The organism is Shouchella shacheensis (assembly GCF_001484965.1).
Lineage (GTDB): Bacteria > Bacillota > Bacilli > Bacillales > Bacillaceae_D > Shouchella > Shouchella shacheensis.
Genome location: NZ_LLYY01000014.1, coordinates 1 through 97277 on the forward strand (window position 1 = coordinate 1; position 97277 = coordinate 97277).

Sequence of the window (97277 nt, forward strand, 5' to 3'; positions counted from 1 at the left end):
AGTCTTTTAATACTTTAGAACCCCACTCCTTTAGGTGTGGGAGGTTCAGGTGGGCATTGTTCAACGAAAAGAGGAACGTTGGGACGATGATGAAATCGATTTGGAGCACTTGCTCGAGTTCACTCATGTGTCAGGTTACGGCAATATCCCGCACCAGGATGGTGTGCCTGCTTATGACTATGTGGCGGCCTTCGATATTGAAGAGGATTTACCTGTTTTCTTCATTGTTAGTCAAAATGGTCTGGAGTACAAAACCGACGAATTAGGTGAAGTAGAGGACTATCTGAGAGATTCTGCATCTTAAAAACTCATAGTCAAATCATCTTTCGCTTGGTTAACAATAGCAGGTTAGGGTAGCTGGCAAGATTGTGCCGGACGCTGCTCAAATGACAGCTGTTTCAATGAAGGCGCCCGTTTGCTGTATTGCATTGAACAAAGTCAATCACTATCGCCTAACACCTACCCATCTTTTCTCTATGATGTTAGGCTTCTTACGACTAGTATGAAGAACATATAATTCCCGTCTAGGATCTTCTCGATGAACTTCTTGATATGCCTTCATAGCATCTGGAGAATTAGGAAACTTTTTCAAGGGAGCAACCTCATCTAAAATACGCTCACTTTTCTCATTTGTATGTGCCCGAACAGCTTCTATTAAAACCCATTGTTCTGGGAAAGCGTGGCACACATCTTCCCACTTCATCCCGAGTCACCTCCAGAAATTATTTACTTACATTGTATCATGATTAACTCAACTTTCGGAGTTGAAAATACAGTGGATTCCCTGTTGCTCGCTGGCTGGAGAGAACCCTGGAGATTGTTGCGTCTCCTGACGGGATGAGCGCTTCTCCTGTCGGATTGAGCGCTCCTCTTGTCCGATTGAAGCTCCCTCCTGTCCGATTGAGCGCTCCTCTTGTCCGATTGAGACTCCCTCCTGTCCGATTGAGCGCTCCTCTTGTCCGATTGAAGCTTCCTCCTGTCCGGTTGAGCGCTCCTCTTGTCCGATTGAAGCTCGATCCTGTCGAAATAGCTGCACCTAATTCCCTTATACCAGTGGGTGAGGTGGACTTTTCGTGTCCGAAAGTTGAGTGATTAAGTAAAGTGTAATAACACCGAATACAGCTAATGTTTATTAAAAATAAGATCGAAGTATTATTACTTATATCCTCCGAATAGCGCGTGACCAGCTTTTACCCACCATGCATCAACATCTGAAAATCCCGATTTCCGAAAGTGCAAGTGTACAATTCGTCTTTTTTTCACCAATTATTTAGGTCCGATGAGCAAGAACACTCTTTACTTTTACTTGGTTAAATTAAAGCTTTGCTCAATTAAGTTATAAATATCTCCTTCTGGATCGGTACGTTTTAAAACAAGTGAAATCCAATTTTCTTTATCCATATGATATCCAGGTAAAATATTTTCCCCATTTCTTAAACTATCACTTATTTCGGGAGGACATTTTAAATTCAGAACATCCATTTCCTCATTTCCATCTATTCCTACTTTTTCTGGCAGAACATTCATTATTAGACCATACCATTTTTCGTTAGGTTCATGTCTCAAGGCGGCATAGTTTGGAAACTTTTGAAATGGATAATCTGGCGATGTACCATAGTTTTCTTTGACGTACTTAAAGATATCTTCTCTTGTTAACATACTTAATAATTCCTCCAATTACTTAAATAGACTCTCTGCATTCGCCAAGCCGGATAGAACAATGGTGACTTTTTTATAGTCATCCCCCTAATCGACGAGAAGGGACACCTTTCCATTAAACATCAAGATTAAGAAAAATCTGTTGTTATTTCCATTAGGTTATTTTACTTCATTTATCTATACCACAATTTCTTTTATACTAAACAATCTGGCGCTTATGTTCAATACGGACGCTGATCCTTTATTCATTACTTGGTATAACAGCTTCCATAAAGAGCGTCAGATGTCACCAATCCAAAAAATGAAAACTAAGCGCTTCTCCTATTATAGAAAAGCGCTCGTTTTCACCTCTACTTCTTATTCCGATACAAATACATCGTCAGTGGTGCGAATAGGACCATGATGATGAAAGAGGCCAAAAGAACCCAGCCAATCTGTTCAAAGGTTCCTGTCCCATGCATCAACCCACGTACAGCTGTGACTAGAAGGGAGATTGGGTTGATCTCAACGAATCCTTGAAGCCACGCTGGCAGCGTTTCTGGGTCTACAAAAACATTGCTCACGAACGTGATCGGAAACAGAACCATCATGCTTGCCATCATCAGCGATTTCTCGGAGCGCATAATCAACCCAAGCGTCGTCCATATCCACGACAAACTAAAGGAGAAAAAGACGAGTAAGGCCACTCCCCCCAGAACACCAATGAACCCACCATCCGGTCGAAATCCAAGCAAAAGGCCGAGCGCGATCATAATGGCCGATGCCATCGTGTAGCGAACCGCATCCACGAGCAACGCACCGACCAGTGCAGACGGCAGCCAAATCGGTAACGTGCGAAAGCGATCAAAAATGCCTTTTCTGATATCGTTATTTAAGTCTACCCCCGTGTACATCGTGATTTGCGCGACCGTCATCACGAGGATTCCAGGAAGGAGGAACTGCAAATACGCACTCGTGGACCCAGCAATCGCTCCGCCAAATAAGTAGGTAAACATAAGCAAGAAAATAATTGGAAAAACGGTCACGTCGAACAGTTGCTCAGGAATGTGCTTAATTCGAAGCAAGGCTCGCGAGGCGAAAGTGAACGATGAAGAGAACGCACTTGGTCGTTGGGGGCGCTTGCCTGAAGCAATCGCCTCGCGCAGCTGTTCATCGACGCCGCTCTGTTTTTCCGTTTCTATTGTGGTTGTCATCGGCTAGCCTCCTCGCTTGCTTGCTGCTCTTCCACCGGTTGACCCGTCAACGTCAGGAAGACCTCATCCAGACTGGGCTGGCCAAGCGAAAAGGTGCTTACGCCAATCTGTTCTTTGCCTAATTCTCCGAGCGCTTCAGCGACACGAGACGGGTCCGCCACTTGCGCTGTCAGAGAAGCTGGATCGGATGAAGGGTAAATGGGGACCTCCAGCTTGTTCCCGAGAACGTCCATCGCCCGTGCACGATCTTCAGAATCAAGCAAGGAAACGTTCAACGTCCCCGTACCGACGGACGCCTTTAACTCACTGCTCGTTCCTTCTGCGATCATTTTTCCTTGATGGATCACGGCAATGCGGTCGGCCAATTGATCGGCTTCATCCAAATACTGTGTGGTCAGTAAAACGGTCGTTCCTGCGCTGACCAAGGCACGCACAATGTCCCACACTTGATTGCGACTGCGCGGGTCCAATCCGGTCGTCGGCTCATCGAGAAAAAGAAGATCCGGCGTCACCACGATACTGGCGGCGATATCAATACGACGGCGCATGCCGCCTGAATAGTTTTTCACTTGCCGTTTGGCTGCTTCTTGGAGGCTGAAGGCGCTCAGCAGTTCATTCGCGCGTGCTTGTGCCTGCTTTCGAGGGTAGCCCAATAACCTGGCAATCATGACGAGGTTTTCAACGCCGGTTAAATCTTCATCAATCGAAGCATATTGTCCGGTCAAGCTAATGCGGCTTCTTACGGCATCCGTTTCCGAGGCAAGATCATGACCAAAAATACGGGCGCTCCCCTCGTCGGGCCGGAGTAATGTGGCGAGCATCCGAATGGTCGTCGTCTTCCCCGCCCCGTTCGGTCCTAAGAAGCCATACACCGTTCCTTTTTGAATTGATAAATCGACACCATCGACGGCTCGATGCTTCCCAAATACTTTCACAAGCCCTTTGGCCTCCACCGCCAGTTCTGTTGATGGCTGTCCCTGTTTGTGTTCCTCCAAGACTCTCACCCTTTGCTAATACCGAATTAAGAATCATCATATCATTATATGGGCTGAGACCTTTCATGATGCGAATCATTCCGTTAGAATGGATAGAGAAAAAGCAGAAAATAAAAAGGGGAATCTTTACAATGAAGAAATGGGTAATCCTGTTCGTCGCGGGAATGGCTGCAGGTGCAGGAACGTACTTTTGGTTGAACCCTGAAACAGAAGAGAGCGAGGACCACCTTAAAGAGACAGAGAATTTAGAGGAACATGCGAATGAGACTGAAAGCGGTGAAGGGGCAGGCATTCGAAGCTCTGAAGAAATTGCGGAGGAGATCGTATCTAGACGAGAAGAGCAGAACAACAGGCACCAGGTGGACCGCGATTTTCAATACTATGATGCTGATTTAACGGAGGCGGAAAAACGAAAGTTAGAAAGAGAATTAAGAGAGCCAATTTCTAGTGAAAGCGACTTATTGCGCGTCATCACAGACACCGCGTTTCAGAAAATCGAATCGGAGAAGCTACGAGCATTGACCTATAATGAGGTTACCGGAACGACATCTAGTTATACTCCTTATTTTAATGTGGCTGGGTGGGGGGATAGTGCCATGCGCCCAGAATTCACAACGGGCAGTCTGGAATATTTTAAAACGATGGCGCAAAACGTAGATTTAGACCAAGAACAAGAGGAAGCATATATTGATATTCTTGATCGGTGGTCTAACGGAAACGTTGATACATTCATTCAAGATTATCAGGTGTTTTTGTCTGATTACACGGACTTGGACAATGTGAGACTGAATTATGACATTGATGATTTCCGTCTAGCGACCAAAGAAGAAGAGCTTAACTATTTGGGTTTGTCTAATGACCCTGAAGCCGCGGAGAAATCACGGATTAAGCATCAGTAGGGCTGAATATGTCTGAATAAGCTCCTAATTTCTAGGAGCTTTTTTATGGAATTTATTGTGAAAATGAAGGCGGGAATTTGTATCGGCGTTGATGCAAGTACCCAAAACCCTAACTTTCTATTTTTTACCAATCCCATCACTATCTCATGGAATCCACAATCTTTTTCGCATCGACCAAGGACAACCCTTACTTCTCTCTTAGTGATTTAACGGTTTTTACTTCCGTGGAAGCCTTTAATCGTTCCTTTGCTTCCTTTTTCATATCTTCATAGGCATCTGTCTTCTCTAAGAGCCTGGCAGGACTGCTATAGCGATCCCATAAATGTTTTCCAATAAAGCAACCAAACCAACCGCCTCCCATTCCTTAAACCACATCCACTCGTGCCCGGATCCTGTTCGCGATCCATAAGATGAGCCAGCAGACGCCCACGGCGAGAAGGAGGAAGACAATGCTGAGAATATAGCCTACGCCCCCTTGGTAAGTGAAGGACTCTGCAATAGCCCCGAACACTGTCCCGATCATAATAATCACCATATAAACAAAAAAGGTGAGCCCCCACTTTATAACCGGGTGCTGAAGCAACGTAATCATGGCAATAACAGTAGGGGCAAGAACAACCATGGTTGCAAGGGTGGTGGTAGCTTGCGTGAAGAGCTCCCCAAAGGTTCCATCGCCAAACCTGAGCATTCGTCCGAAAGACTCAAGAATGACCCAGGCTGCACCAATAGAAATCACTGCCAACGTCCTCGCCTGGAAAAAGGTCTTTAGGGGAAGGGGCAATGCCAGCATAAACCTTCTCGTTTTTTGTTTTTCATCCATTTGCGTCAACGTCAAGCCCATGACAAACACCAACACAAGCCCTGTCATTGAAAAATTTCTATAGAAGAAGGCCCCTGCGATCGGCGCAAAAAGCACCATAATAAGCAACCCCCACCGCAGCAACCAAAAATCCAGCTTCATCAGTGAAATCATTCAACGTCACCGCCCAAGTAATAATCATGCAACTCCTCCAACGTGGCACGTCTCCTTCCTTCTTTGGACGCCGCTTCTTTATGTATCGTGCCACCCTCAGCCACCGCATGGTTTGCCTGCAATTCCTCCACATCCCCATGCAGGAGAATTTCTCCTTTATCCATCAGCCAGACGGATGTGGCGAGCTTCTCCATATCCGATAGAATATGAGACGAAAAAATGATTGTTGTCCCGTTCTGTTCATTTTCCCTTTGCAGCAACGCAATCATTTGTTTTCTCGACTTCGTGTCCAGGCCGGATGTCGGTTCATCAAGCAACAGGAGCTTCGGATGGTGGGCGAGGGCCGCCGCTATCCCCGCTTTCATACGCATCCCCCTGGAAAATTTCTTCACTTTTTTCTTTACATCCACGTCAAATTGCTTCAACAAAGAAAAGTAATAAGATTCGTCCCAACCCGGATAGACCTCTTTCAAAAACGAAGAGAGTTTCGTTAAATGCAGGTCCTCATACACCGATAAATCATCAAACACAAACCCTACCTCACGCTTCCACTCCTCTAGCGAAGGAGCGACCTCTCCTTCGCTATAACGATGAATCGCGCCGCTCGTCGGTTGGACCAAGCCGAGCACAAGTTGAATCATCGTCGACTTGCCTGCGCCGTTGTTCCCGATGACACCGAGAACCTCGCCCTTTTCAACCGTTATTCCGGGAACCTTCAACATAAATTCGTCTCTCTGCTTGGTCAATTCTTCAAATTGTAAACTTGCGACCATACGCTCACCTCTTGTTCGCTTGAGCTCTGAACCCTTTCACCTACTAGCGATTATTTCAAACATCTATTGTTTTCACAAGGCACTACAAACCCTTTTACTTCGTATAGTCGTGCTAACACCACGCAAGAAATAAAGAATGTACCAATCAGTAGAGCACTCAGTATTAATCGCCACTTGTGCAGGAAAATAGACAACCTCAAATTGTATAAGTGTCGACAAAACGCAATAAATCAGAGGCCCCTCTCCCAGAAAGGATGAACCGTTGTTTTTGTTTTACGTCCATCATACATCCTTTAATAAGAAAGTGATGCTGCTTTTGGCCAAGACTTCATCTGTTATTCCGGTTTGCGCCTTTTCGATCATTTTTGTTGCCAAGCTAATTGAGCTCTTGCACCATAACTGAATTTTTTATGGTTCACCAATTCCCATTGCAAGTAATAAGAAATAGGCATAAGCCAAAACAAAGCCGTTCCCTAATAAGCCGATAATCAAAAGAATAAGGCGTTTAGACATCAGCCAAGAGATTATAGCGAACAAGATGCCAAGAATGGATAAAATGCTGAAAATAGTAATGCCAACATAAATATCAGCATTTGGGCCTCTTAGGGTATAGAAAACAAGGATACTTATTAACACTGTTGTTATAGAAGCAGCATCTAAAACCCTTCCTACAATTTTTCTCTTATCCAAAACAATGTGCTCCCCTCGTTTATTTACTCACTTACCTGGTTTAACAACCCTGCTCCATTATCTGAATAAAATGATTATCGACAGATTCATCGATCATCACTGGAAATCAACCTAACTTCACTAACTCTTATTAGGGGATTTTTGTTTTCAGTGATTAGTTTTTAACGTTCGTTATAGATTTGTGTGTCGTATTCAATCGCCCCCCTATATGAACCATTTATTCGAACCTCCCCCCCTGAACAATGAGTCCAGCAGAACAGGAAGAAAACACAATGGGCTACGTCACGCCTTTCAACCGTATGACCACTTTGGTGCCGACCCCCACAGTGCTTTTAACATCGATCTTTCCGTCGTGGAGATCGATAATCTTTTTCACGATTGCGAGCCCAAGTCCTGTGCTCCCTTTTCCAGGGGTGCGTGCTTGATCCCCCTTATAGAAACGGTCAAATATTTTCTCAACCTCCGAGGATGTCATGCCGACGCCACTATCTTCAACTTCAACGTTGACAAAATGGCCTCCTCTTTGGACATGGATCCGGATGTCACTCCCGCGATCACTGAATTTGATGGCATTCGTCAACAGATTCGTCCATACTTGATAAAGGAGATTCGCATCTCCAAGGACGTGCTCTGCTTTGCCTTCGATCTCAATATACAGCTCTTTTTCCTGCCATTGAAAACGGTGGGTTTGGATGATTTCTTTGACCTGTTGCTGAACATCCACGGGCTGCTCTTTTACAATTTTTTCTTCATTATCCAAAGAGGCAAGGGTGAGTAATTGTCTGCTCAACGAGGATAGCCGGCCGCTCTCTTTTTCGATCATTTGAATATACTTTTCCTTTTGATCCTCGTCCAATTCGGATTGCTGTAACGTCTGGGTGATGCCTCGAATCGTGGATAGTGGTGATTGGATTTCGTGAGACACATTAGATACGAATTCTTGGCGCATCGCTTCAAGTTGGCGTAGATCCTTGCTCATGGATGTAAAATGTTTCGCCAATTGTCCGATTTCATCTTTGCGCCTTACGTTGAGGTCAATATCAAAAGACCCATCAGAAATTTTTTTCGTCGCTTCCGTTAAGGAAGTCACCGGTTTGACGATTCGCCTAGCCGTCAGGGCGACGAAAAGAAAGCTGAAAACCACCGTAAGTACGAGCAAAAGGGCGAGAAAAAAACGAAACTCTCCAAGTTGATGTTCATGATCGGGCCGGATAAACATCGCCGCCGTCCCTTCGGTGGTCTCAACCGGGACTCCTATGGTATTTTCCAATACATTATTAAAAAACCCGGTGACAAACAAACCGGCGGGTTGCTCTGACACCCCGTGATAGTGTCCGCCAGCCAGTACATGTTCGATCTCTTCTTCGGGTAGATCGTCATCGCGAAAACGACTGCCATACTGGCTTGTATTCCCGCCTTCATGATACAAGACCAGTTGATAGCCTAAGTGACCCACGTGTGAAAAGTAGGCTCCGTCCGCACCTCCCTCTTCATTTTGCGCGTATTGCTTAACCTCTTCTGCCACTTCCATAATCTCGGCATCATTAGCGGGCTTTAAGTACAACTGGTAGTAACCATTGCTAATAAAGAAAGCGAGCAAACTGCTTACAACCATGACCGTGAACGTCGTTAGAACAATGCGGACATAAAAACTTTTCACTCGTGAACCTCCATTTTATACCCAACGCCGCGTATAGTTCTGATTGAAAAAGATCCCGTTTCCTTAGAGAACCGTTCCCTTAACCGTTTCACATGAACATCGACGGTGCGATCACCCCCGGTAAAATCGTTTCCCCAGATGGTTTCAATTAGCACTTCGCGCGTAAACGTCTGATTCGGAAAACTGGCCAGTTGGGTCAACAAATCAAACTCTTTCATGGGCAGCATCATTGTTTTCCCGTTACATTCGACCTCGTAACTTCTACGGTTAATGGTCACTTCACCGACCGCGATGGTTTCTTCGTGAACATACTGAAACCGCCGCAACAGTGCCTTGATTCGAAAAATCAACTCTTTCCGCTCGAACGGTTTGGTCACATAATCATCCGTCCCCGCCGCAAATCCTTTCGCTTTATCTTCAAGCTCGCCTTTCGCTGTCACCATTAAAACCGGAATATCATAATCCTCACGAATGTTTTTACATAACTGAAAACCATCCACATTCGGCATCATAATATCGACAATGGCCAAATGAATTCTTTTTTTCTCCAAAATCTTCAAGGCAACCTCACCGTCTTCCGCTTGATAAACACGATACCCTTCGTTTTGGAGATCATCGCTAACAAACTCACGAAGGTGTGCGTCATCATCCGCGAGCAATAGGGAAATCATAGGAACCGCCTCCTCATTATTCATTATCTCTGAAAAAGCAAGCTTTAACAAAACTAAATGCTATAGCGATTTATTGGTTCTCTTTTCTTTTCATCAACAACCTTCAAATTTCCGTTTCTTTTTGTTCATATTGCGTTCATGAGGCTCCGTTATAGTGGTGATAACAAAGGAAGGAGGTTACTCAGATGTTTTTAGCAATGAGAGAATTACTCTACTCCAAACTACGGTATATAATGGTCGCGCTCATCATTTTCCTGCTTTCGTTCTTAGTGCTCTTTGTGTCAGGACTTGCACAAGGCCTAGCTTATGACAATGCTTCAGCTATTCTCAACATGGACGATAACGCTGAGTATTTTGTCATGGACGAGGAAGCAGAGATGCAACTCACGCGTTCTTTGGTCGACGCTGAGGATCAACAAGTGATTCACAACCATGTCGATCAAGCGGAACGACTAGGGATTCATCAAGGAACGATTCAAGACGCTGAAGAAGCGCAAACCGATGTTGCTAAGTTTTATCTTGATCGTGAGTCAGCGTTGTTTCCGGACGTAACGGAAGGCGAAAACCCGTCTCAACAAAGAGAAGTTCTCGCCGATGAGTCCCTCAAAGAAGAAGGATTTCGGGTAGGCGATGAATTTTTGGAAGATACGACGGAAGAGATCTTTACCATCACAGGTTTTACAAGCAACCAGAAATATAGCCACACCCCCGTTATCTATGTGACTGAGGAAGATTGGCTGGAAATGAGCGGTGGGGATGAATGGCTCGCCAGTGCTCTTGTTCTTCCGGACATCGGGGAAGAGACGGCAAGCGCATTAAACAGCCAATTGACAGACGCGGAAGTTGTTACCATTCAGGACTCCCTTTCCGGTATCCCCGGTTATAGTGAGGAACAGGGGTCATTATGGATGATGATTGTCTTTCTATTCATTATTTCAGCGTTCGTGCTTGCTGCTTTCTTTTATGTTATCACGATTCAGAAGCTGACCCAGTTTGGTATTTTGAAGGCCATTGGCTCGAACGTAAGTGAATTGGCGACTACGATTCTTGTTCAGGTCGGTATGATCTCCGTCGTCAGTGTCACCATGGGGATAGGCGCCACTTTTCTTGTCGCAGCCCTACTGCCAGCGGACATGCCTTTTATGCTACCGTTTCATTTAGTGGCTTCTTTGGCAGCTATGTTTATCGTCGTCGCCATTCTCGGCTCACTGCTATCTCTGTATAAAGTGAAAAAAGTAGATGCCCTTGAAGCGATTGGAGGAATGGAAACATGACAACGAAACTCTTAATGGAGAATATAGGTGTGGAATTCGGAAAAGGCGATGGAAAAACCACTGTCCTTGATGACGTCAATGTATCTGTAGATGCAGGTGAATTCGTGGCAATCACCGGTCCGTCCGGTTCGGGAAAAAGCACGCTCCTGTCGGTGGCAGGTGCATTGCTGACACCGTCCAGAGGGAGATTGCTACTCGACGGTCAAGTCCTTTCACAATTAAACCCGAAAGAAAGCACGACTATGCGGTTGCATCAAATTGGGTTCATTTTTCAATCCGCCCATTTGATTCCTTATTTGCGCGTTAAGGACCAATTGCTTTATATCGGCAAGATCGCAAAAATCCCGAAACAAAAAGCGAAAAAACGTACCGATGACCTGTTAAATATGCTTGGACTCAACCATCGTAAACATCATTACCCTGTTCACTTATCAGGCGGAGAACGACAGCGTGTTGCCATCGCGCGGGCTTGGATGAATGATCCAGAATTGTTGCTGGCTGATGAACCAACGGCTAGCTTGGACGCTGCCAGAGGCCGGGAAGTGGTTGAAACATTGGCGTTTCAAGTGAGACAACAGCAAAAAGCAGCGATCATGATCACACATGATACGCGCTTATTCGATCTATGTGACCGCGTGATCACCCTCTCAGATGGCAAAGTCACTGATATGGAGCAAACCAGCTGAAGTATCTGGTACACGGAGGGACATTATTTTACGATGGAAAAGGAGGTGAACACAATGTCTGAGGGCTTATATAATATCTTTCTCGCCTCGCATCAAGGCGCTTGGGCTTTTCTTCTTATCTTTTTTCTTATCGCATTCTCCCTTTACAAAGCGCATAAGATGACAAGCGGGAAAGTCATATCCATGATCCTGCGATTGTTCTATCTCATTATGATCGTATCAGGATCAGGACTGCTATACACGTATGGATTTCCCCCTCACTACGTTGTTAAGGGCATTATTGCTTTCGTCATGATTGGATTCATGGAAATGACGTTAAGAAAAGTGAAAAGGGACCAAGGTGGCATGGTCGGTTTTATTCTTGCATCCATCTCAGCGTTACTTGTTGTCATTATGGGGTTTGCAGGGTAAAGGGGATGGGTAAGCTTTTGTTGCTATTGTTCGTATGTCATTGCTACCCTTCTTCAGTCCGGTCCGAATTGCACCCATGCAAATCAACGTAATCGCTGTATCAGCTGATGTGTTTAGAGGATAACTACTTCAAAAAAGCACGTATGTATTGAAACGCTGAAATAAGCAACTGGATCGTTGCTTATTTCAGTGTGTTTCTACTGCTTTTTAGCCGAAAATAAGAATGTCCATTTTACTTTATCCACCAAAAAGCCCGTTACCAACCATGACAACAGGCATTATAGCTAACGTTCAACAACGCATTAGCTCAAGTGACGGCTTTTAACCCCGTCACACCAATCACAATCACGACCAAGCTTATGATACGCCCCATGCTCTTCGACTCATTGAAGAAGAGCATATTTACAACGACAGCAGCGGCTGTTCCTGCGCCAATCCAAACCGCATACGCAACACTTACTTGAAGATAGTTAAAAGATGCGTAAAGAAAAACAAATGCACCGCCAAATCCCCCGAAGAACGTGAGCATATTGATCCCTGATTTCCTTTGGCTAAATTTTTTCAAGCCGATGACCCCAATAAGCTCTAGTACCGCAGCAATTCCTACAAATAGCCAACCCATATTAAGCCACTCCTTTTTCTGATTCAACATCAGGCTTATTATCCGCAAGTTTCAGCGCAATCACGCCAATAACGAGAAGCCCCATAAACAGTCCTTTTGCCACACTGAAGGCGCCACCGAAAATAAAGATGTCCATGAGCGCCGTCCCCACTGTACCAGCGGCTGCGAAAATCGCATAAACCGTCCCCGTTGGCAGTGACTCACATGCCTTTGATAGAAAAATAAAATCTACAATAATGATGGGAACAATAATGGCCCAGTGCCACCATGTGCTGGCTACGTTGAACCCAAACACCCAAAACAACTCGAACAAGCACGTCAAAAAGACATACATCCACGCTTTACTCATGAAAAAACACTCCTTCTTTACTCGTTATAATGAATGAACATCAGTCATTTTTTGTTGTAAAAGAGAGCGCTTATCGGGAGGCCCCTAAAGCGCGAAGTATAAAGTGATGCAGTTCATTTCTGTGTTCAGCAATGACACTCGCCTCTTGGTGATCGTAAAGATACACCTGTTCTGCCGCTGATTCAATGGATCCTATGATGATTTTTGCCGTATACCTCGCGTTCACATCCGAATGAATGACTTGGGCGTTCTTTCCTCGAAGCAATACGTCCTCCATCCACTGATACAGGGGGGCGTAGATGTCTTCCCAATTGCCTACATACTGCGATTGCGTTAAGCCAGTGTAGATTAACTTTGTGAGCTCTTTATACTGCTGTGTGATATCAAACACAACCCCAATGATCTCTTCGATTTGTTGGTGAATCGGACCATCCCCCACGTCACTCTTTAAGCCATCCAAGATTTTGCTGACCATCACCTCCGCAATGGCTGGCATCACCGCTAATTTGGAAGAAAAGTATAAATAAAACGTCCCCTGCGCAATGCCTGCTTTGTTGACAATTTCAGAGATTGTCGCTTTTTCAATCCCTTTCTCCGCGTATACCTCAATCGCTGCCTGAATAATTCTTTCTCTTTTATCTATCGTAATCACGTCCTCTAAACAATGTGACTGACTGTCATTCATTTTTATTGTAGCTTCGTTTTCTATGGTTGTCAAGGGGAGGTTTTTAAGATGTCTGCACGTTGGTTAGTTTGTCATGTTTCTTGATCTCGAACGTTCTTTTGCTGCATCGATAAAAATAAGACAAATGGAGGCAACAAACATACCCATACAAATAACGCCTACTCCCATACCGATCCAACTTCCGACTATTAAGCTGATTACGAAGGCAATCACAGGCGCTATCAATGTGAACAACCCTGGATTAGGGACTTTAAAAACTCTAAGTAGGAAATAAAGCAACAAACTGCCTAAAGCCCCGATCCCAATTGGAATTAAAATGTCCATAAACTAAAACCTCGCATTTTTCTATTTTCAGGGTACCCTTAAACCTTTCTAATTGTTGAAATATGCTTTAACCACCTTTGCAATAAGTCGAGGGATAGACAAAACAGCATATAGGGAAAGTTCGCCTATCGTAAATACCCAGTCCACAGGGTCATGTTTTGTCTTGCCATTGGTTTGTTCAGACATCGGCTCCTCCTTCATTTGCTTAAATGTTATTGTTTAGCATTATTATGAAATTTTCATCATATTCATTGCAACAAGCACATCAGTGGAAGAAACTATCCACCATAACATAGAGTAAAACGCCAAATGATGAAATGATCAATACTGTATAGATAACCATCCATCGTTTTCTAAGTCCCCCATACTTTTTCTCTGCGACTAGTTCAAAAACATTTGACAAAATCAAAAGAACTAAAAATATTGTCCACATTAGCCAAAGAGGCATTGAATAAGGAGACAGTAACACAATGGCGAGAAAACCTGCGTATGTCAGCAATGCGCGTCTTATCCATTTTAAAGGTGTTGCGTTGTGTCTGCGGCGATTAAAAACCCCTTTTTTTTCTTCCTGATTTTCGATAATACCACCACCCTAATCACTTGAACTTATTCCCCTTATCCGTGTTGAAGCCGTTAATTGCGGCTATTTTTCCATTTTTGTACATATATTGTTAAAAAGAAAACCACTAAACCAGAAGCTAAAATTATGCTATACGTATTACCTATAACATTCTCTACCCACGTATGATACAGAGACAACAAAAACAATGCTGAGCCCCAAAAAGCAAACACTACAAAATAGGCGTTATTTGTTACTTCTTTCGGTGTATCATCCTTTTCAAAAAACATGCTTTCACTCCCAACATTATGTATTCACGCTTCTTCATCTTTTTTTTGAACAACAAGGTGCCGAGCTCGCCCCATTATCCGGATAAAACAAGACCATGGAAAGCTTCATCGACCTTCGTTGGGAATCAACCTAACTTCACTAGCTCTCATCATGATTTTTCTTATTTGCTATAACAAAAGACAATACTGCAAAGCCAATTAAAAAGAAAGCTAGAAGTGCATATGCTCCCCCTTCAAATCCTCTGATTTCTACATAACCAATATAAAACAAGATCACGGCAGCAACTACGGTTAGAATACCAGGTAGCAACCTTAGAGATAATGGAAAATTTAGTTTCCTAAACGACCAGGTAAGCACTAATACGAATGCTCCCGGGACGATAGCCACGAGAAACGGCCCACCTATTAACATTGTACTCCCCCTTAATATGAGAACTTTAATGCCGCTACGTGCCTTCAGTATTAGATCAGAGTAAGAGTTCCCCAACCAACAAAATATTGGCCTTTCACGCTATCCCCCTTACTAGCTCACTTTTAACGATTCCCTCAAATCAACGTCGCACATTACTCCTGGTTATCAATGATCTATAAGGACGCACTCATTCACTTAGCACGCCCAACTGAATAATCTACCCATTATCCTTTCTTCCCAGCGTTAACGCTCCAATGATCAATGGCAGTTGCAAGGGCAAGCGTAACCATAGAAGCCAAGGATTCGCTTGTTCTCCCGGGCGAATCGAGATTCTTTTTACGGCCATGTATACATTTGCAGGGAAAATAGCAATCATGAAAAATGCTAGGAGTTTCCCTGTGACCTGTTGTCCTTTTTTCACCCAGAGCAAGAGGGAAAAGATTATCTCAAAAACTCCTGAGACGAGCACAATGGCCCGCCGCAAGGGAAGCGCTCTCGGGACAATCCTGCGGAAGCCTCGTTCATGGGTAAAATGCAAGACACCAGCTCCAAATAAGACGATCGAATACAGTGTTCGAAAAACCAATTTCATATGTAGACCACCTTCCCCATTTACCCTTATATCCCCCTTCCTGCTAGTGATCAAACAAGATGTTCTCATTGTATTAAGCAAAAAGCACCTTGAAGAGGGTTCTCGCAGAGTAAAGCATCAGAAGATTGTGCCCAGTGGTTCAAGGATGACATCTCAAACTCAAATTTTCGCCGATGTTGACGGCCCCACCTTTTTTTGATAGAAAAGACTGGCATACCGGGTTTCATAAAGGGGTTCGAATCTATTTTTCAACTCCGAAAGTTGAGTTCTGTTATACTTATTACATAATATAGTGTCGGAGGTGCCTACTAGTATGGATATGACTGCAAAAGATAATTGGGATGCTACCCTTTACGATGGAAAGCATTCATTCGTTTCAAAATATGGGAATGATCTAGTCGACTTATTGAATCCAAAAAAGGGAGAACGCATACTCGATCTTGGGAGCGATTCCCCTGGTTCTTTCCAAGTGTCGGCGAATATACAACCCTTATGGAGGAAGTAGGGTTTAGAGTAACTTTTGCAAATCACTTTAACAGACCGACACCATTGGACGGCGTTAACGGATTGCGCCATTGGATTGAGATGTTCGGAAAAACCATGTTCGAGGGATTCGATAATGAAGCGATACATAAAGTAATCGAAAATGTTGAAAGTAATTTAAAAGAAACCATGTTTCAAGAAAATAAGTGGATCGCGGATTATAAAAGGCTTAGAGTGATCGGAATAAAAGAGTAAAACAAGGAGAGCTGTGCAGATCCTTGTTTTACTCTAGCATCCGGTCGGTAATTTTGTTTTAGGAGATAGTTCCCGAGCTTCTTTCCATTTCGTTTTGCACCCCTCCTCGCCGTCATCATTATAAATCAGAACACCGTATTATCGTACATAAATGACTAACCGTCCGGATTCTCATAATCAGGCGGAACAAGAGCGTTTACCCTGTAGCCACTCACAAGCTGCCCCCGGTGATGCGACTCATGATCCAACAAATCCAGGAGCACCTCATAAAAAGGGGTCGAAGTATCGTCTATTAAAATCGATCTAGAAAAGATATCCGTCCCTAGCAGTCGCAAGTTCTTTTGCGTTACTTCCTTTACCTGATGCAGTACCTCAAGCAACTCCTCTTTCGTTTCTAAGCTTTCTTCTGATAAAACAAGACAATTCAATCTTGGATCGTTCAGCCTCTGATACATCTCTAATTCCCACTGTACGATATGAATGAGCTGTTCACGAAAAGAAAAACTGCGATTACTGATTTTGTACTCGTACAGTTCCTCAGGTGCTTTCTCGGCATAACGGATCGTTCTTAAGCGCGTCCTTTCCCATTGGTTGACGTACATACTGTATATGCTATTCATCACTCATCACTCCTTCACATATGACCCACTTGCATCGTTGATTTCCCCTAGCTCGATTCGATTGCCGTCAGGATCCGTCAACACGGCGATCGTTCACCAATCGAATGTTCGATTCGTTTCTGCAAACTGAACACCGCGCTCTTCTAATTGATGGACCGCCGTCGTTAAGAAGCACACATCGAAACGGAGAACGGTCGGATTTTGTTCTCTCGATTTCTCTTGACGGCTCCCCGCCCCGCCTTGTTCCACCATGAGACAGCCATGCGGAAGGTCAAAAGCGACTAAAGAATCCTTAACATTCCTTACTTTTAGCTGCAATACATCCTTATAAACGAAACACACTCTTCTTCAAAGAGACCTCTCCATTCCAAAAGGGTATGGTCTTCTATTGATTAGATCCCCTTAAGGTTGTATTGATAACAAGAATGTTGTGATCGTTTCTGTCCGAGCTAACCAAACACTTGTGCCGCAACCGCAACCAATTGACTGCGGTTCCCTGGCAATTCGTCCGCATTTTTCAACATAACCGGCGGGATTCTTATTTCCCCTAAGTGTCTATCTCTTAAATACTCGATCACGCGTTGATGCCTGGAAAACAAATCGATACGAATGGGTCCTTCTGCTTCTTTTGCTAGTTCATGGATCAGTAGGATGGCCAGTTCCTCACGGGAAGCTATAATGGGGCCAACCAACAGCATGTCGGGTAACTGAACGCTCAATCCATACCCTAACAACTCACCGTCTTTCCGACGGAGTTGAACCGCTTGTTTTGCCTGTTTCAGTCGATGGGTGATAAGAAGGGATCTATTTGCCCCACAGCCATCGAATCCAGCCTTAGAACGTCGTTCAGATGATCATCTTGAACTGGAGTCATTTCTACATCAACTGGGAGAGGAAGGTCATGCTGATCCGGCGCATGATAAGGACCGATGAGTTTATGAAGACGATCGACGGTTTTGAATCCGAGCTTCTCATATAAGGGCTTCCCCTCTGCCGTTGCAATCAGCGTGACAGGCATCTTAGGCGTACTGGCCAAACATTGTTTGGTGACGGCCCTCCCCAGTCCAAGCCCGCGGTAGTCGGGATCCACCATCACCATCCCCAACGAAGCTAGCTGGTTTCCATAAGGGAAAACCGCTGCACAAGAAATGACTCTTCCAAACGCCGTCACATGGCCATATAGATGACCCGTACGAAAGACTGTTTGAAGTTCTGGTTTCTCATAGTCCCACCCAAGCCGTTTCGATAAAGCGATGAGGTCAGGGATCTGACTTTCATGCAACTCCCGCAACGCACATTCACGCATTTTGTCCCCTCTCAATGAGCTCACGCTATTCTACTCCCGCTTCTAGAATAGCAAAAACGCCTTTGCTGCAGTCAATCTCCGCCAGCGCGCCATAAGGTAAAATAAACTTTGGTTCGGTATGGCCAAAATTCAGGTTGTAAAGAATGGGCAACGTTTCTAAACCATACTCCTGCATAACCGTTTGAATTTCGTGTTTGTACTCCTCGTAGTACTTCTCATCTTGTGGTTTCCCGAAGATAAGGCCCTTTGCTCGTTGCAGAATGCCTTGGGCCCCGTAATTCCGCAACCAATATTTGATCGTTTCTGGCGCTGCGTTTTCTTCAGAGGTTTCAAAGAAAAGAATGCCGTCGTCCCAGTATTTTCTATCCGGCCAAAGCTCAGTTCCTTTCGCGAACTCCAGTACATCCATACACCCACCTATCAAACGTCCTTGGACAATGCCTGACCCTTGAAGGACTTCATATCCGGAATTCTGCTGCATTTCACGTCGCTTGCCCTTATTCGCTTCCTCCCATTCCAAAAACTCACTCGTCCACTCTTTAGCCGGTTGAATGTCACCAATCACTTCGTTCGAAAAGAGGGTTCGCTTCACCGCATTAACGGTGTAAGGATCCATTTCAACGTTTTCCGCAAAGTCCGTTAAAACCGCCGGGCCATAAAAAGAAGAGATTCCTGCTTTATGGCAAAATAAATGGGAAACCGTGATATCGGAGTACCCTATGAAAATTTTTGGGTTCTCGCGTATCACATCAACATCAATATACGGCAGCAAACGGATACTGTCGTCTCCCCCAATGTTTGCGAAAATTCCTCGAATACTTTGATCCTTAAAGGCCGTCATCAAATCCTCGGCGCGAGCCTGCGGGTTTTCGTAAAGGTAATCGGACCCTCTCAAACTGTTCGGCATCGGAACCACCTCAAGCCCAAAAACGTTCTCCAATCGCTCGACTCCTTGCTCATAACGCCATCTAAGCCCCGGTTCACCTGCCCCTCCCCATGAAGGACTGACGGTCGCAACCTTGTCTCCCCGCTGCAATTTCTTAGGTTTTGTTAACATAGGAACACCCGCTTTCTTTTTTTCAAACAAAACGTATTGACACTCCCACGTCTAAAGACGCAAGCTTGAACCTCAAGGTTTCAAGTGGGATTCTTAAGTGCTCTAACGAACGCAATTCATTTCTGCTTTGTTCGAGCCTTAAGTTAAGGCTATGCCAATAGCCCATCCTAAGCCAGACCATGTAGGTGCTTAGGCTGTTAGACTTTTACCATCTAACACAGGTGCGTATCTGATATTCTTTGCACCTACTAAATCTCTGTGGCCACTATACCCACATTCACACTTATACTGTCTGTCTTTTGCTTTGTTTTTTATGGTACAGTTTGGGCAGCTTTGTGACGTATAGCTTGGGTCAACGTATTCAACTTTTATTCCTAATAAGTTTGCTTTGTATTCGATGTACATTGCTAAACGATAAAATGACCAGTTGCTTAACGATCTATTGTTTTTACGACTTTTACTTGTCTGTTTGCGAATGTTAATTAATTGTTCAAGTTTGATAACGCCAACATTTTTACTTACTGCAAAAGCTACAATACTACGACTGATCTTGTGATCTTGATCTTTCATGTAGCGTTGTTCTTTATTATTCATTTTATCGATAGCATTTTGTTTCTTGACTCTACCTAGTTTTTTTCTGCACGAGCCGTATCGTCTACGAATATACTTATTCTGCTTGCCATTACCTGCAAATAACACCTCATCTTCATCAGTAGAGCACACAGCAGGTATTTTAATACCTAAATCCACTCCCATCACCTTAGCAGATGATTGAGTTGGGATAGAACACTCAATGGCAATCTGAGCAATCCACTTCTTATTTTTTTGAGTGATTCTAAGAGTACCAATTTTACTTGAAGAATTTAACAGATCCAGTTCGTATTGATCTGCAATCATTTTAATAGAAACTCTTTTTGATTTGTCTTTAATAATAAGAGGAACACTAATATGTTCATCTAACACTTTAAAGTTTTGATTATTCCATAAGATCACAGGCTTCTTTAAAATGTGCCTTACAGTATAATTCTTCTTCTTGGTTTTATTAAAAACTGATTTTGCATCTCGAATAACTTGATTTTTAACACTACTGTTAAGAAGAACGTCTATATCTTTAGAAGTTTTCTTGGTTAGCTCTTTGGTTTGAATCATTTCAGAAACAAGAGAATTGACCGTGTTAATATAAATCAAAGAAGATATTTTAAGAAAAGCAGACTGTTCTTTAGTTGGTAGTAGTTTTAATTTTACTGTCATTACTTGGCTCATAGTTACCTCTTTCTTTGATTTTCTACATACTGTTTTATAGTTTCAGATGATACATTGCCAGCTGTTGAAACAAAGTAGCTTCTAGTCCAGAGACTAGGAAGGTGTTTAAGATCAAGAAACTCCTCTCGAATTATTTTTGACGTTTTGCCTTTTATCTTTGCCATAACATCAGCAGGACTGAAGGAAGGTAGTGTACTGATAAACAAATGAACGTGGTCTTTATCTGTTTCCATAGAGATAATATCAAAATTATTCTCTTTAGCGATTTCATGCGTTAGCTCTTTGAAACGAATATCTAGATTATTGTTAATAAATATTTTTCTTCTATATCTTGGACAGAAAACAAAGTGATAGTTGATTAAACTGACAGTGGTTTTAGTTCTTCTATAATTATTCATAGGTACATCATACTATAATTGTGTATGTTCGTAAAATAAAAATACACAATCAATTCAAAAGAAATTCGCTACCATCCCGCCTCTAAATAGGTGGGCTTTCACGCTCATAAATTCTGTAACTGGCTTGATATAGACTTTTGAGAAAGGACAGCCGAAATGAGGATATTTGAATCAACAAATACCCTTAAGCGTTCATTTTCTACGCTCATTCCACATTTCCTCCTTGACCTTTTCCAGTTCTGCTTGTAAATCTTCTTCTGTAATGCCTTGATTTTCAGCTTCTTGATCCATTTCTTTTTGTAATTCACGCAAAGCTACAATACTGGCCTTCGTAATAACGATCCTCCCATTATCCTCAATGAAAGCTACACGATCTCCTTCATCCAGCTTCAATTTTTGTCTAATCGTTTTCGGTATTGTTACTTGCCCTTTAGAACTAATTCTTGATACTTCCACAACCATCACCTCTTTATATTCTTTATTTCTTTACATTTATACTATCACAAAAAGAGGTTTCTTAACATATATGCAAGAATGTGTTTCTACAACAGTCGCCACTCCCATCCCCCGTTTGCACCCACTATTTCTGTACACGGGAATGGATAGGCTCGCGGCATCTGAACCACACTATCCATAACCCTCATTCCAAAGGAGAATCAAACATGGACCAACGAAAAAACCGCAGCGACGACAATCAGTTGAAGAACCACGACGTGCCTGACTCAAAGGAAGGAGAACCTCGCCCCGACCAACCAACCCATTCAGAGAAACTTCGCTACGAGCATGCGGATGAGATTTATCCTTAAAGACCGAGAACACCCCCATCCTCTTTAGGTGGGGGATGAATCGGTCGGTCCTGAACGTGGTTCTTGCCATCCCCTTTAAAAAAGCGTATACTACGATTAAGGAGGTGAGAACGTGTGTACGTAACCTGACAAATCTGGATCAAGCCCGGCCATCGGTTGTTTGCTTTACCTGAAACATCTAACCGAGGCCAGCAAAAATCTCTACAACACGACGAACTTCTACATTCGCCAGATCTATACCGCTTTAAAGACAGACTACCCTTTGCACCCTCTCCAACAAGAAGTGATGGACCAGCTCCATACGTATCTCCCTATCATTAATGAAACCCAGCGGAAAGCGTATCAAAACCGCTTGAAAAAACAACAAGAAAAAGCCATAGAGGAGCGCAAAGACGTCCAGCTTCGATTGTTTGAGATGCCGACCCAAGAGAAGCCTTTTGTTTCCTATACCTTTTTAGACGCCCTGTTCAAAGCGATGAACCAACCCGACTACCGCGCCCTGCCAGCCCATACGGCACAGGGGATGATGAAAAACGTCTTTCAAAACTGGAACAGCTTTTTCAAAAGCCATGCGGATTATCGAGAGAATCCTCAGAAGTATACGGCACCCCCGCGCATCCCGAATTATAAGAAAGGCACGGAAAAAGACGCCGTCCTTTCCAATCAAGAAGCGACGATTCACTCGAGGCGGTTTCTAAAGCTCCCGAAAACGAAAACAAGGCTCAACATTGGGAAACTCGGGTTGACGGATGCCAGCCTGCAACAAGTGCGGATTCTCCCCCGCTACAGGCAGTATGTCATCGAATTGGTGTTTAAAGAGGACGGGGCGGAAGAGACCAAACCAAACAACGGCCGCTATCTCAGCATCGACCTGGGGATCGACAACGTACTCGCCATCACAAGCAATACCGGCATGAGACCTGTCCTCATTAAAGGGACCAAGCTAAAAAGCACGAACCAGCTCTATAACAAAATGGTGGCTCGCTACAGAGGAATCCTCCGTCATGGTCAAGAGCCCAAGGAAGGTCAGCAGACCTCTAAACGGCTGGAGAAACTCCATGTTAAACGCTTTTTGCGTATCAAAGACTTCTTCCACAAAGCCAGTTTTCACGCCGTGAAAATAGCTGTGGAAGAAGAAGCGAATATGATCGTGATTGGCCAGAACAAAGGCTGGAAACAAAAAAGCAAGATGGGAAAACGAACCAACCAGTCGTTTTGTTCGATTCCGCACCGCCTGCTTATCAAGATGATTCATACAAAGCTGAAAAAGCAGGGCTCACGGTCATCCTCACCGAGGAAGCGTATACCTCCCAATCAAGTTTTTTGGATGACGATCCCATCCACAGCTATATCCCAGGAGAAAAACCAGTGTTTTCCGGGAAGCGGATTAAGCGTGGCCTCTACCGAACAAGCGGCGGAACGACGATCAATGCCGACGTCAACGGCAGCCTAAACATCTTGCGAAAAGTATGCCCCAATGCCTTTAAGGCGGAGGGTCTAGCGGGGTTGTGCCGAAAGGCAAACGTGTCAACTCCACGAGTGTTACGCATGGCCTAGACTTTGACACACTCGAAACTCCCTCCTCGAAGCGAAAGCGTAGGTGGGAGAGTATTCATGAATAATTTCCCCGCAACGTGAATTTGCAGGGGAGTGCTGCCTCGGACTGGGCTTTGCGCCGCCAGTCCTCCCCCTCACCCTGCCTTCTTTAACGCCCTCATCGACTTCTGCGCATCCACCTGCTTAAACGCCGCCATGAATAACAACGCAAACCCAATATACGCGATGCCAACAAGAAAGGCGCTTTCCTCTGGGGTGAGCCACTCAGTCAGAAAACCAGCGCCAATCATCGCGAGCCCCATCGCACTGTTTGAAATCATCGATAATGTGCCGAACAACAACCCTCGTTTGGAGGTCGGGAGCGTTTTCATGAGCACCGTGTCGAAGCAAATATTGCTGATGCCGCCGACAAAGGCAATGCCCATAGCAAGCAGCAACGTCTGGCCGAAGAAGAACGATTGGCTCAGCAAGAGATGGCCTGCCCCTTCCAGTGCGATCATCCAGACTCCGACGGCGATATACTTCCCACGAATCCACCTAGCCACCGTTGAACTTAAAACAAACCCGGCACCAAGCGCCGCATAAATCAGCCCAACCCCTAAATCCCCCATGTCAAAGACGTCCAGCGCAAACAAATTGAACAGCACGTTATCCACCCCATTGGCGAGCGGCATCAGCAGCATGACCATAAAGAAGACACGCAGCAGTGCCACTTGGAAAATGAGTCTTCCACTCTCTTTCATTGATGAGGCGAAAGCTTCGCGTGACGAAGAGCTGGCTTGTTTGATACCAACTAAGCGCCGGATGAATAGGGCCGCCAACAAGAGAAAGAGGGCATGGAAGACAAATAACACGTGGACATTTGACACGTAGGCGAGCACTCCCCCTAGAAGCGACCCGAATACGAGCACGGTACCAGTGACGTTTTGTTCCAACCCGTTGACAGCGATTAAATGTTTTCTTTGGACAAGGTCTGGGATCGCCGCATACCGTACGGGTTTGTAGACGGCCTCCCCGCTAGCAATGACAAACGTGCTGGCATACAGCAACCACAATTGTTCCGTAGCAGCGGCCCAGAGCGGCAGCAAGGCAAACGGGGCTCGCAACAAGTCGGTCCAGAATAGTAGTCTCGCTTTATGGAAACGATCAGCCAAATAGCCACTGATTGGAGCAAACACAATCGTCGGCAACACACGCAAAGCCAGCAGCGTAGCGAGAGCGACCCCCGATTCCGTTAGCAGATAAAGGAGTGCAAACGAACCGACCTGAGCAAAGCGGCTGCCAACCCCGTTTAAAAACGAGCTCCAAAACAAAATACGGTACCGCGGTTCCTCTCTCATCACGTTAAAGCCAAGCACGGTCTCGCCCTCCCTTTTAGAATTAGATATCCATCTAACTAGGTATTCAAAAAGAAGACCTGCTTACACAGGCCACATTTCCGTTGGATTGAGCTCATAGATGCCGTCTTGGCGAAATAGGAACTGTGCCATCACAAATTCCCGCCGAATCGTGGCAAAGTCTTCGTGAAACCGCTGGATGTGCGTATTGATTTCGCTCTCTTTATACGCCTTCCCGTGCTCCAGTCCCCGCAGCATGTACTCTAATAGGATCAGCTTCTTTTTCCGCTGGGCCGGGATCGTTTTGATTCGTCCATCGCTCATTGTAAAGTTTCGTATCGTTTTCGCTTTCTCTTCCTCGCTGACCTCAAATGTTTCAAACATCGCTTCTCCTCCTATGCGAATGATGGCGCCTGCCATTTGTTCCAACTTGCGTTCATTTAAATGAAAATAAATCGTGTTCTTCTCACGCCGCTGGTAGACGACATCAATTTCCTTTAACTTGGCTAAGTGGTGAGAAATGGTCGGCGGCGTTAAGCCCAACTTGCCAGCAATCGCCTGGCCGTGGAGCGGACCTCCTTTTAAAAGGGCAATGATGCGAATCCGCGTTTTGTCTCCTAGCGTCTTATGAAAATTCACGAGCCGGTTCAGTTGCATGAAAGACCCTCCGTTGTTGTTTATAATTAGATTATAATCTAATTAGATGAGTATGAAAAGGGATTAATTCATGGTTTTTTCCCTAACAAACTAGCCCCTGACTTTGTCAGGGGCCTGGGTTGCTAATCGTTTACTGTATGACCTGTTTGTCTTCAATCGCTTTTCGTAAATTGGAATAGACCTTTCCCTGCACGTTAATACCTAAATGAACCATGGTTTGGGCAACCTCAGGTCTGACGCCGCTAAGGGCCGTAGTGACTCCAATAAGATTTAGGGAATCCATCACTTTAAAGATTTGCCCCGCGACCATGGTATCCACAATGCTGACCCCTGAAAGATCCAGAATGATCCGGTTTAAGTTGAGTTCTGCACCTTTTTCCAACGCGTTCGACATTAAATGTTGCGCCCGATTGGTGTCAATTTCTCCAATGATCGGAATCACGCCTGTATCGCCCGTAAGCTGTACAAGCGGAACAGACAGTTCATCAATCGCATACTTTGCGGCCTCAATCGTGTGATGAAAATCCTTCATGTAGGAACGACTCACGATTAGAACGGCTTGGTCTACTACCATGTTAAATTCTGAAACAATGGTATAGAATTCGTTTACCGTCATGTCTTGCTTGACCGCCTCATCCCTAATAATGGTTCCAATAATGTCTCGGTAATACGCGATTTCATTTAGTCCCACATCCAAAGGAAGCTGTAATTGTACAAGGAGTTCTGAGATGCTTGTCCCAAACTCTTGGATGGTTTCTTCCGATTCTTTTGGACTGGTTGTCGTCGATCGTGCATAGGCTTCAATCAATTTTATTCTAAACGGCGTCAACTGCTCATTCAGCGTCTCATTGCTCACGTTGCTGTGCTGCGGAGGCATAGCCGCCAGCTCGTCTTTCCTTCTTAACACTTCATCCATTATAGGCTGTAATTCTTGTTTTGATGCAGGCATGTGCAGCCTCCCCTTTTAACATTTAATCTCCCTTTATTCTACCATTATTTGAGCAAGGAACAACGGTGAGTTTCGAGCCTTCTCTAACCGATACATACAAACAAAAAGTAGAACGAGCGGCCAAGGGGGGCTGCTCTCCTCCATTCATCGATGTTTCGCTCACTTGTCTTCCTTTCTCACATTGTTCACCCACGCACGGTCTTGGTTCATCATTTTGATGGCTGCGTACACTGTAAGAATCTGAATGACAATAATCGGAATCCCCATAATGCCAGAAAGCACTTCAAGCGGGGCCAGACCGCCGACGCTCATAAGCGTGAGGGCAAGCACTGTGATCACCGCAGCGACCAAGATTCGGAGATACCGCGAAGGCGTTCGTCTGCTCATGTCTTGCGTGGACATATACGTCGCAATCGTATAGGTGGTGGAGTCTAATGTGGTTACTAAGAAAATCATGGCGATAACGACGAACAAGACGATGGCGATTTCCGGCAGAGGCAAGGAAGACAGGATCGCAGGAACAGCTGCGACTGGCTCTTGGTCTTGGACAATATCCAAAACGGGTACCATGTCTGTGAGAGACCGATGGACCCCTAGCCCGCCAAGAAGCCCTGTAGCGACCCAAGATAACAGGGTCGGCGCAAGTAAATACGTCAGAATCATTTCTTTAATGGTTCTCCCTTTGGAGACGACCGCCGCGAATACCCCATGCAGCATCGCCCACGTCGCATTGTACGCAAACCAAAAGACAGTATGGCTTTCAATATGCGTGCCGCCCTCTAGGTCGAGCGAGTTCGTATAAAGGGAAAAATCGACGTAACTTGAAAACAAATAACGAACAGAATCGGTGAAATAATCAAGAATAAAGATACCAGGACCAACGAATAGAATTAGTAAAGCAAAACCACTTGCAAGGTACATGTTGAGCGTGCTCAATCGTTTGATGCCTTTATCAATGCCGACATAGGCACTGAACGAAAAGACTACCACCCAGACAAGCGTGACAATCACGGTTAAGATAAAGGTGACTTCGATATTGAATAATTCCGCTAGGTTGTGCGTGACAATCGGCGTTCCCAGGCCTAATGTCACCGCAGCCCCCGCTAGAATGCTGACCAAGAATAACGTGTCCAACACAATCCCACCGAGGCCGTCGGTAAACGTGTCTCCGAATAGCACGCGGCATGCTTCGGAAATGCGCATTTTCGGTTTTTTGCGAACATGTAAGATGTAACCCATCGCAGGGGCGGCCATGACAAAGACGGCAAAGGTTTGGAAGCTCCACAAAAACATGCTGTACGAATTCCCTGCAAGGATCGCTTCCATCGACCCTGCTTCCAGGCCAAACGGCGGGTCGGTAGCCACTTCACTCCACTGAGTCATTCCCGTGCGCATAATCGTTGCGCCAAGACCCATGGCAATTAAGATCGATGCATATTCAAATAAGGTAAACCGTGGCTTTTCTGCCGGATTTCCTAAAACCACCTTGCCATACTTTGAAAACGCTAGATACAACCCAGCACCAAGAATCACAATGGCATACCATATGTACCCCCACTTGAACATGTCGACGATTGAATTAAAGATGTTGTCCAATAATGTCATCGATTGATTCGTATACATGGCAAAAAAAGCACTAACTATAATGACAATCGATAGTGAAGGAATCACTATCTTTTTGTCAACGAGTGACTTTTTACTTGGTGAATCATCGCTTTTCATCAAACCCCTCCGTTCGTTAAAAAAGAAAGCCTCTATGTTTAGTGTTACGAAAAGACCTCCTTAAAGTACCCGGTTATAACAAGGCCTAAACTTGGAGAAAAACATAAGCATCCGTTTTTCAGTCCGGTTGTTTTGCAAAAGTGAATCACAAACAGTAACAGTGACATTGATCACATTTCCTATAGTTTTTTTCCTTGATCAATTGATTTACATAGTTTTCATCTTGAGTACTTTCTCGTTGTTTAGGCGGACTCGTGTTAAAATTACACGAATCTCCTGCTTGGCTCGCACGATGAATAAGTTGCGTTGAGTTGTCGATAAGATATTTCATTATGTAGTCTCCTCTCCGCATGTTTTTCAATTTAAGAAGGTTGATCTTAGGAGCCCTTTTTTAATCACAACAAAAAAGCCGAAAAGGATATAGGTTGATCCTTTTCGGCTTATGTCCGGCGCTATTTGTCCGGCTCATTTCCACCTACTTGTTCTTTGGTTGTAAAATAAATAGGATATAGCTTTTATCCAGTTTAAAGTCCCAGTCTACAAAGATATCTGCTACGCTTGCTTGAAGAATGTCTTCAGCGTTGCTGCCATGCAATAGACTTTTCTCCAAACGTCTCTTAGAAAGCTTCAGAGGTTCTTCAAACCCGTTTTGAATCAGCTCTTTTTCAATTCTCACCAATATGCCTGTTCGTACTACTATAAGCGTTCGCTGATTAAGGAAACAAGAATCTACAAACCCCGGTAACTTCTCAGCCTGTTTGCTCACGCGGCTGATCTCTTGATGAACCGCTTCTTTTTTGGGATAATCCTCTAGTTGTTTTTGTTCTTCTTCCTCTTCATCATCTAGGATACAGACCAATATACCTGAGCGGTTTTGAAGAGACCAATCATAATATACTTCTTTTACTGCTATCCCTAGGCTGATTTTTAAGGTAGCTTTGATTTCAGGGATCATCTCTTGCATAAGGAGATCTCTTGTTTCTTCCACTTTCATCGCTTTGTCTTGAGAAATTAACACCCGTTCCATTGGAGCCAGAAAGTCTCTCAGGTGCATCGTGACAAAAGGCTTTCTTAAAGAAACGTAAACAGAAGATGGCCCCTTCCCAAAGTTATCTCTTAACAGCTTCCCGATATAACTTGAAACTTCAGCTTGCATAGACTTATTATCCATATATGCCCTTTCCTTCTAAAGACAGAAACGTTATTTTTTCTATCCATTACTTAGTATACCAATAATCTCCCTTTTTTAAAAGGATTATACCTCTATGCACAGCTCTGAGGAGTAAATGTTAAGAAAAAATATACGAAAGGTTACCCACGTGAAAAGACCGGTACCATTGATGACCATCTCCCAATATTCCCCACCGATACGGTAGGAATCGAAGCTTCTTTTTTAATAATTCCTTGATCATCTATGTGCGGATGTTTTCTAGTCCTTCCGGCTTCTGGCAGAAAAAAATTGTTTGTGATGTCATAGTGAGGAAATTATCTATAAATAGGTGCTCAGATTTTCGATACATTCGTCCTTATTGAATTCATTGGTCATCATGCGCATGTTTTTTTAGTTGCATGCACTTTATTTCATCCAACTCTTTTTCATTCAAGCCTGTCACTTTCATAACAGTTTCCAGTGGGAGCTCTTCTTTCAACATCGCCTTGGCTATTTCTATTGTCCTTTGTTTTTTTCCTTCCTCCCTTTTCTCATCAAGAAAAGGTTTTAATGTCGGGGGGTCAGGAAACATGGTTTCATCCATATAGCTCACCTCCTTTTATACTTGGTGCCTTTTTTCACCGGGAAAATGCGCTGAAACTCTTGTTCCAGAGAGTCAGGTTTTTTGCTCCACTCCAGTTTTTCATATAAATCCGGAGCAACAAATAACATAAACGGTTCAAACAATTCCGTAATGACCTTTTTAAGAGAGGTTCCTATGTTCAAGATAGCATACCTCATCAACAGAAACAAGTGTTCCCTTTTAAAAAATGACCCTAAACTAAAAGAAAATAAACAAATGCAGCCGCTCCTACTCAAGAGGGCTGCATCTTTGTTGGCAATCGGGAAGCGTTTACCCCTTTCCCTTTTTCGCTTTTGAAGGCTATTCCCCATGGAGATTCAGTCCCGTCCTTCATTTATGGTAAGATAACATGGAGTTTCAAAGAAAGGGTACGATCAAGATGACAATACATAGCGCTCAGAAGAAAGTGTTCATGGAGTACGTATCGATTCTCATTGGTTCTGCTTTGGTGGGTTTGGCCTTTAATATTTTTTTACTGCCCGCTAGGCTTGCCGCAGGCGGGGTTTCTGGGATAAGTACGATCCTTTACGAACTCTATCAGTTTCACCCCGCCTACGTACAATGGTTGATTAACATTCCGCTATTTGTAGCCGGGTTTCTCATTCTCGGGAAGGATTTTGGCTTAAAGACGTTGGTGGGGACCTTTTTTGTTCCATTTACCATATGGCTTAGTACGGATCTTCCCCTTTACATCGAGAATCCATTGCTGGCCGCTATCTATGGGGGCATCTTTTTAGGCGTAGGACTTGGCATTGTCTACCGTGGAAAGGGATCAACGGGAGGACTGGCGACCGTCGCTCAGATTGTTAAGAAGTACACAGGATTATCGAGTGGCTATTCGCAGCTATTCGTGGATGGGTTTGTTGTTGTCACTTCAGCTCTTGTTTTCAACTTGGAACTGGCGTTATTTGCGATGATGTCCATTTTTGTGACGAGCAAAGTGATTGATTTTGTTCAACTGCAAACCTCCCCGTCCAAACTCGTCCTTATTATTACGGAACAAGAAGAGCGGATTCAGGCCATGATTAAGGATGAAATTGATCGCGGCCTAACCAAAATCAGCTCGACGGGCGGCTTTTCGGAAAAAGAAAAAACGATGATTCTCTGTGTGGTTGAGCAGCAAGAAGCCATTTATTTAAAAAAAGTGTTACGGGAGCAAGAACCTTCTGCCTTTGTCGTCTTCCTTAACGCATCGGAAATCCTTGGACGAGGCTTTTCCTTATCCAAATTCTATGACCCCGGAAGGTAGAGCGCGAGGCTCCCCTCGCTCTTTTCTCCCCCTACGTCTCCTTCATCAATGCTTTTCCCTTTTTATAAAACCCGTTCATCTCTTCCTCGGGAACGAGCGCTCCTCCCGTGGCCCAGGCAATATGGGTCGCCTGGTCTATCTTTTTGTCGCCATGTATCCCTAAACGAATCGGCCCCTGCAAGCCGGCCGCCGCCGAGGGCTCGACTTTCATGCCTTCTGCATCCATCAACAACGCAAGAAGAATGAACAGGTCGTCATCCTCCATCGTATAATGCCCACTGCTCAGCCTCTTGCTAATGCCGGTGGCAAAACTTGAGGGCCTTCCCACGGCCAGCCCGTCCGCCTCTGTAACATTATCGATCCCGAAGTCTTGGACGCTGATTTTTTCTTGTTCTCCTGTTAAAAGTCCCATGAGAACAGAGGGAGAGTGCGTCGGTTCAACGAAAAAACAGTGGACGTCGTCTCCAAACACGGTTTTTAGCCCGAAGGTAATGCCTCCCGGTGACCCTCCGACCCCGCAAGGCAAATACACACATAGCGGATGCTCCTCATCGACAGCAATGCCCTGCGCCTCCAGTTGTTTCTTCAGCCGTAACGCCGCTACACTGTAGCCAAGAAATAAATCGCGTGAGTGTTCATCATCCACGAAATAACAGCTCGGTTCCCGCTTGCACAACGCTCTTCCTTGCGTAATCGCCTTGCTGAAATCGGCTTTGTATTCGTAGACATGGGCCCCCTTTTCCCGAAGCAAATCCTTTTTCCACTGCTTGGCATCCGCCGACATATGAACCTCCACCTTAAACCCAAGCGCGGCGCTCATGATGCCAATGCTAAGCCCGAGATTGCCGGTGGAGCCCACACCGATGGAATACTGGCTGAAAAACGTTTGAAACGCAGGGGAGGCAAATTGCTCATAGTTTTGCCCTTTCGTGATCAATTGATGTCGAGTCGCTAAGGTTTCCGCGTGCTTCAGCACTTCATACACGCCACCGCGCGCTTTGATGGAACCCGCAATCGGCAGTTCGTTATCGCATTTTAAATAAAGATCGCCGGCTATACGCTCGTGATAATAGTTCTCCATTGCCTTCTTCATGTGGGGGATCGGCCGAAGCGGGGATTCGACGATTCCATGAGCGGCTTTCGTTTCCGGAAATACGTTTTCGATAAAAGGGGCGAACCGCTGCCATAATGCCTCCGCTTCCCATATATCGCTTTCGCGTACAGGAAGATCCGTCCAATCAGCAGTATCCTTCGCAAAAGGATTCTCCCAAAACACCGGTTTTAAGGCGATGATATCGGTAAGGAGTGGAAACGCTTGCCTCCACGCTGCCAATGATTTTCCCAGAACGCTGTTTTGCATCATAAGGTTCCCTCCCGTAATGTCTGATGTCTTTATGATTGGCTTCCGCTGAGAAGTTCATTCATCGAGGATCCAAGTGAATCGTGCGTTTCGGCACCGCTTCTATATAGGTCTGGTGTGCCGTATCCCGGGGCTCGTGCATCGTATTCCAGATCCTTACGCCAAGCTTCGCTCCGTTCTTGTGACTTGTCATTGCCGAATAGAGGAGAGGAAACGAATGTCTGAGACAGACCATTACCATTTATGTATAAATCCCTCCTTCTGGGGAAACTTGAGGGCAGATGGATGATTCAAGCAAACGACGAGAAAGGAAACGAGGGATACGATGACAGAAAAGCAAAACGGCGCAAAAATGTCCCGTAGAAAATTTATCCGGAACTCTGGACTAGTGGCTGGTGGGTTAGTTGGTGGCGGCCTGGTTGGTGGATTGATCGGGGTGAATGCTCGAGAAGGGCAGATTGCCGGCGATGGAGGGAACGGTGAGGAGCAAGGCCATAACGAGATCAACCACCAGGAAGCCCCGCTTTATTTCACGAACTATGAAATGTTTTCGGTCCTGTCGGATGCGGTGGAGAGGATTTTTCCTGAGACAGAGAGTGGCCCAGGCGCAATCGCACTCGGCGTTCCTTTTTTTATTGATCACCAGCTTGCTGGAGCGTGGGGCTACAACACGAGGGAATACATGCAAGGGCCTTTTTCACCGGGTTCCGATTACCAGGGCTACCAATCCCCGCTCAAACGGCATGAAGTGTTCGACGTTGGCCTTCAGGCACTGCAAACGTACACGAGAGATACCTATGATGCCGGTTCGTTTGTCGAGCTAGAAGAGGAACAAAAGGATGAAGTGCTTCAAGCGTTTGAAACCAACGAGGTGGAACTCCATGGCGTGACGTCAAACACCTTCTTCTCTCTTTTACGCGCCGCGACATTGGAAGGCGTCTATGCAGACCCTGCCTACGGCGGCAACAAAAATATGGATGGATGGAGAATGAAGAGCTTCCCTGGGCATCAGATGGCTTATATCGATCAAATTGAATCGGAAGAATTTGTCGAGATTGAGCCAACGGGCTTACATGCGTATACAGACTAAGACTATTGGAGGATAAATCATGGCAAAGACATTACCAAAAACAGAAGCCGTTGTTGTGGGGATGGGATGGACTGGCAGTATTCTCGCGGCTGAGCTCGGAAAAGAAGGCGTCGAGGTCGTTGCTCTTGAACGGGGGCGAGGCAGAGACTTGCAAGACTATTATGTGGTTCACGATGAGCTTCGCTATGGCATTCGCTATGAATTGATGCAAGATCTTTCAAAGGAAACCATTTCGTTTCGCAACCATGCCAGGGAAACCGCCCTGCCCATGCGGCAGCTAGGCTCCTTTTTACTAGGTGAAGGCATGGGAGGCTCCGGTGTGCATTGGAACGGGCAAACCTATCGTTTCCTCCCATATGACTTTGAAATTCGCTCTAAGACGATCGAGAAATATGGAGAAGGAAAAATCAAAGGCCTGCAACTTCAAGATTGGGGCATCACCTATGATGAATTAGAACCTTATTTCTATGAGTTTGAAAAAGCGGCAGGCATTAGCGGCGAAGAAAACCCACTAGGGGGAAATCGCGCCAACGCGTACCCAACCCCTCCGATGAAGGAGACCCCCGTAACAGCCAGGTTTAAGGAAGCCGCTCAATCTCTCAATTATCATCCCTACCATATGCCTTCAGGGAACTTGAGTCAGGGGTATGAAAACCAATACGGGGCCAACCTTGCTGCCTGCCAGTACTGTGGCTTCTGTGAGCGGTTTGGCTGTGAATACGGGGCAAAATCAGACCCCACCGTTGCAGTCATTCCTTTTATCAAGGAACAAGACAACGTCGACCTTCGGAATTTCTGCAATGTCACGGAAGTGCTCCACGATGGAACCAAAGCCACGGGGGTCAAATATGTCGATGTCAGAACCAAGGAAGAATTCATCCAGCCTGCAGATATGGTCGTGTTAACAAGCTATGTGATGAACAATGCACGCCTCCTTCTCACGTCCAACCTTGGACGTCCTTATGATCCGGAAACAGGGCGGGGTGTGATCGGGAAAAATTATTGCTACCAGATTCTCCCTGGCTCTGTCGGGTTCTTTGAAGAGGAACAATTCAACACGTTCATGGGCGCTGGGGCTCTTGGCGCAACGCTGGATGATTTTAACGGGGACAACTTTGACCATTCCGACCTGGATTTCATTCACGGCGGAACCATTGCCATTAACCAGTCTGGAAACAGGCCAATCCAAGTGAACAATGTGCCGAACGATACCCCGAGTTGGGGAGCACAGTTTAAGGACGATTCCGTGAAATACTTTACCCGTTCCTTAAGCATCACTTCCCAAGGAGCTTCGATGCCGACGTCATACAACTACTTAGATCTTGATCCGACATACAAAGATGCTTATGGTCTTCCGCTCCTGCGAATGACCTATGATTACTCGGACCAAGACAGAAACCTGTTTAACTATATTGGAAAAGTGACAGATGAGATTATGCAAGAAATGGGTGCCTCGCACATCAATGAACGAGACAATTTGGAGCACTATGATATCGTCCCTTACCAAACGACTCATAACACAGGCGGGGTGATTATGGGAAGCGACCCGGAAACATCGGCCGTCAATAATTACTTCCAAATGTGGGAGGCAGAAAATGTATTCGTGGTCGGAGCTTCTGCTTTCGCCCACAACGGCGGATACAATCCTACAGGCACTGTCGGAGCGTTTGCCTACCGGGCGGCAGAAGGCATGTTGAAGTATAGAGAGGAAGGTGGAAGCCTCGTCTGATTGGAGGGCGAGGAATCTGCAGCAACCATCGGAGAGAGGGCCCTCTGGAAGAGTAGAGGGTCCTTTTTTGATAGTTAGTAAACCCTGCAAGGAATGGGTGAATAAGAAGGGCAACTTCTCCCAAATAAGAATAGGCGCTTTTTTGCCCCTACTCGTTAGCAACGTCATCAACGTCCATTATGCGAATTTCGCGATTTTCCTCGTATCGAAATTGGACAATATAGTTCGTTCCGTTCCCCTTTAACTCCAGGTAGTTCGTTGAGCTCTTGAAGTCTTCCGATTGTATATAATCCTGGATTGCCGAAAGCGAATCGATGGAAGCCTCACTATTAACATTCTGCAGATGATCTTCAACAAGTAATTCCTCAATTAATTCTGGAGTTGTGATCGTCTTATTCGTCTCGTTTGTGTAAAGAATCGCTAAGACAATAACCCCTGCATGAGAAATCAGTATCGCTAAGGTGTAAAGTGATTTTCGGTTCCCCATGTTTTTATACACCTGCCCCTTGCAAAAGATGGATTGAATCACTTATCTGATTTATACGACCGCTTGAGACAGAGCTAGCCATAACTTCTCATTACGGTTAAGCTGATTGCACATTGATTGCCAGTGAATGTTAACCCATGTAAGGCAAACTGACTACAGCATAGACCAGGGTTATAACTGCGATAAAAGAAGCGAAGAATAGGATTTTTGCTCCCTTTGATCGGTTCCTAAGCCACCCCCATCTTTTTTGGTCATGATCCAACCAAATCACATCAGCAACAACCACGGCTACAATTAAAAGGATTGCTAAAAAAGGATGAACCACTTGTTCTCATCGCCTTCCTGTATTTTACGTTTGCTCGGCAATAGCAACGGGCCAGATCATATAATGATGCTGAAGTCGTTTCAGTACATTTTTGTTTCCTCATGGATTCCAAGTCCCTTTCGATCGAATCGATTCGTTTTTGAACAAACGCCCTCTTCCCAAACACCCGTCCCGCATTTCGAGCACCGGCATTTGTACTTCCAAGCTCTCGCACGTCCTGCTTCCCCACTTGCCTTCCCACATAATACGCTCCGTTTACGCATCCAAACCAATACGAGATAAATAGCAACCCAACGTCGAACAGCGGCCTCACCCTTTTTCTATTCCCTTGCAATCGTTGTACATTGTTACTATACCAAACAACCCAAAATAAACCAATTGAAGAGAAAGAGATGAGACGACGTTTTTCATCCGCTGAATGTTGGATTTGTTTCACGTGAAACACAGGTCCAGAACCGAGAAGCGCCCATACAAAAAGGAAGCTCCCACCTTAAGCCGGGAGCTTCCTTTGTTCCAATTCATTCAATTCCTACACCATCAAACCCATCTTTCGTCGCTTCCGTTTGCTCGCTGTCCTCCCCGTAGAGATCGATCGCCGACTGAACGAAAGCAAAACGAGTATCGTCAAAATCGGAGAGAGCCGTTAAATAAGTCGTTAACGCACGGTAAGCAATTTGCCCAAGATCTTCTCGTCCGATGTCTTGTCCGATGAGATAGGCGGCATGATTAATAATCGAAGAATTGATATGAACCCCACCATTGTCGAGTTGAATTGGCAAGTCATAATACTCATCCATGTGGGATGGGTACACCCCTGAGCCATCTCCATATTCCCAATACGCTTCATTGACTTCAAACTTACCGGGATCTTCGAGACTCCGTAAAGCCGTACGACCGTCTGCAATCGCAGCAGGTGCCATGATATCATCGCCGATATCCCAGCTAGATTCATCGACCAAGACACCAAAGATGTCAGCTAGGGCTTCATTCACGGCCCCGGGTTGAAAGCGATAGACAAGTCCTGCCGTATTGGTAATCACGCCATGCGTCATTTCATGAGCCGCCACATCAAGACCCGCTGAGAGAGGAACCATGAATTCGCCGTCTCCATCCCCGTAGGTCATTTGCCTTCCATTCCAAAACGCATTATTAAACTCTTCGCCGTAACGAACGGTCGATACCACAGAGATCCCTTCATCATCAAGCGAGTTACGGCCATGTTCCTCCAAGAAATACTCATACACTTCGGTTGAATTATAATGAGCATCAACGGCAGCAGCATGGGTTTCGTCATTAAAGGAGGCATTGGAATTCGTATAAGGCACCCCTGGCAACGAAAAGTCTGCACTTGGGTATTCGTTTTCAAAATCATAGGTCAAGATCCCATCCATGTCAGAAAAGGAAAAATCAAATAGTGTAAAGGCTCGCCCCGGCCCATTTTCTGCTGCTTTGTGAGAAATATCAAGCACCCGGTGTTCGCCGTGCACGCCAGATCCAGGCCCGGCGGCAGAGCGATACTGGCTAGGGTCCGGTGTAAAAGGCGAACCACTATTAAAGGAGAACCCTTCTTCTTGTTCACTCCCCCCGTTTTCTACCCCATCGTCTTCCAACCCAGCGGCTTCTGCCATATGAGAGATCGTATTATACTTGTCCAACACGTCTCCTTCGACAGCATCCACAAAGACAAACCAATTCCCTGGATCGTTCGACATGAAATTCACATTGACTTTATAGACAAAATGTCCTTCATCGCCTAACGGGTAAAGCGCAAGCTCTGCCGTAGGGTCTTCTTCTAAACGCTCAGGAGCGCCGACTGCGTCCCGAGCGATAGTAACGGCCTGTTCCTCTGAAACAGTGACATCTTCGGAGCTCATTTCCAATTGATCGATTTCTGAATGGAAGTGGCCATTCACTGTTTGAATCGTATTCTCTTCATCAAAATGAACCAACACTTCATGGCCTTCTACAGGTATTCCATCTTTCGTTTGTTGTAAGCGAATATGGGACATTCCCTGTTTATCCGTATGTTCTTCAAGCACGTCCAGATCCTGCATCGGATTCTGCATATCAAACATCTGTTTATTGGACTCTAAGAACCGTTTGGCTGCATCCGCGTCACTCCTTTCAGCAGAACGCTGCGTTTGCACCGAAACGTCCGCTTCCTCTGGGGAGTAGAGAATTTTCGAGTCTTGACTGTTTTCTTCAGGCACCTTCCCATCGGGAGTCGCCGACTCTGCATACGCTCCATTGACAGCGACTGGCGACGTACCGATTAAGGCAGCGACACAAACAAGGCCTGTTACTGTCGTACCTACACCTTTTTTCATCCCATTTCCTCCTCGCTTTCTCCAGCTACACTGGTAGTTTCAGAGTACCATAAAAAGAAGAATACTATTATTGGGAAAATTGATGGGAACGAACGATAGGAGGGGGGCGAGAAGGGAAAAGGGGAAACCATATATACCAGGGTACCTCTGTCGCTTGCCTGGAATTCTCACACAGAAAAAAGCAGGAACATTGACGTTTCAATGTTCCTGCTCTCTCTATGCATCACTTGATACCATGTTCCCTCTCGCTTTCGGCAACCGCACGGGTGTGGAAGGCGATTTTCCCAACACCCATGGGATCTTCTTCAACAGTTTGATACATGGCCACATCAAGAGAAGGGTACACGCGGTGTAAAACAGGGTCCACGGCAAGCTTGTCGTGGCTGAGATTTCGTAGCCGAACCCATAATGCACCAACGCCCTCACAAGGTTAAGGCCGGTAAAATGAAGCAGAAGAATCACGATCGAATTCTGCCCTAAAAAGATAAGAAAGCTCGAACGCTCTAGCTTCATACAGAGAAGAATCGTGGCGACCATCCCAGCAAAGGCTGCAAGATAAAAGTAGCCAAACTCCCCATACACAGCGCCCCTCATATCAATCCGTTCACTGTTTAACGACTGAATGTAATTTGTGAACAAGAGGAGCCCTGTGATCAGTGGAAGCACCTTCACCCACGAAACGTGGCGCCACAGATGCTTCGTTAAAAACCCTAAGCCATAGAACACCACAGCCGTCACCGCCACAACCCCATTCCACGGCACATACAGGTCCATAACGGACGCACCATAGCCACCAATGGCGCAAAGAAGAAGGAAAAGGACAAGAAAACGCCCCCCGCTCAAACGGTAATAAAGAAAGAACAAAAGCTCAACCACGAACAAGCACGTCAAAAACCAAATCGCCGGGTTGTACGTCAGCTGGTAGTTCTCCGGGGTGGAAAGGAAAATTCCAGACAGCGGGACCAAAGGGTTGACGCCCTCTCCAGATGTAAACGGAAAATGCCTCGTTGCGAAAAACCAAATCATATAGGTTACAATCGAAAATAGCAAATACGGCAACAGCAAACTCCGTGCCTTTTTCTTCATGAACGCCCCGATTGAAACATCACGAGGCCGGAAAACGACGCCTGATAAATAGAAAAACAACGGCATATGAAACGCAAACAGAAAGGCTCTTAGTGAATCCTCAATCGGCGCGTGGCTCATCACCACAAGAATAATCCCGAGTCCCTTCGCTGCATCAATCCATTTCACTCGTTCACTCATGGTCGTCACCTCCTTTGCTCGCTCGTATCCAGCGTTTTCTAACAGTATATCGCACAGCCCCTTCACCCAAAACCAAACGCACCGAAGTTACACAAACCCTCACAGCGGCTGGAGATTTATACGCTGGTTGCCATCGTTTTTCACGTTTCGTAACATCCTTGAAACAAAGACGCTTCCTTAAGTGTGGACAAGGGTGGCTGTAGGCAAACGTCACGAGTTGTAACTCCCATGCGGACAAAAGCTTAGGGCTTTGCTGAGTAAGAATGGGCCCCTTATCACTAGAAAAAGGACCCGGACATCCCGGCTCCTTTTCCCACTCTTACCTATTACCGTGTCGCAGCATCAGCATTGACTAACCCATTTCCATAAAATTGAGCGTTGCCTACGTTTGTCGCAGTCGAATTCAAGTGATTGCGGATTTGGCTATTGCTCCAAGAAGGGTTTTTCTGCTTAACGAGCGCCGCCACACCAGCCACATGTGGAGTTGCCATAGATGTTCCGCTCAAGCTCGCGTAGCGGTTGGCAAGGTAGGTGCTCTGAACACCGACGCCCGGAGCGACAATGTCGAGTCCAGCACCGTATTGAGAGAAGCTGGCACGGTTGTTGTTCCGATCAGTGGCGCCAACGGCCATCGCGTTTTGATAGCGCGCCGGGTAGGAGAGACTGCTAGCCCCTGAATTCCCAGACGCCGCCACGACGAGGACGCCTTGATTTGTCGCTTGGTTGACCGCTCGCTCAAGCGTAATACTTGGTGAAGCACTTCCAAGGCTCATGTTGGCAATATCCATGTTATTATTGGCGGCCCACTCCAGCCCTCTTGCAATGCTGCTTATGCTTCCTGAGCCATCTGCACCGAGAACTTTCACGGCGTAAAGCTCCGCACGAGGAGCGACGCCGACAACGCCCGTCGAGTTATTAAGCGCCGCAATGGTACCGGCAACATGAGTCCCGTGGCCGTTGTTATCACTCGTAGACGGCTCTCCTGAAATGAAGCTCGCTCCGCCCCGGATATTCAAGTCTGAATGAGAAGCGATTCCGGTATCCAGAACAGCGACTTGTACTCCTGCTCCAGTGAAGCCCCGGTTATTCGCTGCAGGAGCTTGTACACGCTGGATCCCCCATGGGACACTTTGCTGCATCGTTGTGACTTCATGATCCTCTTCAATATAAGAGATTCCGCTTTCTTCACTCAGCGACTCTACATCTTCTGGATCTAGTTCTACCGATAGGGCGGGAATGAGATCATAATCGTGAATGATGTCGACGTCTACACCTTCATCCTCTTGAGCCTCTCCATCGAGCGAGAACGTTCCTACACTCTCCACTTCCTGGCTGAATAACTCAACCGCTTCTTCTTCTTCAAACCCTATTAAATAGTTTTCCTTTTGTTCTTCCGCCAAAGCAACTTGCGACGTACTGAGTAGCGCCGTGACACAAACAAGACCTGCTACTACTTTGCCTAAACCCTTTTTCATAGCAATTCCTCCTTTGTATTTTACCAGTTTTCGCTGGTAGTTTAAGAGTAACAAAGAAGGAAGAATGGTCATATTGGGAAAATTCATTTCGTGTTGGGAAATGTCGAGGGGTGAGCGTTTATCTGTCGTCCTGCCTAAGGTCATCGTTGCTTGCGGTAGAGAAGAGGCGAGCGCCAGATGTTTGTTTCGTGTGTTCCTGCGATGCTGTGCCAGTACTGGTACTGAAACCTTTCGAACATGACAATCAGAAAAAAACTGCTAACCTGAGTTCAGTATGAATTTTAACATCACTCCCCTCCATGAAAGAGCCATTTTGTTGAATAAAAGAATTCCATAAAAGAATGACATTTAGGACATTTGTCCGCCCAAAATGACGTTCAGAAGAGAACCTCACTGGTTGTACTATTCGCTTGTATCCTTACAGGCGCGAAGTCTGGGTTATATTATGAGTTAAGAATCAATAACGCAGCAAAAAAACAGCAGGATCCTGCCCATTTTGGCGGGCCATAACGCTGCAGTGACACTAGATTAAATAAACGATCTCTGATAAAATATCTGTATAGGGTGTATGCAGGCGGCTAAACCTGCATACAGTTGGTAGTAAGGCGGTTTTAATGCTTTGGTTTTTTTACCAATAGCATCCCGGCTAGAATGAGTGCGGCTAACACTCTTCTAGCTTTTTTGCTGTTCCAAAGCTTTTTAAAAGTCTTGTTACAACAAAGAGGGCTACACCTTCTAACATACTACCACCCCCTCCCTATACAGCCACGAGAGGGAACGTGAAAGGTAAGGTCGTTATGACCTTACCCGGCGATTATAACATGGATCGTGCGCTGATAGGGATTGCCTTTCCCCTAATCGACTAGTGCTGCTAACATTTCATTTGACTATATTCCTAAAGCATTATCATTTGTCCATTCTGTCGAAATAACAGCCTGCACCCAAGACGATCAGCATTAAATGTTTTACGAGACAAACCCACACTCACCAGCCATAACGCTGGCGAGCCATCCTTTTCATTCCTTGCTTGCCACCAGCTCAAACTGAAGATACACATCCTTCAAAGCGGCCTCAATCGCCTGGCCTGCTTTTCCGCGGTAATGGGTCTGCACGTTTTCTATCAGTTTCTCCACGCCATCGTTTAGACAGTAGCCCCGTAACAGTTGCCGAATATACGCACGCCCATGCTCTGTGGCAAGCGTGCACGAAGAATCGACAATCACTCCGTACGTAAAATCTAGCTCCAATGTGATGGTAATGGAATCGTATAGATTTCTAGCTGCCATCCCTTGTGGAAGCTTGGCGTGTCCTGCAATGAAATAGGTGTTCATCATGGGTCTCCTTTTTTTCACTGATGTACGAGAGATCGTGCCGATTCTTCACTGCCTTCCCTTAGTTCGGGACAGACGCTTGTTCAAACGGCCATGCCGGCAATGATTTGCGAAGCGGCTTATCTTCCTTGTAGCCAAGCGCGTATTCTCCCTGCATAATCGTATGAATTTCTCTTGTGCCTTCGTAAATGACTGGGGCTTTGGAATTCCGCAGAAAGCGTTCTACCGGGTATTCATCCGAGTAGCCATACGCCCCGTGGATTTGGACGGCATCATTCGCGGCTTCAAACGCGGCATTGCAGGAAACCCACTTCGCGAGGGAGGTTTCCTTCGTGTTTCGTTTGCCTTGGTTTTTCAACCATCCTGCTTTAAAAACGAGCAGTTTGGAGATTTCAAGATTCGAACTCATCTTGGCAATCATTTGCTGGACAAGCTGATGTTTGCCAATTTCTTTTCCAAACGTTTTTCGTTCGTGGCAGTATTTCAGGCTCGCTTCAAGGCTGGCTTCTATTAAACCGACCGCTCCCGCAGCGACGGTAAATCGACCACTATCGAGCGCCGACATGGAAATCTTAAACCCTTCCCCTTCTTCCCCTAAGCGATTGGCCACAGGGACTCTGACATCGGTTAGGAAGACTTCGCCCGTATTGCCAGCGCGAATGCCTAGTTTCCCTTTGATCGCCTTCGTTTCCACGCCTTCGAAATCACGTTCGACAATAAAGGCCGTAATGCCTTTATGAGCGACATCGCCATCGGTTTTTGCAAAAACAAGGAAGTGGTCGGCCACATCACAAAGGGAAATCCATGTTTTCGATCCATTCAGAATGTAATGATCTCCATCCCGAACAGCGGTTGACTTCATCGCCGCTACATCGGACCCTGCGTCGGGTTCTGTCAGTCCAAAAGCGCCCACTTTCCGACCCTCGGCTTGCGGGGTCAAATACGTCTGCTTTTGCTCCTCGGTTCCCCACTGCAATAACGTCATGCTGTTCAACCCTGTGTGAACAGAAACGGCTGTACGATACGCGGTGTCGCCCCGCTCCAACTCCTCACAGACAATCGCCAGCGTATTATAATCCATGCCAGCGCCCCCGTATTCTTCAGGGATGCAGACCCCCATGAGCTGCAGCTCGGCCAATCGATTTAAAATCGACGGTTGAAACTCTCCTTTCCGATCCCACTCCTGAATATTGGGGATGATTTCCTTATCGACAAACTTCCTTACCATCTTCTTTACACTTTGCTGCTCTTCTGTTAATTCGAAATTCATCATGACAATTCCTCCTAGATCGTTTTATTTTGTTTAAATTTCGTTATTTCTTCCGGCTGATAGCCAATTTCCTCAAGCAGTGTTTCGGTGTGTTCCCCGTATAATGGAGGATGATGCCTCATGGTCACGGGCGTTTTCGATAATTTTAACGGCGAGCCGGTGACTGTAAGATCGTCGATGAGAGGATGCTCCATCTCCACGACCATGTCTCTCGCCTTGATTTGAGAATCGTCAAACATCTCGGCTACGGTGTTGATAGGCCCGTTCGGAACACCAGCTGCATCGAATTGCTCCTTCCACTCGGCTTTTTCCTTTTTCAAAAGCTCTTCTTCACAAATGGCCGTCAGTTGATCTCTATTCGCCAACCGATTTTCATTATGAAGAAATTCAGGCACCTCCGCTAATTCAGGCCTCCCCAAAACAGCGGCGAACCGTTTAAATTGCTCGTCATTCCCTACGGCCACGACCAAATCGCCATCCTTTGCCGCAAACACTTGATACGGGGAAATATTGGGATGGTGATTCCCCATTCGCTTCGGCACGACGCCACTGCATAAGTAATTGCTTGCCACATTAATTAACGCAGATACTTGGCAATCCAGTAGTGAAATATCGAGTTCCTGCCCTTCCCCCGTCTGCGCTCGATGATGCAATGCAGATAAAATCCCGATGCATGTGTATAACCCTGTCAGCACATCGGCAATCGCCACCCCCACTTTCACCGGGCTCCCTTCTGCTTCGCCCGTAATGCTCATCAAACCGCTCATCGCTTGAATGATGTAATCATAGCCAGGCAAATCCTTATAGGGACCAGACGACCCAAACCCGGTGATTGAAGCCATAATCAGCCCGGGATGTTCCGCTTTTAACGACGCATAGCCCAGACCCATTTTTTCCAGCGTGCCCGCTTTAAAATTTTCAACGATGGCATCGCTAGAAGCGGCCAGTTTGCGAAAAATTTCTTTTCCTTCTTCGGTTTTTAAGTTCAGCGTCATTCCACGTTTATTTCGGTTGGCACTCAAATAGTAAGCGCTTTCTCAACCAACAAAAGGCGGTCCCCATCCTCTCGTTTCATCCCCTGATTCATGGTGTTCGACCTTGATCACTTCTGCTCCTAAGTCACCGAGGATCATCGAGCAAAACGGACCCGCCAGCACGCGAGACACATCCATGATGCGGATTCCTTTTAACGCTCCCATCACGACCTCACCCCCATCAAGCATTTCTCACTAAAAAAGAGCCAGCAAAACAAACAATGCTCGCGCACTGATCGTCTCACTGACCCCTATTCACGGCTCGTCTTCCGGCAACGAAAGATCGAGTGAACAACGTCAATGGTATTCGTTTGATTGAACCTACATTCAAGCCGGTCATGCAGCAAGGGCATTGCTGTCATCGGTTGTTACTGTCAGTATATACTGTGTGATCGAATGTTACAACAACTATTTTTGGGCTTATCAACTGGAGTACATGAGCAAAGATGTTGCAAAGCGGCTACCAAACTCATGTAGGGGGCTTATTCATGTTTAATCAGTAGAAGCACCAATGTCAACAAGGCAATTATAAACATTCCAGACCCCATTGCTAAACTAAGTGCTTCATATACTAACATGGTATCACCTCCTTTCACGGAGGTGATACTATACACCCGTACATGAGTTATTCAGCTTCGTCTATTATAACTTAGAATATCTAAATTTTGTATTACATTTCTACTTATACCCAAAGTATACATGTACTACTTTAATACAGTACATTTAAGTACTACCTTTTCAACTTCACATTAATAGTTGGCGCTTAACGGTTTCTAGTTTATTATTGGTACTAGCAGCTTCAAGAAACGCGCCTCTGTCCTTTCGTTACTGCAAACGGAAGGGAGGTGTAAGTCTATCCCTTTATCACGTAAACAACGCGTAGAACGGAAAAAACGCAATAAAAAAAGCGGCCGGAAATTAGTCCTTTCCGTTGCCGCTGCGCTTTTTTACCTGGCTCTCGAAGAATCGGTAAAAAAGCTTGTTGCGTTACTATTCAAAGCCTTAACGGGCTTTTAGGCGGAATTAAGCGTACGCACGGCACGGGACACAACCATATGCTGCCGGTGTCTTAGCGGACCTTGCCGGCGTGGAGGTGCGTTCGCTGCTTATGCTTCGGCCGTGCGGCCTTTCCGTCTATCTATTAATATTATATCCATTTCACTAAGTTATATGCATAATATGGTCGGACATAATAAAAACGTCTTGGCTTAGCGGTCCAAGACGTTCTTTTGCGTAATAGTGTAGTCCGCACCTTACGCGGTGTGTAGTCTATCCCTATGTCTTTATGATAGCAAGACAACTTGACTAATGCAAGCATTACTACAGTCGGAGGGGCTCTTCCGCCTGAAGCTGCAATGAATGGTGCTGCACATACTGCGGCGACTCCATGAGAAAATTTGAAGCTTTTTCTCTTTATCAAATGGAAGCAAAAAGACTAACAGAGCTTGAGCCTATGACAAAGCCATTAAACTCAATTAGACCCGATCTCTAGGGAAAAGAGATCAGGCCCACGGCTTCGTTTAATCAGCGACCATTTCCAAGTCGTCGATTCGTTTCTCCAAGTAATCCACGTCTTTCTTGGCATGAAAGCGCTCGGCTTTTTCCACTTTGACAGCGACACTGTATTGAGGAATCCCTGAAGGTCCGTCATAAATCCCTTTTGGAATTAAGAAGTTGCCTTCGGGGAAATGAAGCCCCACATTGCCACTCGCAATCTCCGCAACATGAGCCTTTCCTTGAAAGGTGCCGTGCTGATTATAGACGACGACGGCTTCTCCGTTGGCAATGTTCAGCTTCCTTGCATCGTCTTCGCTCATGAGAACATCGTAGCGACCAGCCGCGTTAAATGGATCGGTCTCTTTGTAGACCATCGAGTTGAACTGTTTGCCACGCCGCGTCGTAATATAGAACGTGCCCTCTGGTTTATTCAAGTTTGGAATATCGACCGAAATCAAATTTCCTTTTCCATCAGGCGTTGGGCAAACGCCCCCTTCGCATAACCACGCGCCTCCCCATTGGAACACGTCGCCTTGTTTTTTCAGATGTTGAACGCCATCATAGTCTTTATTGGCGAGGGCGATTTCGTCGCGGATCGCTTGCCCGTCTTTAAAATCAACGAGGTGCGCGGTTTGGGGTTTGACCCGTTTGGCCAGGTCAATGTAAATTTTCCATTCGGCTCGTGCTTCTTCGACTAGCTGTTTATTGCCTTCAATTTCAGGAGAGAAATACACCATTCGTTCCGTCGACGTCGACGTTCCGCCTCCGTCTTGTTCATACCGCGTCTTGGCTGGAAGCACAATCACCGCTTCCTTCGCCTCCACCAGTGTCGACGTATTAAAGATAATGTCCTGATGCACGCGGATGTCTAATTCAGACAATGCCTTCTCAATGAAGTGAGGATTTGGCATCGTTTCTAAGAAATTCCCGCCGCTCATATAATACAGTTTTAGCTTTCGTTCGTGATCCTTTGGCAGCATCGCATTCTCAAGAGACACTCCAACAATGTCGCCTTGCCATCTCGGAAGCGTAAAGTTCCAGAGGTTTTCGATTCGCTTGACGTTCTCGGCGTCCCAGCCTCCGCCAGGAAGAACAAACGGATCGGCGCCCATTTCGCCAGACCCTTGGACACTGGAATGCCCACGGAACGGCATCAGGCCGGCATGCTTGCGCCCTAAGTGACCGCGCAGGAGGGCGAGGTTGGCGACTTGGGAAATATTGTCCGTGGCAAAGGAATGCATCGTTAACCCGAGCGCCCACGCATAGACCGCGCTTTTGCTGTTTGCCAAAAGTTCAGCCAGCTCGATGATTCTTTCTTTGGCAATCCCTGAAGACTTCACAATCTCTTCCCAAGACTGAGCTTGCACTTTCGCTTGAAGCTCCTCATAATGATTCACATGTTCGTGAACAAAGGCATGGTTAATCGCCGAACCCTGTTCGGATTCTTCCATCTCGAACCAGTGCTTCATGATGCCATGCATGAACGCAATATCCCCACCAATATTGATTTGATAGAAATCATCCGCGACCTTTGTACCAAAGAGGGCTGATTCCGCATTCGAAGGAACCCAATATTCATCCATCGCCGGCTCTCGGTATGGATTGATCACAATAATTTTTGTCCCTTTTTTCTTCGCTGCCAGCATATACTTTGTAGAAACCGGAGAACTGTTCGAAGCCACCGACCCCCAGAATAGGAGCACATCCGTGCCAATCCAATCTTGATAGTTGGCACTGCTTGCGCCCACCCCGATCGACCGTTTAAGCGCTGTCTTCGAAGGGGAATGGCAAATACGAGAAGCGTTGTCAATATGGTTGGTTCCAAGAAAACGAGAGACCTTTGCCGCTACATAATAAGACTCATTGGTGATCCCTCTTGAAGTTAAATAAAAGCCATATTGCTTAGGGTCCAATCGTTTCATCTTCTCAGCGATCATATCCATCGCTTCGTCCCAACCGAGACGGGAAAATGTTCGTTCCCCCTTGCGACGAATCAACGGGTATGGAATTCGCCCTAACTCACGCAACTCTTCGCTCTTGTATTTCTTTAGCTCATCAATGTCTGCGTGCACCACTTCTTCCTTCATCGCAGGCATTGTGTTTAGACGCAGCACATTCAGCCGAGTCGTACAGATATGCGGCCCCTTGAGGGTTTGGTCTTGCAAGCCTGAAACCCCTAAGGCACAGCCATCACACACCCCTTTGGTAAGGATGTTTTTCGCGTAATTGAGATTGTCTTTGTTGTCCCACATCACTTTCATCGTATCTCGAATATGTTTCGGTTTCACCTTGCCTAGACCAAAGGGAATCGGACTCACCCAATGCTCTGGGGCGGGCTTTTTCGACAGTTTCATCGGTCCTTGGTGTTTCGTATCTCCCATGTTTGCTCCTCCTCGTTTCAAATAAAAACCACCGTCCATCCTTTTGTTAGAAACAAAAACGACGGTGGTTACGTCTTTTGCAGGGTCGCTACTAAGTGTCAAAGCTCATTTATGTGGAAAATTTCTCTTCTATATTCTCATTAAAAATAAAGATGGACATGCCAAAATCACGAGGAATATCAATGTCCACAAACAAGTCGACATACTTGCATCCTAACAACTCTTCCATCTCGAGCGGTGGATTCTTTCGATACATATCTTTCACCATTTCCGTGCGTGCCGCGCGGAGCAGCTGTTTCCCCTCATCGGCTGTAGCCATGAATTTTTCCACTGGTGATAGATTGCCTTCCATTTCGCAGATCGCCCAGTTCTTGCAAAACGTTGTTGTAATTTTACTTGGTCCTTTTCCCATATGCTTCTTTCTGAAAGAGCGAACTAGGTTACTGAATTCTGCCTCATACTTATTCATAGTGCCCTCCTGCGTAACGTGCGTGTTCAAAAAGGAAGACAAAAAAGAGCGGAGTGGTTCCCCTCTTCAAAGAGTCACCCTTTGTGTATTTTAGATGGTACCATATCACTAAACGAAGATGAATCGTTTAGCTTGCTGTGGAGGGGCTTTTGCTCTTTTTCTCTTACATAGGCCATCCAGTAAAACCCGCCCACAAAAAGGGCGCCGCCGACGGCATTGCCGAGAAAGACGGGAACAAAGTTCATCACGTAGTCCCACCAGCCGAAGTAGCCAGCAAAAATAGCCGCTGGGATCACAAACATATTGGCGACCACATGCTGAAAACCAATCGCCACAAACGCCATAATCGGAAACCAAATTCCTAACAATTTTCCAGCGACATTATCGGCACTATAGCAAATCCAGACCGCTAAACACACCAACCAATTGGCCCCAATCCCGGAAATAAACGCCTGAAGAAAGGAATCGTCAATTTTGGCTCCAGCCGTAGCGACCGTTTTCTCTAAGAAAAGCCCCGTTTCCGTCAAGCCAAGAATATGCCCAAAAACGTAGGCGACGAAAACCGCGCCAACAAAATTGCTGACGGTTAGAAGCGACCAGTTTTTCACGACATCAATCGTCTTAATCTTTCCAGAAAACCTCGTCATGGGGAGCGCCATCATGTTGCCTGTCAGTAACTCCCCGCCAGCAAGTAAGACGAGGACGAGACCGACCGGGAAGACCGCCCCGCCAATCAGTAACGACAGGGAGCCCCAAATTTCCTCCGGTAGATTGGCGGTGACTCGGATCGTCAATAAAAACCCAAAAGCGATGAACGCTCCCCCTAGAAATCCAAGAAGGAGGGACGTCGATACCGGTAAATGAGCCTTCGTTTCGCCATTCCCCATCGCTCGTTTCGCTGTTTCTTTAGGTGGATGAAATGCCATTCTAACAACCAACTTTCTTTATGGAATTGTTAGAGGCAGAAGCAATGTAACGCAGATTTCCTTTTCAACATAAAAACCGTTGACCTCACGTAAACGAATAGAGGTCGCCCATTCGTTCACGAAGATCAACGGTTAGAGAAATAGCAGGATTCGCTACTATTGGCCAACAGTAAATCAATTGAATATTCTTGTTCCCAATTTAACCGACAATAGGGTCGCTATCTCGTGTCAAAATGGTGACAACCGTGTTCATGCGTCTTTTAAATTATACCATGAAAGCGCTGAAATGAGCAATGGGAATTGGGGGAGGGAGGGGGTGTTGGAATTTCCAAGAAAACGTACACAACGTGTCGAACGAAGGAGAAGAGTCTCGCATTTTGTAAAATGGAATCACGATAAGGCCGGGTTATCTTAATCGATAACTTCTCATTGGTAAGATCCCTATATAATACTTTTTTCATTTGACGTCTTTCTATGCATATGGTAATTTAAAATTACATAAAATATTGAACAACGTATTTGTTTATCGCGAGAGATTTTGTTCTTGCTGTAAATCATTGCGTTCAAGTAAGAAGCCCCGGAATCTGTCGTAAGTCTCAATCCTTACCACAAATTCTCGGGCTTTTAATTTTTATACCGCAAAAAGTCATAAATTTTAACTACTCTTCTAAAATTAGTTGCTATTTGTCTAGTTTGTATTTCTAAAATATTTGGGGTCTCATTAAATGTTGTCTGTAAAAAATTGCAAAGTTCATCTAAATTAATCTCTTCCTCGCTAAGAAAACAGATATATTCTAAACTTCTAGCTAACTCAAATTCCTCAGCTATCGCATTAACAGATCTATGCTCAATATTAACAGTCCTACTCCTATTAATTAATCCTTTGTTTAAAAATTGTTTTAGTTCAGTCTTTATTTCCTTTTCTATTTGTTCGGGCAAAGGTTCTTCATAGTCTTTGATATATTTATAAATAGGTATACTATTACTATGCCGCCTTAATAAAGTTGGAAGAGCCTTTTCGACAATCAATACTGGGTCAAAGTTTTTATTGTCAAATATTATATCCTCATAAATTTCCTTAACAGATACTCCTTCATAGCCCTTTTCAGCAAAATACCTAATAACTCCAACACCTACGACAATTTCTAAATCCTCTAATTTATCATCTTCTAGATTCATTACCTGTAGACTTTGTTTAGGCTCATTTGACAAGACTAAATCATAGATTTCACTTTTAAGCTTTCTTAAAATTGGCGCCTTATACTTGGATTGTATTAGTGTTAATGATTCATAAAACCAAGAATAATCTTTTATATATAAGTAAGTCATATCAATTCTTTTACCGTTTTTAAAACTTTTTTGGAAAGTACTAATCCTATCTGGATCATCAGAATTATTCCACTCTACAAATATAAAACGATCCCTAAGAATTTCCAATTGGTCTTCATTTAAACATTCAACAATTGAAGATAATATTTCTTCGATATTCGGATCATTTATTGAATAACCAATAAAAATGATTGGATGCTCTAAAAATAAAGTGAGAATTTTGGAAGCTAGGTAGGCATTCTTATTTATAAACTCTTTATAATCCTCTTCGTTTATAACAATAGATTCTGGTTGTGTTACACACCCATGAATTTTATAAATCTCTGCTATTCCTTGAATTACAGAGAAAATTAGTTCTTCCTGACCAATAAATACGTCGTAATCATTAAAACAGGATTCCAGATATATGCTTACTGCTGAGATTCTTAAAGAGATCTATCTCCTCTTGGTATTCAGAGTTGAAATTCTCTTGTTTGCTCTTTAAGTCTTCTGCAATATCTATTTTAAAAGGCGAGATCCCTGCCAACGCCGCTTCCTTATGGCGCTTTCTAGCTCTCTTATACTGTGGGTCATGTAACCATCTCTTATTAAAATCATGTTCAATAAGAGAGGCAATTTTAGGATTTTCACCAACAGGAGTTACGAGGTTTTTAAATCCTCTTTGTACATACGGTAACCAAAGTCTGATTTCTTTGCAATTCTTGCATAGTTCTCTAATAAGCCATCCCAACTCTCTGTCTGCAAATACCTCCGCGATAACCCCGCTCCAACGAATAAAAAAGGTAACGTATCAAAAGTCTTCAACTTATTTTCAAGAATCTGTTTGATATTCGAAGTCATTTTATGCACCTCCATTTAGAAATTTATTCTTTTAAATTCTTATAAGTGCCTACAATACCTCATTAATACATGAGGACCTAACCATATTTTATCTAAATTATCACGCTATAATAATGCATTCTGTTAAAACTACATTAAGCTTTTTTAATTCACATTTTCCATCAATTCTTTTTCTAAATAGTGGATAACAAATGATGTTCCTACTGGTGAAAAGGTATTTATTTCATTTGCCATATAATGAAACAATTGTTTTATCTTTAGCTTATTATCTCGGTTATCAAAATGTTTAAGTAGATATGCCTTTAAAATAGTTGTATATGCAATCACAGTTTGCTTTTTGAATAGCCCATTATTAAGTAAAATTGGGATTTTAGTGTATTTAACTTCGTCCCTTATCAACTCATTCGTTGACAAAACATCCCCCCTGAAATCTAAATCAAATACTTTGCCGATCCATTCTACCATTAATTTGTATTTTTGCGGATCGATATTCCCAGTAGTTTTTGATCTGGATGCTTCCTCACATGCTAGCGCATATATGATTCTAGATGCATATTTCTTAACTATATTAATTACCTTCTCAAAATCAGTTTTTTGGCTACCATAGTATTTTTCAAAATAGGAGTCATCTTCAACGTAATATCTAGCCATTATGGCAAAATTCGTATCCAATACAAACATAAACTTACTATTATTGTTTTCTCGAATTAATTTATCAATATCTTCTATTCTACCATCAACCCATGCTGTAGAAAATACACTCAATACTTTTAACTCCTTCCATAATTATAACTATACAATGCATCCGAAAGAGAACTCAATGAATTCTTTTGTATTTTCATTCCACAACGGAATAAAGACCTAACTAATCAATAATGGCATGAATTCCCCCTATCTGAGTTGCCATGTTCTTGTTGTAATAGTTTATGAAAATGATTTATCTTAGGTTTCAGGCGAAATTATAACGATAGCCTTCACTCCAGCTCCTTACTAACAATTTCCGCCCGTTTTTGAAAGAAAGTCCCTTTCAGTTTTACCACTACTTATGATAAGGCTCCCCCCTCACAATCCGAAAACTCCGGTACACCTGCTCCACAAGCACAAGGCGCATCAGCTGGTGCGGAAACGTCATTTTCGAAAAGCTCAATTTCTCGTCCGCCCGGGCCAGCACTTCCTCCGACAGCCCCAGCGACCCGCCGATCACAAATACCACCTTGCTTCTCCCGTGAGTCGCTAGCTTCTCCAAGTCCGCGGCCAGCTGCTCGGAGGTTTTCATCTTCCCCTCAATCGCGAGCACAATCACATAGGCATCACCGGAAATCTTCGCTAAGAGCCGCTCTCCCTCTTTTTGCTTAACGATCCGCATGTCCTGCTCACTAAGGGTTTCCGGTGCTTTTTCATCGGCAACTTCAATCACCTGAACCTTGGCATAGGCTCCGAGCCTCTTTATGTACTCGTCGATTCCATGTTTTAAGTACTTTTCTTTCAGTTTTCCTACCGTAACTATCGAGATATTCACGTTGTGCATAACTCCTTTCGCTGCGAATTACATAGTTTATCCACAAAATTTATCCACATATCAACAGTGTGTATATCTAATTATTTCGTGACAGTGTAGACGGCTTGTTGGGTGCAGTAGCTGCATGTGGGAGCTGCACGCTGCGCACCGCTTATTTTTTCAATCACCGGCGCTACTTCAAACTCGTCCACGGCCACGTCTAGCGCTAATTCTATATGTTCGTCGCATGCGTAAATCATCGTATCCTTCCTTTCTCATCCGCTGTCATTATACCATACCCCTCCCGCCTTATCCCCAGATCGACATGCGCAGGCGGGTCGACCAGAAGCGAGAATTTTGGAAGGCCTGCTACTTGAAATCCCGATTTTGGATTTCAGGGCAGGACTGAAAAATCTCAAGCTTCTTCCCGCCGGAGCTGGACAAAAACACAAAAAAAGCGCACCCCGAAGGCGCGCTTTTTTCCACATGCGGTTAAATGTCTTGCTGTTCCTCAAGCGTGACGTCTACGGTTTGCTCTTCGCCGTCACGGTACAGCGTAAGCGAGAGGGTGTCGCCCACTTCTACGTCTGTGTAAAGAATTTTACGAAGCCCTTGCCCGTCTTCAATGTCTTCGCCGTTGACGCCTGTGATCACGTCACGTTCTTGGATGCCGGCATCTGCGGCTGAAGAGTTCGGTGCGACACCTGTGACAATAATTCCGTCGGTCACATCTTCCGGTAGGTTCAGCGTTTCTTGCCAGTGGGCGCTTGGAATTTCCGCGAGTGAGCGGAGGGTGATGCCAAGCTGCGGCCTGCGAACTTCTCCGTGGGTTTCAATGTCTTCGATGATTGGCTGCACGATGGAGGATGGAATTGCAAAGCCGATGCCCTCTGTTTGACCGGCAATTTTCATGGAGTTAATGCCGATGACTTCCCCGTTAATATTCACGAGCGCCCCACCGCTGTTCCCAGGGTTGATCGCTGCATCGGTTTGCAGCACTTCGGCATTCCAGTCGACTTGGCCGTCTCCAGTAAGGTCGACAGGGATGCTGCGCTCCGTGGCACTAATAATGCCTTGGGTCACGGTACTTGCAAACTCAAGCCCGAGTGGATTGCCGATGGCGACCGCTGGTTCTCCGGACCTAAGGGAATCTGAATCCCCAAACTCTGCCACGGTGTCCACATTCTCACCGTCGATGAGCAGGACGGCCAGATCCGTCAACTCATCGTTCCCAAGCACTTCCGCTTCGACGCGTGTGCCGTCGGTTAAGGCGACTTCCACTTCTGAGGCGCCTTCAATCACATGGTTGTTTGTCACCACATAGGCACTGTCGCCTTCTTTTTTATAAATCACGCCTGAGCCCGTGCCCTGCTCGCTGTTTTCTCCCGTTCCAAATAAATCGTTCTGCTGCATATTGAGGACCCCAACAACCGAATCAGACACGCCTTCAACGGCATCCGTCACGGCGGAATTCACATCTAAATTGATGGTATTCTCCGCTACGGGCGTCTCGTTTTGCACATCCTCGTTATTTGTACCCGATTCACTTGGCTCATCGTCCAGTCCCGCTCCCAGACTCGACATCACAGGTGAAGCGATCAGCACAAGTACCCCGCCAATCACCGCCCCTCCGAAGGCTGACCACATCGATGAGCGTTTGCGTGGTTCATTGTATCTAGACTCTCTATCTTGATCATAATAACCCATTGATTCTTTGCCCCCCTACGCTATTTGCAATCCTAAGCTTAATACCTTTAGTATACCCTACTGTGTGGAAAGGTCTAGGCTGCGCTTGACTTTTCGAAGATTTTTGATTCCCTTTTAACAATCATTGATAACTTATGCGTCAATTTTGTAAAAAGCCTAGTATAGGTATACACGTTTTTCTCAACTATTAAACGACCGCTAGTGGTGTTGGGGTAAGGGGGTCCGTGTCATACAGCGCTAGCGATTCGCCAATCCGATGTCCTTCCTGCTTCAGCGTCTGTTCAACGGTAAGGCGAGCAAGGTCCTTCATGTTGTTATCCAGGCTTAAGTGGGCCAGATAAATGCGGGAGGTGTTGTCGCTAATAACATCGTTTAAGGCAAGAGCGGAGTCTTCATTCGATACATGCCCGAGATCGCTTAATATCCGGCGTTTGACATTCCACGGATAGCGACCCACGCGAAGCATGTTCAAGTCATGGTTGGACTCAAACACATACATGTCTGCGCCTTCAATCGTTGCTTTGATTCGTTCGCTCACATAGCCCATATCGGTAGCGAGTACAAGTTTGCGGCCTTCGTGGCGAAAAACAAAGAACATCGGGCTCGCCGCATCATGAGAGACGCCAAAGGATTCGATTTCAAGATCAGCGAACGATTTTACCTCGCCGCGTTCAAAGGCGAATTTTTGTTCGAGTGGAATTTGCCCAATGGACGTGTCCATCGCTTTCCATGTTTTCTCATTCGCATAGATGGGGAGCCGGTGTTTGCGTGCAAAAATCCCGACTCCTTTTATATGATCGCTGTGCTCATGGGTGACAAGCACAGCGTCGAGTTTTTTCGGGTCACGATCAATGCGATGAAAGAGCTCATCCATTTTCTTTCCACTGAGCCCAGCATCGATGAGCACACGCTTAGACCCCGTTTCTACATACATTGCGTTGCCGGTACTGCCACTGGCCAGCACACTAAATCGCAAAGCCACACTCCTCATCTCCCTGCCTAGAATTGCCTACGTCCTCGCCTGCGTCTCCTCGATTTCCCCGTTTTCCTGCTCGTCTTCTTCGTCCTCCTCATTTGGCGCCAATTCCTCGACATTGCCGATGGCCTCTTCGCGAGTGGCATCCACAAGCAGCTCCTCGGTGCCTTCTTCATTTTCCACCGTGATTTTCCACATGGGCGCGAAGACTTCTACACTAAGATCCTCCAAAAAGAAACTGTGATAGCCAAGTTCGACATCTTCCACTCGATCGTTTCGTTGGATGTTCTGGGTGTTCAACAGCACTTCAATCGCCCGCAAGCTGGAGGCCATCTCTCTAGGCCCCTGATTTTCTTCAAATTGGTAGCGGCGCTGCTCATACCCCGTAATCTCTCCGTCCTCATTCAGGGAAAGAACAAGCGGCTCGTCCGTTCCATAGAGATACGTCGTCTTCCCCTCATAGACCTGATTAAAATAAACAAGCCCATTTCCCTCATCAAACCGGCTATAGGTGTACTGATCTCCTCCCCGAACATAGGTCGTGAGAAAAGAAGCCAGTTCGCTAGAGAGGCTTGTCGAATCATCTTGTTCACTCGGCTCGATGTCAAATGGTTCATCTAGCTCCGAGGAGATGGTGGTCAACGACGGGTCTAGGCGTATGTCTTGACTCGGTAAACCCTCAAGTTCGCTTTCCTCGAATACTTCTAAATCGCCCACAACTACACTGGGTGTTCGCTCTCCCTCTGGTAGCTCGTCGGGGAGAGCAATATTATTTTCCTCTTCTAGCGTTTCCTCGATCGTGCTTGACGGTCTCGTATCAATCTGGCTGCTTTGGTACTTGTCGAGCAACTGCCAACCGAGAAAGACGTTCAAGAACAGGAAGGTCACAATGAAAATTGACTTTGTCCTATTCCAATTCATAGTCGTTCTCCTGCGCAAATGAAACCCGTTTCCACTCACCCTCGTACTCATAGAACCAAGCCGGCTCTACAGAAACAAAGCTCGTATTCGGGGCGCTCATGTGATAGCCGATCTGCAAGTTGGTGAGCTTGTCTAGCTCGAACGACGGCTGATCCTGTAACCGTTCCATTACCTCAACCCCTGCGGGCAGCTCTACTTTTCCATCTTCCTCTAGAGGTTCGTTGTTCAAGTAGAAGATCGGCCGGTTGTAATCTGTCATCTGCAGGCCGACACGCCTTACTTCCATTATCATTTGACCTTCTCCCCGGTACGTATAGACGGGGACATGGTTTAAGGAAAAGCGGAATTCCGCGTGTTCAGAATTGCCATCGTCCGTCCAACGGCTCAGCGCGTACTCATCGGTCCATCCGCCATTGCTATTGACATAATCAATCGCTCTTTCCGCTATATGGGTGCTGCTTCTCTCTGGATCACTTGAATACAGCGGATTGCGGTACTCTAAGAACGTCCCATTCGAATTGGTTCTAACCATGCGGCTTCCGGCCGTATAGACTCTGTCCGACGTAACGTTTTGCCTAGTCGCTTCTTCGTTGAAAAGGAGATCGTTAAACTGGCCGACCGGCATGGTTTCCACCCTGTAGGTCTCAGGTCGCATCGTCTCTTCGGTTACCGTCGTATACAGGGTCTCTCTTAGTAGCATCTCTTCGCTTTCCGACTCTTTGACAACCTCAGCTGGCCTCTCCTCCTCATTCAAAAGGAGAAGCTCGCTTAATTCGGTGGGACCCATTGTTGTTTCGATGTTGATCACCTGTTCTTCTCGATTCGAAGCGAGTTGGAGATTCACTTGCTGGCTTTCGACGTTCTCATACACAAGGAGGCGATCGACATCACGGATTGGCAGAGAGACCTCATCCGGGTTTAAATCAAAGAGCTGAATGAACATTTCTCTAGGGATCGCGTCCGGAAAAATGATTTCAATTCCTTGCCCTGCCACCGCTGGTTCCATGATCGTTTGGTTTCCTAACCCTGTTTCTAGCAGCGCTTCATAGACATCTGTAAACAATTGCGACCCCCTCGGAAGGATCGAGTGTTCTTCCCCCCGGTGGAAAACGATCTGTTCTGGCTGCACAAGCTCCGTGAAAATCCGACCCTCGCCAAGATCGTTGTCAACAACCTCCTGCGTGGTCTCAGCTAGGGGGCCACTGCTTGGCTGAAAGGTCCATAGCTGATAGGTGAGAAAAAAACTGAGCGTAATGAGTCCAATTAACACGCCTGTTTTCGTTCGTTCGTACTTCACCCTATTCCCCCCTTAAATGTGGAATATGGCAGTGTGACGTAAATCGTCGTTCCTTGGTTGTACTCACTATGCACCCAGATGTCTCCGTCATGCGCGTGTACGTATTCTTGGGCGATCGCTAGACCCAACCCTGTTCCGCCGACCGTTCTGGCGCGTGCCTTATCGACCCGATAAAAGCGTTCAAAGATCTTCTTTTGAGCTTCTTGTGGGATCCCTAAGCCTTCATCGGCGATGCTGATACGTGCTTTATTTTCCTGGTGCAAGAGTGTAACGGTCACATTGCCACCTTTTGGCGAATACTTCATCGCGTTCGATATAATATTATCAAGTACTTGTGTGATTTTATCTGAGTCTATGTGTGCATACATTGGCTGCTTCACGATGTGGCGGTGAAAGTGAATGTTTTTCTCCGTAGCGATGATCTCAAAGCGATCCACCACTTCATGAAGAAAGCTGCCAAGGTCCACCCAGTTCATCTTCAGGCGATAATCCTGACTATCTATTTTCGAAAGCTGTAGCAAGTCATTCACAAGACGAATCATACGCTCCGTTTCATTTTGAGTGACGCCAAGAAACCGAGGGGCAATCTCCTCATCACTTAGGGCCCCGTCCGCCAGTGCTTCAAGATAGCTTTTCATGGTGGTCAGAGGCGTTCGTAGCTCATGCGAGACATTGGCGACAAACTCGCGGCGTTCCTCTTCAATCTTTTCTTTTTCCGTCACGTCATGAAGGACGCTAATCAGCCCGTTAATCGGCCCATCCTCCTCTTGAATCACGGAGAAGCTCGCTTCGAGAACAAACGGCTCCTCTTCACTGCTCTTATCAATTAACACCGAGTCCGACTGATTGTACAAGTCATAGATGGTAAATGAGTCCCCTAGCTTTAACACTTCAGTAAGCGGCTTTTGCATCATCTGTTTAAGCGACACCCCTAACAGCTCTTCCGCTCGGCGGTTCAGCAAAATGACGTCGCCGTTTTGGTCGGTGGCAACGACTCCGTCCGTCATATGAGCGAGGACCGATTTTAAGCGTTTTTGCTCGCGGTCCCGCATTAATGTGGTGTCATGAAGCTTTTTCGTTAGTTCATTAAACGACATCGCCAGTTGGCCAATCTCATCTGTGCTATGGACGTGAACATGCTTTGTGAAATCGCCATGGCCCATGCGCAAGGCCTGCTTTCGCATGTCAAGAATCGGAGCCGTAATTGTTCGGGCAAGCAAAATCACAAGCACCGCCGTGATCAAAAGCGAAATCACAGTGGCGGTTATAAAGATATTATTAATTTCCGATACATGCGCATGAACGCCCTCAACCGAAGACTCCACGTAGATCGCGCCAATCACTTCTTCCCCGCTTTCGGAACGGACAGGTTCCGCATACACGAAGAAGCGCTCGCCGTCATCACTCAGTTCGATGAAATCTCCTTCTTCAAATAAGAGCGCACGCTTCACCACACCATCTGGCCTCTGCTGTCCGATCACATCGGAATCCGCGATGTCTGAACTCGCCTCAATCACACTATCCATATTCACAAACTGCGCCTTGGCATCGTCAAGGTTGAACGTGCTGCGCAGCAGTCCCGCGAGGTTCTGTTCATCCTCCGGCTTTGCGAGTTCCTGTGTCACGCCCGTTGCAAGCACTTTGATCCGATCCTCAACCATCGTGTCATGATTTTCAAGCAACTGCTGTTCCAGCTGCCTGGAAAAATAGACGCCGATTATCTGCATCGCCACAACAATCAGCAATACGTAGATGATGATGAGTTTAAAGCGAATCGATTTAAAGAAGCCGACATTCCGCTCCATTTACCCCTGCTCCTGCACTTCTGGCAAGGCAAGATAATAGCCCACTCCACGTCTCGTCATAATCCAAACCGGGTAGCTTGGGTTGTCTTCCACCTTCTCACGCAGTCGCCTGACCGTCACATCCACCGTACGTACGTCTCCAAAGTAGTCATAGCCCCACACTGCCTGCAGCAAATGCTCTCGCGTCATCACTTGCCCAAGGTGCTTGCCCAGATAATGAATCAGCTCAAACTCACGATGCGTTAGCTCCACCAGTTCATTGCGCTTTTTCACTTGATAGGCTTCCGGTAGAATCGACAACTCTCCAATCGCAATTTCAGTAGGCGAAGCGGTGGATTCTTCCGCTTTCACTTGTTGCCGGCGCAAGTTCGCTTTCACCCGCGCGAGCAGCTCCCTTGTGCTGAATGGCTTCGTCACGTAGTCGTCCGCGCCAAGTTCAAGACCAAGAACCTTATCAATCTCCGAATCCTTAGCCGTTAGCATAATAATAGGGATATCATACTGCTTGCGAACCTCGCGACACACTTCCATTCCGTCCTTATACGGGAGCATGATGTCAAGCAGGATTAAATCCGGCTTTTTTTCCCTCACTCGTTCTAAAGCTTCGTTCCCGTCATACGCAACGGAGACTTCAAACCCTTCTTTTTCTAAGTTGAATTTTAATATATCCGCAATCGGCTTTTCATCGTCTACAACCAAAATGTTTTTCTCCATTCAAGTAACCTGCTGGCAAAACGCTGGCGATCCCCGCGCGCTTTCCTAGTTGCAGCAGCAGTACAGCCTCCTTTTCACATTAGGAAAATGCAAAAATATCAATGGTTTCCCGGGCAATAGTTCTCATAAAATACCTCTATCTAGTTTAACATAGAAACTCAAAATGTCTTGTATCCACTGTAGCTAGACAAAAAAAAGAACCCCATGTGCGAACACATAAAGTTCTTTTTCTACAATGCCGGCCAGAGGACTTGAACCCCCAACCTACTGATTACAAGTCAGTTGCTCTACCAATTGAGCTAGACCGGCATATGGTGGCTCGGGACGGAATCGAACCGCCGACACACGGATTTTCAGTCCGTTGCTCTACCGACTGAGCTACCGAGCCCTTTCAGCACTTACTTCTTCTATGTACTTCCATACATAAAATCGATCGCTCTAACCAATGTAAATGGCGGTCCGGACGGGACTCGAACCCGCGACCTCCTGCGTGACAGGCAGGCATTCTAACCAACTGAACTACCGGACCAGTAGTATCTATTTAAAAAGTGACCCGTACGGGATTCGAACCCGTGTTACCGCCGTGAAAGGGCGGTGTCTTAACCGCTTGACCAACGGGCCACTGACGAATGGTGAGCCATGAAGGATTCGAACCTTCGACCCTCTGATTAAAAGTCAGATGCTCTACCAACTGAGCTAATGGCTCAAACAATAACCGATTAAACGGTGCGAAAGCAAACCGCTTGTCCTCGGAGCTGAAGCTCTTGGCGACAAGATTTATATTACCACAGCAAAAAAGAGAGCGCAATATATTTTCACGACTTTTTTTAAGTTCTTATGAACCTTTTTAGCATACCCCTAGCCCTCCTTAAGGATACGTATAAACCTGAAAAGCACAGGCGGGTTGCTAAAAAGCACGGATTTTGGAGGGCCTGCTACTCGCAATCCTGGTCTTGGATTTCAGGGCAGGACCGAAAAATCCCGAGCTTTTACCCGCCGCAGCTAGACAAGACCGAAAAGCGCAGGCGGGTCGCCTAAAAGCACGGATTTTGGAGGGCCTGGACTAGAAATCCCGACCTTGGATTTCAGGGCAGGACCGAAAAATCCCGAGCTTTTACCCGCCGCAGCTAGACAAGACCGAAAAGCGCAGGCGGGTTGCCTAGAAGCGCCAGAGCTGGGCAAAAAAGGAAACGCAAGAGAGTCCTGCGTTTCCCACTCTTCCCTCGTTAGGCAAACACACCGCGAACGAGATTTGTCTGAATACGATCCGGGCCTACAGAAAAGACGGTGAGCGGAATCCCTGTAAGCTGTGAGACACGTTCTACATAGCGACGCGCATTATCAGGGAGGTCATGAAGGGTTTTGACCCCCGTAATGTCTTCCTCCCACCCCGGGAGCTCTTCATAAACAGGCTCGCATTCCGCTAAAACGTTAAGGCTTGCTGGGAATTCGTCAAGAATTTCGCCTTTGTAGCGGTAGCTTGTGCAGATTTTTAGCGTCTTAATTCCTGTTAAAACGTCAATCGAATTCAGTGATAGATCGGTTATACCACTCACGCGACGGGCATGACGGACAACGACGCTGTCAAACCAGCCAACGCGACGAGGACGCCCAGTTGTCGTGCCATACTCGCGGCCAACTTTGCGAATTTGATCGCCAATGTCATCGTGCAACTCTGTCGGGAATGGGCCATCGCCCACGCGCGTCGTATAAGCCTTCGATACACCAACCACATGATGAATTTTCGACGGGCCGACCCCAGAACCAATCGTTACTCCTCCAGCAATCGGATTGGAAGAGGTGACAAACGGATACGTGCCCTGGTCGATATCAAGCATCACGCCCTGCGCCCCTTCAAAAAGCACACGACGCCCTTCGTCTAGCGCATCGTTCAGAACGACCGAGGTATCGACCACATACTTGGCGATTTGCTGACCGTATTCATAATACTCGTCAATGATCTCTTCTTTAGTGAATCCTTCTGTTTCATAATACTTTTCAAAGAGACGATTCTTTTCGTTAAGCACACGCTCCACTTTCGCCGCAAACGTATCCTTCTCAAGAAGATCCGCAATGCGAATCCCGATACGCGCGGCTTTATCCATATAAGCAGGCCCAATGCCTTTTTTCGTTGTTCCGATTTTGTCCGCGCCTTTGCGCTCCTCTTCCACGACATCAAGCTTGATGTGGTAAGGCAAAATGATATGAGCACGATTGCTAATTCGCAAATTGCTTGTATCGACATGACGCTCATGCAAGTAGGCAAGCTCTTCAACGAGCGCTTTCGGGTCGATCACCATTCCGTTGCCAATGACGCAAATTTTATCATTATAAAAGATCCCCGAAGGAATTAAATGCAGCTTGTATTTTGTACCTCCGAACACAATCGTGTGCCCAGCATTGTTTCCACCTTGATAGCGGGCAACTACCTCTGCTCTCTCAGACAAGTAGTCCGTGATCTTTCCCTTTCCTTCATCGCCCCACTGTGTTCCAACAACAACGACTGAAGACATTCCTCGCACCTCCGCTCTCTTTAAAAACCATAGTTAGTATAGCAGTTGTGGTTAGCCATCGTCAATGTAAACCCGAACGTTTTTGAAAGCATGAAACTTTTTATTCGTGTGAGAACCCCACTTCTTAGGGAAGTGGAAGACCCTCATGCGGTGCTTGTTCTCTCTCACATCCATCTCTTCTCTCCCACATTCAGTGCCTTCTCTCTCGCATCCACTGCTTTCTCCCCCGCATTCCGTGCCTTCTCTCTCGCATCCATCTCTTTCTCCCCCGCATTTGGTGCCGTCTCTCTCGCATCCACTGCTTTCTCCCCCACATTCAGTCTGTCTCTCTCAGATCCACCTCTTTCTCCCCCGCATTTGGTGCTTTTCCTCTAACAACTCAAAAGAGCCTGCTCGAAATAAGCAGGCTCAATCTTAGGCACCTGGAGGCATGCTCCCTTCATCGTGGCGACGCTCCAGATTAACGAATTTATTATATTCTTTAACAAACGCTAGCTCGACGGTGCCGACTGGACCGTTCCGCTGCTTAGCAATAATGATTTCAATAATATTCTTCGTTTCACTTTCTTTATCGTAATAATCATCTCTATACAGGAAGGCGACGATATCCGCATCCTGCTCAATGCTCCCCGATTCACGAATATCAGACATCATCGGGCGCTTGTCTTGGCGGGATTCAACTCCACGAGAAAGCTGAGACAGGGCAATCACAGGAACCTCTAGCTCACGCGCGATCGCTTTAAGCGTTCTGGAGATCTCTGAAACCTCCTGCTGTCGGTTCTCTCCGCCACGTCCGTTTCCTTGAATGAGCTGTAAATAGTCAATCAAAATCATGCCAAGCCCACTTTCTTGTTTCAACCGCCGACATTTCGCTCGAATCTCCCCAACTTTAACTCCAGGGGTATCATCAATGTAAATGCCCGCTTTGGATAATGATCCCATCGCCATCGATAACTTGTGCCAATCCTCATCTTCAAGTGCCCCGGTCCGCATTCGCTGGGCGTCAATGTTTCCCTCTGCACAAAGCATCCGCGTGACCAACTGACTGGCGCCCATTTCTAGAGAGAAAATCGCCACATTTTCCTCCGTCTTCGTTGCAACATTTTGGGCAATGTTCAGGGCAAAGGCCGTCTTTCCCACCGACGGTCTGGCAGCGACAATGATCAAATCATTGCGCTGAAAGCCTGCCGTCATCGTATCCAGCTCTGAGAAGCCCGTGGCAATCCCCGTAATGTCTCCTCGTGTCTGTTGAAGCATCTCAATTTTATCGTACGTTTCCAACAATACATCTTTTATGGAAACAAAAGCCGTCGTGTTCTTACGCTGGGAGACATCAAGGATGGTCTTTTCTGCCTCATCAAGGATGGCATCGACCTCTTCCTCGCTGGCATAGCCTTCCTGCGCAATATTGGTCGCCACTCGGATCAACCTGCGAAGCACCGATTTTTCTTCGACAATGCGGGTGTAATACTCCACATTCGCCGCTGTCGGCACAGAGTTGGCGACATCGGTTAGGTAAGAGAGACCGCCAATATCATCCAGCCACTTGCGATCCTTAAGCTCCGATGTGACCGTCACCAGATCCACCGGCTCCCCTTTTTCTCCTAAATCAAGCATCACTTCATAGATACGCTGGTGAGCCGCTCGGTAAAAATCCTCCGGCAGCAATTTCTCGCTCGCCGTCGTTAGCGCTTGCTCGGCAAGAAAAACCGCCCCGAGCACCGCCTGCTCCGCCTCAATATTTTGTGGCGGTGTTCGGTCTGAGAAATGCTCACTCATCACGATCCCTCCTCTCCTATGAAATCCCTAAAAAGAAGCTGACCCACATAGGAGTCAGCTTTCTCCGTTTGCAAACAACCGTGTGGGAAAGCGGGTTGAATTTCTTTGCTTCTGACCAGCCCGCCTCTGCTTTTCCTTGATCCAGCTGCAGTGGGCAGGGACTCGAGTCTTTCAGTCAGTCTGATCAAGCCAAGACCGGGCTTGATGCAGCCTACCTTCCAAGACTTTTCGTCCCTAAACGCCCGCCTCCGCTTTTCCTAATCCAGCTGCGGCGGGTAGAAGCTCGAGGTTTCTTCACGCCGCCAGTTCAAGTCAAGGGCGGAGTTGATCTGCCGTCGCTCCAGAACTTGTCGCTCGTGTGCAGGACGCCTCCGCTTTTCCCCGATCCAGCTGCGGCGGGTAGAAGCTCGAGATTTTTCAGTCCTGACACGAAATCCAAAACCCGGATTTCTTTGTCAGGCCTTCCAAAATTCTCGCTTCTGCCCAACCCGCCTCCGCTTTACTATCTAAACTTCTTTCACGTGTACGTTGACCGTCGCCGTTACTTCAGGGTGAATTTTAATGGGTACTTTCGTATTGCCAAGGGAACGGATTGGGTTGTCTAGTTGGATTTTGCGTTTGTCGACTTTTTTGTTTTGTTTGGAGAGCGCTTCGGCGATTTGTTTTGTCGATACGGCTCCAAATAGACGGCCGCCTTCCCCGGATTTAGCCGGGATTTCGAGGGGAAGGGCCTCGAGTTCTTCTTTAAATGCGTTTGCTTTTGCGCGTTCCTCGTCCGCTTTCTTTTGCTCGCTTTTTTCTTTGGCTTCGAGATCTTTCATGTTTCCTTTGGTGGCTTCTTTGGCAAGATTGTTCGGGATCAGGTAATTGCGAGCGTATCCCTCCGATACCTCTTTGGTTTCCCCTTTTTTGCCTTTTCCTTTTACATCTTGCGTAAAGATGACTTTCATCGTTATAAGCCTCCTTCTATAGCTTCATCAATCGCGGTTACCAGCTGTTCTTCCGCTTCCTTAAGCGTGACGTCTTCCATTTGTGTGGCTGCATTGGATAGGTGGCCTCCGCCGCCCAGATGTTCCATAATGACTTGAACGTTGACATCTCCAAGCGAACGTGCGCTGATGCTTGCCTTGTTGTCTTCCCGCATGGAGAGCACAAAGGACGCCTTCACATCGCTCATTTGCAGGAGCGTATCGGCCGCCTGGGCGATCACAATTTGGTCGTAGACCTCCTCCTTGCTGGCCACCGCAATCGCGAACCCATCCTTATACGTATATGCACTTTCTACAAGCTTAGCACGCTTTACATACGTCGCCAAGTCCTCCTTCAGTAGCTTTTGCACAAGTGTGGTATCCGCTCCATTCGCTCTTAGGAAGGAGGCCGCATCAAACGTTCTCGCCCCTGTTCGCACCGCAAAGCTTTTCGTATCAACAATGATTCCAGCAAGCAAGGCCGTTGCCTCTAGCCGGTCCATCTTAAACTGGCGTGGCTGATACTCAAGCAGTTCCGTGACAAGCTCCGCCGTTGATGAAGCATATGGTTCCATATACACAAGCACCGGATCTTCAATAAAATCCTCGCTCCGCCGATGGTGATCAAGAACAATCACACGATCAACCATCTCCAGAAGTTTAGGTTCAATCACGAGCGAAGGTTTGTGGGTGTCGACCACGACGAGCAGCGTGTCACGATCCACCAAGTCAACCGCATTCTCCGGAGAAACGAACTGACTCCAAAGATGATCATGTTCCTCTACTTCCGCAAGCAACCGCCTGACATCGGCATTAATATCGTTCTCATCCAATACAATAAAGCCTTCTCTGTCGTTTAAATCAGCCATCTTCAGTACACCGATCGAAGCACCAATGGCATCCATGTCGGGCCGCTTATGGCCCATTACGATCACACGCTCACTTTCCCGTACAAAGTCGCGCAAAGCATGTGAAATCACACGGGCTCTGACGCGCGTTCGTTTTTCCACCGCATTGGTTTTCCCGCCGTAAAAACGAACGCGCCCATTCTTTTTCTTGATGGCTACCTGGTCCCCGCCACGGCCAAGGGCGAGGTCCAAGCTTGACTGTGCAAGCGTTCCTAGCTGCTTCAAGGAAGTCTCCTCCGTACCAACGCCAATACTGAGTGTAATTGGCACTTTTTCTTTTCCCGTAACGTCTCGAACCTCATCAAGCAATTCAAATCGATTTTCTTCAAGGAGCAAGAGAGATTGATGATTCATCACGGCAAGAAATCGATCCGAAGATGTTCGTCTAAGAAAAATATCATAGTCGTTCGCCCATCCATTTAGCAAGGTTGTCACCTGCGTCATTAAACGGCTCCTGACCTGGTCTTCCATGCCCTGAGTGACTTCATCAAAGTTGTCAAGGTACATGTAAGCCACCACTGGGAGCATATGGTCATACCGTTGCTGGGTCCACTCTTTTTCTGTGACATCGACCATATAAATCAGCCGCTCATTTCGCTCAAATGTACAATAGTAGTAGACCTCTCCAACCTGAATGGTCTCATGGCTCGCTGTATCCCTCACAAGGGGGCTGAGGTCTTCGCTGATCTCATCCAAAGGTTTGCCGGATAGGCCTGTGCCCATCCTTTCAGCGACAAACGGATTGACCCACTGAATGCGCTCCTGTTCATCATAAAGAAGGATGCCCACAGGCAATTTGGTCACCGCCTTTTCGCCCGCCTTGTTCACGCGGTAGCTTAGCGTCGAAATATAGGCGTCGAGGTCGTTGCGAAAGCCCGTCTGTGCCTGAAAAAAGAGGATCATCCATACCCCTAAAACAAAAACGGCAATCAGTCCGAACTCCAAGCGTACATACACAAGCGTGAAGGCCAAGATCACTGAAACGACGAACAGTGCTAGTACATGAAACCCATGCCAACGCTTCTGAATAAAATTCGGCATCCTGTCAACTCCTACCTTCAGTTCCTACGTGATCCCATGCTCTACTGGCCCAATCGCTCACGCAGTCGTAAAATCATGTCAAATGAACCGACGAGGCGCATGATCATCGGCATGATTATGGAGAGCAACACTAAGCCAATGAAAGAAAAAATTCTTAGCCCCATCGATACGCGCTTTTCGTGGAAAACCAGAGCTACAAGCGAAAATCCTTGTAACATCAGGATAAAGCCAAGCAGCAGGATCGCATTTTGCACAACGGCAAAAAACGGCGTACCAACCTCTGGTCCCGTGAAGCTGAGCACGAGAAAAATTAAGTACAGCACAAGGAAGACACGTGGAAAATCCCACTCTCTAAAGGCTGGCAACCTCTGATGGTCGATGTCCAGACGACGGAACATTAAGCCGGCAAACCAGAAAGTTAAAAACGCGTACGTTGCTGCCACAATCACTAAGATTATTGGAATTATCGCCTGCACCGTTTGGACTTGTTCCGTAAGTGAAAATTGGTCAAGTCCAGGCACCCCAGCAAGATCTGCCATCTGCTGCGCTTCCTCTAGCTGTCCGCGTATAAGCTGTGCCACCGAAGCCTCACTTGTTACCGCAAACAGCAAATAGCCTAGGAAAACGAACAAAAAGTACGTGAGTCCGACAGAGAGAAAGACCTGGATTCCCGACTTCCTTTGACGCTCAGCCTCTCCAAGCACAAGGCCAACCGTTGCAAACATGAAGGCGATCACTGGCCCCGCAAGGTTAAAAGAAACCAAGCCCACAAGCGTCATTGCCAGCACAAAACCAAGACCTGGTCGCACGCCATGTCGTCTAGCAAACAAGGCCGCTGGCAGTGGAAGAGCGAGCAGCGCAATGAGATTGACAAGGGGAATATTTAGGATCGATAGAATGAGAAGGAGGAGAAACAGCAACCCTAGTTTGGTGCCATCACTCCAAATCGTTGTGTTTTTCAAGTTGTCACCCCCACCCGCACCATATGCGCTCTTCGTTTTATATAGACGTTCACATCTTTTTTCATGATCCCTGTCTATTTTAGCGCACTTGCACCTAAAGTGAAAGGTGCCCATTGATAAAGAGAAAGAGGGCAGCACAGCAAGCTCTCTCAGCCTGCCTACGCTACCCTCTCATTTCTATGCTCAGTCTACATCCTTCACGTAAGGAAGTAGGGCAATTTGACGAGAACGTTTAATCGCTCTTGTCAACTTACGTTGATATTTCGCAGACGTTCCAGTCACGCGGCGAGGAAGAATTTTTCCACGCTCGGAGATGAAACGCTTAAGAAGATCCACATCTTTGTAATCGATATGCGTAATTTTGTTCGCAGTAAAGAAACAAACCTTTCTGCGCTTTGGACGACCACGACGTGCCATGCTGCAAGCACTCCTTTCTTTTTAACTGTCGTTTAAAACGGGAGGTCATCATCAGAAATATCAACGGAGCCACCGTCGTTTGCGAACGGATCATTGGAAAAACCGCTTGACTTACTGCCTGACTGGTTGCCCCCTTGATGATTCTCATTGCCTGATGGCGCACCACCGTATGAATCATTTCGGTTCTGGTTCTGGCTATTGCGAGGTTCTAGAAACTGCACGCTTTCGGCAACAATTTCAGTGACAAACACACGTCTGCCTTCATTGTTGTCATAGCTTCTCGTTTGTACGCGTCCATCTACGCCAGCAAGGCTGCCTTTTTTTAGGTAGTTCGCCACGTTTTCCGCTTGCTTGCGCCAAACCACACAATTGATGAAATCCGCTTCTCTCTCCCCTTGCTGGTTGGAGAAAGGCCGATTGACCGCTAGTGTAAAGTTAGCTACAGCTACACCGTTTGGCGTGTAACGCATTTCAGGATCGCGCGTTAGGCGTCCCACAAGGACAACACGATTCAGCAATACCATCCCTCCCGCAACTTAAGTGATCTATTAGTTTTGTTCGTCTTTAACTACAAGAACACGAATCACGTTATCGTTGATCTTAATCAAACGATTGAATTCGTCGAGCGCTTCGCCGTCAGCTTGTACGTTAAGAAGCACGTAAAAACCGTCTTTGAAATCATTGATTTCATAGGCTAGACGCTTTTTGCCTTGCTCGGTCACCTTGTCGATCACAGCACCATTGTCGGTGAGCACTTTGTTGTAGCGCTCAATGATCTCTTTGTTTGCTGCCTCTTCTAGGGTTGGAGCGATAATGTACATAATTTCGTACGTACGCATTCCAGTCACCTCCTTTTGGTCTAAACGGCTCCGTTTTAGGCGGAGCAAGGAGCAAAAGTCAATTTACTCACATTCGTTGATTATAGCAGAATTCGATAGGCGAATCAATAAGAGAATGGATCACCTTCTTTCACAAAAAGCTAGACAAGAGAAAAGGACATGAAAAAGAGAATGGTGTCTTACCGAGGAGAGTCTTGCTTGAGGTCTTACCTGAATACTATTTCGCCACCGTTCGTCGATTTCCTTCATCTTTTTTAAGATCATTTTCGCCAATGGCACCAAAAGCGCAGGCGAGTCGAACAGAAACGCCAAGGTTGGAAGACCTGACAAAAAGAGCCCATGAACCATCATGAGCCCTTTCTCCCTATACATTAAAACGGAAGTGAATCACATCTCCGTCTTGAACAACATAATCTTTCCCTTCAAGGCGAACACGACCACGCTCTTTCGCAACATTCATCGAGCCCGCATCGACCAAGTCGTCATAGGAAACCGTTTCTGCACGAATAAATCCGCGCTCAAAGTCAGTATGAATGATCCCTGCTGCTTGCGGCGCTTTTGTGCCCGTACGGAACGTCCAGGCGCGAACTTCTTGCTCGCCCGCCGTAAAATACGTATTCAAACCAAGAAGAGAGTAAGCGGCGCGAATCAGCTGATCGAGTCCCGACTCTTTAATCCCAAGCTCCTCTAGAAACATCTCCTTTTCATCCCCATCAAGCTCGGCAATCTCCGCCTCAATTTTGGCACAGACCACAATGACATTGCTGTTCTCGTCCGCCGCAAATGCCTTCACCGCCTGCACGTACTCATTGTCCGGGGAGACGAGGTCTTCTTCCGATACATTGGCCACATAAAGCACAGGCTTGCTCGTTAACAGATGAAGCTGCTTAACGATCTTTTGCTGGTCCTCTGTAAATTCAACGCTCCGTGCCGGTTTTTCCGATTCAAACGCGTCTTTTAGCGCCTCAAGCACTTCAAGCTCAGCCACCGCCGCTTTGTCCTTCGTTTTCGCTAGCTTGGCGACGCGCCCGATGCGTTTATCAACGGTATCAAGATCGGCCAGAATTAACTCCAGATTGATCACTTCAATGTCGTTAAGAGGATTGACCCCACCAGAGACATGGGTGATGTTGTCATCGGCAAAGCAGCGAACAACATGGGAGATCGCATCGACCTGACGAATGTGAGAAAGAAATTGGTTTCCAAGCCCTTCCCCTTTGCTCGCCCCCTCGACAATCCCGGCAATATCAGTGAACTCAAACGCCGTAGGAATCGTTTTTTTGGGTTGGACAAGCGCGGTTAGCTTGTCCAACCGCTCATCCGGCACCTCGACAATTCCGACGTTTGGATCAATGGTGCAAAATGGATAGTTGGCGGACTCTGCCCCCGCCTGCGTGATTGCATTAAATAACGTCGATTTCCCTACATTGGGCAACCCGACAATTCCTGTTGTTAAAGCCATTTAGGCACAACCCTTCCTCTATAAAATAACGAACTCACACCGAAAAGCGTAGGCGCCCGGCTCACGAGCGACAAGTTCTGGAGCGACTGCAGCATCAAGCCCGATTTTGGCTTGATCTGGCGGCGTGAAGAAACCTCGAGCGAGTGGAAGCCGCAGCTGGATCAGGAAAAGCGTAGGCGGGTCGCTCAGAAGTGAGGATTTTGGAAGGCCTGCACAAGAAATCCCGTTTTTGGATTTCAGGGCAGGACTGAAAAATCCCGAGCTTCTACCCGCCGGAGCTAGACATAAAAACAAGGTCGAACGCGCTCGAAGGCGTCCTCCCTTGTCAGTCAGCCGTATGTTCTCGTTCTACCACTTTTTTCATTTTCTTGGAAAACTCTCGGCGGGAGAGTAGGACGCTGTGCTGACAGCCCATGCATTTGATCCGGACGTCCATTCCCATCCGTATCACTTTCCATCGATTCTCCCCGCACGGATGAGGCTTTTTCATCGCCACAATATCATGCAACGCAAACTCTTTATCTGCCACCTCTCTGCCTCCTTGCTAAGCCTTCCCTGAGATTATGCTTGTATTATACATGATTTTCAGCGAAAAGTGGAAGCCTGAGCTAAGAACGTCGTTTAAGAGCCGGGTGATGGGTGACCGGATAAAGCAGTACGGCCGCAACCACATACAAGTTCAGGACCCCATACAACGGATAGAGGACGGAAATTAACGTCGAGAACCCAAACGTGGTCAAAGGGGCCATGCAGGCAACGAGAAAAAGAGCAATTAACCAGGCAGGCCCTTGAATCGTTGGGCGAAACCTTGAAATTAGAGAAAAAACACCCGTTGTCGCCGTGGTATATATCGCTAGCCAGAGCAGAAGCGAAATGGCAAGCACCATCACAGACGGATAATGCTTGAGTATGACAAACAACGGAATTTCATAAAAAATAATTTCCTGCGCCACCGATAGAAGCGATTCATTGTAGAGATAAGAAATCCCTCCCAGGGTCAATCCACTGCCAACGCTAGCAATGATGATCTCTCCCCTCGATTCGATCTTTCCCCCGATGGCGCCAAGGATCGCGATCACTGGCAAAATGTTTAACGATGTAAAGGTAAGCGCTGCGGGCCAATTATGCTGGAGGTCAAAATGAAAAGCAATGGGAAAATGAATCGAGTACTGATAGACGAGCAGCACCGCCACAAGACAGACAATCAGAATCGGAATCAGAAAGGCGTTTATTTTCGTCATCCCATCCGTTTCTCGGATAAACATCAGCACCACTAAACACGAAATTAGGATGATCCCTGCCCAGGATGGGATCTTGTACACCTCAAGGGTGGCCCCTCCACCCGCCAACATGATGACGGTCACCGAAAACAAGTAGACGACGATCATGACATCATAGGCTTTGGCTAGTTTTTTTCCTAAAAGGGCTTCAAGCACAGGCAAATAATGCGTCGTCTTCTTCTGGTTCGCGATCAAAAGAACGACAAAACAGCATACGGTAAAAAGAATGGAAAATAGAATGATAGCCAGTCCGCTTTCCGCCCCAAAAAACTCCCATAGCTCACGCCCCGAGGCATAGCCCGCTCCAATGATGGTTCCAACGATTAAAAACATCCACTTTAATCCACTGCCCCACATATCCCGTTTCCCTCGCCTTCGTATTCCACATGTATAGAACCAGTTGAAACTCACTATACTGTTACTACTATGGCAAAGGAGTCCCGATTATGAGTACAAACCTATGGCCTTTTCGCAAGAAGCCTCGCTCGATAAGAGTACATATGGATGACATACGCGTGGAAGGAGAACTAGCCGAAGCGCTCCTTGCCCAATGTGAGACACGTGGGTCCAGAGAGCTGGTGCTCATTTGCGTTGGAACAGACCGCTCCACAGGAGACGCCCTCGGACCGCTCGTTGGCACAAAGCTTGCCACTGAATCTCTCTCCATGTTTCACGTGTATGGAACGCTTGCAGCGCCGGTTCATGCCGCCAATATGGAAGAACGCCTCGCAGAGATTTCGGCAAAGCACCCGAATGCCTACGTTGTTGCCGTCGATGCCTGTCTAGGTCGGTCGCCCAATGTCGGATGTTTAACCTTAAGCGAAGACTCGCTTAAGCCAGGGGCGGCGATGGGGAAATCGTTGCCGACGATTGGCGATGTCAGTTTGACAGCAATCGTCAACGTCGGTGGGATGATGGACTTTTATACGCTACAAAACACACGGCTCTACACAGTCATGACGATGGCTGAAAAGCTGGCCAACGTGATAAGAACCGTCGATGAGTTACTTGTGAAAAGACAAGCGCGGCGTGCCTTTTTTTCCCTCCCTACAACCGAAATGCGCAGACGGGTTGCTCAGAAGCGCGAATTTTGGAAGACCTGACATAAGAAATCCGACCTTAGATTTCGTTGTCAGGACTGAAAAATCTTTAGCTTCTACCCGCCGGAGCTAGACAATCCCGAAATGCGCAGGCGGGTCGCCCAGAAGCAAAAATTTTGGAAGGCCTGACATAAGAAATCCGACCTTAGATTTCGTTGTCAGGACTGAAAAATCTTTAGCTTCTACCCGCCCGGAGCTAGACAAAACCGAGTAGGCGTAGCCATTACTGACTACGCCTCTCACAGATCCACACGTGCGGGTCTACGCATGTGGCTCCTCCCATATATCCCATCTAGAGACAAAGCTCATCATAGACAGATGTTAGAATGACAAGCCTAATGTCTGTCTGTTCGCTTTACGTCAGTGTTTTCGCTCTTTCTCTGTTTCTGTTTCTCCTGCGAGACAGATTCCACAAGTCGGTTAGCTCATTGGCAGTCCTTGCTCTTCTGTCGTCGGCGATGGACGGTGTACCCTTCTGTTCGACCCTGGCATCAGTCCTCTTTGACTCTTGTCCAGTTTCTGCCCATTTCCACAGACATCCGAAAGTCTACTCGCATTGATCTTTATGGGTCACGCCCTTCGCACGGATTTCCTGGCTTTTGGATCAGGAATCCCAACGGCATCCTCGCACCGTTTCACTCATGTGCTGTCCTCACTTCTGTTGCCAGAAGGTCTTCGGCATGAGCTTCTTCACTACTATGGCGATCTCTGACTTCTCCCTCTCATCTCGATACCCTTGGCATAGCCTTGCGATATCAATACCCTTTTTGGGAAGCAGGAAGATCTCAATGGGTCACATCATACACTTTCACCCTAAGCCAGCCCTCCTAACACTTCGAGCCACCAGCCATTCGGACTTCCTGCTCTTTTGCACAGTCATCCGGCTCTCATGCCAACATGGGATATTCAGCTCTGTTCAGGGTTTTGCCTTCAGATCCTCCGCACGTGTCCTCACGGTCCACGCACTATCTGTTAGCTAGTGCTTCCCGGCTGTTCGGGCGCATTCGGGACTTGCACCCTATAGCGTATGTGCTGCCACTCGCGAAAAAGGGAGATGCTGTAACCAGCACCTCCCCTCGTTCTTTTATAAGGGAAAAGCTGCGTCAATCGCTGCCAGCGCATCTAGAAGAGCCTCTACTTCTTCTTCGGTCGTATACGGCCCAAAGCTCACGCGCACGAGTCCTGCGTCAGCGGTCCCGTAATGTTGATGGAGCCTCGGAGCGCAGTGAAGACCGGCGCGAACGGCCATTTGATAATGCTCGTCTAAAATCATCGCCACTTCCTGACTGCTAATTCCTGCAAATGAAAACGCCACGACCGCCACCCGCTCTTTCTCACTTCGAGGACCGATAACTCTCACCGTTTCCATTTGATTAAGTCCCTTTAAAAATTGCTTGGTCCGCTTGGCTTCGCCCTCATGAATCGTTTCAATACCTAAACGACGAATCTCGGCTACGCCCGCACCCAGTCCGGCAATTCCTGGCGTATTCAGCGTTCCGGCTTCATAGCGTTCCGGCCACTCACCCGGCTGCTCGTCAAGTTCAGAAAGGTGACCGGTCCCGCCATGAATCAACGGGGTGAGCCCTACATCCCGCCTGCTCACAAGCACCCCTGTCCCCTGAGGCCCAAGCAACCCTTTATGGCCAGCAAAAGCAAGCAAGTCAATTCCGTCTCTTTCGATATCGATGTCCACCGCTCCCGCTGTTTGCGACGCATCAACGATGAAGAAAGCTCCTTTTTCTGCGGCAATTTCGGATACGGCGCGCAAAGGAAGCATCACCCCTGTGACGTTGGAGGCGTGATTTGCGACAATCGCCTTTGTGTTTGCCGTCATGGCAGAAGATACCTGTTCTGAACGGATCAGCCCCGCTTCGTCAGGTTCAACATACGTCACTCGGACCCCCTTCGTTTTCTCAAGTTGCTTAAGGGGACGAATCACAGAGTTATGTTCGAACGCTGTGGCAATCACATGGTCCCCGGCGGACAAAGGAAATCCCAATAGTGCCTGGTTCAAGGCCTGCGTCGCGTTTTGATAAAACCAGACGTGGCGAGGATGGGCGGCATTAAACATCCGAGCAATCGCACCCCTTGTTTCCTCGACAACCATTCCTGCCGACCGTGCAAGTGCATGGCCACTTCTCCCTGGATTTGCGCCATACTCGTCGACAGCTTTCGCCATTGCCTCGGACACCGTTTTCGGCTTTGGAAACGAGGAGGCCGCATGGTCAAAATAATACAACGGTTCACCTTCTTTCTTCTTTATATTCGAAACGCGCAGGCGGGTTGGGAGGAGCGAGACAAAAAGAAGCCATCACGATGACGACTTCCACGGCTTATTCATGTTCCTCCTGCTGATCCACCAGCAGTTCTACTATACGTTCTAAGTCATCTTCAGAAAAATAGTCAATCTCAATTCTCCCTTTTTTCTTTCCAGGCTTAATAGAAACCGATGTCCCAAGCGTATCTCGTAAGCGATCCTGTCTTTCTTGCAAAATCGCAGGCAGTTTGATTTTCGCTGGCTTTGTTTCACGTGGAACATGCTCATTCAATTGTTGCACAAGCTGTTCAAGCTCTCGCACGCTTAGCTTCTGTTGAAGAACCTTCTCAAGCAAGACCGACATTTTTTTCTTCTGTTTCAGCCCAAGAAGCGCTCGTCCGTGCCCCATTGACAGTTTGCCGTCAGAAATAAACTGCTGCACCATTTGCGGGAGCTGCAAAAGCCGCAAATGATTGGCAATATGAGGTCGGCTCATTCCTAATCGTTTTGCCAGTTGTTCCTGGGTGACCTCCGTGTGCTCCATCAGCTTTTCATACGCAAGCGCCTCTTCAATCGGATTTAAATCTTCACGCTGAAGGTTTTCAATCAGTGCAAGTTCCATCATCTTGCTTTCATCAAACTCATGAATAATCACAGGCACTTGCGTTAAGCCAGCCTCTTTCGCTGCCCGGAAACGTCGCTCCCCCATGACGATCTCATAGCCTTTAATGCTCTTTCGTACGGTTATTGGCTGTAAGATCCCATGCGTTAGAATGGAATCACTGAGCTCCGCGATCGACTGCTCAGAGAAAGTTTTTCGCGGCTGATATGGGTTCGGGCGGAGCTCTTTAAGAAGGACAACCTCTACCGCACCTTGTCCTTTATCCTCATGATCCGGGAAGAATGCCTGCAAGCCTTTACCTAACGCCTTCGCCATTTGCCACCACTTCCTTTGCTAGATCTACGTACACTTCTGATCCGCGAGACTTTGCATCATACAAAATGATGGGCTTTCCGTGGCTCGGTGCTTCTCCCAAGCGAATCGTGCGTGGGATAATCGTATCAAACACCTTTTCTCGAAAATATTTCTTCACTTCTTCAATCACTTGAATCCCCAAGTTCGTGCGTGCATCTAGCATCGTTAGCAAAACACCTTCGATTGCGAGGTCTGTATTTAAATGCTTCTGCACAAGTCGTACTGTATTAAGTAGTTGACTTAGTCCTTCTAACGCATAATACTCGCACTGCACCGGAATAACGACGGAATCAGAGGCCGTTAACGCATTGATGGTAAGAAGCCCAAGTGAAGGCGGACAGTCAATAAAAATAAAATCATAGTTCGTCTTTAACGGGGCAAGTGCTTTCTTCAAACGAACTTCTCTTGAAATCGTTGGAACAAGCTCAATTTCGGCCCCTGATAACTGAATGGTTGCCGGAATGACATCGAGATTCTCATGGACAGACGAACGAACCACGCGACTAGCTTCCGCATCTTCTATAAGTAGATCATACACACACTCATCCACATCGCCTTTTTCGACACCAACCCCGCTTGTTGCATTGCCTTGCGGATCAATGTCAACGAGGAGTACGCGGTTTCCTAAGTGGGCGAGAGAAGCACTCAGGTTGATGGACGTTGTTGTTTTCCCTACCCCACCTTTTTGATTTGCTACAGCGACGATTTTCGCCACATCGGCACCTACTTTCGCTACAAACATTAAACCAGTCCAGTTTTATTCTATCATAAATTTTCATCTACGCTTATGAAAGTTACATTTCCTAAGAAAATAGCGTCTCACGATCGACACGAAAAGCGCAGGAGGGTTGATCAGGAGCGCGAATTTTGGAGACCCAATAAACGAAATCCCGACCTTGGGTTTCGTTATTGGGGCGAAAAATCTCGACGCTCCTACCCGCCGCAGCTAGACAAAGAAAAGCGGAGGTGCCCTGCTCACGAGCGACAAGTTCTGGAGTGACGGCAGGATCAAGCCTGGGTTTGGCTTGATCTGGCGGCGTGAAGAAACCTCGAGCGAGTGGGCGCCGCAGCTAGACAACCAGAAAAGCGCAGGCGGGTGAACAGAAGCGAGGATTTTGGAAGGCCTGGCAAGAAATCCCGGTTTTGGATTTCGCGTCAGGACTGAAAAATCCCGAGCTTCTTCCCGCCGGAGCTAGACAAAAAAATAACCCATCTAGCAGATAGATTATTTTTTGGGGATTCGAATCGTAAATTGATAGAATTCATCGTTGTCTTCCTCGTCTGTATCGACTTGAAGACCGCTTTTTGCGACCAAGTCTACCGATTGTCGAATCGTGTTCATGGCGATACGCATGTCTTTTGGGTACGATTTACGCGTGGCTTTCTTCTTTTTAGGTGCTTCTTCTTTGCTCTCTTCCTCCGCTGCAAAATAGGCTCGCACGCGCTCTTCCGTTTGCTTTACGTTTAAGTGCTCGTCAATGATCATCTGCATGATGTCTTCTTGAGCCTGGTTTTCTTTAAGAACGATTAATGCACGGGCGTGCCTTTCTGAGATCTCGCGGTTCAAAATCGCTGTTTGCACGGATTCAGGCAAATGCAAAAGACGGAGTTTATTAGCAATCGTCGACTGCCCTTTGCCGAGTCGCTGTGCCAAACTTTCCTGCGTCAGTTCATGAAGCTCAATCAACTTGGCGTACGCGACCGCCTCTTCAATCGCTGTTAATCCCTCTCGCTGTAAATTTTCAATCAGGGCAATCGAGGCCGTTTGAGAATCGTTGAACTCCTTAACGATTGCCGGTATCGTTTCCCATCCAAGTGACGTGACCGCACGCCAGCGCCTCTCCCCTGCAATAAGCTCGTATTTATCATCACGTATTCGCACGACAATTGGCTGGATGACTCCGTGAGTGCGGATCGTTTGAGCGAGTTCAGCAATGCGCTCCTCATCGAACAAGGTCCTTGGTTGAAACCGGTTCGGTACGATATCTTTAATGGCAAGCTGTTTTACTTCCTCGTTTTCACTCAACTCAGAGTCATTGTTTTTCTCACTGAAGCCAAATAGGCGTGAAAACGACTGCTTCATCGCCTGACACCACCTTTTATTTTTACCGTCTTGAGTGATTCGACATTTACACGCAGCAATCCTTCATTCCAAACAACGTTTTCCTCTCTGATATGTTTCACGTGAAACATTACAGGCTTACGAGAGGGGTTGCTTATTCGGTATTCCTGGTTTACGCGGATACTTTTTAGGGGTTGCTTTGATTTTTTGGATGTGCAATATATGCCGCTCACTTTCTTCGATCGGCAAGGAAAAGGAGTGGTTGGCAGAAACCTTTCCCCCAAGCATAGCAACCGCTTTCTCACCATCCGAAAGTTCATCCTGTGTACCTGCTCCCTTTAGGGCAATAAAATCGCCGCCGACCTTTACAAAGGGCAAACAAAGCTCGCTTAGCACCGATAGCCGAGCCACAGCCCTTGCCGTTACCACTTCATACTGCTCTCGGTGAGCTGAATCTTTGCCTGCGATTTCCGCCCGGTCATGATAGAACGCCACACCATCAAGCTTAAGCTCATCGGCAAGATGCCGAAGAAAACCAATTCTTTTTTTCAACGAATCGATGATGGAGACATGAATATCGGGGTACAAGATCTTTAAAGGCAAGCTAGGAAAACCAGCCCCGGCTCCTACATCCAAAATGCGCTGCTCTGAGAACGAATAAAAAAAGCTAGCAGAGAGAGAATCAAAGAAATGCTTTAAGTAAACGTCATCTTCATCTGTGATTGCGGTTAGGTTCATTTTTTCATTCCACTCGACGAGCAGCTCAAAGTAGCGCTTGAACTGCTCTTCCTGAGTGGAGGATAGGACAATTCCTTGCTGCTCAAGCAGAGGAAGAAAGTCTGTTTTACTCAAAGATGGTCGTCCTTCCGTATTAAGATGATGTTTTCGCTAAACGCCCCTGCTCCAAGTACACAAGAAGGATGGACGTATCCGCTGGGTTCACTCCAGAGACACGCGACGCCTGCCCAACAGAGAGCGGACGGACTTCCTTCAATTTTTGCCGTGCTTCTGTTGCAAGACCATGGATGGCATCGTAATCAAGATCTTCAGGAATAATCTTCTTCTCCATTTTCTTCAAACGCTCCACCTGCTGCCACATTTTCTCAATATACCCTTCGTATTTCACTTGAATTTCCACTTGCTCACGCACTTCTTCATCTAGCTCCTCTGGCGCTCCTGGAAGGAAGGGAGCCAAACGGTCATACGTCATTTCCGGGCGTTTCAAGAGCGACGTTGCCTTTAGGGCCTCACTCATTGGGGCTGAACCCCATTCTTCGAGCGACTGATTCAATTCATCGGAAGGTTTGACCGTCAACGTTCCCACCCGTTTTTTCTCTCTTTCCACCGCTGCCTTTTTCCCTTCATATCGAGCGAAACGTTCCTCTGGAATGAGTCCAATGGTATGGCCTAATTCGGTAAGACGAAGATCCGCATTGTCGTGCCGCAAAAGCAAACGGAACTCGGCGCGTGACGTCAGCAAACGATACGGCTCATTTGTTCCTTTTGTGACGAGATCATCAATCAACACGCCAATATACGCATCCGATCGGTCGAGAATAATGCCTTCTTTGCCAAAGGCTTTTTGTGCAGCATTAATGCCAGCCATAATGCCTTGTCCGGCTGCTTCTTCGTACCCGGATGTGCCGTTGATTTGTCCGGCTGTGAACAACCCGCTCATTTTCTTTGTTTCCAGTGTTGGCCAAAGCTGCGTAGGGACAAGTGCATCGTACTCAATCGCATAACCTGGACGCATCATCCGTACGTTTTCTAGGCCTGGCACTGTTTTCAGCATGTCGAGCTGGACGTCTTCAGGGAGACTGGTCGACAAGCCCTGCACATATACTTCTGTCGTGTTCCGCCCTTCCGGCTCAAGAAAAATCTGATGGCGCGGCTTATCGTTAAAACGGACTACCTTATCTTCAATCGATGGGCAGTACCTTGGACCCGTTCCCTCTATCATACCGGAATACATCGGTGAACGTCGAAGGTTAAGCGAAATAATTTCGTGCGTTTTCTCTCCTGTATACGTTAACCAGCAAGGAAGCTGGTCGGTGATATAGTTTGTTGTTTCGTAAGAGAAGGCACGCGGCTCATCGTCGCCTGGCTGAATTTCCGTTTTTTCATAATCAATGGTCGTTCCATTGACCCGAGGTGGCGTCCCGGTTTTAAAGCGAACCATTTCAAAGCCAAGCTCCTGTAAGTGATGCGAAAGCTCTACCGAAGGCTGCATATTATTCGGTCCACTATCATAGGAGAGTTCTCCCAAAATAATTTTTCCACGTAGGTAGGTTCCAGTCGTAACAACAACGGCTTTCGCCCGATACTCAGCTCCGGTATTGGTAATGACCCCGCGGCACTCTCCGTCCTCGACGATCAATCGCTCCACCATGCCTTGGCGTAGAAGCAAATTCTCCTGCTCCTCAATGGTCTTCTTCATTTCCTGTTGATAGCTAAATTTATCGGCCTGTGCCCGCAACGCACGTACAGCTGGGCCTTTCCCTGTGTTCAACATCCGCATTTGAATGTAGGTTCTGTCAATGTTTCGCGCCATTTCTCCACCTAGCGCGTCAATTTCACGGACAACAATGCCTTTCGCCGGTCCTCCCACCGACGGGTTACATGGCATAAACGCGACCGCATCTAGGTTTAGTGTCAGCATCAGTGTATTCGCGCCCATTCTTGCAGCCGCGAGTCCCGCCTCAACGCCCGCATGACCGGCACCAATAACGACAACATCGTATGTTCCACCTTGATAGCTCATGTTCAGGCCATCAGCATACAACCAAAGACAGCTGTCTTTTCGATCCTCTATGGCTGATGGCTTCCTCCTTTACTTGCATGAGGATCATGCATCCGAATGTCTCCGTTCTTTCTATCAGTTTAGCGTTTGCTTTCCTTTTTTAGATGGAGAGTTGCGGGTAGGAGCTCCTAACCAACCCGCCTTCGCTTTTCTTGATCCAGCTGCAGTGGGCAGGGGCTCGAGTCTTTCAGTCAGCCTGATTAAGCCAAGTTCAGGCTTGATGCAGCCTGCCTTCCAAGATTTTTCGCCCCTAAACGCCCACTTCCACTTTTCTTCTGATCCAGCTGCGGCGCCCACTCGCTCGAGGTTTCTTCACGCCGCCAGATCAAGCCAAGACCGGGCTTGATCCTGCCGTCGCTCCAGAACTTGTCGCTCGTGATCAGGGCACCTTCGCTTTTCTTCTGATCCAGCTGCGGCGGGTAGGAGCTTCGAGATTTTTCGCCCTGACAACGAAATCCAAAACCGGGATTTCTTTTGTCAGGTCTCCAAAATTCTCGCTCCTAACCAACCCGCCTTCGCTTTTCTTATTTCCCCAAGCAGAATTGGGAAAAGAGCTGGTCGATGAGGCTGTCTTGAATGTCTTCACCGATGATTTCCCCGAGTAGCTCCCACGTTCTGGTGACGTCGATTTGTACGAGATCAATGGGAACATTCCTATCACTGGCGCTAAGTGAGTCGCGCGCGGTCTGTCTGGCATGTTCAAGAAGACCGATATGGCGGGCGTTGGAGACATACGTCAAGTCTCCGCCTTCCACTCCGCCAGCAAAGAATAGCTCGCCAATCGCCTCTTCTAGTCGATCGACGCCTTCTTCATGGATCAAGGCTGTTGTAACAACCGGGCGACCATCTGCAAACTTCCGGACTTTCTCCATATCCAAGCGTTTCTCTTGATCGGTTTTATTAACGATAACGACCACATCGAGCCCTTCGACCGCTTCAAACAACGCCTCATCCTCTACCATTAAATCCTCTCCATAATTAAGGACAAGTAAAACCAGATCCGCTTCTTTTAAGGCCTGTCTCGAACGCTCAACCCCCATTCGCTCGACAATATCCTCTGTTTCTCGAATCCCAGCTGTGTCCACGAGCCGAAGCGGCACTCCTCTGACGTTCACATACTCTTCAAGCGTGTCCCTTGTCGTCCCTGGGATATCCGTGACAATGGCCTTCGCTTCATGGACCAGGCTATTCATCAACGAGGACTTCCCTACGTTTGGTCGACCAATAATTGCTGTGGCGAGCCCTTCCCGCAAGATCTTTCCTTGCTTCGCCGTCACAAGAAGCGCCTCGATTTCCTGTAAGACAAATGACATTTTCTCTTGCAAAATACCATGAGTGACCGTTTCCGCATCGTATTCTGGGTAGTCAATGTTGACCTCTACGCTAGCCACGGTTTCAAGCACCGCTTGCCTGAGCTGCTGAATCTTAGCAGATAGCCTGCCCTCCACTTGGCGCAGTGCGACGTTCATGGCGCGGTCGGTTTTTGAGCGAATCAAATCCATAACGCCTTCTGCTTGAGACAAATCAATTCGTCCATTTAAAAACGCGCGTTTCGTGAATTCCCCCGGCTCAGCCAGACGAGCCCCATGCCTGAGCACGAGTTGCAAGACGCGATTAACGGACACAAGGCCGCCGTGGCAATTGATCTCCACGACGTCTTCCCGTGTATACGTCTTAGGGGCGCGCATCACCGTCACCATCGCCTCTTCCACGGTTGTCTTTTCTTCATCGTCTAGCAAATGGCCGTAGACAATGGTATGACTTGGCACATCCGCAAGAGGCGTATTTCCTTTAAACAGCTTGTCGCTAATTGCAATCGCTTCGTCTCCGCTCAGCCGGACAATCCCAATCGCTCCCTCACCAAGGGCAGTCGAAATCGCGGCAATTGTATCGAATTCCATGTTACCACCTCCATCTGTAGCCCAACCTATGCCGAAATGCGCAGGCGCTTCTACCCGCCGCAGCTAGACAATACCAAAATGCGCTTCGGATAGACAAAAAATGAACCATCATGAATAGGTCTTCGCCTTTCGTGATGGATTTCTTAGTATTTCACTGCCATACGCATGCTCTTAAATTATAAGAATAGCATACGAGTGACGGAAAATCTATTCCCTGAACTTGGATAGGCGGGTCAAACAGAAGCGCAGATTTTGGAAGGCTTGGACTCGAAAACCCGTGCTCTTTGGTTCGACAAGATGCACGGGTTTTCCACTAGCCTATGGTTAATGGTTAACGTTTTGGTTTGACGACCACATGTCGTCTTGCTCCCTGACCGCTCGATACCGTCTCAACCTCTTTTACTTTCGCAAGTGCGGTGTGAATAACCTTCCGTTCTCTCGCCGGCATTGGCTCAAGCACCACAGCTTCTTCGAGGGATTTGGCTTTTTTACTTACACGAAAAGCCAAATCGCGTAGAGACTCGGTTCGTCGCAGTCGATAATTGCCGACGTCCAATTGAACGCGAACATGCTCATTCGTGTCGCTGTTGGCCACAGCTAAATTTGAAAGGTATTCAAGAGCATCCAAGGTTTGCCCTTTTTTTCCGATCAGCAGTCCTTGTTCTTTGCTTTCATTCGTTGTCATCTGGATATGCAGCTCTTTGTTGCTTTTTTTAACATCCATATTGACTTCGATATCCATTAGCTCAAGGGTGGTTGACAAGAAAGATTGCGCAGTCTCGTAGGAGTCAGGCTTTACATAAGCGTCGATGACCGCACGCTTCGCCCCGAAGAGACCAAGAAATCCCTTCTGTGGCTTTTCAACCACTTCATACGAAAGCCTCATTGGCTCCGCATTTAGTTCACGTGCGGCTTGTTCAATAGCTTCTTCAACGGTTCGACCTGAAACGGTAAGTTTTCTCACGCGTTCTTCCTCCCCTAACAAGCTTATTTTTTCTTCTTACGGCCAGACTTCTTCTTGTTGCTTTTCTTATTGCTCTTTTTATTATTAGCGCCACTGGAGTTCCTTTTCGCTCCAGAGTTCTTCTGCTCTTGGTCGACAACCGTTTTTTCGAGGCCGCGTTTACCAGCACTCGGCCCGGTAATGAAGTACGTTTGCAAAATCATGAAAATGTTCCCGACTACCCAGTACAGAATAACCGCTGATGGCAAAAAGACACCAATGACCAGAATCATGATTGGCATTAAATAAAGCAAAATCTTCATTTGCGGGTTGTCTTGAACCATCATCATTTTCTGCTGCACGAACGTAAGCACAAAAGCTAGTACAGGCAAAATAAAGAATGGGTCGGGATCGCTTAATGCAAACCAGAGAAACGACTGACCTGCGAGCTCTGGCGTTCGCATAATGGCATGATAAATGGCTAAAAAGATTGGCATCTGAATGATTAGAGGCAGACAACCTGCAAACGGGTTGACCTTATGTTTAGCGAAAAGTGCCTGCATTTCTTGCTGCATCTTTTGCTGCGTACGTTGATCCTTTGCGCTGTACGTTTCACGAAGCTTTTGCATTTCCGGCTGCAGCTGCTGCATGGCCTTCATGCTCTTGGTTTGTTTTACCATTAACGGCAGAAGCAGTAGTCTAAATAAAATCGTAACAGCTATGATGGCTAATCCATAATTCTGCAAAAAATCGGCGAACCAGACAATCAGAAAAGAGAGCGGATACACAAAAAATGAGTTCCAAAATCCTTCACTGTTTGACGAAATCGGCTCTTCAATGCTAAAACAGCCTGACATCACAAGCAGCATGGTTAGCAAAAGAGCTGTAAGCCCAAGCTTTTTCCTCACGGCAAGCTCCCCTCACACACCTAGAAATATAGTTTCTTCTTTATATAAATAGAAAGGCTGTTTAAAAAGTGACCTGCGTTCGAAGAACTAAACAACCCACCCGAGCCTATCCCTTCATTCTGACGAGCGCTTTGGTTTGTGTATCACTTTGGCCTTTCTCATCACGTGGAAAAGACTCCTTCGAACCTCTGAGTAGGATAAGTCCTTTGCCGGGACTCTAGCAATCACGACATAGTCACACCCAGGCCTAAGTTCGTCAGTTGCGCTTTGAAACACCTCGCGTACGAGACGTTTCACGCGATTTCTAACAACCGCGTTGCCTACGCGTTTGGATACCGAGAGACCGACTCTCCATTGCTCTTGTCCCTCTTTCGCAAGTACGTACAATACAAACTGGCGGTTGGCAAAAGACGTCCCCTCTTTAAAAACCTTAGAGAACTCTTGACTCTTTTTGACTCGCTGATCCTTTTTCATCCTTGAACACGACCCCTTGTCTGCGCTGAAAAAGACCACTGATGTCAGTGGTCTATGCAGACAATACTTTTCTTCCTTTTTGACGACGGCGCGCGAGCACGTTACGGCCATTCTTTGTAGCCATACGAGCACGGAATCCGTGATTCTTTTTCCGTTTGCGATTATTGGGTTGGAAAGTTGGTTTACCCATGTATTCCACCTCCTTCGAGGATTGTATCTAGCAGACACTCTTAAAAATTATAAAGAACGTAACGACTGATTGTCAAGCTGCTTTTTTCTCCCTCTTTTTGCGTCCGTTCGACAGCTGTGGACAGCATTCATCCATTTCTTCGTTTTCCCCACCTGCTTATCGACAGCGTGTGCACATATCTAGTATTGTGGACAAACATCCACCACAAGATACGGCATTTTGTGGATAAATCAAACAAACCGTTGCGACTGTTATTCTTTTTTGCTATGATTATATTGTTTTCACTCGTGGATTGATGTTCAGGCAAAAAACCTGTCCACAGCCTGTGGGTAAGGTTGTGGACAGGTTTTTTGTTTTGTTTACATCGTTTTCCACAGCGTGTGCAAGGTCTGAACAAGACGGTTTCCTACTATATTATATCCTTTTCACACCATCCACGTGCATGAATGTTTATACATGCACCTTGTACATTTCTTATACAACGTTGTACAGCTATTGTACGGCGTTTTCATTTCGGGGCTTACATCAGCTATAGAAGGAGGGGACTTTTTGGAAAACGTACATGATTTATGGGATCAAGTGCTCGGCAAGATGGAAACGAAGGTGAGCAAACCGAGCTATGAAACGTGGCTAAAATCAACAAAGGCAAACACGCTTCAAAATGAGGTCATCACCATCACTGCACCGAACGAGTTTGCGCGCGACTGGTTAGAAAACCACTATTCCTCTTTAGCAGCGGATATCATTGAGGAGCTCACCGGTGCCCGTCTTATGCCTAAATTTGTGATTCCTCAACACGAGGAAGAAGAAGTCGTACCAGAACCAATTCCACAAGCGCCGCCAGAGTCTAGCACAACCACCTCACCCACTTCATCTAAAACGATGCTTAATGATAAGTATACGTTCAACACGTTTGTGATTGGCTCCGGCAACCGCTTTGCTCATGCGGCATCGCTTGCGGTAGCTGAAGCTCCAGCGAAGGCCTACAACCCGCTTTTTATTTATGGGGGTGTTGGTTTAGGAAAAACCCACTTAATGCATGCGATTGGCCACTATGTCATGGAACATAACCCAAATGCGAATGTGCTTTATTTGTCTTCAGAAAAATTCACAAACGAATTTATTAACGCGATCCGCGACAATAAAGCTGTTCATTTTCGCAATAAATACCGGAGCGTTGACGTCCTTCTGATCGATGACATTCAGTTTATCGCCGGCAAGATTCAAACACAGGAAGAGTTCTTTCACACGTTTAATGCGCTTCATGAGGAGTCCAAACAAATCGTCATCTCAAGTGACCGACCGCCGAAAGAAATTCCAACATTGGAAGACCGACTTCGCTCTCGCTTCGAATGGGGCTTAATCACGGATATTACGCCTCCAGATTTGGAAACACGGATTGCGATTTTACGCAAGAAGGCGAAAGCGGAAAACCTGGACATCCCAAATGAAGTCATGCTCTATATTGCCAATCAAATTGATACGAATATACGTGAGCTGGAAGGAGCGTTAATACGAGTCGTGGCGTATTCCTCACTCATCAACCAAGATATGAACGCTGACTTGGCAGCAGAGGCTCTTAAGGATATTATTCCAAACGCCATGCCAAAAACACTCACCATTGTCGACATTCAAAAGATGGTCGGCCACTACTATCAAGTAAAACTTGAGGATTTTAAGGCGAAGAAGCGGACCAAATCTGTTGCGTTTCCTAGGCAAATTGCCATGTATCTTTCTCGTGAAATGACGGATGCCTCTTTGCCGAAAATAGGGAGTGAATTTGGAGGCAGGGACCATACAACCGTGATTCATGCTCACGAAAAAATATCCAAGCTCCTTTCCACTGATCAGGACCTGCAGCAAAAAGTTCAGGCCATGACCGAACAGTTGCGACAATAGCGCTGTGCACATGTGAACAACGCAGACAAGCCTATCCACAAATTACCCACAAGTGGATAGGCTGTCTCTTTACGTTTTTTTCGCATTTATCCACAAATAAACAAGCCCTATTACTACTACGACGATTTTAAGTACTTATTAATTTATAGTTAAAGGAGCTAGCTGCTATGCATTTTATTATTGATCGGAATCGAATGGTTCAAGAGATACAGCACGTGGCGAAAGCTGTCTCCTCTAGAACAACGATTCCTATTTTAACGGGAATCAAACTGGTCGCAACAACGGGAGGACTGACTCTTACGGGAAGTGACTCTGATCTTTCGATTGAAGCTTTTATCCCAACAACAGAAGAAGATATGGAAATCGTCACGATCCATGAAGAAGGGAGCATTGTACTGCAGGCCAAATATTTTGTGGAAATCGTCAAAAAACTGCCGGGCGAAACCATTGAAATCCAAGTGCAAGATCAATTCGCAGCCACGATCCGTTCGGCTTCTTCCGTGTTTAATTTGAATGGCCTTGACCCTGAAGAATATCCCCGTCTTCCACAGTTAGAAGAAGACCTTCTTTTCAGCTTGCCCCAGGACATGCTGAAAAACGTCATTCGTCAAACGGTCTTTGCGGTGTCCACTCAGGAAACACGCCCAGTGTTGACAGGTGTAAACTTTGAAACGGAAAACGGAGAGTTAACCTGTACTGGAACAGATAGTCACAGGCTAGCACTGCGAAAAACGAAAGTGGAGCGCAATACCGAAGAGTTAACGTTTCATAATGTCGTCATTCCAGGGAAGAGTTTGCAGGAACTGAGCAAAATTCTCGAGGACTCCTCCGATCCTACAGAAGTTGTTGTTACAGACAATCAAGTGCTTTTTAAGCTAGGAAACTTGCTGTTTTTCTCAAGGCTACTGGAAGGAAAGTACCCTTTAACCTCGGGGATGATCCCCACACAGGCAAAAACGTCTTTTGTTTTAAAGACAAAACCGTTTTTGCAAACCCTTGAACGTGCGCTGCTTTTGTCGAGGGAGGGGAAGAACAATGTAATCAACTTAAAAACGCTTGAAGGAGAGCAAATTGAAATAACGTCCACTTCGCAGGAGGTGGGGAAAGTGACGGAACGCTTAGACACGTCCAATGTCGAGGGAGAAGATATGAGAATTTCCTTCAACGGTAAAAACGTAATCGATGCCCTTAAAGTGATCGACAGTGACGACATCCATATCACCTTTACAGGAGTGATGAGCCCATTCGTCATTCGCCCGACGGATTCCGACCACTATCTGCATCTCTTCTCCCCAGTCAGGACGTATTGACAGAAAGGTGAAGGCGGGTCGTTAAGAAGCGAAGATTTTGGAAGGCCTGACAAAAGAAATACCGGTTTTGGATTTCGTTGTCAGGGCGAAAAATCTCGAAGCTCCTACCCGCTGCAGCTGGATCAAAAGAAAAGCGGAGGCGCCCTGCACACGAGCGACAAGTTCTGGAGCGGCGGCAGGATCAAGCCCGGTCTTGGCTTGATCTGGCGGCGTGAAGAAACCACGAGCGAGTGGGCGCTCTAGCTGGATCGGGAAAAGCGAAGGCGGGTCGCACCCTGCTGGGAAACTCTCTGAAGAAGGTCTCGAATGAGGACGAAAGAAAAGGACTTGGCTATATGCCCAACCTTTAGTACAATGAGAGAGGACTATAAAAATCAAAGAAAACAGCACAACATCCCGAGAGTAAAGACAACAAAAAACGAATAACGTTACCAACTAAGGCAGCATTTCACCGTAGAGATTTGCTGTCTTCCATTTCGTGTAACGGATTGTGAGGGTTCATTTGTGGAACAAGTAGTCATAACAACGGAGTATATGACGCTTGGGCAACTGCTCAAGGAAGTAGGAGCCATTGATACGGGCGGAATGGCGAAGTGGTATCTTGAAGAATTTGCTGTGGCTGTAAACGGGGAAGCAGAGAACCGCCGAGGAAAGAAGCTAAGAACGGGTGATGTCATTGAGCTCGAAGACGGACGTGAATTTCAAATCGTGCAGAAGGATTAAGAGGCGATGATCATTCATACGCTCTCCTTGCGTTCCTTTCGCAATTACGAACAGCTCTCGCTAACATTCGGCAGCAAGGTCAACGTCTTTATTGGCGAAAATGCTCAAGGCAAAACCAATGTGTTGGAAGCCATCTATGTCTTGGCGCTCGCCAAATCACATCGAACGGCGAAGGACAAGGAGCTCATCCAATTTCAAGCTCCATTTGCGCATATCTCGGCTACCGCCAGCCGCAGGAATGGAGACGTGGAAGTGAGCTTAGCCCTTTCCAGCAAAGGAAAAAAGGGAAAAGTGAACGGTCTCGAGCAGCGGCGCCTGAGTGACTACGTTGGCACCTTGAACGTCGTGATGTTTGCCCCGGAGGATCTCAATCTTGTAAAAGGGGGTCCCCATGTTCGCCGGCGCTTCATTGACATGGAGCTTGGACAAATTAGTCCTTTGTACTTGCATCATCTGTCCCTTTATCACAAGGTCCTCAAGCAGCGCAATGTGTTGCTTAAAGAGTTGCAGGCGAAAAAAGGCACGCCAGCCATGCTCGATGTGTTGACGGATCAATTGATTGAACACGGAGCTGTGATTTCACAAAAGCGTGTAACCTTTATCGTAAAACTACAAGGGTTTGCGGCGCCTATTCATGAAGCGATTAGCCGCGGCAGGGAAACGCTTGGCCTTTTGTATTCCCCTTCAGTAGAGGTATCAGAAGGGACAGATGTGTCGAAAATAAAAGAAGACCTTTATTCGGCGTACGAAAGACGCAAAGAACAGGAGATACGTAGAGGTACAACGCTGTTTGGGCCTCATCGTGATGACCTGGCCTTCATCGTCAATGATCGGGATGTGCAGACGTATGGATCCCAAGGACAACAGCGCACAACGGCACTTTCTGTGAAGTTGGCAGAGATTGACCTTATTCATACAGAGGTAGGAGAGTATCCGGTCCTGCTGCTCGATGATGTTCTTTCAGAGCTTGATGACTATAGGCAGTCGCATTTGTTGGAAACGATCCAAAACAAGGTGCAAACGTTTGTCACCACCACATCAACGAGTGGTTTGCATAAGAACGTGCTGGGCGCAGCGCTAGTGTTTTCAGTAGAGGATGGAACGGTTACAAACGTCAGTGAGAAGCCGAGGTGAGAGGATGTACATCCATATAGGTGGGGACGTGATGCTACGTGCCCGTAGTATCGTTGCTATATTTCAGTACCCAAGCGAGGAGTTACCTGCATACACAACGAATTTTTTAAGGCAGCAAAAACAGGAGGAACAGTCGATACTAATTTCGGATGAAGAGACCGTGAAGTCGATCGTGATTACAGACGATAAAGTCTATTACTCGCCGGTTTCCTCCAGTACGCTTAGCCGACGGTCCGCGATGCGGCCGGGGGCTGCCTTTGAGGAGATCTACACGAACAATGAGAAGTGAGGATTAGGAAAGTAGAGACGGATGCTAACTAGATCCGGGTGAGAAGGTGAAGGATAGTGGAAAACAATCATGACCAAGCGTATGACGAAAGTCAAATACAAGTATTAGAGGGACTCGAGGCTGTTCGAAAACGCCCAGGAATGTACATCGGATCAACCGCAGCAAGAGGATTACACCACCTCGTGTGGGAAATTGTTGATAACAGTATCGATGAAGCGATGGCAGGCCACTGCGATGAGATTTCTGTAACCATTGAACAAAATGATTCCATTAGCGTAGAGGATAATGGGCGTGGTATCCCTGTTGGTATTCATGAGAAGATGGGCCGCCCTGCCGTGGAAGTGATTATGACGGTCTTGCACGCGGGAGGGAAATTTGGGGGCGGCGGCTATAAAGTCTCCGGCGGACTTCATGGTGTGGGGGCTTCGGTTGTAAATGCTCTATCATCAAGCCTCGAGGTGAACGTCCACCTTGAAGGAAACGTCTATCACCAAGAGTATTCCCGCGGTGTTCCACAAGCAGACTTGAAAGTTGTCGGTGACACGGAGAAAACGGGAACCGTCATTTCATTTAAGCCGGACACTAAAATTTTCCAAGAAACGACAGAATTTGATTTCGATACGCTTGCTTCCAGATTGAGAGAGCTGGCGTTTTTAAATAAAGGCTTAACGATTCATATTACCGATAAGCGAGACGAAGAAGGCAAAACCAAAACGTATTTTTATGAAGGTGGAATCGCCTCCTTCGTTCAGCATTTAAACCGGGCGAGAGAAGTGCTGCATGAGGAGCCAATTCACGTTGAAGCGGAGCGTGGGGGAATAGCAGTCGAGGTCGCTGTTCAGTATAACGATGGCTTCACAAGTAGCATTTACTCATTTGCGAACAACATTAGTACGCACGAGGGTGGAACGCATGAATCCGGCTTTAAGACAGGGTTGACACGGGTCATCAATGATTACGCCCGCAAAAATAACCTCTTCAAAGAAAACGATCCAAACCTGACAGGTGAGGATGTACGAGAAGGGTTAACAGCGATTATTTCTGTCAAAATCCCAGACCCACAATTTGAGGGGCAGACAAAAACAAAGCTCGGAAACAGCGAGGCTCGAACAATTACAGACTCGCTTTTTTCTGAAAGTTTCTCTCGGTTTTTAAACGAGCATCCCTCTGTCGCAAGAAAAGTCGTGGACAAAGGGCTGATGGCCTCTCGTGCTCGCGAAGCGGCCAAGAAAGCGCGTGAGCTGACGCGTAGGAAGAGCGCCTTAGAAGTCAACTCCCTTCCAGGAAAACTGACGGACTGTTCATCCAAGGACGCGACGAAAAGCGAATTGTTCATTGTGGAGGGGGACTCCGCGGGAGGGTCGGCCAAGGGTGGACGAGACCCGTATTTCCAAGCGATTCTTCCATTGCGGGGGAAGATCCTCAACGTTGAGAAAGCAAGACTCGACCGGATTCTTGGCAACAATGAAATTCGTATGATTATCACCGCGATTGGCACAGGGATCGGTGAAGAGTTTGATATTGAGAAAGCGCGGTATCACAAAGTTGTGATCATGACGGATGCCGATGTGGACGGTGCTCATATTCGTACCCTTATTCTTACCTTTTTCTATCGCTATATGCGAGAGCTACTTGAAAATGGGTATGTCTACATTGCCCAGCCGCCTCTTTATAAAGTTGAACAAGGCAAGACGAAGGTTAACTATGTTTTCTCCGATCGTGAATTGGATGCATTGATGGAGACGGTAGAAGATCGTTCCAAAGCGAGTGTGCAACGGTACAAAGGTCTTGGCGAGATGAATGCCACCCAGCTGTGGGACACAACGATGGATCCAGAAGCCCGAACCATGCTTCAGGTAACCCTTGCGGACGCCATTCAGGCAGATGAGATCTTTGAAATATTGATGGGCGATCGTGTTGAACCTAGACGCGACTTTATTCAAGAAAATGCGCAGTATGTCAAGAACTTGGACATTTAAGATGGAAAGCCGAGGCGCGATTAACGGCTTATCGTGGAGGGTTACGCAATGGCTGAAGAAGAACAATCAAGATTAAAAGAAATACAGATTGACCAAGAAATGAAAACGTCGTTCATGGACTATGCCATGAGCGTTATTGTAAGTCGTGCGCTTCCGGATGTGCGTGATGGCATGAAGCCCGTCCACCGTCGGATTTTGTATGCCATGTATGAACTTGGCATGACGCCGGATAAAGCCTACAAAAAATCGGCACGTATTGTCGGAGAGGTTCTCGGGAAATACCACCCCCATGGCGATTCCTCTGTCTATGACGCAATGGTTCGCATGGCTCAAGATTTTAGCTATCGCTATATGCTTGTGAACGGGCACGGGAATTTTGGTTCGATTGATGGCGATTCAGCAGCAGCGATGCGGTACACCGAATCGAAAATGTCGAAAATCTCCTTGGAGCTCGTGCGTGACCTTAACAAAGACACCGTCGATTTTCAAGATAACTATGATGGAGTAGAGCGCGAGCCTGCTGTTTTGCCGGCGCGCTTTCCAAACTTGCTTGTAAACGGAACGTCTGGAATTGCCGTTGGGATGGCTACCAATATCCCCCCGCACCAGCTCGGAGAAGTCATTGATGGGGTACTTGCACTTTCTGAAAATCCGGACATCACGGTGCCAGAGCTTATGGAGTATATTCCTGGCCCTGACTTTCCGACCGGTGCGGAAATTCTAGGACGGTCCGGCATCCGCAAAGCCTATACGACGGGTAGAGGCTCAATCATGCAGCGAGCAAAGACAGAAATCGAGGACAATAAAGGAAAACCGCGTATTGTGGTTACGGAGCTTCCCTATCAAGTCAACAAAGCAAGATTGATTGAGAAAATCGCTGAGCTTGTGCGCGATAAAAAGATTGAAGGAATTACCGAGCTCACCGATTCCTCGGACAGAAACGGCATGCGCATCGTCATTGACGTTCGTCGTGATGCCAATCCGAATGTTATTTTGAATAACCTCTTTAAACAAACGGCCTTGCAGACAAGTTTCGGGATTAATATGCTTGCCCTTGTCGATGGACGCCCGAAGGTTTTAAATCTAAAAGAGTGCTTAGAAAATTATCTTAAGCACCAGGTCGACGTCATCCGCCGCCGCACCGCGTTTGAATTGAAAAAAGCGGAAGCGCGCGCGCATATCCTTGAAGGTCTTCGAATCGCTCTCGATCACATCGATGAAATTATCGCCTTGATTCGAGGGTCGGAGACGACGGAAGTCGCTCGAACTGGGTTAATGGAACGTTTTGAGCTAAGCTATGAACAGGCGCAGGCGATTCTTGACATGCGTCTTCAGCGCCTAACAGGGCTGGAGCGTGACAAAATTGAGCAAGAATACAACGAGCTTGTGAAGCGTATTGCAGAGCTAAAAGCCATTTTAGCTGATCATGAAAAAGTGCTGGAGATTATCCGTGAAGAATTGATGGTTGTGAAGCAGAAATACAATGACGAACGCCGGACGGTGATCTCGATGAGTGAAGACCATCTGGAAGATGAAGACTTGATTCCAAGGCAGAACATTGTGATCACCATCACCCATAATGGCTATATTAAGCGCCTTCCAGTCTCTACGTATCGCGCCCAGCGGCGTGGGGGCAAGGGAATTCAAGGCATGGGTACCAATGACGATGACTTTGTACAGCACCTATTCACGACAAATACTCATCACACGGTGCTATTTTTCACGAACAAAGGCAAAGTCTACCGTCTTAAAGGCTATGAAATTCCAGAGTTGGGACGTACCGCCAAAGGCATTCCGGCCATCAATCTGCTTCAAATCGATCCAGGTGAATATATCAGTACCGTCATTCCGATTGAAGCATTTGACGATGCCTCCTATTTGTTCTTCTTAACAGAACACGGAATCGCCAAGCGGACCAAGCTTTCCGCTTTTGCCAACATCCGTAAAGGCGGTCTGTTTGCCATTAACCTTCGTGAGGATGATGCGCTGCACGGCGTTCGTCTTACGAACGGAGAGCGAGAGATTATCATCGGCACAAAGCAAGGGATGGCGATTCGCTTCCCAGAAGGAGATGTTCGCCTGATGGGCCGAACTGCTGGCGGTGTAAAAGGAATTGCGCTTTCCGAAGATGACGGGGTCGTGGGCATGGACGTCATCAGCGAAGATCAGAAGGTCCTTGTTGTCACGGAAAAGGGCTACGGCAAACGCACCCCGATCGATGAGTATCGGATTCAGAATCGCGGTGGAAAAGGCATCAAGACGTGTAACATCACGGATAAAAATGGCCCGCTTGTTTCCTTGAAAATGATTGCTGAAGATGATGATATTATGATCGTCACCGCTCATGGCGTCATCATACGAACAAATGTTGAAGGCATCTCAACAACCGGAAGGATCACCCAAGGTGTGATGCTAATTCGCGTTAATAAAGGGGAAGAAGTGGCGACGGTCGCTCGTGTGAATATTAACGATGATGAAGTCGACGAATTGGCTGAAGAGGAATCGGAGCAAGAAGAGGTTGAATCCTCGAAGGAAGACAAGAGTGAATAGCGTTTAGGTCAGAACCGTCAGAGAAATCTCTGACGGTATTTTCTAGCTTCGGCAGGTAAAAGCGCGAGATTGTTCAGTCCTGCACTGAAATCCAAAGCCGGGATTGCGAGTAGCAGACCGCCTCTCGACTTGAAGCCCCCTTCGTAAACGATACAGCATTTATTGAAACGAATAGGAAGACAAGATCTGTTCTTTGGACATCGCCGAGTTGCTGGCCTCTGCCTAGATTTTTTTAAAAAAAGGGGTTGTTTATTTTTAAAGCAAATGGTAAAATGAATTTCCTGTCGCAGTTAGTAGTTCTCCACTTAGCAAAAAAAGTTGTTGACTCTTGTTGCTGACAGTGATATATTAATTGAGTCGCCAACAAAAGAGAGCGACCAACGAGTTCTT

The 97277-nt window shown here is 46.6% G+C and carries 96 protein-coding genes, 5 tRNA genes and 2 pseudogenes; 18 read left to right on the forward strand and 85 right to left on the reverse strand.

Annotation, left to right across the window (positions count from 1 at the left end):
- Positions 1-49: 49 nt before the first annotated feature.
- Positions 50-304, forward strand: a complete 255-nt coding sequence (locus tag AVZ68_RS13085) for a hypothetical protein (RefSeq protein WP_059105016.1) — start codon at positions 50-52, stop codon at positions 302-304.
- Between the two features lie 141 nt (positions 305-445).
- Here the strand turns inward: AVZ68_RS13085 and AVZ68_RS13090 are convergent, their stop codons facing one another.
- From AVZ68_RS13090 to AVZ68_RS13110, 4 genes are all read right to left on the reverse strand, one after another.
- On the reverse strand, positions 446-703 hold the full coding sequence (locus AVZ68_RS13090) for a hypothetical protein (protein WP_059105017.1): 258 nt from the start codon (positions 701-703) through the stop codon (positions 446-448).
- Between the two features lie 599 nt (positions 704-1302).
- Positions 1303-1659 (reverse strand): MmcQ/YjbR family DNA-binding protein, encoded by a 357-nt coding sequence (locus AVZ68_RS13100; RefSeq protein ID WP_059105019.1) that lies wholly within the window; start codon positions 1657-1659, stop codon positions 1303-1305.
- Positions 1660-2009: 350 nt separating this feature from the next.
- Positions 2010-2852, reverse strand: coding sequence for an ABC transporter permease (locus AVZ68_RS13105; RefSeq protein ID WP_059105020.1), 843 nt, complete (start codon positions 2850-2852; stop codon positions 2010-2012).
- Positions 2849-3847 (reverse strand): ATP-binding cassette domain-containing protein, encoded by a 999-nt coding sequence (locus tag AVZ68_RS13110; protein ID WP_437182695.1) that lies wholly within the window; start codon positions 3845-3847, stop codon positions 2849-2851. The genes AVZ68_RS13105 and AVZ68_RS13110 overlap by 4 nt, the downstream gene beginning before the upstream one ends.
- A 131-nt stretch (positions 3848-3978) precedes the next feature.
- Between AVZ68_RS13110 and AVZ68_RS13115 the strand changes: the two genes are divergently transcribed.
- Positions 3979-4746: a hypothetical protein gene (locus AVZ68_RS13115; protein ID WP_059105022.1), complete on the forward strand. Its 768-nt coding sequence runs from the start codon at positions 3979-3981 to the stop codon at positions 4744-4746.
- Positions 4747-4933: 187 nt separating this feature from the next.
- Here AVZ68_RS13115 and AVZ68_RS20285 read toward each other — a convergent pair whose 3' ends face one another.
- The 6 genes from AVZ68_RS20285 to AVZ68_RS13140 all read right to left on the reverse strand — a co-directional run bounded on the left by AVZ68_RS20285 (position 4934) and on the right by AVZ68_RS13140 (position 9513).
- Positions 4934-5107, reverse strand: coding sequence for a hypothetical protein (locus AVZ68_RS20285; protein ID WP_157404657.1), 174 nt, complete (start codon positions 5105-5107; stop codon positions 4934-4936).
- 3 nt (positions 5108-5110) lie between these two features.
- On the reverse strand, positions 5111-5719 hold the full coding sequence (locus AVZ68_RS13120; protein ID WP_059105023.1) for a hypothetical protein: 609 nt from the start codon (positions 5717-5719) through the stop codon (positions 5111-5113).
- Entirely contained in the window at positions 5716-6492 is a 777-nt protein-coding gene (locus AVZ68_RS13125) for an ABC transporter ATP-binding protein (protein ID WP_059105024.1), read from the reverse strand. Before AVZ68_RS13125 ends, AVZ68_RS13120 begins: the two co-directional genes overlap by 4 nt.
- Before the next feature lie 408 nt (positions 6493-6900).
- A complete protein-coding gene (locus AVZ68_RS13130; RefSeq protein WP_245628140.1) occupies positions 6901-7182 on the reverse strand; it encodes a hypothetical protein in 282 nt (93 codons plus the stop codon).
- A 277-nt stretch (positions 7183-7459) separates the two neighbouring features.
- Complete coding sequence (locus AVZ68_RS13135) at positions 7460-8842, reverse strand: HAMP domain-containing sensor histidine kinase (RefSeq protein WP_059105026.1); 1383 nt, start codon at positions 8840-8842, stop codon at positions 7460-7462.
- A complete protein-coding gene (locus AVZ68_RS13140; protein ID WP_059105027.1) occupies positions 8839-9513 on the reverse strand; it encodes a response regulator transcription factor in 675 nt (224 codons plus the stop codon). The genes AVZ68_RS13135 and AVZ68_RS13140 overlap by 4 nt, the downstream gene beginning before the upstream one ends.
- A gap of 185 nt (positions 9514-9698) precedes the next feature.
- Here AVZ68_RS13140 and AVZ68_RS13145 point away from each other — a divergent pair, with 185 nt between their 5' ends.
- From AVZ68_RS13145 to AVZ68_RS13155, 3 genes are read left to right on the forward strand one after another with little or no spacing between them, the layout of a single operon-like run.
- Positions 9699-10787, forward strand: coding sequence for an ABC transporter permease (locus AVZ68_RS13145; protein ID WP_059105028.1), 1089 nt, complete (start codon positions 9699-9701; stop codon positions 10785-10787).
- Positions 10784-11473 (forward strand): ABC transporter ATP-binding protein, encoded by a 690-nt coding sequence (locus AVZ68_RS13150; RefSeq protein WP_059105029.1) that lies wholly within the window; start codon positions 10784-10786, stop codon positions 11471-11473. Before AVZ68_RS13145 ends, AVZ68_RS13150 begins: the two co-directional genes overlap by 4 nt.
- A 54-nt stretch (positions 11474-11527) precedes the next feature.
- Positions 11528-11884 carry a DUF1516 family protein gene (locus tag AVZ68_RS13155; RefSeq protein ID WP_059105030.1) on the forward strand — a complete coding sequence of 119 codons (357 nt, stop codon included), beginning with the start codon at positions 11528-11530 and terminating at the stop codon, positions 11882-11884.
- A 307-nt stretch (positions 11885-12191) separates the two neighbouring features.
- Here AVZ68_RS13155 and AVZ68_RS13160 read toward each other — a convergent pair whose 3' ends face one another.
- From AVZ68_RS13160 to AVZ68_RS13240, 16 genes are all read right to left on the reverse strand, one after another.
- On the reverse strand, positions 12192-12506 hold the full coding sequence (locus tag AVZ68_RS13160) for a DMT family transporter (protein WP_059105031.1): 315 nt from the start codon (positions 12504-12506) through the stop codon (positions 12192-12194).
- Between the two features lies 1 nt (position 12507).
- On the reverse strand, positions 12508-12855 hold the full coding sequence (locus AVZ68_RS13165; protein ID WP_059105032.1) for a DMT family transporter: 348 nt from the start codon (positions 12853-12855) through the stop codon (positions 12508-12510).
- A gap of 70 nt (positions 12856-12925) precedes the next feature.
- A complete protein-coding gene (locus AVZ68_RS13170; protein WP_245628141.1) occupies positions 12926-13540 on the reverse strand; it encodes a TetR/AcrR family transcriptional regulator in 615 nt (204 codons plus the stop codon).
- A gap of 63 nt (positions 13541-13603) precedes the next feature.
- A complete protein-coding gene (locus AVZ68_RS20290; protein WP_157404658.1) occupies positions 13604-13864 on the reverse strand; it encodes a hypothetical protein in 261 nt (86 codons plus the stop codon).
- 48 nt (positions 13865-13912) lie between these two features.
- Positions 13913-14050: a hypothetical protein gene (locus AVZ68_RS20295; protein ID WP_157404659.1), complete on the reverse strand. Its 138-nt coding sequence runs from the start codon at positions 14048-14050 to the stop codon at positions 13913-13915.
- A gap of 447 nt (positions 14051-14497) precedes the next feature.
- Positions 14498-14713 carry a hypothetical protein gene (locus tag AVZ68_RS13180; RefSeq protein WP_059105034.1) on the reverse strand — a complete coding sequence of 72 codons (216 nt, stop codon included), beginning with the start codon at positions 14711-14713 and terminating at the stop codon, positions 14498-14500.
- A gap of 139 nt (positions 14714-14852) precedes the next feature.
- Positions 14853-15125, reverse strand: coding sequence for a YesK family protein (locus AVZ68_RS13185; RefSeq protein WP_059105035.1), 273 nt, complete (start codon positions 15123-15125; stop codon positions 14853-14855).
- Positions 15126-15342: 217 nt separating this feature from the next.
- Positions 15343-15717 (reverse strand): DoxX family protein, encoded by a 375-nt coding sequence (locus AVZ68_RS13190; RefSeq protein WP_059105036.1) that lies wholly within the window; start codon positions 15715-15717, stop codon positions 15343-15345.
- 893 nt (positions 15718-16610) lie between these two features.
- Entirely contained in the window at positions 16611-17075 is a 465-nt protein-coding gene (locus tag AVZ68_RS13205; protein WP_059105039.1) for a DinB family protein, read from the reverse strand.
- A 93-nt stretch (positions 17076-17168) separates the two neighbouring features.
- On the reverse strand, positions 17169-17393 hold the full coding sequence (locus AVZ68_RS13210; protein ID WP_180316706.1) for a hypothetical protein: 225 nt from the start codon (positions 17391-17393) through the stop codon (positions 17169-17171).
- A 131-nt stretch (positions 17394-17524) separates the two neighbouring features.
- The gene (locus AVZ68_RS13215; protein WP_180316708.1) at positions 17525-17869 is read right to left on the reverse strand and encodes a GNAT family N-acetyltransferase; all 345 of its coding nucleotides are present in this window, start codon (positions 17867-17869) and stop codon (positions 17525-17527) included.
- A complete protein-coding gene (locus tag AVZ68_RS13220; protein WP_157404661.1) occupies positions 17854-18405 on the reverse strand; it encodes a GNAT family N-acetyltransferase in 552 nt (183 codons plus the stop codon). Before AVZ68_RS13220 ends, AVZ68_RS13215 begins: the two co-directional genes overlap by 16 nt.
- Before the next feature lies 1 nt (position 18406).
- Complete coding sequence (locus tag AVZ68_RS13225) at positions 18407-19438, reverse strand: S66 family peptidase (RefSeq protein ID WP_059105102.1); 1032 nt, start codon at positions 19436-19438, stop codon at positions 18407-18409.
- Positions 19439-19627: 189 nt separating this feature from the next.
- On the reverse strand, positions 19628-20701 hold the full coding sequence (locus AVZ68_RS13230) for an RNA-guided endonuclease InsQ/TnpB family protein (protein WP_059105042.1): 1074 nt from the start codon (positions 20699-20701) through the stop codon (positions 19628-19630).
- Positions 20702-20703: 2 nt separating this feature from the next.
- Entirely contained in the window at positions 20704-21099 is a 396-nt protein-coding gene (gene tnpA / locus AVZ68_RS13235; RefSeq protein ID WP_059105043.1) for an IS200/IS605 family transposase, read from the reverse strand.
- Positions 21100-21291: 192 nt separating this feature from the next.
- On the reverse strand, positions 21292-21555 hold the full coding sequence (locus AVZ68_RS13240) for an AbrB/MazE/SpoVT family DNA-binding domain-containing protein (RefSeq protein WP_059105044.1): 264 nt from the start codon (positions 21553-21555) through the stop codon (positions 21292-21294).
- A gap of 206 nt (positions 21556-21761) precedes the next feature.
- Here AVZ68_RS13240 and AVZ68_RS20300 point away from each other — a divergent pair, with 206 nt between their 5' ends.
- The gene (locus AVZ68_RS20300; RefSeq protein ID WP_157404662.1) at positions 21762-21905 is read left to right on the forward strand and encodes a hypothetical protein; all 144 of its coding nucleotides are present in this window, start codon (positions 21762-21764) and stop codon (positions 21903-21905) included.
- A gap of 132 nt (positions 21906-22037) precedes the next feature.
- Positions 22038-23462 (forward strand): annotated as a pseudogene (locus AVZ68_RS13245) (RNA-guided endonuclease InsQ/TnpB family protein).
- Between the two features lie 134 nt (positions 23463-23596).
- On the opposite strand, the gene AVZ68_RS13250 reads toward AVZ68_RS13245, so the two are convergent.
- From AVZ68_RS13250 to AVZ68_RS20305, 7 genes are all read right to left on the reverse strand, one after another.
- Positions 23597-24820 (reverse strand): MFS transporter, encoded by a 1224-nt coding sequence (locus AVZ68_RS13250; protein ID WP_059105045.1) that lies wholly within the window; start codon positions 24818-24820, stop codon positions 23597-23599.
- 63 nt (positions 24821-24883) lie between these two features.
- Positions 24884-25456, reverse strand: a complete 573-nt coding sequence (locus AVZ68_RS13255) for a DUF2087 domain-containing protein (protein ID WP_059105046.1) — start codon at positions 25454-25456, stop codon at positions 24884-24886.
- 130 nt (positions 25457-25586) lie between these two features.
- Positions 25587-26405 (reverse strand): STAS domain-containing protein, encoded by an 819-nt coding sequence (locus AVZ68_RS13260; protein WP_059105047.1) that lies wholly within the window; start codon positions 26403-26405, stop codon positions 25587-25589.
- 159 nt (positions 26406-26564) lie between these two features.
- Positions 26565-28127 carry a BCCT family transporter gene (locus AVZ68_RS13265; RefSeq protein ID WP_059105048.1) on the reverse strand — a complete coding sequence of 521 codons (1563 nt, stop codon included), beginning with the start codon at positions 28125-28127 and terminating at the stop codon, positions 26565-26567.
- Between the two features lie 475 nt (positions 28128-28602).
- A complete protein-coding gene (locus AVZ68_RS13270) occupies positions 28603-29298 on the reverse strand; it encodes a Na-translocating system protein MpsC family protein (protein WP_059105049.1) in 696 nt (231 codons plus the stop codon).
- 364 nt (positions 29299-29662) lie between these two features.
- Positions 29663-29881: an Rpn/YhgA-type helix-turn-helix domain-containing protein gene (locus tag AVZ68_RS13275; RefSeq protein WP_059105050.1), complete on the reverse strand. Its 219-nt coding sequence runs from the start codon at positions 29879-29881 to the stop codon at positions 29663-29665.
- Between the two features lie 5 nt (positions 29882-29886).
- Positions 29887-30063, reverse strand: coding sequence for a hypothetical protein (locus AVZ68_RS20305; protein WP_157404663.1), 177 nt, complete (start codon positions 30061-30063; stop codon positions 29887-29889).
- A 236-nt stretch (positions 30064-30299) separates the two neighbouring features.
- Here AVZ68_RS20305 and AVZ68_RS13280 point away from each other — a divergent pair, with 236 nt between their 5' ends.
- A complete protein-coding gene (locus tag AVZ68_RS13280; protein WP_059105103.1) occupies positions 30300-31169 on the forward strand; it encodes a YitT family protein in 870 nt (289 codons plus the stop codon).
- A gap of 31 nt (positions 31170-31200) precedes the next feature.
- Here the strand turns inward: AVZ68_RS13280 and dsdA are convergent, their stop codons facing one another.
- Positions 31201-32532 carry a D-serine ammonia-lyase gene (gene dsdA, locus AVZ68_RS13285; protein WP_281176624.1) on the reverse strand — a complete coding sequence of 444 codons (1332 nt, stop codon included), beginning with the start codon at positions 32530-32532 and terminating at the stop codon, positions 31201-31203.
- A 322-nt stretch (positions 32533-32854) separates the two neighbouring features.
- Between dsdA and AVZ68_RS13295 the strand changes: the two genes are divergently transcribed.
- Both AVZ68_RS13295 and AVZ68_RS13300 read left to right on the forward strand, forming a co-directional pair.
- Complete coding sequence (locus AVZ68_RS13295; protein ID WP_059105052.1) at positions 32855-33619, forward strand: gluconate 2-dehydrogenase subunit 3 family protein; 765 nt, start codon at positions 32855-32857, stop codon at positions 33617-33619.
- Between the two features lie 19 nt (positions 33620-33638).
- Complete coding sequence (locus AVZ68_RS13300) at positions 33639-35348, forward strand: GMC family oxidoreductase (RefSeq protein WP_059105053.1); 1710 nt, start codon at positions 33639-33641, stop codon at positions 35346-35348.
- A 148-nt stretch (positions 35349-35496) separates the two neighbouring features.
- Here the strand turns inward: AVZ68_RS13300 and AVZ68_RS13305 are convergent, their stop codons facing one another.
- The 40 genes and pseudogenes from AVZ68_RS13305 to AVZ68_RS13495 all read right to left on the reverse strand — a co-directional run bounded on the left by AVZ68_RS13305 (position 35497) and on the right by AVZ68_RS13495 (position 73749).
- A complete protein-coding gene (locus AVZ68_RS13305) occupies positions 35497-35835 on the reverse strand; it encodes a hypothetical protein (protein ID WP_059105054.1) in 339 nt (112 codons plus the stop codon).
- Between the two features lie 272 nt (positions 35836-36107).
- On the reverse strand, positions 36108-36605 hold the full coding sequence (locus AVZ68_RS19900) for a glycerol-3-phosphate acyltransferase (RefSeq protein WP_367576338.1): 498 nt from the start codon (positions 36603-36605) through the stop codon (positions 36108-36110).
- A gap of 73 nt (positions 36606-36678) precedes the next feature.
- Positions 36679-38487 carry a M4 family metallopeptidase gene (locus AVZ68_RS13315; RefSeq protein ID WP_059105056.1) on the reverse strand — a complete coding sequence of 603 codons (1809 nt, stop codon included), beginning with the start codon at positions 38485-38487 and terminating at the stop codon, positions 36679-36681.
- Between the two features lie 216 nt (positions 38488-38703).
- Positions 38704-39753, reverse strand: a complete 1050-nt coding sequence (locus AVZ68_RS13320; RefSeq protein WP_082676591.1) for an acyltransferase family protein — start codon at positions 39751-39753, stop codon at positions 38704-38706.
- A 326-nt stretch (positions 39754-40079) separates the two neighbouring features.
- On the reverse strand, positions 40080-41228 hold the full coding sequence (locus AVZ68_RS13325) for a S8 family peptidase (RefSeq protein WP_059105057.1): 1149 nt from the start codon (positions 41226-41228) through the stop codon (positions 40080-40082).
- 1016 nt (positions 41229-42244) lie between these two features.
- Entirely contained in the window at positions 42245-42559 is a 315-nt protein-coding gene (locus AVZ68_RS13330; protein WP_059105058.1) for a DUF3870 domain-containing protein, read from the reverse strand.
- Between the two features lie 61 nt (positions 42560-42620).
- A complete protein-coding gene (locus AVZ68_RS13335) occupies positions 42621-43829 on the reverse strand; it encodes an acyl-CoA dehydrogenase family protein (protein WP_059105105.1) in 1209 nt (402 codons plus the stop codon).
- Positions 43830-43843: 14 nt separating this feature from the next.
- Positions 43844-45031, reverse strand: a pseudogene (locus tag AVZ68_RS13340) (CaiB/BaiF CoA transferase family protein).
- Between the two features lie 314 nt (positions 45032-45345).
- On the reverse strand, positions 45346-45441 hold the full coding sequence (locus AVZ68_RS21075) for a putative holin-like toxin (protein WP_082676593.1): 96 nt from the start codon (positions 45439-45441) through the stop codon (positions 45346-45348).
- Between the two features lie 942 nt (positions 45442-46383).
- Entirely contained in the window at positions 46384-48741 is a 2358-nt protein-coding gene (locus AVZ68_RS13345) for an FdhF/YdeP family oxidoreductase (RefSeq protein WP_059105059.1), read from the reverse strand.
- A gap of 109 nt (positions 48742-48850) precedes the next feature.
- The gene (locus tag AVZ68_RS13350) at positions 48851-49210 is read right to left on the reverse strand and encodes a Na-translocating system protein MpsC family protein (RefSeq protein WP_059105060.1); all 360 of its coding nucleotides are present in this window, start codon (positions 49208-49210) and stop codon (positions 48851-48853) included.
- A 74-nt stretch (positions 49211-49284) separates the two neighbouring features.
- On the reverse strand, positions 49285-50136 hold the full coding sequence (locus AVZ68_RS13355; protein WP_059105061.1) for a formate/nitrite transporter family protein: 852 nt from the start codon (positions 50134-50136) through the stop codon (positions 49285-49287).
- A 624-nt stretch (positions 50137-50760) separates the two neighbouring features.
- Positions 50761-51900: an SIR2 family protein gene (locus AVZ68_RS13360; RefSeq protein ID WP_082676595.1), complete on the reverse strand. Its 1140-nt coding sequence runs from the start codon at positions 51898-51900 to the stop codon at positions 50761-50763.
- Entirely contained in the window at positions 51851-52195 is a 345-nt protein-coding gene (locus AVZ68_RS20310; RefSeq protein ID WP_157404664.1) for a hypothetical protein, read from the reverse strand. Before AVZ68_RS20310 ends, AVZ68_RS13360 begins: the two co-directional genes overlap by 50 nt.
- 254 nt (positions 52196-52449) lie before the next feature.
- Positions 52450-53070 carry a hypothetical protein gene (locus AVZ68_RS13370; RefSeq protein ID WP_059105064.1) on the reverse strand — a complete coding sequence of 207 codons (621 nt, stop codon included), beginning with the start codon at positions 53068-53070 and terminating at the stop codon, positions 52450-52452.
- 274 nt (positions 53071-53344) lie between these two features.
- Positions 53345-53824, reverse strand: a complete 480-nt coding sequence (gene rlmH / locus AVZ68_RS13375) for a 23S rRNA (pseudouridine(1915)-N(3))-methyltransferase RlmH (protein WP_059105065.1) — start codon at positions 53822-53824, stop codon at positions 53345-53347.
- Between the two features lie 80 nt (positions 53825-53904).
- Positions 53905-54063, reverse strand: coding sequence for a CxxH/CxxC protein (locus AVZ68_RS19910; RefSeq protein ID WP_082676597.1), 159 nt, complete (start codon positions 54061-54063; stop codon positions 53905-53907).
- Positions 54064-54295: 232 nt separating this feature from the next.
- Positions 54296-55510: a S1C family serine protease gene (locus AVZ68_RS13380; protein ID WP_059105066.1), complete on the reverse strand. Its 1215-nt coding sequence runs from the start codon at positions 55508-55510 to the stop codon at positions 54296-54298.
- 187 nt (positions 55511-55697) lie between these two features.
- Positions 55698-56492 carry an MBL fold metallo-hydrolase gene (locus AVZ68_RS13385; protein WP_059105067.1) on the reverse strand — a complete coding sequence of 265 codons (795 nt, stop codon included), beginning with the start codon at positions 56490-56492 and terminating at the stop codon, positions 55698-55700.
- A gap of 27 nt (positions 56493-56519) precedes the next feature.
- Positions 56520-57407: a two-component system regulatory protein YycI gene (locus AVZ68_RS13390; RefSeq protein WP_059105068.1), complete on the reverse strand. Its 888-nt coding sequence runs from the start codon at positions 57405-57407 to the stop codon at positions 56520-56522.
- Entirely contained in the window at positions 57394-58704 is a 1311-nt protein-coding gene (locus AVZ68_RS13395) for a YycH family regulatory protein (protein ID WP_059105069.1), read from the reverse strand. Before AVZ68_RS13395 ends, AVZ68_RS13390 begins: the two co-directional genes overlap by 14 nt.
- On the reverse strand, positions 58701-60509 hold the full coding sequence (walK, locus tag AVZ68_RS13400) for a cell wall metabolism sensor histidine kinase WalK (RefSeq protein ID WP_059105070.1): 1809 nt from the start codon (positions 60507-60509) through the stop codon (positions 58701-58703). The genes AVZ68_RS13395 and walK overlap by 4 nt, the downstream gene beginning before the upstream one ends.
- Positions 60510-61223: a response regulator YycF gene (gene yycF / locus AVZ68_RS13405; RefSeq protein WP_059105071.1), complete on the reverse strand. Its 714-nt coding sequence runs from the start codon at positions 61221-61223 to the stop codon at positions 60510-60512.
- 236 nt (positions 61224-61459) lie between these two features.
- Positions 61460-61532 (reverse strand) — tRNA-Thr (locus AVZ68_RS13410).
- Between the two features lie 3 nt (positions 61533-61535).
- Positions 61536-61611, reverse strand: a tRNA-Phe gene (locus AVZ68_RS13415).
- Between the two features lie 64 nt (positions 61612-61675).
- A tRNA-Asp gene (locus AVZ68_RS13420) sits at positions 61676-61752 on the reverse strand.
- Positions 61753-61772: 20 nt separating this feature from the next.
- A tRNA-Glu gene (locus AVZ68_RS13425) sits at positions 61773-61844 on the reverse strand.
- 9 nt (positions 61845-61853) lie between these two features.
- Positions 61854-61929 (reverse strand) — tRNA-Lys (locus AVZ68_RS13430).
- A 520-nt stretch (positions 61930-62449) separates the two neighbouring features.
- Positions 62450-63736: an adenylosuccinate synthase gene (locus AVZ68_RS13435; protein ID WP_059105072.1), complete on the reverse strand. Its 1287-nt coding sequence runs from the start codon at positions 63734-63736 to the stop codon at positions 62450-62452.
- Positions 63737-63900: 164 nt separating this feature from the next.
- Positions 63901-64035, reverse strand: coding sequence for a hypothetical protein (locus AVZ68_RS20920; protein ID WP_281176625.1), 135 nt, complete (start codon positions 64033-64035; stop codon positions 63901-63903).
- Between the two features lie 115 nt (positions 64036-64150).
- Positions 64151-65515, reverse strand: a complete 1365-nt coding sequence (gene dnaB, locus AVZ68_RS13440) for a replicative DNA helicase (protein WP_059105073.1) — start codon at positions 65513-65515, stop codon at positions 64151-64153.
- 506 nt (positions 65516-66021) lie between these two features.
- Complete coding sequence (gene rplI / locus AVZ68_RS13445; RefSeq protein WP_059105074.1) at positions 66022-66465, reverse strand: 50S ribosomal protein L9; 444 nt, start codon at positions 66463-66465, stop codon at positions 66022-66024.
- A gap of 2 nt (positions 66466-66467) precedes the next feature.
- Positions 66468-68432 carry a DHH family phosphoesterase gene (locus AVZ68_RS13450; protein ID WP_059105075.1) on the reverse strand — a complete coding sequence of 655 codons (1965 nt, stop codon included), beginning with the start codon at positions 68430-68432 and terminating at the stop codon, positions 66468-66470.
- A 41-nt stretch (positions 68433-68473) separates the two neighbouring features.
- Positions 68474-69394, reverse strand: a complete 921-nt coding sequence (locus AVZ68_RS13455) for a DUF2232 domain-containing protein (protein ID WP_059105076.1) — start codon at positions 69392-69394, stop codon at positions 68474-68476.
- A gap of 183 nt (positions 69395-69577) precedes the next feature.
- The gene (rpsR, locus tag AVZ68_RS13460; protein ID WP_059105077.1) at positions 69578-69811 is read right to left on the reverse strand and encodes a 30S ribosomal protein S18; all 234 of its coding nucleotides are present in this window, start codon (positions 69809-69811) and stop codon (positions 69578-69580) included.
- 32 nt (positions 69812-69843) lie between these two features.
- A complete protein-coding gene (gene ssb / locus AVZ68_RS13465) occupies positions 69844-70329 on the reverse strand; it encodes a single-stranded DNA-binding protein (RefSeq protein WP_059105078.1) in 486 nt (161 codons plus the stop codon).
- Between the two features lie 30 nt (positions 70330-70359).
- Positions 70360-70650, reverse strand: coding sequence for a 30S ribosomal protein S6 (gene rpsF, locus AVZ68_RS13470; RefSeq protein WP_059105079.1), 291 nt, complete (start codon positions 70648-70650; stop codon positions 70360-70362).
- Positions 70651-71014: 364 nt separating this feature from the next.
- Positions 71015-72112: a redox-regulated ATPase YchF gene (gene ychF / locus AVZ68_RS13480; RefSeq protein ID WP_059105081.1), complete on the reverse strand. Its 1098-nt coding sequence runs from the start codon at positions 72110-72112 to the stop codon at positions 71015-71017.
- A 325-nt stretch (positions 72113-72437) separates the two neighbouring features.
- A complete protein-coding gene (locus AVZ68_RS13490) occupies positions 72438-72641 on the reverse strand; it encodes a DUF951 domain-containing protein (protein ID WP_059105083.1) in 204 nt (67 codons plus the stop codon).
- Positions 72642-72720: 79 nt separating this feature from the next.
- On the reverse strand, positions 72721-73749 hold the full coding sequence (locus tag AVZ68_RS13495) for a YkvI family membrane protein (RefSeq protein ID WP_059105084.1): 1029 nt from the start codon (positions 73747-73749) through the stop codon (positions 72721-72723).
- Between the two features lie 89 nt (positions 73750-73838).
- Between AVZ68_RS13495 and yyaC the strand changes: the two genes are divergently transcribed.
- Positions 73839-74495, forward strand: coding sequence for a spore protease YyaC (gene yyaC / locus AVZ68_RS13500; protein ID WP_059105085.1), 657 nt, complete (start codon positions 73839-73841; stop codon positions 74493-74495).
- Positions 74496-75576: 1081 nt separating this feature from the next.
- Here the strand turns inward: yyaC and AVZ68_RS13505 are convergent.
- The 11 genes from AVZ68_RS13505 to rpmH form a co-directional block, all read right to left on the reverse strand.
- Positions 75577-76731, reverse strand: a complete 1155-nt coding sequence (locus tag AVZ68_RS13505) for an aminotransferase class V-fold PLP-dependent enzyme (protein ID WP_059105086.1) — start codon at positions 76729-76731, stop codon at positions 75577-75579.
- Positions 76732-76825: 94 nt separating this feature from the next.
- Positions 76826-77686 (reverse strand): ParB/RepB/Spo0J family partition protein, encoded by an 861-nt coding sequence (locus AVZ68_RS13510; protein WP_059105087.1) that lies wholly within the window; start codon positions 77684-77686, stop codon positions 76826-76828.
- Positions 77667-78440, reverse strand: a complete 774-nt coding sequence (locus tag AVZ68_RS13515; RefSeq protein ID WP_059105106.1) for a ParA family protein — start codon at positions 78438-78440, stop codon at positions 77667-77669. Before AVZ68_RS13515 ends, AVZ68_RS13510 begins: the two co-directional genes overlap by 20 nt.
- A gap of 510 nt (positions 78441-78950) precedes the next feature.
- Positions 78951-79808, reverse strand: coding sequence for a nucleoid occlusion protein (noc, locus tag AVZ68_RS13520; RefSeq protein ID WP_059105088.1), 858 nt, complete (start codon positions 79806-79808; stop codon positions 78951-78953).
- A gap of 117 nt (positions 79809-79925) precedes the next feature.
- Positions 79926-80639, reverse strand: a complete 714-nt coding sequence (gene rsmG, locus AVZ68_RS13525) for a 16S rRNA (guanine(527)-N(7))-methyltransferase RsmG (protein WP_059105089.1) — start codon at positions 80637-80639, stop codon at positions 79926-79928.
- A 19-nt stretch (positions 80640-80658) separates the two neighbouring features.
- On the reverse strand, positions 80659-82548 hold the full coding sequence (gene mnmG / locus AVZ68_RS13530; RefSeq protein WP_059105090.1) for a tRNA uridine-5-carboxymethylaminomethyl(34) synthesis enzyme MnmG: 1890 nt from the start codon (positions 82546-82548) through the stop codon (positions 80659-80661).
- 563 nt (positions 82549-83111) lie between these two features.
- Positions 83112-84488 (reverse strand): tRNA uridine-5-carboxymethylaminomethyl(34) synthesis GTPase MnmE, encoded by a 1377-nt coding sequence (gene mnmE / locus AVZ68_RS13540; protein WP_059105092.1) that lies wholly within the window; start codon positions 84486-84488, stop codon positions 83112-83114.
- Between the two features lie 331 nt (positions 84489-84819).
- Positions 84820-85452 (reverse strand): RNA-binding cell elongation regulator Jag/EloR, encoded by a 633-nt coding sequence (gene jag / locus AVZ68_RS13545; RefSeq protein WP_059105107.1) that lies wholly within the window; start codon positions 85450-85452, stop codon positions 84820-84822.
- A 23-nt stretch (positions 85453-85475) separates the two neighbouring features.
- A complete protein-coding gene (gene yidC / locus AVZ68_RS13550) occupies positions 85476-86339 on the reverse strand; it encodes a membrane protein insertase YidC (protein ID WP_245628142.1) in 864 nt (287 codons plus the stop codon).
- A 114-nt stretch (positions 86340-86453) separates the two neighbouring features.
- Positions 86454-86813, reverse strand: coding sequence for a ribonuclease P protein component (gene rnpA, locus AVZ68_RS13555; RefSeq protein ID WP_059105093.1), 360 nt, complete (start codon positions 86811-86813; stop codon positions 86454-86456).
- Positions 86814-86865: 52 nt separating this feature from the next.
- Complete coding sequence (gene rpmH / locus AVZ68_RS13560; RefSeq protein ID WP_059105094.1) at positions 86866-87003, reverse strand: 50S ribosomal protein L34; 138 nt, start codon at positions 87001-87003, stop codon at positions 86866-86868.
- Positions 87004-87552: 549 nt separating this feature from the next.
- Here rpmH and dnaA point away from each other — a divergent pair.
- From dnaA to gyrA, 7 genes are all read left to right on the forward strand, one after another.
- The gene (gene dnaA / locus AVZ68_RS13565; protein ID WP_059105095.1) at positions 87553-88902 is read left to right on the forward strand and encodes a chromosomal replication initiator protein DnaA; all 1350 of its coding nucleotides are present in this window, start codon (positions 87553-87555) and stop codon (positions 88900-88902) included.
- Positions 88903-89069: 167 nt separating this feature from the next.
- Positions 89070-90212 (forward strand): DNA polymerase III subunit beta, encoded by a 1143-nt coding sequence (gene dnaN / locus AVZ68_RS13570; protein WP_059105096.1) that lies wholly within the window; start codon positions 89070-89072, stop codon positions 90210-90212.
- 459 nt (positions 90213-90671) lie between these two features.
- On the forward strand, positions 90672-90935 hold the full coding sequence (gene yaaA / locus AVZ68_RS13575) for a S4 domain-containing protein YaaA (RefSeq protein WP_367576339.1): 264 nt from the start codon (positions 90672-90674) through the stop codon (positions 90933-90935).
- A 6-nt stretch (positions 90936-90941) separates the two neighbouring features.
- On the forward strand, positions 90942-92069 hold the full coding sequence (recF, locus tag AVZ68_RS13580) for a DNA replication/repair protein RecF (RefSeq protein ID WP_059105097.1): 1128 nt from the start codon (positions 90942-90944) through the stop codon (positions 92067-92069).
- 4 nt (positions 92070-92073) lie between these two features.
- Positions 92074-92358: an extracellular matrix regulator RemB gene (gene remB / locus AVZ68_RS13585; RefSeq protein ID WP_059105098.1), complete on the forward strand. Its 285-nt coding sequence runs from the start codon at positions 92074-92076 to the stop codon at positions 92356-92358.
- A 56-nt stretch (positions 92359-92414) separates the two neighbouring features.
- The gene (gene gyrB, locus AVZ68_RS13590) at positions 92415-94337 is read left to right on the forward strand and encodes a DNA topoisomerase (ATP-hydrolyzing) subunit B (RefSeq protein WP_437182696.1); all 1923 of its coding nucleotides are present in this window, start codon (positions 92415-92417) and stop codon (positions 94335-94337) included.
- A gap of 48 nt (positions 94338-94385) precedes the next feature.
- Positions 94386-96887 carry a DNA gyrase subunit A gene (gene gyrA / locus AVZ68_RS13595; protein ID WP_059105100.1) on the forward strand — a complete coding sequence of 834 codons (2502 nt, stop codon included), beginning with the start codon at positions 94386-94388 and terminating at the stop codon, positions 96885-96887.
- Positions 96888-97277 lie beyond the last annotated feature (390 nt).

Bases quoted from the DNA above. Each gene is read 5' to 3' on its own strand.
- AVZ68_RS13120 (WP_059105023.1), bottom strand. From the start codon at position 5,719: ATGATTTCACTGATGAAGCTGGATTTTTGGTTGCTGCGGTGGGGGTTG.
- AVZ68_RS13190 (WP_059105036.1), bottom strand. From the start codon at position 15,717: ATGAAATTGGTTTTTCGAACACTGTATTCGATCGTCTTATTTGGAGCT.
- tnpA (WP_059105043.1), bottom strand. From the start codon at position 21,099: ATGAATAATTATAGAAGAACTAAAACCACTGTCAGTTTAATCAACTAT.
- AVZ68_RS13435 (WP_059105072.1), bottom strand. From the start codon at position 63,736: ATGTCTTCAGTCGTTGTTGTTGGAACACAGTGGGGCGATGAAGGAAAG.
- AVZ68_RS13270 (WP_059105049.1), bottom strand. From the start codon at position 29,298: ATGGATAATAAGTCTATGCAAGCTGAAGTTTCAAGTTATATCGGGAAG.
- AVZ68_RS13390 (WP_059105068.1), bottom strand. From the start codon at position 57,407: ATGAATTGGAATAGGACAAAGTCAATTTTCATTGTGACCTTCCTGTTC.
- rpsR (WP_059105077.1), bottom strand. From the start codon at position 69,811: ATGGCACGTCGTGGTCGTCCAAAGCGCAGAAAGGTTTGTTTCTTTACT.
- noc (WP_059105088.1), bottom strand. From the start codon at position 79,808: ATGAAGCAGTCGTTTTCACGCCTATTTGGCTTCAGTGAGAAAAACAAT.
- AVZ68_RS13280 (WP_059105103.1), top strand. From the start codon at position 30,300: ATGACAATACATAGCGCTCAGAAGAAAGTGTTCATGGAGTACGTATCG.
- rpmH (WP_059105094.1), bottom strand. From the start codon at position 87,003: ATGGGTAAACCAACTTTCCAACCCAATAATCGCAAACGGAAAAAGAAT.
- AVZ68_RS13275 (WP_059105050.1), bottom strand. From the start codon at position 29,881: ATGGATGAAACCATGTTTCCTGACCCCCCGACATTAAAACCTTTTCTT.
- dsdA (WP_281176624.1), bottom strand. From the start codon at position 32,532: ATGATGCAAAACAGCGTTCTGGGAAAATCATTGGCAGCGTGGAGGCAA.
- AVZ68_RS13185 (WP_059105035.1), bottom strand. From the start codon at position 15,125: ATGTTAATAGGTGGGCCGTTTCTCGTGGCTATCGTCCCGGGAGCATTC.
- dnaB (WP_059105073.1), bottom strand. From the start codon at position 65,515: ATGAGTGAGCATTTCTCAGACCGAACACCGCCACAAAATATTGAGGCG.
- AVZ68_RS13105 (WP_059105020.1), bottom strand. From the start codon at position 2,852: ATGACAACCACAATAGAAACGGAAAAACAGAGCGGCGTCGATGAACAG.
- AVZ68_RS13140 (WP_059105027.1), bottom strand. From the start codon at position 9,513: ATGATTTCCCTATTGCTCGCGGATGATGACGCACACCTTCGTGAGTTT.
- AVZ68_RS13165 (WP_059105032.1), bottom strand. From the start codon at position 12,855: ATGAGTAAAGCGTGGATGTATGTCTTTTTGACGTGCTTGTTCGAGTTG.
- AVZ68_RS13495 (WP_059105084.1), bottom strand. From the start codon at position 73,749: ATGTGGGGCAGTGGATTAAAGTGGATGTTTTTAATCGTTGGAACCATC.
- recF (WP_059105097.1), top strand. From the start codon at position 90,942: ATGATCATTCATACGCTCTCCTTGCGTTCCTTTCGCAATTACGAACAG.
- AVZ68_RS13300 (WP_059105053.1), top strand. From the start codon at position 33,639: ATGGCAAAGACATTACCAAAAACAGAAGCCGTTGTTGTGGGGATGGGA.
- AVZ68_RS13160 (WP_059105031.1), bottom strand. From the start codon at position 12,506: ATGGGTTGGCTATTTGTAGGAATTGCTGCGGTACTAGAGCTTATTGGG.
- AVZ68_RS13115 (WP_059105022.1), top strand. From the start codon at position 3,979: ATGAAGAAATGGGTAATCCTGTTCGTCGCGGGAATGGCTGCAGGTGCA.
- AVZ68_RS13100 (WP_059105019.1), bottom strand. From the start codon at position 1,659: ATGTTAACAAGAGAAGATATCTTTAAGTACGTCAAAGAAAACTATGGT.
- AVZ68_RS13305 (WP_059105054.1), bottom strand. From the start codon at position 35,835: ATGGGGAACCGAAAATCACTTTACACCTTAGCGATACTGATTTCTCAT.
- yycF (WP_059105071.1), bottom strand. From the start codon at position 61,223: ATGGAGAAAAACATTTTGGTTGTAGACGATGAAAAGCCGATTGCGGAT.
- AVZ68_RS13345 (WP_059105059.1), bottom strand. From the start codon at position 48,741: ATGGGAGATACGAAACACCAAGGACCGATGAAACTGTCGAAAAAGCCC.
- AVZ68_RS21075 (WP_082676593.1), bottom strand. From the start codon at position 45,441: ATGTTAGTATATGAAGCACTTAGTTTAGCAATGGGGTCTGGAATGTTT.
- AVZ68_RS13170 (WP_245628141.1), bottom strand. From the start codon at position 13,540: ATGAATGACAGTCAGTCACATTGTTTAGAGGACGTGATTACGATAGAT.
- AVZ68_RS13230 (WP_059105042.1), bottom strand. From the start codon at position 20,701: ATGAGCCAAGTAATGACAGTAAAATTAAAACTACTACCAACTAAAGAA.
- AVZ68_RS19910 (WP_082676597.1), bottom strand. From the start codon at position 54,063: ATGATTTACGCATGCGACGAACATATAGAATTAGCGCTAGACGTGGCC.
- yyaC (WP_059105085.1), top strand. From the start codon at position 73,839: ATGAGTACAAACCTATGGCCTTTTCGCAAGAAGCCTCGCTCGATAAGA.
- mnmE (WP_059105092.1), bottom strand. From the start codon at position 84,488: ATGGAATTCGATACAATTGCCGCGATTTCGACTGCCCTTGGTGAGGGA.
- AVZ68_RS20285 (WP_157404657.1), bottom strand. From the start codon at position 5,107: ATGGGAGGCGGTTGGTTTGGTTGCTTTATTGGAAAACATTTATGGGAT.
- AVZ68_RS13125 (WP_059105024.1), bottom strand. From the start codon at position 6,492: ATGGTCGCAAGTTTACAATTTGAAGAATTGACCAAGCAGAGAGACGAA.
- AVZ68_RS13295 (WP_059105052.1), top strand. From the start codon at position 32,855: ATGACAGAAAAGCAAAACGGCGCAAAAATGTCCCGTAGAAAATTTATC.
- mnmG (WP_059105090.1), bottom strand. From the start codon at position 82,548: ATGAGCTATCAAGGTGGAACATACGATGTTGTCGTTATTGGTGCCGGT.
- AVZ68_RS13350 (WP_059105060.1), bottom strand. From the start codon at position 49,210: ATGAATAAGTATGAGGCAGAATTCAGTAACCTAGTTCGCTCTTTCAGA.
- AVZ68_RS13355 (WP_059105061.1), bottom strand. From the start codon at position 50,136: ATGGCATTTCATCCACCTAAAGAAACAGCGAAACGAGCGATGGGGAAT.
- AVZ68_RS13255 (WP_059105046.1), bottom strand. From the start codon at position 25,456: ATGCAACTGAACCGGCTCGTGAATTTTCATAAGACGCTAGGAGACAAA.
- AVZ68_RS13265 (WP_059105048.1), bottom strand. From the start codon at position 28,127: ATGAAAAGCGATGATTCACCAAGTAAAAAGTCACTCGTTGACAAAAAG.
- AVZ68_RS13180 (WP_059105034.1), bottom strand. From the start codon at position 14,713: ATGTTTTTTGAAAAGGATGATACACCGAAAGAAGTAACAAATAACGCC.
- AVZ68_RS20300 (WP_157404662.1), top strand. From the start codon at position 21,762: ATGGACCAACGAAAAAACCGCAGCGACGACAATCAGTTGAAGAACCAC.
- AVZ68_RS13325 (WP_059105057.1), bottom strand. From the start codon at position 41,228: ATGAAAAAGGGTTTAGGCAAAGTAGTAGCAGGTCTTGTTTGTGTCACG.
- AVZ68_RS13450 (WP_059105075.1), bottom strand. From the start codon at position 68,432: ATGCCGAATTTTATTCAGAAGCGTTGGCATGGGTTTCATGTACTAGCA.
- AVZ68_RS13315 (WP_059105056.1), bottom strand. From the start codon at position 38,487: ATGAAAAAAGGTGTAGGTACGACAGTAACAGGCCTTGTTTGTGTCGCT.
- AVZ68_RS13155 (WP_059105030.1), top strand. From the start codon at position 11,528: ATGTCTGAGGGCTTATATAATATCTTTCTCGCCTCGCATCAAGGCGCT.
- AVZ68_RS20290 (WP_157404658.1), bottom strand. From the start codon at position 13,864: ATGGACATTTTAATTCCAATTGGGATCGGGGCTTTAGGCAGTTTGTTG.
- AVZ68_RS13205 (WP_059105039.1), bottom strand. From the start codon at position 17,075: ATGAATAGCATATACAGTATGTACGTCAACCAATGGGAAAGGACGCGC.
- AVZ68_RS13510 (WP_059105087.1), bottom strand. From the start codon at position 77,686: ATGGCGAAGGCGTTAGGTAAAGGCTTGCAGGCATTCTTCCCGGATCAT.
- AVZ68_RS13260 (WP_059105047.1), bottom strand. From the start codon at position 26,405: ATGCCTGCATCAAAACAAGAATTACAGCCTATAATGGATGAAGTGTTA.
- remB (WP_059105098.1), top strand. From the start codon at position 92,074: ATGTACATCCATATAGGTGGGGACGTGATGCTACGTGCCCGTAGTATC.
- AVZ68_RS13145 (WP_059105028.1), top strand. From the start codon at position 9,699: ATGTTTTTAGCAATGAGAGAATTACTCTACTCCAAACTACGGTATATA.
- rnpA (WP_059105093.1), bottom strand. From the start codon at position 86,813: ATGAAAAAGGATCAGCGAGTCAAAAAGAGTCAAGAGTTCTCTAAGGTT.
- ychF (WP_059105081.1), bottom strand. From the start codon at position 72,112: ATGGCTTTAACAACAGGAATTGTCGGGTTGCCCAATGTAGGGAAATCG.
- AVZ68_RS13150 (WP_059105029.1), top strand. From the start codon at position 10,784: ATGACAACGAAACTCTTAATGGAGAATATAGGTGTGGAATTCGGAAAA.
- AVZ68_RS13330 (WP_059105058.1), bottom strand. From the start codon at position 42,559: ATGAACACCTATTTCATTGCAGGACACGCCAAGCTTCCACAAGGGATG.
- rplI (WP_059105074.1), bottom strand. From the start codon at position 66,465: ATGAAAGTCATCTTTACGCAAGATGTAAAAGGAAAAGGCAAAAAAGGG.
- AVZ68_RS13225 (WP_059105102.1), bottom strand. From the start codon at position 19,438: ATGTTAACAAAACCTAAGAAATTGCAGCGGGGAGACAAGGTTGCGACC.
- dnaN (WP_059105096.1), top strand. From the start codon at position 89,070: ATGCATTTTATTATTGATCGGAATCGAATGGTTCAAGAGATACAGCAC.
- walK (WP_059105070.1), bottom strand. From the start codon at position 60,509: ATGGAGCGGAATGTCGGCTTCTTTAAATCGATTCGCTTTAAACTCATC.
- AVZ68_RS13380 (WP_059105066.1), bottom strand. From the start codon at position 55,510: ATGGGTTATTATGATCAAGATAGAGAGTCTAGATACAATGAACCACGC.
- AVZ68_RS20295 (WP_157404659.1), bottom strand. From the start codon at position 14,050: ATGTCTGAACAAACCAATGGCAAGACAAAACATGACCCTGTGGACTGG.
- AVZ68_RS13320 (WP_082676591.1), bottom strand. From the start codon at position 39,753: ATGAGTGAACGAGTGAAATGGATTGATGCAGCGAAGGGACTCGGGATT.
- rpsF (WP_059105079.1), bottom strand. From the start codon at position 70,650: ATGCGTACGTACGAAATTATGTACATTATCGCTCCAACCCTAGAAGAG.
- gyrA (WP_059105100.1), top strand. From the start codon at position 94,386: ATGGCTGAAGAAGAACAATCAAGATTAAAAGAAATACAGATTGACCAA.
- AVZ68_RS13335 (WP_059105105.1), bottom strand. From the start codon at position 43,829: ATGAATTTCGAATTAACAGAAGAGCAGCAAAGTGTAAAGAAGATGGTA.
- AVZ68_RS13090 (WP_059105017.1), bottom strand. From the start codon at position 703: ATGAAGTGGGAAGATGTGTGCCACGCTTTCCCAGAACAATGGGTTTTA.